Below are 112,526 nucleotides of genomic sequence, written 5' to 3' on the forward strand. Positions count from 1 at the left end.
CCCTCACCCGCCACGCGGGCGTCGACCTCATCCTGATGGACGTGATGATGCCGGAGCTCGACGGCTACGCCGCCACGGCGGAGATCCGCCGGATGCCGGAGTACGCGGCGCTGCCCATCATCGCGGTCACCGCCAAGGCCATGCCCGGGGACCGGGAGAAGAGCCTCGCCTCCGGAGCCAGCGACTACGTGACCAAACCCGTGGACGCCGACGACCTCATCGCCCGCGTCCGGCACTGGCTCACCCGATGACCTCCGACACCTACCGGCCGGGCGACGCGCCGGCGCCCGGGATCGCGGCCGAGTACCTGCCCGAAGCCGCGACCCCCATCCCGCACCAGGCCCCCACCCCGATGGGCCGGCTCGTCGCCACCGTCGAACGCCTGCGCCGCGAGGTGCTTCAGGCCCATGCCGCCGCCGACGGCCGGGCCCTGGTCGAACTGGCCAAGGGCATCCTGATCGGGCAGCTGAACTGCACCCCGGCCGCGGCGGCACGACAGCTCGACGTGCTGTGCCGCGACAGCGGGCTGTCCCCGCTCGAACTCGCCGCCGACATCGTCAACCAGGCCGCGCGCGACCACGTCACCGAGGTCGCCGCCGAGTTCGTCGAGCGCACCGGCGCGGCCGAGCAGGCCGAGCGGCCCACCGCCGTCGCGGTACGGCTGCGCACCGCGGAGAGCGGCGTGCTGGCCGCCGCCGACGACACCCAGGCCGTGGCCGAGTCCCTCCTGACCAACGCGCTGGAGCCGCTGGGCGCGGTCGCCGTCGCCGTGTGGACCGCGGTCCCCGACGGCTCGCTGGCCCTGGCCGGCCACGCCGGTTTCCCGCCGAGGGAGGCGGCGCGCTGGCGCCACGTGCCCCCGGGCGTGTCCACCGTCGCCCGCCTCGCGCTGCGCGAGCGCCGGCTGGTCACCCTCGACCGCCTGAGCGGCGAAGGGCTGCCCTCCATCGGCCACCTGCTGTGGCCCGAGGGAGGCAGGATGGCCGCCCCGACCGGCACCGGCGGGCGCATCCACGGGGTCCTCGAAATCTGCTGGCCGCAGCCCCTGGCACCGCAGCCGCCGCAGATAGAGCGCCAGATCGAGGCCCTCGCCGAACTGTGCGCCCGCACCATGGACACCTCGCCCCCGCACGACCCCGCGGTGGCCGAAGCGGTGCTCCCGGACGTCTCCGAACTGATCGACCTCGCCGAGGGGCTCCAGGACCCCGCGGTCGTCCTCACCCCGGTCCTCGACCCCGAAGGCCGGCTCACCGACTTCCGCATCCGCCACGCCAGCAGCCGCTTCGTCGACCCCGTCGGCCGCCCGCGCGGCGACGTCAACGGCGCGCTGCTGCTGGAGGCCTACCCGATGGCCGCCGGCGAGAGCGGGCTGTTCGACATCATCGAGCGCGTGCACGCGACGGGCGAACCCTTCCGCGCCGAACGCATGAGCCTGACCGCGCTCGTCGACCAGATCCCGCTCACCTCGGTCGCCGACATCAGCGTCAGCCGGCACGGCGCCGCGGTCCTGCTGCTCTGGCGCATCGAGGACGAGACCGCCCGGCTCGCCGACATCCTCCAGCACGCCCAGCGCCTGGGCCGGATCGGCGGCTTCGAGGAGAACCTCGCCACCGGGGAGATCACCTGGAACGCGCAGCTCTACGCGCTCCACGGGCTCCCGCCCACCGCGCCCCCCGTACGGCTGCGCGAACTGCCCGGCTACGCCCACCCCGACGACTCCGCCGCCCTCGGCCGCTTCCTGCGGGCGGTGCTCCGCCACCGCCGCCCCGCCTCCGTCAACCTCCGCCTCCAGCGGGCCGACGGGATCACCCGCCACATCCGGGTCGTCGCCGAGCCCGTGCTCGACGCGCACGAGCGGCTGCACGCGGTACGGGGCGCCTACCAGGACATCTCCGCCCAGCACTGGACCGAGGTCGCGCTGGCCGCGACGCGGGACCAGCTCGCCCACACCGAGGCCGAGTCCGCCGAACGCAACCGGCTGGCCCTCCAGCTCCAGCACGCCATCATGCCGCCCACCCCGGCGGCCATCGAGGCGCCCGGCATGCGGATCGGCGTCCGCTACCGCCCCGCCGAGACCGAGTCGCTCGTCGGCGGCGACTGGTACGACACCGTGGTGCTGCCCTCCGGACTGATCCTGCTGTCCGTCGGCGACGTCGCCGGGCACGGCATCGAGGCGGCCACCGGCATGGTCGTCCTGCGCAACGCCCTGCGCGGCCTGGCCGTCACCGGCGCGGGCCCCGGACAGCTGCTGTCCTGGCTCAACACGGTCACCCACCATCTCGCCAAGCACGTGACCGCCACCGCCGTCTGCGGGATCTTCGACCCCAGCACCCGGGTGATGCGCTGGGCACGCGCCGGACACCTGCCGCCCGTACTGGTACGGCAGGGGGAGGCGGGGGCGTTCCCGCTCATCGAGGGCCTGCTCCTCGGCGCGCTGCCCGACGTCAGGTACGTCGAGCGGGAGGTGCGGCTCGAACCCGATGACACCCTGCTGATGTTCACGGACGGGCTGGTGGAGCGCCGGGACTCCTCGGTGCAGGACTCCCTCGGCCACCTCGTACAGGCGGCGGCCGCCGGCGCCGGGGATCTGGACGCGCGGCTGGACCGCCTCCTCGCCGAGAGCCGGTCCGACACCGACGACGACACCTGTGTGATCGGCATCCAGGTCGGCTGACCCCGCGGCCGCTCAGCGCTCCACGGACGTCTGGCGCAGCTCCGCGAGGAGCTCGCTCTGGCCGGCCAGGAGCTCGGTCAGGATGCGCCGGGCGGCGCGCAGCAGATCGGCCACGTCGCCCCCGGCCAGGGCGTAGCTGACGGTCGCGCCGTCGCGGATCGAGATGACGATCCCGGAGCGCCGCAGCACCGCCAGCTGCTGCGAGAGGTTGGAGGCCTCGACGTCGATTTCGGCGAGGAGGTCCCGTACCGGCACGGGGCCGTTCTGCAGGAGTTCCAGGACGCGGATGCGGACCGGGTGCCCGAGCATGCGGAAGAACTCGGCCTTCGCCTGGTACAGGGGTACCTGCATGCCCACCAACGCTCCCGCCGTCGCTTGTTGTTCCGTACGCGCCGCCGCGAAGCCGGCGCCCTGGCCGACCGTCCAGCAGTTCAGCCGCCGGTCCTCATCATCGCGTCCACCGGGCCCACGCGCGCCCCTGCTTGACCGGTTTCAGATGTGCCCGATTGAAGAAATCTTCAATTAGTGGGCATGCGTGGGCCGGAAGGAGGACTAGAGCTCCAGGGCCGCCTCGATGCGCCGGATCTGGTGACGGGCCATGGCCAGGTTCGAATTCCCCTTGTCCAGCACGACGTACAGGAACAGGCCGGTGGTCCCGCGGCCCTTGAGGAGCCTGATGAGGTGGTACTGGCTGCCGAGGGTGATCAGCAGGTCCTCGATCTCGTCGTTCAGACCCAGCATCTCCATGGTGCGGACCTTGGCCCGGATCACATCGGTGTTGCCGGCGGCGGCGACCGTGAGGTCGAGGTCCTTCCCGCCGCCGAGCGTGCCCAGGGCCATGCCGCTGGTGTAGTCGACCAGGGCGGCTCCCAGCGCGCCCTCGATCGAGGCCATCGTTTCCTTCAACGAGACTTCCACATTCGCCATCGTCGACCGCTCCCTCGCTGCTCCGTCCACGGCCGGCGCCCCGTTCGGCGGGACACCGCACCACTTGTGAGACACACGCTACTGAGAGTGTCCGCAGGGGTGGGTGGAACGGTGGATTTGGCGGAAAACACCCCTGTCGGCCGGGGCTCTCCCGCCGCCGCCTCCCGCGCCGCCGGCGGGCCTACCCGATGTCCACCACGCGTGCCCAGGCGGGCGGTCCGTCCGGGACGTAGTCCGGGTCCCCTTCGTCCCACGAGCCGGCCGAGCGGGACCGGGGGAACAGGCCCACCACCGTCCGGCACGGCGGCCGGGAGCCCGGCCAGCGCGTCTGCCCGTCGGTCAGGACCACGATGACATCCGGCCGGGCCGACGACCGCAGCGCCTTGGCGAAGCCCGTACGGAGATCCGTACCGCCACCTCCCAGCAGCGGGATCCCCTCGGCGCTGCACAACGGGTGCGCGATCCGAGCCGCCGCGTCGCACGGCACCACGGTGACCAGGTCCCGCCGGCCGCCCACGGCACGCGCGATCGCGGCGACTTCGAGCAGCGCGCTGCCCAGTTCGGCGTCACTGACCGACCCGGAGGTGTCGATGACCACGCAGACCCGGGGCGGCCTGCGCCGAAGGCTCGGCAGCACCGCGCCCGGCACCCCGGCCGAGCGCCGCGACGGGCGGCCGTACGAGTAGTCCTCGCCCGCGCCGGAACCGGAGACGGCCGACCGGACCGCCGCCCCCAGCAACTCCCGCCACGGCTGCGGCGGGTGGAACGCCTCCTCCGCCCACCGCTTCCACCCCTGCGGGGTGCTCCCCGGCCGGCCGGCGATGCCCTGCGCCACCCGGAAGCGGACCGCGTCCCTCTCCTGCTCGCTCAGGCCGTGCGCGCCGTCCGGGCCGAGGTCCCACTCCCGTTCCCGGCCGTCGGCCCCGCTGCCGCAGTCCAGCCAGGCCATGTGCGCCGTGTGCGGCCCGAGTCCGAACCGGCGCAGGTAGTCCTCCATGAGCCGGCCCTCGGGCAGCCCCACGGACGCCGGATCCACAGCGCCCTCGGGCCGCACCAGCCCGTCGCCGAACACGTCGTCGTTGATCTCGAAGTCCGCCGCGATGTTCATCCGCAGCCGTTCCCCCGGGCCGTGCAGCCCGCGCTCCCGAGCGACCCGGTCACCGCGCCCGTGGTGGTCACGCAGCAGGTGTGACACCTCGTGCACCCACACCCCGGCCAGTTCCTCCACCGGCGTCCGGTCCACGAACGCCGGCGAGACGTAGCACCGCCAGTGCCGGTCGACGGCCATCGTCGGGACCCGGCGGGACTCCACCACGTGCAGGGCGAACAGCGCCGTCGCCAGGTAGGGCCGCACCCGAGTGGCGTGCAGCCGGGCGGCGAAGAGCTTGTCGCGGTCCAGGCCGCCCACCGCCAGTCCCGTCATCGCCCGGCTTCCGCGGCGGCCACGGCCCGGGCGGTGGCGCGATCCGCCCGCCGCGAGAGGTCCACCGCACCGGCGAGCCGCTCGATCGCCTCCGGTACGTCCCACTCCGCGCGGCGCAGCGCGGCGAGCGCGGTCGCGGGGACCACCACCAGATCCGGCGCCCCGGTCTCCAGCGCCCGGACCAGGAGCGTCCACGCCGCGTCCCAGCGGGAACGCTCGGGGCGGCGGCGGACCGCTTCGACCACGCCGTCGAGCGCGGCCTGCCGCAGATCGCCCCGTTCGGGCAGGACGGCGCCCGCCGGGTCCCCGAGGAGCTCCTCGGGGTCGGGCAGCTCCATCCGGTCCAGGCCCGCCAGCAGCTCCAGTCCGGGACCGTCCCCCACGGAGCCCCTGACCAGCAGGGAGAGCACTTCCCGGGAGGAGCCGGCCGCGGTCGCGAAGGCGATCAGGCGCAGGGTCATGTCCCAGCTCCGGGGGGACGGCCAGGGGCCGCCCCGGCCGCTCTCGCCGCTGGGCAGCCGGTGCACGAGCGTCGGGCGGGTGGTGAGGAGCCCGCACACCGCGCGCCGGGCGAGGTCCACGGCCCCGGTCAGCCGCTCCGGGTCGAGCCGCGGCAGTGTCGCCCGGGGCCAGGTGCCGCCGAGACCCCGTACCACCACCTCGTGGTCGTGGGTCCACTGCAGATGGACGAACCGGTTGGCCAGCGGCGGGCTCAGCTCCCAGCCGTCGGCCGCCGACGACCGCGGATTCGCGGCGGCGACGATCCGGACGCCGGGCGGCAACCGCAGCGCGCCGATGCGCCGTTCGAGCACGAGGCGGAGCAGGGCGGCCTGTACGGCCGGCGGGGCGGTGGACAGCTCGTCGAGGAACAGCAGGCCGCGGCCGGCCCGTACCAGGCGTACGGCCCAGTCCGGCGGGGCCATCGGCACGCCCTGCACCGCGGGATCGTCCCCGATGACGGGCAGGCCGGAGAAGTCCGACGGCTCGTGCACGCTGGCGATCACCGTGGTCAGCGGTAGGTCCAGGGACTCGGCGAGCTGCGTCAGGGCGGCGGTCTTGCCGATCCCCGGCTCGCCCCAGAGCAGTACGGGCAGGTCGGCGGCCACGGCCAGGGACAGGGCCTCCAGCTGGGTGTCCGGGCGCGGTTCGGTCGTGGTGTCGCGGAGCAGGTCCAGCAGCTCGCCGGCCACATCGAGCGGGGCATATGAGGGCATGTGTGATCACCTGAAGGAGTTGGTGGTGCAAGGAAAAGGGGGTCAGCGGCGGGTCGTGCGACGCGGGCGCGAACGGCGGCCGCCACTGCCGCTGCGGCCGCGGTCCGGTGCGGGACCGGGTTCCGCCCCGGCCAGACCCGCCCTGAACAGGCCGTACGTGATCCGCCGTTGCGCGGCGGACTCCAGCTCGTCCCGCAAGGGCCCCTCGCGCAGCAGCGCCTCGGGACCCAGCAGGCCTTCCACGATGGCGAGCGCGCCGGCGGTGTCGCCGTGGTCGAGGCGTTCGCGGACGCCGGCGAGGCAGTCCGGACGGCGGTGTGCGGCGTCGATCACCTGGAGGCAGGGGAGCGGAGTACCGGTCAGCGCGACCAGCAGTTCCTCCCGTCGGATCTCGGCGGGATCGTGGTCGAGCGGGGCCAGCACCCCGTCGACCAGGCCGATCCGGTGCCGGGCGCCCCGGCACTCCACGAGGTGCGGCCGCCCCGCCGTGTCCGCCGTCCGGGACGGGGCGGCGGCGGGCGCGTGGCCCGGTACGAGGGCCGCGGCGACCAGCGGGTGCAGCCGGTCCGCCCCGATCGCCCCGGTGCGCAGCAGCTCCAGGTCGGGCAGCACCCAGGTCGCCGCGTCGGGCAGTACGGGCAGGGCGGCGCCGCCGCCCTCCGAGGACGCCGTGATCCGCAGGCGGGGTGGACCGGCGCCGCCTGGATCCGTCACCAGGCGCAGGTCCAGCCGGTGCCGGGCCGCGAGCCGCACGGTGACGGCCCCGTCGGCGGGCAGGCCCTCGGCGCGGAGCAGCATCCCCGCCTCGGCCGCCCACCGGTCGACGGCACAGCGGTGGTCCGGCGCAAGCAGCCGCGCAACCAGCTCTTGCGGCGCCGGGCCCGGCGGGGCGCCGCCCCCGGACCGGGGGCCCAACTCCCCGGCCCTGCGGGCGTCCCACAGGTGGCGGTGCAGGTCCAGGCGGAACCGGCGGTGCGGGTGGGGATGCGGATGCCGGCGGGCAGCGGGCTCGTCGAGGGACCCGTCCCACAGCCCGATGCCGATCCGCTGACCGGCGTCCGCCCAGGCCGGGGGAGTGCGGGCCACCAGGTGCACCGGCCGTACGCCGCGCCCCGCGACCTCGTACCGGGCCAGGGCGAGCGTCAGTCCGGGGCGCAGCAGTCCGTCGGGAGCGATCCTCGGCATGTGCCAGCGCAGCAGGTCGGGAGCGAGGTGGCGGAGGTCGTCCCGGATGCGGGCGGCGATTTCCCGGCCGTGGGTGCGCGCCAGGTCACGCGGGTTGAAGTCGAGGTCGACGCGTGCGGCGGCGCACGCCCCGGCCCAGTCCCCGGCACGGCGGCGGGCGGTCGCGGTCTCGATCATGGAGGGCGGCACGGCGAACTCGCGCACGCGCAGCCAGAGGGAAAGGCGGGAATCTCCCATCGCGGTCTCAGTGAGCATCAGCACTCACCTTGCGCGGTGGGGACCCCCCGTCTGAGAGCAGAAGGAGTGATCATCGGGACAGACCCTAACGGGCACCTCCCCGGTCCGCCAGGAGATTTCTCCGCCCGCCGCCTGACCGCCCCCGCGCCGCTGCTGCCGGACCAGGCACTCGGCCGAGGTGGCGGGGCCGGGGCCGTCAGGCGCCCGTGGTGGAGCCCGGGCGGATGATCATCAGGACGGTCACGGTGGCCCACAGAAGGTTGAACACGCCGGTGTACAGGGCCAGTTGGCGGGAGGTGCGGTCGGCGCCCTCCGGCGGGCCGGCCGGGGCGTCGAGGGCGTCCAAAGTCGCCTCCTGGCGGGGCAGGACGAGCCCGCCGAGGACAACCGCGGCCAGGGCGGTCAGCGCGATCGAGGTGATCAGCCAGGCGCTGCCGAGCACGTGCAGGCTCTTGGCCGTCGCGAAGCCGGACGCCGGGACGACCACGGCGATCACCGCGTAGACCCGGCAGATCCGGTGCAGCGTACGTACGGTGGCCGGCCCGGCGGGGTCGGCGGGGGAGGCCACCGCCCGCCGTACGGCGGCGGGGAACATGCTTGCGGCCACGGTGACCGGGCCGATCGCGATGATCGCCGCCAGGACATGGACGGCGAGCAGGAATTTCGTCACGGGGAAGCTTCCAGGGTGATCGGGAGGGAGGGCCGGGAGGGCAAGGGGCGGGCGGGTGTCAGAACGCAGCCGGGACCGGCCCGGTGGCCCGCCACACCGTGCCGCGGCGCTCGTGGGCGAACAGCCGCTCCACGGCGTGCGCGATCCGCGGCCCGAGCTCGCGCTCCAGCAGATAGAGGCCGAGGTCCAGGCCGGAGGTGACGCCCGCGCCGCTCACCAGGTCGCCGTCGTCCACGATGCGGGCGTCGACCGCGACCGCGCCTGTGGCGGCCAGTGCGTCCAGGCCCAGGTGGTTCGTCGTGACGTGACGGCCCTCGATCAGCCCGGCCATCGCCGGCACGAGCGAGCCCCCGCACACGGTGGCCACGATCGTCCCCGGCCGCTCCAGCGCCTCCTTCAGCAGGGCCGGCAGCCCGGTGGAGAGCGAGCGCGCCAACAGGGCGGGAACCGTGTCCTCGCCGCCGGGGCCGCCCGCGTCGGCGCCGGCGCCGAGCGGTCCCACCGCTCCCGGTACGAGGACCAGCCCGGCCCGCCGCGGATCCAGCCGGCCGGTGGCCCGCAGCGTGAGCAGCCCCGCGCCCGAGGGCACCTCGCGCGGCCCCTCGGCCGAGACCAGCTCGACGCTGAGCTGCCCGGGAGCGGCCATCGATCCGGCGAACAGCACCTCGTAGGGGGCGATGACGTCCAGCGGGTCGAAGCCGTCGAACAGCACGATCTGGCACAGCATCAGGAGCGTTCCCTTCCGTCGGTTCCGGCGCCCGCCCGGGGCGCCGGAACCGACGGTATGCGCGGCCGCCCGTGCCCGGCAGTGGCGCAATTGCCAGGCTCCAACGGATTCCCGCCAGCCGCCGGAAAGAGCCGATCAGCAGCCCTCACCGGGGTCGGCGCAGCGGAGAGCCCTCCCCGCCTCCCTTGGCGGGAATCCGGGGGCCATCTAGGATCGAGCCATGCACACCGTCGCCGTCCTCGCCCTGGACGGAGTCATCCCCTTCGACCTGTCCACCCCCATCGAAGTGTTCAGCCGCACCCGGCTCCCCGGCGGCCGCCCGGCCTACCGCGTCCGCGTCTGCGCGCCCACCCCGGAGGTGGACGCCGGCGCCTTCGCGCTCCGGGCGCCCTGGCCGCTGGAGGCCCTGGCGGAGGCGGACACCATCGTGCTGCCCGGGGTCGCCGACCTCGACGCACCCCTCCCGCCGGAGGTCCTCGACGCGCTGCGCCGGGCGGCCGGCCGCGGCACCCGGATCGCGTCGATCTGCGTGGGCGCCTTCGTGCTCGCCGCCACCGGGCTCCTGGACGGGCTGCGCGCCACCACCCACTGGATGGCCGCCCCCGCGCTGGCCGCCAGGTATCCCGGTATCGAGGTGGACGCCGACGTCCTCTACATCGACAACGGGCGGTTGCTGACCTCGGCCGGAGCAGCCGCCGGACTCGACCTGTGCCTGCACCTGATCCGGCGCGACCACGGCTCGGCCGTCGCCGCAGACGCCGCCCGGCTGTCGGTCATGCCGCTGGAACGCGAGGGCGGGCAGGCGCAGTTCATCGTCCACGAACAGCCGCCCACCCCGCACGGGTCGGAACTGGAGCCGCTGCTCAGCTGGATGGAGGAGAACGTCCACCACGAGCTGACCCTCGACGAGATCGCCGGCCGGGCCGGGATGAGCACGCGCACCCTCAACCGCCGCTTCCGCGAACAGACCGGCACCTCGCCCTTGCAGTGGCTGCACCGCGCCCGGATCCGCCAGGCCCAGTACCTGCTGGAGAACACCGGCCACCCCGTGGAGCGGATCGCCTCCCAGGTGGGCTTCGGCTCCCCGACAGCGTTCCGGGACCGCTTCCGGCGGGTGGCCGGCACCAGCCCGAACGCCTACCGCCGCGCCTTCCAGGGGCACGCCGAGCGGTGACCCCGGCCGCCGGTTGCGGCGGGCCGTCCGGGCGGCGGGGAAGCCGCGCGTACGGCTCGGCTCAGCGCTCGGCGGCCGTCCGGCGCTCCCACAGCCGCCGGAGCCTCGGGGCCCGGGTGCGCCGCGCCCGCGAGTGCCGGTCGAGCTCCTCCACGAGTCGCTGGGAGCGCTTCTCCACGCCCAGCTCGTCCAGCACCCGGTCCACCTCCGCGAGCAGCGCACCGTACAGCTGCCACTGACCGGGGCGCGAGCGCGCCTCCTCCAGCAGCAGCCGCGCGGCCCGTTCGCGGCTGGCGCGGGCGGCGTCCAGTTCCTGGCTCAACCGGGTCTCCGCCTCCTCCGCGCTCGAACTGATCTGGGCGGTGATCAGCACCGCGAAGTTCTCGACCGCGACCGCCATGTGCCCGAACAGCTCCCGCAACGCTTCAGCGACCTCGTCCGGGAAGAGCGAGCCGTCCGTACGTTCCTTGGCCAGGTCCGTCATGGTGCGGCAGCAGACCCGCAGGACGACGGCGCAGATCTCCAGGGTGTCCAGCCCCGTACGGAGCACCAGCCGGAAGAGGAGCCCTTCCTTGACCCGGGGGTTGAGGCGCAGGCTGTCCTCGGCCTGCCGCAGCGCCGAGTCCACCCGCGTGATGTCGCTGTCCAGCCGGCGCGCCTCGTGCAGGCGTGCCGCAGCCTTCTCCACGGGGGTGTGCTCAGCGAGTTCGGCGCCGAGGTGGAAGAGCAGGTCGCCCATGCGCCGGGACAGTGACCGGATCGCCTCGTTCGCGGGCGCCACCCACACGGGCGGGGCGAGGAAGAGGTTGAACATGAGCCCCACGACGGCCCCGATCAGCGTTTCCAGCACCCGGTCCCAGGCGGTCGCGGCGACCCGGGTCACCCCGAGCACCAGCATCGCGCTGATCGCGACCTCGGGGACGAACTCGTCGACGCGGACGATGTGGCCGACGACGAGCGAGGTCAGGATGACCAGACCCAGGCTCCACCAGGTGAGCCCGACGAGCGCGCTGAACCCGATGGCCACCAGGACGCCCGCGACGACCGCGTTGACGCGTCTGATGCCCGTGGTGAGCGTGGTGTAGAGGGTCACCTGGACGACGAGCAGCGCCGTCAGCGGCGCGGTCAGGGGCGCCGGCTCACTGCTCAGCGAGAGCGCGACGACGTAGGCCACGACGGCCGCCGCGGTCGAGCGGAACGTCTGGACGACGATCGGCTCCCGACTGCGGCGGACCAGGGAACGTACTGGAACGATGGCTTCCGGCAACATACGTGCCAGCCTTCCCGATCACAGCAGCAACACGCGTCACATGGTGCGCGCGTCGCACCAGGCGCGTCCTTCACACCGTGGCGTGAATGCGGGCGTGGATGGTCTTGCCGCCGTGAGGGGAGGGCCGGACGGTGATGTGCTGGGCGAGGTGGTTGACCAGGATCCAGCCCCATCCGCCGGTGCCTTCGACGTGTGGCGGGCGTGGCTGGGGCGGGGTGGGGCTGGTGTCGGTGACGCCGATCCAGATCGCCCCGTCGCTGACCGCGAGGTCGAGTACGCAGGGGCCGCGGGTGTGCCGGACGGCGTTGGTGACGAGTTCGCTGACGACGAGCAGGGTGATGTCCGCCGCGGCCGGTGTCACCTTCTGGCCGCGGTGCACGGCCTCGCCCAGGAACCGGGAGGTCGCCTCCCGGGCCCGGACGGCCGCGCCGGGATGCCGCGGCAGCTCAAGGTGTTGGATCGGGGGAGCCATCGGCTGTCTCCCGGTTCGGGGATGGGATTCCTACGTCTGTCTCCTGTTTGCCTCGCCTGCCCTGCCGCCCCGCGTCCATGCACCCGGCCCGGCCCTCAAACCCGCTGCCAGCGCGGCGGGGCGGGCGGGGCGCCGGGCTCGGGCACCGGTTCCGCGCCGCGCAGGTGCAGATCGCGCACCACGGCGGCGATCTCGCGCTGGAAGTACTCCCAAGAGACCAATTGCTGCCAGACCGGGTCCGGCAGTCCGGGCACGGTGGCGCCGCGCGCGGCCCATTCGCGGGCCAGCTCGTCGTAGAGCGGCGCGGACCTCAGGGCGTGGGCCGGCTGCCGGGGTATGCGCATGGCCCGGGCTCCGTCGTCCGTGCCCCGGTGGCGCGCCGTGGTGGTGGGCGGGGAGTGCGTCGTGGCCATACCCGCATGAACGACTCGACGGCCGGGTGGACACGCGCCGCGCGGCGGAGGTTTTCGAGAACGCTACGGCCGGGAGGAATCAATATCTGTGCCCGCCGTATGAGATTTCAATGTGCCGTCGGGGGCGGGTTTTTACCCCAAGGGTAGAGCGGGATTATTTGGCGGCCACAAACCACCGGAGCGTGCTACTGTCGATCTCAGTTGCAGTTGTGGTTCCCAAACTTTTCCGGTGGGGCAATCATCGCAGCGACGCGGTGTTCGCACAGTGCGGATCCCGATGCACTGCCCCAGAGGAGTTTTGAAAATGGCTGCAGGTACCGTCAAGTGGTTCAACGCGGAAAAGGGCTTCGGCTTCATCGAGCAGGAGGGTGGCGGTCCTGACGTGTTCGCCCACTACTCGAACATCGCCGCCCAGGGTTTCCGTGAGCTGCTCGAAGGCCAGAAGGTCACCTTCGACATCGCGCAGGGCCAGAAGGGCCCGACGGCGGAGAACATCGTTCCCGCCTGATTTTGACGCATCACTCGTAGCTGGGGCCCGCATCCTTCAGGGGTGCGGGCCTCAGCTGCACGCATTTCCGGCGCCTTGGCGCCGCATTGTCTTCGTATTCCATTCGGTCCATTCACGCAATTCTCCGCGCCCCACGCTGCTGCGGGAATTCCTTGATATGTGCCGTATCAAGGAAGGTTCCGTATGAACCGTACTCACACCCGTACCCACACGCGTACACACTCCAGTCAGCGAGGCGGCCGTCGTCCCGTTCCGGTGGGCGGCGAGTTCGCCCTCCCCAAGACGATCACCCCCGCGCTGCCCGCCGTTGAGACGTTCACCGACCTCGACATGCCCGAGCAGCTGCTCGCCGCGCTCGGCGCTCAAGGCGTGACCGTCCCGTTCCCGATCCAGGGCGCGACGCTGCCGAACACCCTCGCGGGACGCGACGTCCTGGGCCGCGGGCGGACCGGCTCCGGCAAGACCCTCGCCTTCGGCCTCGCCCTGCTGGCCCGGACCGCCGGACAGCGCGCCGAGCCCCGCCAGCCGCTTGCGCTGGTCCTCGTACCGACGCGGGAGCTGGCCCAGCAGGTCACCGACGCGCTCACCCCCTACGCCCGCGCCGTCAAGCTGCGGCTGGCCACCGTCGTCGGCGGGATGTCGATCGGCCGGCAGGCGGGCGCGCTGCGTGGCGGCGCCGAAGTGGTCGTGGCGACCCCCGGCCGGCTCAAGGACCTCATCGACCGCGGCGACTGCCGGCTGAACCAGGTCGCCGTCACGGTCCTGGACGAGGCCGACCAGATGGCCGACATGGGCTTCATGCCGCAGGTCACGGCCCTGCTCGACCAGGTGCGTCCCGAGGGCCAGCGGATGCTGTTCTCCGCCACCCTGGACCGCAACGTCGACCGGCTGGTGCGCCGCTACCTGACGGACCCGGTCGTGCACTCCGTGGACCCGTCCGCGGGCGCCGTCACCACGATGGAGCACCACGTGCTCCACGTCCACGGAGCCGACAAGCACCGGGCGACGACCGAGATCGCGGCCCGCGACGGGCGCGTGATCATGTTCCTGGACACCAAGCACGGCGTCGACCAGCTGACGCGGGACCTGCTGAGCAGCGGCGTACGCGCGGCGGCCCTGCACGGCGGGAAGTCCCAGCCGCAGCGCACCCGTACCCTGGCACAGTTCAAGTCCGGGCACGTGAGCGTGCTCGTCGCCACGAATGTCGCCGCCCGGGGCATCCACGTCGACAACCTCGACCTCGTCGTCAACGTCGACCCGCCCACCGACCACAAGGACTACCTGCACCGCGGCGGCCGTACCGCCCGCGCCGGGGAGTCCGGCAGCGTCGTCACCCTGGTCACCCCGGCGCAGCGGCGCGACATGAACCGCCTCATGGCCGCCGCGGGCATCGTGCCGCTGACCACCCAGGTCCGCTCGGGCGAAGAGGCCCTCGGCCGGATCACCGGTGCCCGGACCCCGTCGGGCATCCCCGTGGTCATCACCGCCCCGGTGGCCGAGCGCCCCAGGCGCTCCGCGGCCCCCTCCCGGGGCCGGCGCCGCGCCCGTCCGGCGCGACAGCCGGCCTTCGACGCGGCGTAGAACACCCGCGCCCTCGCCCGTTGCCGCCGTACCCCGGTCGGAACGCCTTCCGGCCCCTCCCCTTGTGAGGTCCCATGCGCTGTGTCATCGCCCGATTCCCGTTCGACCTCACCAAGAGCGGGGTGCTGGAGTCGATGAAGGGCGTCAAGCCCGAGCCGATCGCCGGGGAGTCCGTGATCATCGGCCGCCGTCAGTACCCGGTCAAGCAGGTGGGCCAGATCATCACCCGGCAGGACCGGCGCGATTTCAGTGCCGGTGAGGTCGTCCGGGCCATGACCCTCCTCGGCTTCACCTGCCGCGGCCTTCCCCAGGCCGCCGCCGCGCCCGAGCCCGCCCTGACCCCGCTCCAGCGGGCCTCAGCGATGCTCGGCAGCCCGGTGTCCGTCTGACTGACGGCGCCGTGGGCCGCAGGACGCCCGCGGAACCCGGAACAACAGTGGGGCCCGACCGGTACGTACCGGTCGGGCCCCACCGCGTGTCATCGGGTCTCCGCGGTCGCGGAGTTCAGTGGTCGGAGTAGCTGAAGTCGCCGACGGTCCAGCCGGTGACGTCCTTGATCGAGACGCGGTACATGCCGCCCGTCTCCGGGATCCCGACCGGGCCCTGGAGGATCCTGGCGACGTGGAAGTGCAGATGGGTGGGTGGCCCCTCCCGCCGGGGGGCGGCGGTGAAGACGTCGGAGAACTCGCTCAGGCGAGGCGAGTCCGTGAGGACCTCCGACACGCGCTGCCTCCAGACGGCTTCGGGAGCCAGCCGGCCGGTGATCACAGCGCCACCCGTGACCACGGTGAGGGACATCTGATTGCTTTGCTCGGACTCGACCTTGGCGGCGACGTCCACGAGCAGCTCGTCAGGCTTCGACATGAGCCGATTCTATTCACCCGGGGATCCGGACCGCTCGGACTCCTGCTCCGACCGCGGGCGGCCGCAGTTCGCGCCGGTCAGCCCGCACTCCTGCGGTACTCGCCGGTACGCGGCTGCGGTACGGTCCGCAGGCGCCGCCGCCCGTGCCGCCCCGTCCCCGGTTCGGCGCGGCGACGGCCGCGGCCGGTCGCCCGCGTGCCCGCCCGGGGCGCCGCCACCGGTGGCGCGAGCGCGAGAGCCGCGACGACGACCGCGACGACGCTGAGGATGACTACGGTGCTCACTGACATGTGCCGTCCTTCCGCAGGCTGGTTGATGTTCTTCCTCACCCAGTGTTACCGCTTGTGGATCGGATAAACACTTTCGGTGAGGGAAGCTGGTGGGGTCGGCGCGGCACCCGGGTCTGCGGATGGTGTTGTATTTCCTTCAGGGACCCTCGACGTGTCCCAAGAAGAGGTGCAAATGACAGCGGATGATTCGCTCGGCGGTCGACTCGATGACGATGACTACCCCGCGTACACGATGGGCCGGGCCGCCGAACTGCTCGGCACCACCCCCGGCTTCCTCCGTGCCATCGGAGAGGCCCGCCTGATCACCCCGCTCCGGTCGGAGGGAGGGCACCGCCGGTACTCGCGCTACCAACTGCGGATCGCGGCGCGCGCCCGCGAACTCGTCGACCAGGGCATCCAGGTCGAAGCCGCCTGCCGCATCGTCATCCTTGAGGACCAGCTCGAAGAGGCCCAGCGCATCAACGCCGAGTTCCGCCGCGCAGCGGCCGGCCCGCGCGCCGGGGACCAGGGCGAACCCCGCGGCGAGGGAGCCGGCTGAGCGCCGGGGCCGCGCCCGTGTGGAGCGTGGCGCCGGGCGGTCGGTGAACGCCCCCCGGAACAAAGGTTTTTGGGGCTTCCAGGATCTCCTGGACTTCCGGGACTTCCTCTCTCATCTCCCCGACCAGCCGGCCCGGCGGGACGCCGCCCGGCCCGGCCCGGTCGCCCCGGGTCAAGGGCCCGTCAGGATCGGGTCCGGCACCGTCAGGGAGCCGTCAAGGGGGCCGCGCCCGCGGGCTCCGCGTCGGAGGATGGAGGTGTACGGAAGGGGGGCGAGGACGGAGGCCGATCATGAGGATCCCGCCACGTGACGCGGCCGCGTTCGCGGCTGCCCTGCTCGCGCCGTTCACCGTCGCGCTGGCGCTCGTACCAGTGCGCGCCGACCTGTCACACACCAATGCCGCGCTGGTCCTGGTGGTGGCGGTGGTCGCCGTATCGGCGCTCGGGAACCGCTACGCCGGGGCCCTGGCCGCGCTCTCCGCCGCCGCCTGGTTCGACTTCTTCCACACGGCGCCGTACCAGAGCCTGCACATCACGGGCCGCGCCGACATCGAGACCGCCGTCCTGCTGCTCCTCGTAGGCCTGGCCGTCTCGCAGCTGGCCGCCCGGGCCCGGCTGCTGAGGGTGGTGGCGCTCACGGACGCCGGCCACCTGGAGCGGCTGCACGAGACGGCCCGCTTCGCGCGGTTCGCCGCCTCGCCCGACGACGTGGCCGAGCAGGTCCGCAGGCAGCTGGTCGAGGTGCTCGAACTGCGGGCCTGCCGCTTCGAGCGGGGATCGCTGCTCGGGCACCCGGCCCGGCTGGAACAGGACGGGTCCGTCAGCGTTCCGGACTGGGTGTGGGACCTGGAGCGGCAGGGGTGGCCGCAGGGCGAGATCGAACTGCGCGCCACCTCGGGCGGCCGCTACCAGGGCCGCTTCATGATGACGCCGGTCCCGGGGGCGCCGGCGCCGCCGCTGGAGTCCCGGCTGGTCGCGGTGACGCTGGCGGCCCAGGCCGGGGCGGCCCTGGGCGACTCGGCCCCCGTGGTCTCGCGCCGCTGAGCGACCGGCTCCTGCCTGCTCCTGGGTGATGCACCCATCGGGTGATACTCATTTAAATCGGACGCTTTGCCCGGAATTAGGCGGCTATCTGGCGCGGGGGCGCTTCACGGATTGTCCTATGACCGCTCTAGGGTGAGGGGAAGCACAGCAGAGGGGACATTTGGCGTGGGCAAGCGGGGTGGCGCCACAAGGGGACGGTCTGCCGAGAACCGGCCGGCCGGGGCGGACGAGAACGGGCCCTACGTGGGCCGCCGGCGGAAGGCCGGGCGCCCCTCCGGCGGGGCCGGCGGGGTCGTAGGGGCGCTCGCGGCTCGACGGGCCGAACTCCTGCGCGCCCTCGCGCCCGCTTTCGCGAAGGCGGGCGTCCTCGGGAAGCGCCTGCGGCCGGCCTACCCGCGGCCCGGCCGCCTCGGCTGGCGCCGCTGGATACCCTCGGGACGCCAGTGGCTGGGCGCCTGTCTCTACCTCGTCGTGGGCATGTTCGGTTTCGTCGGCGTCGCCTACGCGACCACGGACATACCCGACGACCTCAATTCCTTCGCGACGCAGCAGGACAACGTCTTCTACTGGGCCGACGGATCCAAGATGGCCCGGACGGGCTGGGTCAGCCGGCAGGAGATGCCGCTCGACAAGGTGCCCAAGAAGGTCCAGGGAGCCGTGCTCTCCGCGGAGAACGCGAGCTTCTACTCGGACCCCGGCGTCTCGCCCTCCGGCGTCATGCGCGCCGTGAAGGCCGCGGCGACCGGCGGCGAGACCCAGGGCGGCTCGACCATCACCCAGCAGTACGTGAAGAACGCCTACCTCAAACAGGACCGCACCCTGTCCCGGAAGTTCACCGAGGTCCTGCTGGCCATGAAGCTGGACAGCAAGACGGGCAAGAAGCAGATCTTGCAGGACTACCTCAACACCAGCTGGTTCGGCCGCGGCACCTACGGCATCCAGCGCGCCTCCCAGGCGTACTACGGCAAGGACGTCTCCCAGCTCAACGCCAGCGAGGGCGCCTTCCTGGCCTCCCTCCTCAAGGGAGCCGGACTGTACGACCCCGCCCTCAGCGAGAAGAACCACGAGCGGGCCGTCGAGCGCTGGGGCTGGATCCTGGACCGCATGGTCGAGACCGGCAACCTCTCGGCCACCGAGCGCGCCACCTACACCAAGTTCCCCGAGCCGATCGCCCCCTCCGTCGCCAGTGACGCCGACGCGCAGACCGGCTACCTGGTCGAGCTGGCCAAGCAGTACGCGATCAAGACCGGACACATCAAGGACGCCGACTTCGACCTCGGCGGCTACCAGGTGTACACGACCTTCGAGAAGACCCGCATGGCGGCCCTGACCGCCGCCGTGCAGAACACGCAGAAGAGCTTCGACGCCGAGCGCCGCCCCAACACCGACACCTTCGCCAAGATCGGCGCGGCCAGCATCGCCCCCGACGGCCGGCTGCTCGCCGTGTACGGCGGCCCCGACTACCTGAAGCAGGGCTTCAACGAGTCGAACGCGACGACGATCCCGGCCGGCACGGCCTTCACGCCGTTCGTGTACGCCGCCGCCCTCGACGAGGGAGTGCTCCGTGCGCGCGACAAGCCCCGTACGCCCATCTCCCCGACGTCCCGCTACGACGGCAACGACAAGGTGACCGTACAGACGCCGGAGGGCCCGTACTGGGACCGCAGCGGCAAGGTGGTGAAGGGGAACAACGACGGGGACCGCAACTGGGGCCAGGTCACCCTGCGCCAGGCCGTCGCCGACTCCATCAACACCCCGATGCTGCAGCTCGGCCTCGACGTAGGCCTCGACCGGGCGCAGCTCTTCGCCCAGCGCTCGGGGTTCCTGAATTCGAGCCTCGGCCCCAAGGTCCCCGGCTTCGCGCTGGGGGAGAACTCGATGCCCAGCGCGATCCGCATGGCCAGCGCGTACGGGACCTTCGCCGCCAAGGGCATGCACACCGAGCCGTACTCGGTGCGCTCCATCACCCGCAACGGCGCCACGATCCCGCTGGTCGCGCCGAAGCCGGAGCGGGCGATGTCGGCCAAGGCCGCGAGCGCGGTGACGGACGCCCTGCAGGACGCGGTCACCGCGGGGTCGGCGAAGAGCGCGAACAAGGCGCACCCGGGGGCGGCGGGGAAGACGGGGACGACCGCCGCGAACACGGCGGGCTGGTTCGTCGCCAACACGGAGAGGGAGTCCACGGCCGTCGTGGTCTACCGGATGTCGCTGACCGACCTGATCCCGCTGCCGCTGACGGGGCTGGGCGGCGACGCCGCGAGCACCCCGGGCAGCGAGCGGGCGGTCCGCCTGTGGGCCGAGTACATCAAGGCCGTGAAGTGAGCTGAGAAACGCGGAGGCCGCCCGGGCTGGTTCCCGGGCGGCCTCCGCGTTTCCGTCCGCGTACGCGAGCGGGTTACTTGACCAGCGTCTTCCACTCCGGTGCCTGCGCGGGGTCGAGCGAGCGCAGCCGGGCCAGGACCGCCGGGTCCTGGACGTCGAGCCAGTCGGCCAGCTCCCGGAACGACACGCAGCGCACTTCGTCGCGCGTGCAGACGTCCTTCATGAACTCCTCGACGGCCTTCATGTAGATGCCGCCGTTCCAGTCCTCGAAGTGGTTGCCGATGTACATCGGCGCCCGGCTCCCGCTGAAGACGCGGTTGAAGCCGTTCAGGTACGACTTCTGGGTCTGTTCGAGCCAGGCCGGGTACTTCGCCGGGTCGCCCTTGGTGCTGTCACCGGACTGGTTGAAGAGAAAGTTGAAGTCCATGGAGAGGACTTGCTTCTCTTTGCCCTGCAAAGGGACGAGTTGCAGCGGAAAGTTCCAAATGTCGTTCTGCTTGGACGGCCACAGCTGGAAGTCTCCCGAGGAGCTCGCGTCGTAGCGCCAGCCGTAGGGCTTGATCGCGGTGATCAGGTTCTTCTGGCCCTCAAGGCAGGGGGCGCGGCCGCCTACGAACTCCCGGTCCGGGTCGAACGGCAGGGGCGCCTCGCCCGAGAAGCCGGTGTTGGTCTTCCAGTTCTTCACGAACGAGTAGGTCTGGTCTATCTCGCTCTTCCACTCCTCGGGGCTCCAGTCGTCGCCGCCCTTGGGTCCGCAGAAGTGGCCGTTGAAGTGCGAGCCGATCTCGTTGCCGTCGGTCCAGGCGCCCCGCAGCTGCTCCAGTGTGGTCTTCACGTGGGGGACGGTCGGGTAAGAGATGGCGGCCGAGCCCTGGCTGTGCTGCGGCGGGCTGTACAGCATCCGCTTGCTCTCGGGCAGCAGGTAGATGCCCGTGAGGAAGAAGGTCATGTGGGCCTTGTTCTCGCGGGCCACCTCGCGGAAGTGCGAGAACAGGTGGTCGTCGCCTTCGAGCGCGCCGTCCCACGAGAACACCACGAACTGCGGCGGCTTCTCGCCGGGCTTCAGCTTCTCGGGCTTGAGCTGGCCCGGCTGCGGCCCGGTGTACGAGGTGGAGCCGTCGCCCAGTACGTGGGTCTTGCCGTCCCAGGGCTTCTCGTTGGCCTTCGCGCCCTTGCCGTTGGCGGCCGTGGCGCCGGAGGCGGCCTTTTTGTCGCCCTTGTCCCCCGGGGAGTCGTCGGGTCCGAAGGCGTAGGCGGTGACGGCGGTCGCGCTCACGGCTATCAGGCCGACACCGATCCCGATGCGCAGGCGCTTGCGGTTCCGGGCCTCCTTGGCAGCCTTGCGGGCGGCCCGGGACTCCGTCCGAGCGTGCGGTGCCTCTTCGGCCATCACCGTTGCCTCCCCCTTCGGTCACCGCAGCACCGTCGTGCATGGATGGTTCGTACGAATATAGAACGTGTTGGCACGCTCGTCGCACCCTGGTCCCCATTGCGTTCTCAGGTCACAGCAGACTCACAGGACGAGCTGATGGGCGGGGGTGTGGCGGGGCTCGGCCGGCCCCTCTCCAGAGGGGGGACAAAACACCCCATCGGTGTCCGCTGAGAGAACGGACCCACGTAGTCCGCAACTTGTGCGAAGATTCCGTCCCCCCGGTCCGTGTGGACCGGTGACAAGGGGAACTATTGTGATACCCAGAAGGTTCATACCCGCCGCCATCGGCGTGGTGGTGGCCACCGCGGTCGCAACGGCCGTATTTCTGCCCTCTGCCACCGCGACCAGCGCCAATGCGCCGCACGCGGCGGACAAGGCGACCGCCGACGCCTTCGGGCGCATAGCCGACGACGTGCTCTCGCGGCGCACCCAGGCTCTCGTGGAGGACCGGCCCAAGCACCGCGCCCCCACCGCGGGCTCGGGCGCCGTCAAGACGCGGATGTCGAGCGAGGTGGCCCGCGGCGAGGAGACGGCGGTGTCCTCGCTCCGCTCCCGCAAGACGCGGCTCAGGGACCTCGGCGAGGCCTACAGTGACGCGGACACCCGCGTGACCGTGGACAAGGCCACGGTCACCAACGGGAAGGCCACCGTCCAGGTCACCGAGGAAACCACCCTCACCTACAAGAAGCTCCGCGGCGACGAGCCGTCGTCCACGGGCTTCCGCACGCGGTACGAGATGAACCTCGTCAGCAAGCGTGGGGGCAACTGGGAACTGACCTCGATCAAGTCCCAGGAGAACGGCCCGGTAGCGGTCAACGAGCCGACCGTGGCCAAGGCCGCGGTCGTCTCGGACGACGGCCAGACCTACCCGGACGGCACCCCGGCGTCGACCAAGTACCCCGCTCCGGCGAAGCCCAAGGCGAAGAACACGGGCTACGACTACGCCGCCATGGCGGCGTACGCGGAGAAGTACTGGAAGAACTACAACCCCGCGTACCGGACGTTCAACGGGGGTGGCGGTGACTGCACCAACTTCATCAGCCAGTCCCTGAAGGCCGGTGGCTGGCAGAACGTCTCCGGTACCACCAGCGACTACCGCAACTGGTGGTACAGCGGTTCCCAGCAGACCGACTCCTGGGTCGGCGCGAACGAGTGGGCCTGGTTCACCAACTCGAACAAGCGGGCCGCCAACCTGGCCAACGTCTACCAGCTGGATGTCGGCGACATCCTCCAGGTGGACTTCAACCGGGACGGGTCCAAGGACCACTCGATGATCGTTACGTACCGGAGCAGCGCGGGGATCCCTTACCTCACGTACCACTCCACCAACACGTACCGAAAGTCGCTGGCGAGCATCATCGCCTCGTACCCGGACGCGGTGTACTTCGCCTACCGCACCTGACGGGTGAGCCCGGCGGACCGGCCCAGCCGGCCCGCCGGGCTTTTCGTTTCCCCCTCCGCGAAGCTCTGGACTTCCTCAAGTGGGGTTCCGCGCCTGTGCCCGCGAGGCACACCCTTTCCACGGGCACCGAAGGTGCCACCGGGAGAGCGGAACGGGGGTGGAGGCATGCATTTCCTGATGATCGTGGGACTCATCGTCCTCATCGGGATCGGATCGCTGCTTCGCGCCGGCGGGGGCGGGTCGTCCCGCAAGCGGCGACGCGGCGGCTCGTGGGGGAGCGGCAGCAGCGGCGGCGGCTTCGGCTGCGGCTCGTCCTGCGGCGGCGGAGGCGACTGACCCCACGGGTGCCGGGAGAGGGCTCCGCTCGCTCAGCGCGCCCAGCGCCGCAGTACGGCGGTGGCTCGCCCGGCGTCGGCCGGGCGCAGGCCGGCGATGGAGATGTGGTGGTCCCCCTGGGGCGCCTCGAAGACGTACGAGTCGCGGGAGCCCGCGCCCAGCCGGAACGGCTCGGCGACCGCCACGTCGTTCTCGCCGTTGACGAACATGAGCGAGCTCCCCTGCCGGCGGACCCAGCGGTCGATGTCCGCCATCGCACCGGGCTCGAAGGTCATCGGGATGTCCCGCGGCACGTACGAGCGGACCTCCTGGACGCCCGGGTGGCGCAGCAGCCCCTCCAAGTGCGGGGCGGAGAACTGCGCGTACCCGAGCTGTGTGCCCAGCTGGTGGAAGTACGGGGTGAACTCTTCGAGCGACTGGTCGGTGTAGACGGGGAGCAGGGTCACCCCCGCGATCCACGCGTAGAGGGTGTCGTCCGACGCGTCGGCGGCCGGTATGGAAGCGCAGCCGCCCGCCGACTGGTGCATCCAGAACATCATCGGCAGCCTCAGCACGGCGAGTTCGAACGCGCGGTCCGTGCTGCCGATGGTCCGGAAGGTGCCCTTCTCCTGTTCCGCCCACCGCCCGTACCGCTCCGTCATGGCCTCCCGCCGCAGCAGTGCCTGCCGCTGGGCCGACTTGAGGGCGGCTCGGCACTCGGCGGTGCCCACTTCCTCAAGACGGGCGTCGTAGGCGCTGTCGTCCCGGTCGTCGACGTTGTTGGGCGCGGCGTAGGCCACCGTGCCGACCACGTCCTGCGGATAGAAACGGCGGTGGTAGACCGCGGTCATCCCGCCCTTGCTTCCCCCGGTCGATATCCACGGCCCCCGGTACAGCGTCTTGAGCGCGGTGATCAGGCGGTGGTGGTCGCTCGCCGCCTGCCAGATCGTGAGCGTGGACCAGTCCGGGGCAGCCGGCCGCGACGTCCCGAAGAACCGCTGCTCGGTGGTGATCTGATTGGAGTCGAGCAAGACGGACGGTTCTGCCGGCCGCTGCGGCGACGACCCCAGGTCGTACCCACCGGAGTACAGCACCATCGGGCGGTCGAAGGACTTGTGCACCAGCGTCAGCCGCTGCTCGAACGAGCCCCGGCCGGGACGGTGGTGGTCGGCGGGCTGGCGGAAGGCGAGGTCGAGGACGGTCTGCCCCGGCGCGCCGGGCCGCTCGGCGAGCAGGCGCAGGCCCGGCACCGCCGCGACGCGGGCCCTGATGTCATCGCCCGCCGGCTGCGCCAGCACCGGAGCGGTCATTCCCGTCACCGACAGCAGCACTACCACGACCACCGTGAGCAGCCGTCTCATCGTGTTTTCCATACCTCCAGGCAACCGCACCCGAAGGGCCGGGGGATCCCCCGAGCGAGGATGGCGTCTCCCTCCCATGGGGGAAGACATACCGCGTCCGCTGCGCAAGTGGCGCTGGGCCAAGGGGTGCTGCGCAAGCGACGCTGCGCAAGCGGCGCGGAGCCCGGTCAGGGCGGGGGCGGACGGCGCCGCGGCCGGGCGGCGAGCACCGCCACGTCGTCCTCCGCGTGGCGGGCGTCGAGGCCCGCCACCACGGCGTCCACCAGCGCCTCCACCCCCGCCCCCACCGGCAGCCGCAGCCCCGCCAGCCGGGCCAGCGACACGTCGATGTCCTCGCCCCGCCGCTCCACCAGGCCGTCGGTGAACATCAGCAGGGTCTCCTGCGGCGTGATCCCCCGGGTGACGGCCTCGTACCCGCCCACCCCGGTACCCAGCGGCGGCCCGACGGGCACGTCGATCAAGGCGGCCGAGCCGTCCGCCCCGAAGACCGCCGGCGGCAGGTGCCCGGCGCTGGCGAACATCGCGACCCCGCGCGCGGGGTCGATCCGTACCAGCAGACAGGTCGCGGGGCGCCGGGCCGGGTCCTCGGCGACCAGGGCGTCCAGCTGGCGCAGCACGCGGTGCGGGGCGAGGTCCGTCGAGGCGACGTCCCGGAGGGTCGAGCGGTACGCGTTCATGTCCACCGCGGCGTCGAGCCCGTGGCCCATCACGTCCCCTACCACCAGCAGGGTGCGGCCGAAGTGCAGCCGGACCGTCTCGAACCAGTCCCCGCCCACCAGCGCCCGGTGGCCGGCCGGCAGGTAGCGGCTGGCGGTCTCCAGATTCGGATGCGGCCGGACCGGCTCCGCCACCAGTGCCCGCTGCAGATGGAGCATGGTGTCCTCCGAGGCCGCCAGCTGCCGGGCATGGCCGAGGTGCACCGCCGCCAGCCGGGCCGCGAAATGGATCGTCGCCGCCTCGTGGTCGCTGAACCCCCGGCCGGCCCGGACGGCGACCACCGCGCCGTAGAACCGGTCCCGGGCCAGCAGCGGGACCGAGACGGCGTGCACCCGGACACCGCCGGCGAGCACCGCCCACTCGGACAGCGGATGCCCGCCGTCCACCGCCCGTACCGAGGGCGCCACATCGCCCACCGCCGGCAGCAGCCCGGCCGCCCCGGCCACCACCACCCGGCTCCACCCGCCGCCGTCCGTCCACAGATCCACCCCGACGGCGTCGCACAGGGTCCGGAACAGGAACCCGGCCAGCTCTTCGCAGGTGGTGGCCTCGTCGAGCGAGGTCCCCACCTGTTCGGCAGCGGCCTCCATCGCCCGGAGCCGTGCCAGCAGCGCCTCGTGACCCCCGGTCGGTCCCCTGGACCTCCCGTCATGCTCCGACAAGACACCTCCCCGGCCTCAAGCCGAAGGAGCCATTCCATCAGGAGCCCCCCTCGCCCCGCGCGTCCGCCGCGCCCCTCCCGGGCACCAGCCTCGCCGGGGATCCGGGGTGATGAGCCATCATGGCCGGGTGAACGAGCCCCCGCCCACCCCCGACGGCCCCGGCGCCCCCACCGGATCCATGGCGGTGGCGCCCACACCCCGGACCGCCGTCGCATGGCTTCCCCCGGCCGGGCTCTGGCCCGCCATCCAGGACATCCGCGCCGTGCACGACCCCCAGATCCGCCGCTGGCCACCCCACGTGAACCTGGTCTTCGGCTTCGTCCCGGAGGCCGACTTCCCGGCGGCCGCCCCGCTGCTCGCCGCCCGCGCCGCCGAGCGGGAGCCGTTCGAAGCCCGCCTCAGCGGAGTGCGCGTCTTCCGGCACCGGGTGTCCGCCACCGTGTGGATCGACCCCGCCGCGGCCGGCCTCGCCCCCTGGACGGCGCTCCGCAGCGCCCTGATCGAACCGTTCCCCCGCTGCGGCGGACGCTTTCCCGCCTTCACCCCGCACCTGTCGCTGGGACGCACCCGCGATCCCCGGAGCGTGGTCGCCGAGTGCACCGCCCGCCTCGACGTCATGTCGGCGCGGGTCGAAGAGATCGTGCTGCTCTCCCGCCGCGGCGACGGCCCCATGCGGCCCCGCGCCACCATCTCCCTGGGCACGGGCGCCCTGCGCTGGCACTCCGAAACCGACCCGGATTCATCTCGGGGGAGGAATTCAGGAGGGGAATAGGGCGGTGGCGGAATTCTCCCGATGTCTTGCACGATCCTCCATCCACCGGTACCAAAGGACCGGCATGTGCTGGAATCGGAGCATGTACCTCGACGAGCTCCGCACCCTGCTGGACCGGCACGCGCGGCCCGACTGGACCACCGACATCGACGGAGTGCTCATCTCCAAAGTCGACAGCGAGGACCCACCGGCGCCGTCCACCTCCGGCACCGTGCTCGCCGTCATCGCCCAGGGCGCCAAGCACCTCGCGCTGGGCGACCGGGTCTACGAGTACGGAGCCGGCCAGTACCTCGTCGCATCGGTCGACCTGCCCGTCACCGGCCACTTCATCGGGGCCTCTGCCCAGCACCCGGCGCTTGGCTTCGGGCTCACGCTGGAGCCCTCCGCCATCGCCGAACTGCTGCTGCTGGCCGGCCCCGGCGACGTGCCGCGCGCCGGCGGACAGGGCGGCGCGCTGCCCGCCATCGCCGTCAGCGACGCGCCGGGGGACCTGCTCGACGCGGTGGTACGGCTGCTGCGCCTGCTCGACGAGCCCCGAGACCGGGCGGTGCTCGCCCCGCTCGTCACGCGCGAGATCCTGTGGCGCGTGATGACCGGGGAGCAGGGCGCCCTCGTGCGCCAGCTCGGTCTCGCCGACAGCAGTCTCAGCCATGTCGCGCGGGCGGTGCGGTGGATCCGGGAGCACTACACGCAGCCATTCCGGGTGGAGGACGTGGCGCGGCTGTCCGGCATGAGCGTCTCGGCCTTCCACCGCAACTTCCAGGCGGTGACGGCGCTGAGCCCCATCCAGTTCCAGAAGCAGATCCGGCTGCAGGAGGCCCGGCTGCTGCTGGCCGTCCACCCCCACGACATCGCCCAGGTCGGCTACCGCGTCGGCTACGACAGCCCGTCCCAGTTCAGCCGCGAGTACCGGCGTCAGTTCGGCGCGCCGCCCAGCGAGGACGCGACCCGCCTGAGCCGCTCCGTACGGGCACCGGCGACCGTACTGCCCTGAAGGTCTCCAGAAGAGCAGGATCGTGCAAGGGAAGAAGAGAATTCGTCTTTTATCCGTGCCGGCCGGAGTGCTTCCATAAAGGGGTCATATTCCGAGGGGAATTCGAATTCCCCGCCCCTTTTCCAGGAGGCACGTCATGAAGGTCGCCATCGTCACGGGAGCCAGCTCCGGCATCGGGCAGGGCGCTGCGGTCGCCATCGCGAAGCGCGGGGTGGGAGTGATCCTGACCTACGGCGCCAACCGGCAAGGCGCCCTGGACACGGTGGCCGCGATCGAGAAGGAGGGGGGAACCGCCGTCGCGCTGCCGCTGGACGTGGGCGAGACCGCGGGTTTCCCGGCCTTCCGCGCCTCCGTGGCCGACGCGCTGCGCGGCACCTGGCAGCGGGACACCTTCGACCACCTGGTCAACAACGCCGGGTTCGGGCAGATGTCGATGTTCGAGGACACGACGGAGGAGCTGTTCGACAAGTTCATGAGGGTGCTGCTCAAGGGGCCGTACTTCCTGACGCAGACGCTGCTGCCGCTGATGGCGGACGGCGGCGCCGTCGTCAACGTCACCAGCAACTCCGCGCTGAGCACCGGCGTGGAGGCGGGCTACTCGGCCTACGCGACGATGAAGGGCGGCCTGACGGTGCTGACCCGGTACATGGCCAAGGAGTTCAGCCGGCGCGGCATCCGCGTCAACGCCGTCGCGCCGGGCTCGACCCGGACCCGGATCTCGGACGACGCCTTCGAGCGGTTCCCCGAGGTCATCGAGCCGATCGAGGCCAAGACGGCGTTCGGCCGGGTCGGTGAACCGGAGGACATCGGCATGATGATCGCCACCCTCGTGTCCGAGGAGAGCCGCTGGATCACCGCGCAGAGCATCGAGGTGTCCGGCGGCTACGGGCTCTAGGAGGTCCCGCCTGCGGCCTCGCGGTCGCGGTCGCGGTCGCCCAGGACCCTGGCGGTGAAGGCGGCGAGTTCGGCGCGCAGCCGCTCGCGCGGGGTGTCGCGTGCGCCCGCGAGGTGTTCGACGAGGTCGGCGCGGGTGGCGGCGAGCAGGGCGTGCGCGGTGAAGTCGCTCTCGCTCCCGGAGAGTCCGGGGATCTGCTCCAGCAGCGTCCGGAGCGTCGTGTGCCAGCTCCCGTAGTGCCCCGCCCGGTAGGGGCTGCTGCCGCCGGAGCCCTCCAGGGCGAGGGCGAGGTGTCGGTTGTCGTACTTGAAGCACAGGATCGCGTCGAGCAGCGCGGGCACCCGCAGCAGCGGCGCGGTGCCGGGACCCAGGGGCGGCGGACCGGTCTCGACGGCCTCCCGCACCGGCTCCAGCCGCGCTTCGACCAGCGCCCCGATGAGGCCGCCCCGGTCGCCGAAGGCGCGGAAGAGGGTGGCCTTGCCGACCCCGGCGGCCGCGGCGATGTCGGCCATGGTGACGGCCTCGGGGCTCTCGCAGTGGGCGAACAGGTCGTCGGCCGCCTCGAAGACGGCCGCCTTGTTGCGGGCGGCGTCCTTACGGGGCTTGCGTTCGGTCATGCCACTCCTCCAGTTGCAAAGCGGACCCGGGGTCCGTATCGTCGACATCCGAAGCGGACCGCTGGTCCGTATTCTATGGGACGGAGCACTCATGTCACCTCGCCCGGAGCCGGCGGACCTGTACCGCCACGGCCTGCGCCTGCTGCTGGACAAGGACATCCCCGCCTGGGTCGACCTGTGGGACGAGAACGGGATCTTCGAATTCCCCTTCGCCCCCGAGGGCTGGCCCACCCGCCTGGAGGGAAAGGCCGCGGTCGCCGACTACATGCGCGGCTACCCCGACCACATCGACCTCCACGCCTTCCCCGAGGTGGCCGTCCACCAGACCACCGAGCCGGAGACCATCGTGGTGGAGATGCGCGGAACGGGCCGCCTGGTGGCGACGGACGCCCCCTTCGACATGCGCTACATCGCCGTGGTGACCGTCAGGAACGGCCTGATCAGCCACTACCGCGACTACTGGAACCCCCTGGCCCTCCCGCAGGACGCGGCGGCCGACTTCACCGGGAGCAGCCGATGACCGAGTCCGACGCCATCCTCGTCCTCGGGGCCACCGGCACCACCGGCAGCCGGCTCGTCGCCCGCCTCGCCGCGGCCGGGCTCCGGGTCACGGCGGCCGGCCGCAGCGCCACCGCCGTGGACGGAGCCCGGGCCGTCCGCTTCGACTGGGACGACCCCGACACGTACGGGGACGCCCTCGCCGGCGCGGACCGCGTCTACCTGATCCCGCCGCCCGGCAGCCCGGACCCGGCCGCGGTCATGCTCCCCTTCCTGCGCCGGGCGCGCGCGGCCGGAGTGCGCCGCGCGGTCCTCCTCAGCTCCTCGGCGATCCCGGCCGGCGGCCCCGCCGTGGGCCGGGTCCACCAGGCCCTGCCCGGCCTGTTCGACGAGTGGGCGGTGCTGCGGCCCTCCTGGTTCATGCAGAACTTCACCGGCGACCACGCGCACGCCCACAGCGTCCGCTCCGAGGGCGTCATCCGCACCGCCGCCGGCGAGGGCCGCGTCGGGTTCGTGGACGCCGAGGACATCGCCGCCGTGGCCTTCCGCGCCCTGACCGACACACGGGCCCCGAACACCGACCTGATCCTCACCGGGCCCTCGGCGCTGAACCACCGCGAGGTCGCCGAGGTCCTCTCCGAGGTCACGGGGCGGTCCGTCGTCCACGAAGAGCTGACTCCCGAGCAGATGCGCGACCGGCTGGCCGCCTTCATGCCCGCCGAGTTCGCGGCCCTGCTCGCCGACATGGACCGTGCCATCGCCGCCGGAGCCGAGGACCGCACCACCGACACCGTGTGGAGCGTGACCGGCCTGCCGCCGCTCGACTTCCGCGCCGTCGCCCTGAGGGAGGCGGGGCGAAGCCGATGAGGCCCTTGCCCAAGATTCTCCCAAGGACGGGGCGGCCCCGGTCCTGCCGACAGCCATCCGGGACCCGCTCCGCCTAGCTTGGTGCGGTGTGACCACCGATGCGCAGAGCCATGAGGGCGGGCGCAGCCCGGCGCGGCGCCGGTTCGTCCGGGCGGCCGTGGCGGGAGCGGCGGTCATCGGCGCCGGACTCGCGTTCAGTGCCCGCGATGCCCCGGCTCCCGCCCGCCCCGGCGCGACCCGCGCCCGGCCCGCCACCCCGGAGGCGGCGCTACGGGAGCTGCTCGCCGGGAACCAGCGCTGGCGGACGCTGCACGAGCGGCACCCCGACGAGACGCGGACCGTACGCCAGGAGCTGGTGGCAGGCCAGCACCCGTTCGCCGTCGTCCTGGGCTGCGTCGACTCCCGGGTCCCGCCGGAACTGGTCTTCGACCAAGGGCTCGGCGACCTGATGACGGTGCGCTCGGCGGGCGAGGTCCTCGACGTGGCGGTGCTGGGGAGCGTCGCGTACGGCGTGGTGGAACTGGGCATCCCGCTGGTCGTGGTGCTGGGGCACCAGTCGTGCGGGGCCGTCGCGGCAGCGGTCCACGCCGACGAGAACGGCATCGAGCCGGCCGGCCCCCTGCGCTACCTCGGGGACCAGATCGGCCCCGCGATCGACCGCCGGCTCCGGGGCGAGGAGCGCGTCGACGCCGCGGTCACGGCCAACGTACGCCGGGTGCGGTCGCGGCTCGCCGGACAACCCGAGCTCGCCGCCAGGATCGCGGCCGGGACGCTGGCCGTCGTCGGCGCCCGGTACGAACTGACCAGCCAGCGGGTCCGGCGGCTCCACTGACCGCGGGCCCTGCCGTACGTCAGGCGGCGCCGCCCGGCCGGGCGCCGCGGAAGGTGCGCCGGTAGGCGTCCGGGGACACGCCCACCGTGCGGTTGAAGTGGCGCCGCAGTGTCGTGGCGGTGCCCATGCCGGTGGCCGCGGCGATCGCCCCGACGGTGTCCTCGGTGGTTTCGAGGAGTTCCTGGGCGCGGTGGATGCGCTGGGTCAGCAGCCAGCGCAGCGGAGTGCTGCCGGTGATGTCGTGGAACACCCGCGCCAGGTGGCGCGAGCTCATGTTCGCCCGGCGGGCCAGGTCCTCCACCGTGAGCGGCTGGTCGAGCCGTCCCATCGCCCAGGTCAGCAGCGCCCCGAGGGGATGGTCGGGGCGTTCGGGCAGCGGCGTGGCGACGAACTGGGCCTGCCCGCCGGCCCGGTGGGGCGGGACGACCAGGCGGCGCGCGACCTGGTTGGCGACAGCCGCGCCGTGGTCGAGGCGGACCAGGTGCAGGCACAGGTCCATCGCGGCGGCCTTGCCCGCGGAGGTGAGCACGCTGCCGTGGTCGACGTAGAGCACGTCCGGATCGACCTCCACCCGGGGGTACTTGGCGGCCAGCGCCGCGGCGTGCAGCCAGTGCGTGGTGGCCCGGCGCCCGTCCAGCAGGCCCGCGGCGGCCAGGACGAACGCGCCCGTGCACAGGGAGGCCACCCGGGCGCCCGCCTCGTGGGCCGCGCGTACGGCGTCGACCAGGTCGGCCGGCGGGTCCCCGTCCGCGTCGGGGCAGGCGGGAACGATCACGGTGTCGGCGCGGACCAACTGGTCGAGCCCCGCGTCGGTCCGGAGCCGGAAGCGGTCGCCGACCGCCGCGGTGTCCGGGCCGCAGACGAGGAACTCGTACCAGGGGTCGACCAGATCGGACCGGTCCACCCCGAACACATCGCAGGCCATGGCGAGTTCGAAGTGCGGGACCCCGGAGGTCACGGCCAGCGCGACAAGGCTCATGTCCGAAAGTGTATGGGCCGTGGCAGTGCTGCCACTCACGGCCGTCCGCCGCCGCGGGCAGGATGGTGATCAGTGATCATCCGCGCACGAGCGCACACGACGGGGGAACCTCATGGGATCGAATCAGACCGCGCCGGTACTGGTCTACGGCGCCTACGGCCACACCGGGCGCTTCGTCGTCCGCGAACTCCTGGACCGGGGGATGACCCCGATCCTGTCCGGCCGCGACCCCGACAAGCTCCAGGCCCTGGCCGCCGCGCTCCCCGGGGCCGCCGGCCTTGAGGTCCGGGCCGCGTCGGCCGGCGAACCGGCCGCGCTCGACCGCGCGCTGCACGGCGCGGGAGCCGTGATCAACTGCGCCGGGCCGTTCGCCGACACGGCGGGACCGGTCATCGAGGCCGCCCTGCGGGCACGGATCCCCTACCTGGACGTCGCGGCGGAAGTGGAGGCCGTCTCCGACACGTTCACCCGGTTCGCGGACCGCGCCCGCGAAGCCGGCGTCGTGGTCCTTCCCGCGATGGCGTTCTACGGCGGGCTCGGCGACCTGATGGCCACCGCCGCGCTCGGCGGCGCGGCGGCGGCCGAGGAGGTCCACATCGCCTACGCCCTCAGCAGCTGGCACCCCACGGCCGGGACCCGCGGATCCGGGAAGGTCTCCCGGAGCCGGCGCGGGGGCCGCCGGCTCGTCTACGCGAGCGGCCGTCTGGGGCACCGCGACGACGCCGCGCCCACCGGGGAGTGGTCCTTCCCCGCCCCGATCGGCGACCGGGCCGTGGTCGGCGAGTTCACCACCGCGGACAGCGTCACCATCCCGCGCCACCTGTCCGCCCCGGACATCCACACCTTCATGACGCTCGACGCCGTCAAGGACGTCCTGGCGCCTGACGCCGCACCGCCGGCGCCGGTCGACGAACGGGGGCGGTCGGCGCAGACCTTCCTCGTCGACGTCACCGTCCGCGCGGGCGGCACCCGGCGCCGCGCGGTGGTCCGCGGCCAGGACATCTACGCCGTCAGCGCGCCGCTGGTCGTCGAGGCGGCCCACCGGATCCTGGGCGCGGAGGTCGAGGCGACGGGAGTCCTCGCGCCCGGCGAGGTCTTCGACGCGCACGCCTTCCTGCGCTCCCTGGCCCCGCACCACCTCTCGTACGAGCTCGGCGAGCCCGGGACCGGGGCGGAGGGCGCCGGCACTTCCCGGAGCTGAGGCCTCCCTTCGCGGAGGGAGGAGGGGCGCGCTCAGTTCTCGGCCCTCGTCTTCAGTCGGTGCAGCCAGGTGTCGAGCGAGGCGTCGAGCGCCTGCTGGAGGGCGGGGGTGTCGGCCTCGACCGGCGCACCGGCCCAGGACTCCTCGGTGTGGACGTGCACGCCGTCCGCGCGCTGGGTGAAGGTCCACACGTGGACCGCGGTGATCCCCTGCGCCGGCCCGCCCCAGGCGATGCGGCGCTCGGGTACGACCTGCTTGACGGTGGAGTCGATGCCGGCGAGGCCGTGGACGGACCAGCGGAACACGGACCCGGCCCGCAGCGGGCCGGGCGTCAGCCTGGTCGCCTCGATCACCTCGGGCTGCCAGGTGGGCCAGGCCTCGATGTCGGTCTGGATCTTCCAGATCCGGTCCAGCGGCGCGTGGATGACGATGTCGTCGCGCGTGATGACGGGGGCCGTGCGGTCGATCTCCACCGGGGGTTCCCCGGGGCCGCAGAGACCCGAGACACCGATCGTGAGCGCGACGGGCAGGGCGGCGGTCTTGGCGAGAAGGGCGGTCAGCACGAGGTTTCTCCTGTGAGTGGTGGGGTGGGTGACGGGGAGCGGGGGAGCGGGGGAGCGGCGGCCGGTCAGGGGACCAGGACGACCTTCCCGGCGACCGTGCCGGACTCGGCCAGCCGCATCGCCTCGCCGACGCGGGCCAGCGGGATCTCGGCGGCCACCTTGGCGGTGATCTCGCCGCTGCGCAGGGCGGCGAACACCTGGGTGAGGTCGGTGCGCAGCCGGGCCCGGAAGCGGTCCTTGGCGTAGGCGCGGCCGGCCCAGATGTTGAAGAAGTACGCGCTGCGGCCGTTGGGCAGCCAGTTCCACAGCCACACCCGGCCCAGCAGCTTGAGCACGGGCGACGCGCCGGAGCCCTCGTCGTCGCGGGTGGCGGCGCTGCCGTACGACACGAGGGTGCCGCCACGGGCCAGCAGCCGCCAGGAGCCGACGATGCCCTCGCCGCCGACGTGGTCGAACACGGCGTCCACCCCGCGGGGCGCCAGCGCCCGCACCCGCGCCGGGACATCGCCGGAACGGTAGTCGACCGGGGTCACCCCGAGCGCGCGCAGGGCGTCGTGGTGGCGGGCGGAGGCGGTGCCGATCACATGGGCGCCCGCGGCCAGCGCCAGCTGGACCAGGACCGAGCCGACCCCTCCGTTGGCGCCGTGGACCAGGACGGTCTGGCCGGCGCGCACCCGGGCCTTGCGGTGGAGCATCTGCCAGGCGGTGATCCCGTTGACGACCGCCGTCTCCGCGTCCACCGCGCTGACGCCCGCCGGTACCTCCACCACGTCGGCGGCGTCGAGCACGACGTGGCTCGCCCAGCCGCCGGTCTTCGTCAGGGCCGCGACCCGGGTGCCCAGCAGACCGCGGTCCACGCCTTCGCCGACGCTCAGCACGGTGCCGACCAGGTCGTATCCCGGCACGAAGGGGAACGGGGGCTGGTCGTAGTACCGGCCGCGGCGCATCTGCTGCTCGGCGAAGGAGACCCCCGTCGCCTCCATCGCGACCACGACCTGCCCTGCCGCCGGCGCCGGGACCGGGCCGCGGTGCAGCTCCAGGCCCTCCGGCTCGACCTTGCCCGGCAGCACGATCTCGATGCGCTCGACGGTGTTCATGGGTGACCTCCGGGTCATTCGCGTTTGTGCTTCTTGTGTTCGTTAGAAGCTATAACCAGAATGAACGGCTGTCACATGGATGTCAAGGGAGCGGCTCGTTCGATCGAAAGGGAGCTTGCCGATGGTGATAGCTTCTAACCAACTGGAGAAGTGAGAGGCGGCGACCATGACCGGAAGCACGAAGACCCCCCGCGAGACCCCGCGCGAGCGGTACCGGCAGCAGGTGCGCGAGGAGGTCAAGGAGAAGGCCTGGCAGCAGATCGCCGGCTCCGGCGCGTCCGCGCTGTCCCTCAACGCCATTGCCAAGCAGATGGGCATGAGCGGGCCGGCGCTCTACCGCTACTTCGCCAACCGCGACGAGCTGATCACCGAGCTCATCCGGGACGCCTACCGCAGCCTCGCCGACGCCTTCCTGGCCGTCGCCGACGCGGGAGCGGGCCGGCCCGCCCTCCCCGAGCTGGCCCGGGTGCTGCGCCGCTGGGCGCTGGCGGACCCGCACCGCTACTTCCTCGTCTACGGCACCCCGGTCCCCGGCTACCACGCGCCGCAGGACATCACCGGGATCGCCTCGGAGATGATGTCGGTCCTCCTCGACGCCTGCGCCGCCGCCGCACCGGAGCCCGCGCCGGGTGCGGAAGCCCACGCCTTCGAGGCACACCTGGCGGACCACCGGGACTGGGCCGAGGGCCACCCGGACGCGACGCCCGCCGTGTTGCGGCTGGCCATGACGTTCTGGAGCCGCCTGCACGGCACGCTGTCCCTGGAACTGGCGGGCCACTTCACCGGGATGGGGCTGGACCCCGCCCTGCTCTTCGAGGCCGAGGTGGACACCCTGACCGCCCGTTGACCGCCCGCTGAGCGGCCGCGACCGGCCCGGGGGCCCGCGTCACCACATCGGCTTGCGCGTACGGGCGTAGACGAACGGGCCCGCCGGGTGGTCCTCGAAGTGCAGGTGCGGGCCCGTGACGTTGCCGGTGGAGCCGACCTTCCCCAGGTGCTGGCCCGCCTTGATGCCCTGGCCCGTGACGACGCCCCGCCACGACAGGTGGCAGTAGACGTACACCCGGCCGTTCTCGGCCCGCAGGCCCACCCAGCTGCCGTACGCGCCGCCCGTGTCGTTCGACCACTGGATCGAGCCGTCGCGGACCGCGACCACCGGGGTCCCCTTCGCCGACGCGTAGTCCTCACCGGTGTGGAAGCCCGCCGCGTACCGCGCGTTCTGGATACCGTAGCGGTAGGTGACGGTGTGCCCGGGCACGGGGGAGGCCACCTTCCCGGCCGCCGCCTCGTCCTGCACCTTGAAGCCGAACTTCGTGCCGAGTGCTCTGAGCGAGTCCGGGCCGGGCAGGCCGTCCGCCTCGGGACCGGAGAAGCCGAGGTGGTGCTGCCACTTCGCGTACGCCTGCCGGGTGCGCTCCCCGAACGTCCCCGGGCCCGACCGGAAGTCCAGCCCCACCGCCTTGGCCAGGGCCTCCTGCACGACCAGGACGCTGTCGTTGTGCGCGCCGAGGCGCAGGTCCGACAGCTTGACGAGCTTGCTCATGATCGGTACCCCCTTCGGTACCCGTTCCGGTCTGAACCGAGGTCAGTACCCGGCCGGCCGACGGTTGGGGTCGAACTGCTGCACCCGCCCCGCCAGGTTCGACCCGTCGCGGTAGACGCCGTACCGGGCCATCACGTAGTGCATGGCCGCACAGATGTTGGCGACGCCGTCGTAGATGGCCTTCGACGTACCGGGCTGGTGGTACGCGGCGAACGTCGTCGGGATGACCTGCATGACCCCGCGCGAGCAGTTGCGGGGATGCCCGTCGCTCTGCTTGGGCCCGGTCGCGTTGCTGTCCCAGCTGTTCACCGCGTTGAAGCGGTACGAGGACTCGCGCTTCGCGGCCACCAGAATGCCCGGCACCCAGCGGGTCGTGGGAACACCGATGATCCGGCAGGCCTCCTTGGCCGCCGCCGTGGTGCTGCCGTCCACCACGAAGCCGAACGTCACGCTCGACGCCGGGATGGCCGTGCGTCCCGTGGCCTCGGCCTCGGCCGCCTCCGGCGCCGGAGCGTCGAAGGAGTTCAGCCCGACGACGGTGAAGCCGCGCCGGCGCCCCAGTTCGGTGAGCGAGAAGCGCCCGAACGCGCCGTCCGCGTCCCCGTCGGTGAGGCCGAGCTTGCGCTGGAACGCGGCCACGGCCGCCTTCGTACGCGGCCCGAACGTGCCGGGCGCGGACGCGTAGTCGAGCCCCACTTCCGCCGCGAGCGCCGCCTGGACGATCCGTACGGAGGTGTTCCGCGCGCCGAACACCACATCGGTGGCCGTCACCGTCACGTCACCGCTCGGCAGCACGGGCCCGGGCCAGCGCCACGACCCGACGGGCGTGCCGCCCCGGTGGTCGTCGGGGTCGGCCGTCGGCGGACATCCGTCCTCGAACGCCGGCGCGAAGTACCCGACCACCTTGGAGCTGCGCCGCTTGATCCGGTGCGAGTAGACCCCGTAGCCCTGCCCCGCGTCGGTGGCGTCCTCGGGAACGGTGTTGCCGCCCTTGGTGTAGACGTGCGTGTCGTCGAAGCCGACGACCAGTTCGGTGTGCCCGCCGCGGGACAGGTTCGTCCACGCCCCGACCGACGGGTACCCGGACCACTGGCCGCGGGTCCTCGCCCAGTCGGTGAACACGGACACGTTGTTGACCTTTGGTACGAGGTGCTCCAGGCCGACGTCGGCGTACATGTCCCAGTCGAACATCACGCACCAGGGCTCGCCGTCCTCCCCGAACTGCCGCCCGAACTGCGTCCGGTTGTCGTATCCGGTCCCGGGAACGTTCGTCTCGTACACGCCTTCGCGGACGCCCTGGACATGATCGACCAGTGCTCGCCATTGGGGAGTCGCCATCGCCGGACCCGTCCTTCCGAGACGCACGCCCGTTCATCCGGGGGCCCCGAGAAGTGTGTGGCGCAGATGCGCAGTACTTCCAGCCAAACAGCCGCGCCGCGTGATCGCCACTGGAGGTTCGCGCGCCCGTACCCGCCGCCCGGACGGGCCGGATCACGCACACTGGCGGAGTCCTTCGCGAAGCACTCCAGGAGCAAGCCCGTGGCCGAGCCCGACTTTCCCACCGTCACCCAGTACGCCAGCCCCGACCTGATCGAGGCGATCGTGTACCGGGGCCACCGGCCCGGTGACGACCCGAGGTGGAGCGAGTCCGGAGCCCCCGACCACGCCTCCTACGCCCGCTGGTGCTCCCACATCTGCGGCATGGCCTGTCTGCGCATGGCCCTGCTGCGCCGCGACGGCCACGCCCCGAGCCTGTTCGACCTCCTCGACGGCGCCCGCGCGTACGGCGCCTACACCGAGGACGCGGACACCGCCGCGATCCGCGGCCTCATCTACGCCCCGTTCGCCGCGTACGCCCGCGCCGAGCACGGCCTGACCGCCGAGGTCCACGGACGGCTCCCGGCCGGCCGCCTCGCCGAACTCCTCGACGCCGGGCAGGTGGTGACGGCCTCCGTCCACAAGGAGATCCGCCGGCCCGACCGTCCCGCCCCCGGCCGGGGCGGCCACCTCGTACTCGTCACCGGCCACCAGAACGGCACGGTCCGCTTCCGCAACCCCTCCGGGCACGCCCCCGCGACCCGCGACGCGGAACTCCCGCTCGACGTCTTCGCCACCTTCTACGCCGAACGCGGGATCGCCCTCGGCTGACGCCGAGGCTCCTCGCGGGACACCGTGACCACGACCGCACGCGCCCGGTTCCGGGGTGCACCGCACCCCCCTTCACGGGCACGGCCATCCACCGCCACCGCCTAGCCTCGGGACATGGACACAGGCAAGGACCCCGCCGACGAGAACGCGCTGGGCGTGTTCCTGCGCGCACGCCGGGCCCGGATCGGCCCCGAGGACACCGGGCTTCCCACGACCGGCCGCCGCAGGGTGCCCGGCCTGCGCCGCGAAGAGGTCGCGACGCTCGCCGGGGTGAGCCCCGACTACTACACGCGCCTGGAGCAGGGCCGCGAACGCCACCCGTCGCAGCAGGTGCTCGAAGCCGTCGCCCGGGCGCTGCGACTGGACGGCGAAGCCGTGGCCCACCTCCACCGCGTGGCCACCCCCGCCCCCCGCCGTACGCGCCCGGCGCCGCGCGTCGAACGGGTCGCCCCGAACCTGAGGCGCCTCCTCGACGGCTGGTCCGACACGCCCGCCTTCGTCCTGGGCCACACCCTGGACGTCCTGGCCCGCAACCAGCTCGCGGGAGCCCTGTTCGCGGGCTTCACCCACGCGGACAACATGCTGCGCATGACGTTCCTGGACCCAGCCGCGCACCACTTCCACCGCGACTGGGACCGGGCCGCCGAAGCGTGCGTGGCGACCCTGCGGCGAGCGGCCGGCATCGACCCCGACGACCGGAGGCTGACGGAACTCGTCGGCGAGCTGTCCGTGAAGAGCGCCGGCTTCCGCACCCTGTGGGCCCGCCACGAGGTGCGAGGCAAGACCCGCGAGGCGAAGCTCTTCCACCACCCCGAGGTCGGTGACCTGGAGCTGCACTACGAGACCTTCACCGTCAACGGCGCCCCCACCCAGCAACTCGTCGTCTACCAGGCCGAGCCGGGCAGCCCCTCCGCCGACGCCCTCGCCCTCCTCGGTTCGCTCAGCGCGGCGCGGCTCTGATCCTGCCCCTCCCCGAGCCGGACGTACGCCCCCGGCTGGGCCGGATGGTGGGTGCCCGGCACCCGGGGGCACGGCGGCCTGGTTCCGGCCGCGGCGCGCGTCGAGGCTGGTGGCCGCGGGCACCAGCCCGCGGCCACCAGGAGGAAGACCCGCTCATGAACGTCCACGACACCACCAGTGACGCCGTCCTCACCCGGATCCGCAGCCGGGCCGCCGACCGGCGGCGCATCCTCTTCACCGGCGCGACCATCGTCACGATGGACCCCCGCCTCGGCGTCATCGACCGCGGCGACCTCCTCGTCGAGGGCGACATCATCACCGCCGTCGGCGCCGGCCTCGGCGCGGCCGGCGCCGACGCCCGCGCCGACACCGTCGTCGTCGACGCGACCGGCACGATCCTCACCCCCGGCTTCGTCGACACGCACCGGCACGCCTGGCAGACCCAGCTGCGCCGGATCATGCCCGATGTCGACGACCTGGGCGCCTACGTCGCGACCACCCTCGCCGGGTACGCCACCGTGTACCGGCCCGAGGACATGTACACCGGCACCCGGCTCGCCGCCCTCACGGCGATCGACAGCGGTATCACGACCATGCTCGACTTCTCCCACAATTCCCGCACCCGCGAGCACTCCGACGCCGCGATCCAGGCCCTCCTCGGCACCGGGATCCGCGGCGTGCACGCCTCCATGGGCCCGCACTTCGGCGCCTGGGACCGGCAGTGGCCCGGTGACCTGACCCGCCTCAAGGACCAGTACTTCGCCGGCGACGACCAGCTGCTGACCCTGCGCCTCGCCGCCCTGGCCACCGACGAGATCGCCGGCCCCGAGCTCGCCTACGGATCCGGGCTCGCCCGAGTCGCCCGGGACCTGGGCGTCGGGGTGAGCGTGGACGCCGTCTTCGGCACGGCCTCCTCCGAGGCGGTGCTGCGCTGGGCCGGGGCGGGCCTCCTCGGCCCCGACGTCACCCTCATCCACGCCACCGGACTCACCACCGCGGCATGGCGGGCGATGGGGGACACCGGCACGACCGTGTCCCTCGCCCCGACCTCGGACGCCCAGATCGGCCTGGAGACCGCGATCCCCGCGGTCGACGAGGCGCTGTCCGCCGGTATCCGGCCCGGTCTGAGCATCGACGTCGAAGTCGCCCTGGCGGGGGACATGTTCACGCAGATGCGGGCCCTGCACACCATCCAGCGGATGCGCGCGGTCAACGCCGTCCACGGCACGGACCGGCAGCCCTCCCGGATCACCACGCACGACGTCCTGGACTTCGCCACCCTCCAGGGCGCCCGCACCAACGGACTCGCCGCGGTCACCGGCTCGCTCACACCGGGCAAAAAGGCCGATCTGCTGGTCATCGGGGCCGAGGACCTCAACAACATGCCGCTCAACGACCCGATCGGCACCGTCGTGCTCGGCACCGACGCGCGCAACATCTGCGCCGTCCTGATCAACGGCGAACCCCGCAAGTGGAACGGGCAGGTCCTGGACGTCGACCTGCCCGCGCTGCGCACGGAGGTGTGCGCCTCGCGCTCGTACGTGCTGAACGCCCCGGCCGTCTGAGGCGCGCGCCTCCCGGGGCCGGGGCGTGCAGCGGCTACCGGTACGGGTCGAAGGGGATGCCGGCCGGCTTCGCCTTGGCGAGGTGGGAGGCGAAGGAGTCGTCCTTCAGTCCGAAGTGCGCACTGCCGAAGTCGGCCTGGCTGAGCTTGTCCCGGAGCGTCGCCGGGTAGCCCGACCAGCCGATCAGCGCGGGGAACTGCCAGGTGCCCCGGTGGTTCTCGGGCGGCTCGTCATTGGAGTTCGCCGCGCGGAAGCAGTGCGTGCCGAGGCCGTCCTTGTGGTAGACGATCTTGGGGTGGGTGCCGTCCCAGCGGATCTGGTCGCGGGTGTGGATGTTGAAATCGCCGTGGGCGGAGGTGGCGACGTACTTCGCCTCGTTGCCCTGGATCCACACCACCACGTGCTCCCAGTCGTGGCGGTGGCCGCCGAGGCTGATGCCGGGAATGGCCTGGTCCTTCTCGAAGTACAGCGCGTACACGACGGCGCACCAGCCGTTGTTGCAGGTGGCGCGGGAGTACCCGTTGGTGTTCGCGAGGTCCGAGGCGTCCCGGCAGCTGCCGTTCAGGGCGCCGGTGGGACTGAGCCCGCCGTTCAGGACCCCGGTGGGTCCGATCGCGGGTGTCGGGTAGCAGCCGTCCGTGTCGTAGTCGTACGCCGGCTGGAAGGTGAGCTCGACGGCCTCGGCGTTCGTGGGGAGCGCCGGGGGCGGAGCCGCGAAGGCCGTCGTGGCCGTGGCGAGGACCAGCGCGAGGGTGGCGCCGACGACGACGGATGATCTCCGGATGTGATGAATCGTCCGCAAAGCAGGCCTCCGGCCGGTCCGTTCGAGGGTGGAGCGCGGATACCGGCCGGGTCGGCCGGCGCACGGGGAGCATCATTCGCGATGCCCGACGGCACAGCAAGGGGCCCGGCACCGGCTGTTCTTTTCGTGATCGGGATGAGCAACACGGCTGCGGTCACGGCGAGTTGGCGCGGACCGTGGGAGCGGGGACGTCGGGCCGCAGGGGGCGGTCCGCGGCGGCGGCTCCGGCGCGGTCGATGGCGGTCGGTTCCCGCTTGAAACAGTGACATGCGTCACGCAGCCCCGTCTGATCACGGAAGCATTACGTCCGCTCAGGCTTCGCCGACATATGGAGATTTCTCCAATTGGAATCGACATTCCCCTCTTCGCCAAGAATGGGCATCTCAAGAAGTGAGATGATCTGGGGCAACCTTCCGTTCCGCAGGTGTTTCTGATGAGCAATCAGCGATCTCATCCGACCTGCCGGAAGCACGGTCAGCATGACTGTCCGCCCATTTCAAGCCCGTCGCACGGCACTGCCGCGCGGGCCGGCGGCGAGACTTGCCAGCCCGTTCCGGGGCTTCTAAGAATGGCGGCCCGGCCCGGCGCTCCCGCAGCTCAGGCTCAGGACGCTTCGCGGAAACCAAGTGAGGTCACGTATGCAGAAGCACCGTAAGAGGACGCACTACAAGAAAATATCGATAGCCGCCGTAACCCTGGGCATCGTGGGCATACCCACCGCCGCCATGGCGTGCCTGGACACTCAGGACTCCGGTGCGACGAAGGCCGCCGGCCGGCACGGCGCGCGCCCCTCCCACAGTGCCCCTGCCCCCAGCGCCCCGGTCGGGAACCTGGCGGGCCTCGAAGGTGCCCCGGTCGAGACGCTCACCCCGGTCGAGTCGGCGAGCCCCACCGCGGCGGCCACGCCGACCGAGGAGACCGCCCCGAGCCCGCAGCGGACGACGCCGTCCACCGCGCCCGTGAAGCCCCCCGTGACGACGAAGCCGGCGAAGCCCAAGCCCCGGCCGACGACGCCCGTGACCTCCGCGAAGCCGGCCACCCCCACCGCGCCGTCCTCCGGACCGGCCGCCGAGGTGGTCGCCCTCGTCAATCAGGAGCGCGCCAAGGCCGGGTGCTCGGCGCTCACGGTCAACCCGAAGCTGACGGCCGCCGCGCTGAACCACAGCCAGGACATGGCCTCGCACAACAACATGTCGCACACCGGCTCCGACGGCTCCGACCCGGGCGAGCGCATCACCCGCGCCGGATACGGCTGGATGACCTACGGCGAGAACGTCGCGTACGGCTACAGCTCGCCCGAGCAGGTCATGGAAGGCTGGATGAACAGCCCCGGCCACCGGGAGAACATCCTCAACTGTTCGTTCAAGGAGATCGGCGTCGGCCTCGCGCAGCCGAACTCCTACTGGACCCAGGACTTCGGCGCGGCCCGCTGACGCGTCCCGCGGGACGCGAGCTCCGGCCCCGCCCCGGCCGGCCGGCCCACCGGTTCCGGTGCGGGGCCGGTCCGGGGCGCGCCCGGCGGGGCGCCTAGCATGGGGGAATGAACCAGCAAGGAGAGAGCCCCAGCCGTACCGCGCTCATCGAGGACCTCATGGGTCGCTTCCCGCACGTACCCAGGGAAGCCGTGATCAAGGAGGACCTGCTCCGGGGCGGCATGGCCTTCGACGAGTCCGCGCTCAGCGGCACCGCCGACGGGGCTTCGGGCGACGTCAAGCCGAAGTCGTACTTCATCTTCTCCTTCGACCACCGCACGCTGCCGGAACTCGGCGCCGCCGCGCTCAACCGGCCGCCCGAGGAGATCGTGCTCACCGGCGGCCCGTACGACCTGCGCCGCACCGTGGTGTCCGTACGGGTCAACCCGGACTCCCCGTACGTCGTGCGCGGCGGTGAGGACGGTGTGCTCGGCCTCTACCTGGACGGCGCGCGGATCGCGGACGTCGGCCTGCCGCCGATGCCGGAGTACTACCGCCACACGCTCTCGAACGGCAAGTCCGTCATGGAGGTCGCACCGACCATCCAGTGGGGCTACCTCGTCTACCTGACGGTCTTCCGGGTCTGCCAGTACTTCGGCGCCAAGGAGGAGTGCCAGTTCTGCGACATCAACCACAACTGGCGTCAGCACAAGGCGGCGGGCCGGCCCTACACGGGCGTGAAGCCGGTCGAGGAGGTGCTGGAGGCCCTGGAGATCATCGACCGGTACGACACCGCCGGCACCTCCCGGGCCTACACCCTCACGGGCGGCTCGATCACCTCGCAGGTCGCCGGCCGTGACGAGGCCGATTTCTACGGCCACTACGCCAAGGCCATCGAGGAGCGGTTCCCCGGCCGCTGGATCGGCAAGGTCGTCGCCCAGGCGCTGCCGCGCGACGCCGTGCAGCGCTTCCACGACTACGGCATCCGGATCTACCACCCCAACTTCGAGGTGTGGGACCGCCGGCTGTTCCAGCTCCACTGCCCGGGCAAGGAGCGCTACGTGGGGCGCGACGAGTGGCACCGCCGGATCCTGGACTCCACCGAGGTGTTCGGGCCGCGCAATGTGATCCCCAACTTCGTCGCGGGCATCGAGATGGCCGAGCCCTTCGGGTTCACCAAGGTCAGCGAGGCGATCGAGTCGACCGCCGAGGGCCTGCGGTTCTTCATGTCGAACGGCGTCGTGCCCCGCTTCACCACCTGGTGCCCGGAGCCGACGACCCCGCTCGGCAAGGCCAATCCCCTCGGCGCTCCGCTGGAGTACCACATCCGCCTGCTGGAGACCTACCGGGCGACCCTTGAGGAGTTCGGCCTGAAGTCCCCGCCCGGCTACGGCCCGGCCGGTCCCGGCCGTGCGGTGTTCTCCGTCAGCTCCTTCATGGACAGCCTGGAAGGCCTGGAGGAGACCGAACCGGCTTCCTGACGCCGGTTCCGCTACGCCTCCCGTACGTAGGCCCCCGCGCGTGCCGCCGCCGCCGCGGCCGTCGCCGCGCGGTCGGCGGCGGCCTCGTCGAGGGGGAGGGCGGTGGTGAGCAGGCGGTAGTAGAGGGGGGCGGACGCCGCGCGGATCACCTCGTGGGCGTCGGTGCCCCCGGGCACCTCGCCGCGGGCGGCGGCCTGCTCGACGCACGGTGCCCACTCCTCGACGCGCACGGCGTAGAAGCCGTGCAGGGCCTCCGCGGCCTTGGGGTCGCAGGTGGCGGCGGCGATCACTGCCTTGAACAGGGCGCCTTGCCGGGGATCGGCCAGCGTCCGCCGCACCAGCCCGGTGTTCGCCTTCAGGTCGCCGAGCAGCGAACCGGTCTCCGTGCGCGGCACGGACTGCTGTGCCATGTCCAGCAGTAGATCGGTGACGAGGCCGGTGACCGAGCCCCAGCGGCGGTAGACCGTCGTCTTCCCCACCTCCGCGCGGCGGGCGATGTCGGCGAGGTCCAGATGGGCGAAACCCTGCTCGGCCAGGACGTCCCCGGCTGCCCGGAGCACCGCCGCCCGCACCCGCGCCGTGCGCCCGCCGGGCCGGGCGGTTCCCGGTCCGGCCTCGGGCCCGGCCTCCGTCAACTCCATAACGGGACTCCTGTTCCATTAGCTGCCGCCAGTTGTTACGCTGAGGCCATCTTAACGGAACTGCGGGACCATTAGGTGGCACCGTGGGGGAGAGGGGACTGGTCATGGAGTACAGGAGGCTGGGTGCGTCCGGGCTTCAGGTGCCGGAGCTGAGCTTCGGCGCAGGCACCTTCGGCGGACGGGGGCCGCTCTTCGGGGCCTGGGGCAACACCGGCGTGGCCGAGGCGCGCCGTCTCGTGGACATCTGCGTCGAGGCCGGGATCACGATGTTCGACACGGCCGACGTCTACTCCAACGGTGCGTCGGAGGAAGTACTGGGGGCGGCCCTCAAGGGCCGCCGGGACCGGGTGCTCATCTCCACCAAGGCCGGTCTGCCCATGGGTGACGGCCCCGCGGACGCGGGCACCTCCCGCTCCCGCCTGATCGCCTCGGTCGACGATGCCCTGCGCCGCCTCGACACCGACTACATCGACCTCTTCCAGCTCCACGCCTTCGACGCCGGGACCCCCGTCGAGGAGGTGCTCTCCACCCTGGACGACCTGGTCCGGGCCGGGAAGATCCGCTACCTCGGCGTCTCCAACTTCTCCGGCTGGCAGACGATGAAATCCCTCGCCGCGGCCGAACGGCACGGCCGGCAGCGCTACGTCGCCCACCAGGTCTACTACTCCCTCCTCGGCCGGGACTACGAATGGGAGCTGATGCCGCTCGGGCTCGACCAGGGGCTGGGCGCGATCGTCTGGAGCCCGCTCGGCTGGGGCCGCCTCACGGGCAAGATCCGCCGCGGCCGGCCGCTGCCCGCCGGCAGCAGGCTGCACGACACCGCCGACTACGGCCCGCCGGTCGAGGAGGAGCACCTCTACCGCGTGGTCGACGCCCTCGACGAGATCGCCCGGGAAACGGGCAAGGCCGTCCCGCAGATCGCGCTGCGCTGGCTGCTCCAGCGCCCGACCGTCTCCTCCGTCATCATCGGCGCCCGCGACGAGGAACAGCTGCGCCAGAACCTCGGCGCCGTCGGCTGGAGCCTCACACCCGAGCAGATGGCCGCGCTCGACGCGGCCAGCCGGCGCGCCGCCCCGTACCCCTACTTCCCGTACGAACGCCAGGAAGGCTTCGCCCGGCTCAACCCGCCGGTGGTGGGCGCCGGTTGAGGGCACGAGGGCGGCAGCGCGCCCGTAGGCGCGCTGCCGGCCCGGCTCAGATGATGTGGATCCGCTCCAGAGCTCCTGCGGTGTCCCGGATCATCAGGTCGTGCCCCTTGGCGCGCTCGCGCTCGATGAAACCCAGCAGCAGTACGGCCCTGTTGATGACATCGGACTTGCTGACACCGCTGGCGGCGACGAGTTCGGCGACCGCCGTCACGGCCGGCGGGCAGAGCGTCACGGAGTAGCGCTCGGTATCGGGGTGGCTGGGGACCTGGTCCACGGTGCCGCCTTCCTGTCGGTGAAGTGGGCACCAGATTTGCACAGTTGTGAGGCGAAGGTGTGGGGTTTATGCACCTCGTCCTCGCTATGCACTGCCCGTCATACGGGCGAACACGACCACGTTGCTGTCGTAGTAGTGCTTCTTCGGGTCGAAGTCGCCGCCGCAGGTGACCAGGCGCAGGCCCGCGTAGTCGAGGTTCTTGTACACCTCAAGGGTCGGGAACTCGGCCTTCGGGTACTCGGCGACGCGGTCCACGGTGAAGGTGGCCGTCTTGTTGTCCTGCCGGGTCACCTTGATGGTGTCGCCGGCCTTCATCGTCTTCAGCTTCTGGAACACGGCCGCCGCGCCGTTCCACGTGACGTGGCCGGCGATGATGGCCGGCCCTTGGGAACCGGGCGTCGGTCCCGGCTCGTACCAGCCCGCGAGGCCGGGGTCCTTCGGGGTCTGCATGGTTCCGTCCGTGTTCTGCCGCAGCGTCTCCAGGGAGCTGGAGAGGCCGAGGGACGGGATGCTGATCTTCTGCGGCTCCGACCGGGTGAGGGTCCCCTTGGCGGGGGCCGAACCGCTCTGCGCTCCGGCCCCGGGGGAGGCGGGGCGGCCACTGGCGGCCGCCTTGCCCGAGGGGGCGGCGCCGCCCGCGGCCGGAGCCGCGGCCTGCGGGGCCTGTCCCTGAGGGGCCGCGGGCGCGGCCGTGTCCGAGCCGCCGCACCCCGCGAGGAGCAGCGTGGCGAGGGCGGCGCCGGCCAGCGGGACCGCGACCCGGCGGCGGCGCGGCCGCCCGCCGGACCCGGGGGGTGTGGTGGGCGTGGTGGGCGTGGTGGGTACGACCCGTAGGGCGGGGGCGCCGGACCGGGTGGGTGTGGCGGGTTCGGCCCGTACGGCGGGGGTGCCCGGTACTGCGGGTACGAGACGCACGGCCGGTGCGGAGGCGGAGACGCGGCGGGGACTCACGCGGCGCCCCCCGTGGACTCCTCGCGGACGGGGACCGCGACGGCCCGCCTCCGCGAGATGACCACCGCGCCGACCGCCGCCAGCGATGCGGCGAACGCCGCCGCGGCCGTCGCCGTGGCCGGCACCATCGCGCTCTCCTCGGAACCGCCGCCGGTCTCGATGCCGCCGACCGGAATGGAGCCCACGGACGCGCCCATGACCATCCCGCAGTTCGTCGGGGCCGTGGCCTCCTGCGGCAGCTTCGGGTCGAGCTCGCTCTTGCCGGCGCCCTCGAAGTCGTACTTCTTGTTGTTGTTGGGGTCGATGCCGTGCTGTACGACGTGCAGGTCCTTGATGTGGTCGACCACGGCCTGCGATACGGGGATCGTCCGCTTGTAGGAGACCTTGCCCTGCTTGTCGGCGACGGGCATCCGCTCCACGGCGAGGCCGCTGGTCGCCTGGGTGTCCCCGGACGTGGTGAGCGAGATGTTGATGTCGCCGTAGTCCTTCGTGGCCTCGGTGTTGCTGAGGATCCCGTCCCGGTTGGTGTCGTCGCTCGCGTCCGGGCAGTGGAAGTCGTGCCCGTTGGTCGAGCCGTGCAGGTGCTGGGCCGAGGGCTGTCCGGGAACCATGCCCTCGGATTCGATCTGCACGGTCAGCTGGGTGCCCTTGAGGCTGAGCATGACCGTACCCCGGGAACCGGAGTTGTTGAGCTGCGCCAGGTCGATCTGGTAAGCCTTTCCGTCCTCCGCGAGGGCGGGACCGGACAGGCCCAGGCTCAGGAACACGGCGGCGGGCACGGCGGCGAGTGCCACGAGGCGACCAGTGGGCTTGGCTATCACATTCGCTCCTGTTCCGCGGGTTCCCGGGACGGGAATCGCAGATCGTACGGGGGGTGAAGCGAGCTCCCGGAGGGGGTCTCACTGTGTCTTCGGAGCGCCAACTGCCTTGGATTGGCGCTTACTTGAAAATTTTTCCGAGAACCGGCAGCGGCGCCGTCCGCTGCTACGCGGCGGACTTCGACGGGACCGGTTCCGTCCGGGCCGGCAGCGGTCCGCCGGTCATCCAGATGCGGGACATCTCTTGTGCCAGGACGGGGGAGCTGGCAGCCTCGCAGAGCATCTCTCCGAGCACGAGCATCCCGAGTGCGGTGCACTTCGGATCGGTGTTCCGGTGCAGCCACATCACCGCCTTCATCATGGGCCGACGGCCCAGGGAAAGCCCTGTTCTGCCCACTTCGGCCGCCGCTTCGAGGGCGGGAACCTCCCCTTCGAACGAAAGGGCTTCCGCGTGATGGACTCCCGGCGGTGCGACAGCGTCCCGCACGTGCCGGAAACGCCCCTCCGGCGGGGCCTGCCAGTTCTCGAAGGTATTGCGGAATCCAGTGATGCGGAGAACTGAATTCTGTGTGCGGAGCTCGATGAAGAGCTCGATGAACAACCCTCTCAGCTGAATGCGGACGGGCAGGTACCGAGCGCTCACCTCCTCGTTTCCCGCTCGCCCGGGCAGACACTGCGCCAGCGCGGCCCGGGACCGGATGGACGAGGCGAGCAGCCGGTAATCGCCCACGGAAGCGTGTGCCACAGAAAACGACACGGGCTTCAATACGATGGCGCGCATCAGTTCGCCGAGCCGGAAATCGGACTCCCGGGAGGGAAGTACACCGTATTCGCATTGACCTCCACCGGATCTCCCATCCTGCCGCCCGCACGCACAACAGTGGGCGGTCGGCATCATTCGGTGTTGCCGGACTTCCTTCGGTCCGGTCCTTTGTAGTCGGTCATGCGGCGGTGGAGCGGGTATTTACCCTCTGATGCTAAGAACTGATCACGCCGTCGCGTCCCGCGGCGCCCGGTGTGTGATCGCGCGATGCCCGCCGCACACGGGGGCGGCGGGCATCGCACATCGGCGGGACGGGTGGCCGGTCGGGCGGCCGTTCTCGGAGCGGCGGTCCGTCAGCGCGCGGTCGCGGGCGCGGTGCCGGCGGGCCGCGGGGCGCGGCGCATGGCCCACAAAGTCGGCCCGCCGCCGGGGAGTTCGACCTCGCCGACCACCTCGAAGCCGAAGTGCTCGTAGAAGGGGAGGTTGGACGCCTTGGAGGACTCCAGGTAGGTCGCCAGACCGTCCGCGTCGGCCTTGGCGAGGCCCGAGCGCAGGAGGGCGGCTCCGTGTCCCCGGCCCTGGGCGGCCGGGTCCGCGCCGAGCACGGCCAGGTACCAGTGCGGTTCCTGGGGTCCGTGCCCGGCCGCGGCCTCCGCGGCCTGCCGGAACAGCGCGGCCCGGTCGCCGAGGATCTCCGAGAGCTCCCGGACGGTCTCCGCGTCGGGAACGGCCTTGTCCTGTGCGCCCGGCGGCACCCAGTAGGCGGCCGCCGACCCGGTGTGCTCGCAGACGCCGTGGAGGGCGTACTGCCGGAGGAAGAGGGTGCTGAAGTAACGGGCCATCCCCGCCTCGCGCGTGGCCTCGTCGGGGAAGAACCAGCGCATCATCGGGTCGTCGCCGAAAGCGCGGGCCAGGTTGCGGCCGATCGGTGCGGCGTCGTCGATCGTTGCCGGTTCCGGAGTGTTCGTTATCGACATACGGGTCATTCTGCATCCGATGATCTTGGACGCCCGAGCCGGGTGCGCCCCGCCGGCGCGGACGCCCCGCTCACTCCCCGAAGGCGCCGTGCCGGCCCGCGCCCGAGGCGAAACGGCCCGCCCCCGCCCGGGTTTCACCCGCGGTCAGCGGCACCAGCCCGTGCCGGTATTCTCCGGCCAGCGCCTCGGCCTCGCTCAGCCCGTGCTGCTCCAGGACGGACAGCCGGTCGTGGCGCAGGCACAGCTGGGGGAACGCGGCGATCTCGCGGGCCAGTTCCTCGGCCGCCTGCCGGGACCGCCCCGCGGGCACCACGCGGTGGGCGAGGCCGATGTCGTACGCCTCGGCGGCGCCGACCGGACGGCCCGTCAGGATCATGTCCATGGCCCGGCTCTCGCCGATCAGGCGGGGCAGCCGCACCGTGCCGCCGTCGATCAGCGGCACGCCCCAGCGGCGGCAGAACACACCGAAGACCGCGTCCTCCTCAACGACCCGCAGATCGCACCAGAGCGCCAACTCCAGGCCCCCCGCCACCGCGTGCCCGGCCACGGCCGCGACCACCGGCTTGCTCAGCCGCATCCGGGTCGGCCCCATGGGACCGTCCCCCGAGGCGAGCACCTGATTGCCGCGCTCGGTGCCGATGGCCTTCAGGTCCGCGCCCGCGCAGAACGTCCCGCCCTCGCCCCAGAGCACCGCGACCGCCGCGTCCTCGTCGGCCTCGAACGCCCGGAACGCGTCGGCGAGCCGCGCCGCCGTCGGACCGTCCACGGCGTTGCGGACCGCCGGCCTGCTCAGGACCACCGTGAACACCGGCCCGTCCCGCTCCACCCGCACCGAGGCCTGCTCCTCCACCATGCCGCACCCCTCCCCTTCGCGAGCCTCCATTGTGGGGGTGGCGAACGCGGCACGGCCGGCCGCACAGGGCGACCGGCCGTGACGAGTGGCGTGAACCGGCTCCGGCGTGCCGACGGGCAGACCGGGGGCGGGTGCTTAGACGGGCGTGCCCGAGATGGGCGTGAAGCCGGCGCCGCACGCCGCGGGCAGCGTCGCCGGAGTGAACGGCGCACCGCTGGCCGTGGCGCACTGGGCCTGGTAGAGGGTGCCGTTGCTGCCCAGCAGGGTGATGTACAGGTTGCCGGGGTCTTCCTCGGTGGCCGAGAGGGCGGTCTCCTGGGCGCAGGTCGGCGCGCCCGGGAGGAGGGCGAGGTTGATCCAGACCCCCGGGTTGCGGCTGTCGTTGAGGAACGCGTGGCCCTGACGGTCGGTCGCCGCGCGGAACAGGGTCTCGAACAGGCCGCTTCCGGAGTAGTCGACCACGGCCGAGCTGACGTCACGCTCGGACGAACACCGGGGGGTGGTGGGCCTGGCGGGGGTGGTGCTGGCGGGCCTGCCCTTCGCGGGCTTGCCCTTGGCCGGCTGGCCCTTGGCCGTGCCCTTGGGGTCCGGTCCGCCGTGGGCGGCCGCCGCCGGCATGGCCAGCGCCCCCAGGAGCATGGCTCCCGATACCGCGGCGACACCCCGCGCAGCCCAAGTGAGCTTCCTCATGTGCTTCCTTCCGGTGAGTGCGAGCCCGCCTCCCCATGACGTGGAAGGCAAGCCTTCGCAGGAGGCCCGACCCTCCACGCACGGTCGGTCGCGGCCCCTGCCCGGGAGGAACCTCGCACGCCGATCCCGAACGGATCAGCACACCATTCCGAGTCGTCACCCGTACGGGGCGTGGTGTGGCCCCGAATGGAAGGGGGACGCCGGCGCCCGCCCGAAGCGGGCGCGCGGCCGTCCCGGCGCGGTTCAGCCCGCGGCGAGGAGGGTGAGGGTGTCGATCACGCGGTTCGAGAAGCCCCACTCGTTGTCGTACCAGGCGACCACCTTGATGTGGCGGCCCTCGACGCGGGTGAGCTCCGAGTCGAAGATCGAGGAGGCGGGGTTGCCCGTGATGTCGGAGGACACCAGCGGGTCGTCCGAGTATTCGAGCACGCCGGCCAGCGGGCCCGAAGCCGCGGCGCGGTAGGCCGCCAGGACGTCCTCGCGCGTCACGTCACGGGCGACCGTCGTGTTGAGTTCGACGATCGAGCCCACCGGTACCGGCACCCGGATCGAGTCGCCCGACAGCTTGCCCTCAAGGTTGGGCAGCACGAGGCCGATCGCCTTCGCGGCGCCCGTCGTGGTCGGCACGATGTTGACACCGGCGGCGCGGGCGCGGCGGGGGTCGCGGTGCGGACCGTCCTGCAGGTTCTGCTCCTGCGTGTAGGCGTGCACCGTCGTCATGAAACCGTGCTCGATGCCCGCGAGGTCGTCGAGGACGGCGGCCAGCGGCGCGAGCGCGTTGGTCGTGCACGAGGCGTTCGAGACGATCGTGTGCTGGGCCGGGTCGTACGCGTCGGTGTTGACCCCGAACGCGAGCGTGACGTCGGCGCCGTCCGAAGGAGCGCTGACGAGGACCTTCTTCGCACCCGCCTTGACGTGCCCGCGGGCGGCCTCGGCCGACGTGAAGCGGCCGGTCGCCTCCAGCACGATGTCGACGCCGAGTTCGGCCCACGGCAGCTGCTCCGGCTCCCGCTCCGCGAGGACGGTGATGCGGCGGCCGTCGACGACGAGGGTGTTCCCGTCGACCGTCACCGGGCGGCCGAGCCGGCCGGACGTGCTGTCGTACGCGAGCAGCCGCGCGAGGGTGGCGGGCTCCGTGAGGTCGTTGACGGCGACGACCTCCAGGTCGCTGTCGCGTTCGAGGAGCGCGCGGAGCACGTTGCGTCCGATGCGGCCGAATCCGTTGATGGCGATGCGAGTCATGAGCCATGTCCCTTCTGCTTCTGTTCGCCACCAGAGTCGCGCCCGGCGGCCGCGCACGACAGCGGCGTGATTGCCATGGTTCAAAAGGATCTCGCCACGCGAGGGAGGACGCCGGGGGCGAGGTACGAAAGAGAGGGCTCAGGAGCCCTGGGTGAAGGTGCGCCGGTACTCGCTCGGGGTGGTGTCGAGGATGCGCTGGAAGTGCAGCCGCAGGTTCGCGCCGGTTCCGAGCCCGACATCCCCCGCGATCTGCTCGACGCTGCGCTCCGAACGCTCCAGCAGCTCACGGGCCACGTCGATCCGGGCGCGCATCACCCACTGCATCGGCGTGTAGCCCGTGTCCTCGACGAACCGCCGCGAGAACGTACGGGGCGACACCCCCGCGTGCTGGGCCAGCGCCTCCAGGGTGAGCGGCTCGCCGAGCCGGTGCAGCGCCCACTCACGGGTGGCGGCGAACCGCTCGCCGAGCGGCTCGGGCACGCTGCGCGGCACGTACTGCGCCTGGCCGCCGCTGCGGTAGGGGGCCGCGACCAGCCGCCGGGCCGCGTGGTTCGAGGCGGCCACACCGAGGTCGCCGCGCAGGACGTGCAGGCAGAGGTCGATGCCCGAGGCGGCGCCGGCCGAGGTCAGCACGCTGCCCTCGTCGACGAACAGGACGTTCTCGTCGAGCTGGACGAGCGGGTGTTTCGCCGCGAGCGCCCGCGCGTAGTGCCAGTGGGTCGTGGCGCGCTTGCCGTCGAGGAGGCCGGTCGCGGCGAGCGCGAACGCGCCCGTCGAGATGGCCGCGAGCCGCGCGCCCCGGTCGTGGGCCGAGATCAGCGCCTCGATCACGGCCTCCGGCGGATCCTCGCGGTCGGGGAACCGGTAGCCGGGGACGAAGACGATGTCGGCCCAGCCGAGCGCGTCGAGCCCGTGGGTCACGTAGTACGACAGCCCGTCGCCGCCGGTCACGAGGCCCGGCGCCGCCCCGCAGACCCGCACCTCGTACGGCATGCTCGCCCGGGTCGCGAAGACCTGCGCGGGAATCCCGACATCGAGGGGCTTCGCACCCTCCAGTACGAGGACGGCGACGCGATGCAGGCGGGAGGCGGACACGGACTGAGCGTACGCGCAGGCTCAGATGCCGATGTTGGCCAGGCTGACGCCGAGGTTGCGCAGGGCCGCGGCCAGGGAGGGGTGGCGCACCTCGAAGCGCTCCGCAGCGTGGTTCAGCGACGTGGCCGTCCCGGGGGCGTCGGCGGCCGTGCGGTCCGCCGCCAGGTCGTCCAGCAGGGACTCCAGGTGTGCGCGTTCCTGCGGCGTGAGGCGGGAGTCCGTCGCCCGCACCTCCTCGCGCAGGGCCTCCAGATGTGCGTTCGTCGCGTGGTTCGACACCGCGCCTCCTCGGTTGCTCGCCGCCCGTGCCGGGGATTTCTTTCCCCCGGGCGGATACCGTCCGGTTGCCCGCCGATGGTGAAGGTACACCTGTCCGTCCCCGGCGGATCTTCACGGCACCCCGGGGGTGGACCACATCGGCCAGGGGGTCAGGGGCAGGACTCCTGCGTTTTGACGACGGTGAAGGAGAGCGGCTGCCCGCTCAGCGCGGCTCCCGCCTTCGGATCCTGGGTGCACACCTTCCAGTTCGACTCCTGGAGCACCATGCGGTTCTGGAGGGCGTCCTTGACGGTGACGCCGGCATTCGACGGCAGGCTCGCCCGGACCGCCTTCATGCCCTTGCCGGTGAAGTCCGGCATGGTCTTGCCCACCGGCTGCGGGGCGGGCGCGTCGGCGGCCGGACAGGACTCCTCCAGCTTCACCGCGCCGAAGTCGACGGTGGTGCCGGTGTCGACCTTCGCGCCGCCGGCGGGAGTCTGGCTGCACACCTTCCAGTTGCGGTCCAGGGCCTGGAGCCGTTCCTGGCCGAGGCTGTCGTGGGACTTCAGGGAGAAGAAGCCCGCGGCCTGGGCCTCGTCCTGTGCGGTCTGGAGGCCCTTGCCGACGAGTTGGGGGAGGGTGGCCGTCGTCGTCTTGCCGGGTGTCTTGCCGGGACCCTTCCCCGAGGCCGTGGCCGAGGGGGCGGAGGTTCCGGCGCCGGTGGTGGAGGCCTTGCCGTCCGGGCCGGCGGCCTGCGGGTCGCAGGCCGTGAGGGCGAGGGCGCCGACGGCGGCGATCAGCAGGGCGGTGGTGGTGCGGTGCGTGCGCATCCGTACATGGTTGCCCACGGCGCGTAGCGGACGGGCGGGAGTGACATTCCTGTGACGTGCGGGACGACGACACCCTCCGGGAGGGGCCGGCCGGGCAGGGGTCAGGCCTTCAGGGCTCGGCCGGCGACGGCCAGGGCGAGGCGGCGGGGTGCGATGCCCGAGGCCAGCGCGGAGAGGCGGTTGCCGATTCCGGCGACCACGCTCGGCGGGGTCGTACCGCGTTCGAGGGCGCGGCGGGCGGTGGAGACGACCTGTCCGGGCGTGGATATCTTGCCGACGGCCGCGTCCTGACTGCCGACCACGTCGAAGAACTCGGTGCTCGTCGGCCCGGGGGAGACGGCCAGCACCCGCAGCGAGGAGGCGCGGGTCTCGAAGGCGATCGCTTCGGTGAGGCTGAGCACGAACGCCTTGGTCGCCCCGTACACCGCCATCGCGGGGGTCGGCTGGTAGGCCGCGGTGCTGGCGAGGGTGACCAGCGCGCCCCGGCCGTCGGCGGCCAGGTCGGGCAGGAAGGCGCGGGTCAGGCCGGCGACCGCCGCCACGTTGAGCTGGATCATCCGGTCGATCTGCGCGGGGTCCTGCTCCAGGAACGGGCCGTGGCTGCCGAAGCCGGCATTGTTGATCAGCGTCTGGATCCGGATCCCACGGGCTTCGAGCTCCGCGTGCAGGGCCGCGCCCGCTCCCGGCAGGGCCAGGTCGGCCGCGATGGGCGTGGCCCGGATCCCGTGCCGCTTCTCCAGATCCCGCGCGAGTTCCTCAAGCCGGTCCAGGCGGCGTGCCACCAGCACCACGTCCGCGCCGCGCTCGGCCCACTGGCGGGCGAACTCGACGCCGAGTCCCGCGCTCGCCCCGGTGATGAGGGCCACCGTGCCCCGGTAGGTCATCGACATGTCGGCTGCTCCACTTCGCTGGGTTACTGCGTACGACATAATCAATGTAGGCATCGCCAGCATTGTAGTCAATGACAACATTCGAGAGAGGGGTCCGTCTTGACCGGCGACGGGTCGTACCACCACGGCAATCTCAGGGCCGCCCTGCTGGAGCGAGCCGAGGCCGTCCTCACCGCCTCGGGGGCGGAGGGCCTGAGCCTGCGGGGCCTCGCCCGGGACTTGGGCGTGAGCCACGCGGCGCCCTCGCGGCACTTCCGCGACCGGCAGGCCCTCCTCGACGCCCTCGCGGTCAGCGGCTTCACCACGCTCAACGCGCGCCTGCGCTCGGCGGCGGCCGGTGGGGCCGACGGGGCTGACGGGGCTGACGGGGTCGACGAGACCGCCGGGGCCGCCGGGCCGGTCGGGGCGCGGCTGGCCGGGCTGGGCCGGGCCTACGTGGACTTCGCCGTCGGGCACACGGCGCTGCTGGACCTGATGTTCACCGTCAAGCACGCCGACGACTCCAGCGCCGAGCTGCGCGAACTCGGCCACGAGAGCCTGCTGATCGTCGCCCGGCTGATGGAGGAGGGACAACGGACGGGGGCCGTACGCCCGGGCGATCCCGTCCAGCTCGCGCAGGTCGCCTTCTCGACCGTGCACGGCCTCGCCACCCTCGCCGTCGCCGCGCTCCTCGACGACACCCCCTTGTCCGAGGCGATGGAACTGGCCCTGGAGGTCCTGCTGGCCGGCCTGCGCCCGGGCCGCTGAATGCGGTCGGCTCACACAGACGAACGCCACCCAGAACGGGCTGGCGCCGCAGCGAGCCCGTTCTGAGTGGCGTGACGGGGGTCAGCAGTCGTCGCCGTAACCTCCGCCCCAGCCGCCCCAGTCGTCGTCATCGTCGTCGTACCAGCCGTGGTGGTGGTTGTATCCGTCGTCATCCCAGCCGCCACCGCTGACGTAGGTGACAGAGTGCGTCGGGGTTGCCGCGGAGGCAGAACCAGCCGCTCCGAGGGCGGCGCCGCCAGCCATCAGAACACCGATGGCGGACACGGCGAAGAGCCGCTTCACTCTCAGTGATTGCATGGTCATAACCCTTCCAGTTGTGTGCCGCTCCTTGCGGCACAGAGCCGATGCCTCTCGCGCAAGGTATGTGCGCGGATCGCGCGGATGGCCCATCGGGTGCGATGAGTGCGTCTCCGTGTCTACACGGCCTCGACGGCCGCGGACCCCTTCTGGGTGGGCGCGCACATGCATGGCCTCGCGCTGTGACGCATGACTGCGGGCCGAGGATGTTCCCCGCAGTTGCGGCTCTCACCTACAAAGGCTAGTCACACACGCGCGACCCGGCATCTTGGGCGGAGCGTGCCCGGTTGAGTCCCGGCACGGCCGCGCGGCGATCCCTCACCAGGGGCGGCGGGCCGCGGGCCGATCCTCCCCGTCCCTCGATGCCGTCGCACCACCTCTCCCCGATGAGGGGCCGAAGTGACCTCGTTCGCCCGCCACTTGTCCACGCCGCACCGCCAACGGCGGCGCCCGCCCGCCGGAACGGGTGCGCGGCCCCGCCCATCAGGGGCCCCGCTTCAGGTGGGTGACGGTGCGTACCGTGCGCGCAGGTCCGTCAGGTAGGCGTCCGGGTCCGGGAAGGGCTGGTCCTGGGCGCCGTGGCGGTGCAGGCTCAGGCGGCCGTCGGGGTGCAGGGTCACGGTGGTCGTCGCCCGGCGGGCCCGGCCGTCCGCCGGGTCGTCGGCGGGATGCGGCGCGCGCAGGACGGGGACGGTGGCGGGGAACACGGCCAGCGCTTCGGCGGGGGTGGCGGCGGGCGGCCCGCCGGTGCGGTTGGCGCTGCTCACGTACAGCACGGGGTGTTCGTCCAGGAGCGGCGCGAGCGGCTGCCAGCGGGCGCCGAAGAGCAGGACCCAGCCGTCCTTGCAGGCGGGCGCGAGCCAGTCGGGCCACCGGGCCCCCGCGCGGAGCGGCAGCAGCAGGGTGAGGTGTTCCTCGGCCAGCAGTCGGCCGGCCAGGGCGATGCCCGCGGCGTCGAGTGCGGTGCGGGCGGTGACGGCGTGGCGGGTGCCGGCGTGGTGGGCCCACAGGGCGACCGGCTGGCCGGAGGGCCTCGCCTTGGCCTCGTTCACGGCCCGCGGCCTGGTGGCGGCGACGACGTACGTGAGCGGAGCGGGGTTCGGCAGCACCACGGCCGCACCACCGCGCAGGGCCCGGCGGGCCTCGTCCATGTCTGCCGCGTCCCGGGGCGGCGGGGCGGATCCGATGCTCACCGCGTGTCCTCGCCGGCGCCCTGGGTGAGGCCGTCGAGGTAGTCGGCGAAGGCGTCGTCCTCGACCACGGCCCGGCCGGTGCGGTAGGCACGCCCCTTGACCCATGCCATCGCCGTACGGGTCCGCTCGCCGTCGAGGGTGTGCCCGAGGCGGGCGGCCACCGCGGCCACGACCCGGGCGCTGGCCAGGTGCGTGAGGACCACGCGCGGAGTGATGCCCAGCAGCTCCTGGGGGTCGTACGGCTGGAAGAGCCGTGGGTGGACGAAGGGAGTGCCGGTGGAGATGGAGCCCACCCCGGTCCCGACGATGGGCGTGGTGACGCCCAGCGGGACACCGGTCTCCCCGGCCACCATCTCCGCGATGACCGGCAGCCGCGTCAGATCGGGCGGTGACCACCACGGCGCGGCGCCCGCTCCCAGGAGTTCGCGGGCGTGCCGGGCGAGCAGGAAAAGCAGTTGCTCGGTGGCGACCATGCCGGCCCGCTCGGCGATGCCCAGCCAGGAGGAGGACACCACCCGGACCCCCGCCGCCAGCGCCTCCAGGGTGTTGGCCAGTCCCAGACCGAGATCGTTGTGCAGGTGGGAGGCCAGTACGACCTCACTTCCGGCTTCCGCGCGCACCCGGCGGAACATCTCCGCGCAGCCGGAGGGAAGTTGGGCGCCCACCGTGTCCGCCAGGACGACCAGCCCCGCCCCCGCCCCGGTCATGGCCCGCGCGTAGTGCGCCATCAGTGCGTGGTCGGCACGGGAAGCGTCCGCCAGGCACACGTCCACCGCGACCCCCTCGTCCAGGTCGCGGGCCCGTTTCACGAGATCGACCCCGGCCTGAAGGGCTTCCCGGGCGGCGCGGTGGACCATCACCCGCGCCATCGCCTCCGACGCTGGCACCACCACCATCACCCGGGCATGACGGCTGCCCCGTACGGAAGCCACCGCCTGCTCCAGGTCCCGCCGCGCCCCGCGGCAGACCGCCGCGACGCTCACCGCGCCCTCTGCCTCCCCCGCGACCCGGCGTACGGCTTCGAACTCCTCCCCGCACACCGCGGGGAATCCGGCGGCGAACACCACGTGCCGGGGGCCGTCCGAGCCGAAGATCCGGCCCGTCTCGCGCGCGAGCCGCACCCGGAAACCCGCCGTCATCAGCGTCTTCGCCTGCGCGCCGTCCCGGGCCGACTCCTCCCACAGCACCACCCGCCCCGCACCGGCCGACTCCCGCACCAGATCCACCCGCACCACTCCCCACGCGCCCGGGCGCCGGACATCGGGCTGACGCCACCACCTGGTCAACGACCCGTCAGCGCCGTGCACTCGCTCGAACTTACGTTGCCCGTACAGGGCTTGTGGCCCCAGCCGGTACGCGCGGCCGTTCCGGTCAGTCCCTCCTACTGCCGCCGTCGCCCGCGCCGGGCAGGAGGCGGGTGCGGTCCGGTCCGTCCGCCCGGTACGGGACGGGGTCCCCGGGCTGGTGGAAGTGGACGGCGCCTGGCAGTCCGGCGCGGTAGGCGTCCAGGCCGGCGCGACAGTAGGCCACCATCGGCTCGGCCGGCGCGTCGAGCGGGTACCAGCCCATGGCGTCGCACACGGCGGGCTCCATGACGCGCGGCTCACCGCCGAACCGCCGGACCTCGAAGAACAGGCCGATCCGGGCGCCGCCGAAGGGGCTGCGGTGGTGAACGGTGACCGCGAGGGTCACGTCCGCCCGGTCGATGACGACCCCGGTCTCCTCGGCGGCCTCGCGGATCACGGCCTCGACCATGTCCTCGTGGGGGCCGTCGAGATGGCCCGACGGCAGGTGCCACAACCCGGCGGCGTACACGTCGCCGGCGCGGCGGGAGAGGAGCACCTCGGCGCCCCTCCCGCCGGCGCGGCGCAGGATCAGGTGGACGTCCACGGTCAGCCGGTAGCGCTCGCGGCCGGCCACCGAGTCGTACGAGGTCACATCGGCTCCGATCAGCTCAGATGCCCCGGTGCCCGGGGCGGGTCGGTGGCGGTTCGCGCCGCCGGGTCAGGTCCAGCCGAGCTCGGTGTACGGGCGGCCCGCGCGGATGCCCTCGATCGCGGCCCGCGCGTACGGGACGATCGGGTCCGGCAGGGCATCCGCCGGCCACCAGCCCCAGGACAGACACCGGTCCGGTTCGCGCACCTCCGGGCTTCCCCGCCAGCGCCGGGCCCGGAAGACCAGCTGCATCCTCGGCTGCGCCCCCGCCCCCTCCACGACGTGCACCAGGTGGGCCAGCTCCACGTCTGCCGGGTCGATGACCAGCCCGGCCTCCTCCCGTGCCTCCCGCACCAGACAGCTCACCGCCGACTCCCGCTCGCAGTGCCCGGCCAGGAAGTGATGCGTGGACCCCGCGTACGCGCTGTCCGGGTGCCGTAGCCCGAGCAGGACCTGTCCGTCGCGCTCCAGGTAGAGGTGGACGCCGACGACATGCGGAACGCTCCGGGCCGGCGACGACCCGGACGCCCGGCCGGAAGCGGGGGGCTGCCCGGCCGCGTGCCGGCGCACCAGCTCCAGGGTGGCCGGGCTCAGCCGCAGGCGGGGCATCGTCCCGGGGTCGAACCAGGCGAGCATCACCCCTTCGGTGAGGGGCAGGGCGGCGGGGTCTCCGCTCCAGCGCCCGGCGAAGACCCGCACCGGGACGGTCAGGCCGTCCGTACCGGTGGCCCACTCCACGGCGAGCGGTTCCAGTACGGCAGGTTCGAGTCCGGCCTCCTCGCGCAGCTCGCGGCGTACGGTCTCCTCCAGCGAGGCGTCCTGCGGCTCGCGGCCACCGCCCAGCAGGGCCCAGGACCCCGGCTCCCAGATGCCGGGCACGTCGTCCCGGAGGTGCAGCAGGTAGCGGCCCTGACCGTCGTGGATCAGGGCCGAGGCGTTCACCGGTTCGACGACGCCGTCGAGCCCGGAGGCCAGCAGCTTGGCCCGCAGGGTCGGCGAGCCGACCTGGTCGAAGGGGAGCCACCGCAGCCACTGCGACCCCGGCCCCGCCCCCGGCCCGGAATCCGCCTCGGCATCGGCCAGGCAGAAGACGAACCGGAAGTCGTAGTGCCGGTGGGCCGGCCGGCCCTCGGCGGGGCTCGCCTCGACGTCGTGGACGGCGATGTCCAGGGGGCCGCTCAGGAACGCGGCGGTGACGCACAGGGCGCCGGGCGGGATCCCGGCCTCCTCCCGGAGTCCGCGCAGCGCCGCTTCGAGGAGCGTGCGGTCCGAGGCCGCCACCCGCCCACCCGGCGCGCGGGGTGTGTCGCCCGTCGCCGGGTGGTGGATGTGCAGGACCCGCCGGGACCGGTCGATCACGACGGCGCTGCACGTGACGCGCGCCGGCGGCGCGGCGGGGTCCGTGGCGCCGGGCGCGGTCGCCGGATCCTCCAACAGGGGCGCCAGCAGATCCCGTTCGCCGGGGTGGCGCTCCAGGTAGGAGGTGACGAGCTCGTGGATGTCGGAGCGGGCGATCGGCAAGGCGGCCTCACAGACGGGGGAGCGGACCGGAGCTCCAGAGGGTGGGCTGTGGGTACCCCGGTGCTCCTGGAACGGCCGCGATCCGGTGCGGGTTACGGCCGGGCGGCGGTGTAGGGGCGGACGTCGATGACCGTCATGCCCGCCGCGCGGGCCGCTTCGATGCCCTCGTCGCTGTCCTCGTACACCGTGCAGCGCGAGGGGTGCGCCGCGAGGCGCTCGGCCGCGAGCAGGAAGATGTCGGGCGCCGGCTTGCCCCGCTGGACGTCGTCACGGGTCACCAGGGTGTCGAAGTGCTCCCTGAACGGCTGGTGGCGCAGGGTCTCCTCGATGACGCGGCGCGCCCCGCCGGACGCCACCGCCATCGGGACCAGGCCGTGCATGGCCTCGACGACCCGCAGTACCTCCCGGTGCGGTCGTACGGCGTGCGCCTGCGTGAGGAACAGCTCGTCGCGGTCGGCGACGAGCAGCTCCACCGGGCGGGAGGGCGTCAGGGCGCGCTCCTCCACCAGGACGCGGATCATCTCCGCCGACGAGAGGCCCGTACGGGCGTCGAACCACTCCTGTTCCAGGACCACGCCCTCCGGGGCCAGGACGGCGGCCATGGCCCGGTAGTTGGCGTACTGGCTGTCGACCAGGGTGCCGTCCCAGTCGAAGAGGAGGCAGTCGGCGTGGCGGGGGGCGAGCTCGGGATGCATGGGCAACGCACCTTCGGGATGGGGTGGGAGAGTGGTCAGTCGGCGTGGCGGACGGGGATCGCCGGTGGGGCGGTCGTGGTCAGTGGCCTACCCCGTGTCTCGGGCATCCACCGGGCCAGGCCCAGCGCCGACGCGCCCGTGACGGCCGCGTACAGGGCGAAGGTCCCGGCCAGCGACAGGTGCTGGACCAGCGGGAGGAACGTGGTGGCGACCACGAAGTCGGCCGCCCAGTGGGCCGCGGTGGCCAGGCTCATCAGCGCTCCCCGGGCCTCGGAGGGGTAGATCTCCGAGATGTACACCCAGAACACCGCGGCCGGGCCGACCGCCCCGGCCGTGATGAAGACGCACAGCAGCAGGGCGGTGACGGCGCCCTCGTGACCGAGGAGTCCGGCGGCCGTGATCCCCAGCGCGGTGAGCGCCATGACGGCGAGCCCGCCGATCATCAGCGGCCGCCGCCCCCACCGGTCCAGGCACAGCACGGTGACCACCGTCGCCGCGACGTTGCACAGCCCCACCAGGATCGAGCCGACGATGCCGCCGGCCGAGGTGAGACCGCTGGAGGCCAGGATCGTCGGCGCGTAGTAGATGGCGGTGTTCAGGCCCGTCAGGTGGACCAGGACGGCGATCGCGAGACCCAGCACCACCCACCGGCGGCCGGCCCGCGCGCAGGCCAGGCGCAGACCGGTGCTGCGGACCGGGCCCTGAGCCGGGACCTCGGGGCCGCCCCCCGTCCCGATGCCGAGCCGGGCCGCCGCCAGCGCCGCCCGCTCGCCGTGCCCCCGGCTGCGCAGCCAGTCCGGCGACTCGGGTACGAGGAACATCCCGCCCAGCAGCAGGAGGGCCGGGGCGATGCCCAGGGCCATCATCCAGCGCCAGGCTCCGGCCGGTTCGAGGGCGTAGGCGACGACGTAGGACAGCAGCAGCCCGATCGTGATCATGAGCTGGTTGAGCGTGACCAGGGCGCCCCGCCGGGCCGGCGGGGCGATCTCCGAGATGTACAGCGGCACCGCGAAGGACGTGGCGCCCAGGGACAGTCCGACCAGGAAGCGCCCGGCGAGGAGCGAGCCGGTGCCGATGGCGGCGGCGGAGGCGAGCGTGCCGGCCGCGTACACCGCGGCCGCGGCGCCGATCACCGGGAGCCGGCCGAAGCGGTCCGCGAGCCGGCCGCTGCTGGGAGCCGTCAGCGCGGCTCCCAGCAGGGCGGCGGACACCGCGGCGCCCTGTACCCAGGACGACAGGCCGTACTCGGCGGTCACCAGCGGCAGGGCCCCGGCGATGACGCCCGTGCCGTAGCCGAAGAGCAGCCCCCCGACGGAGGCGACGCAGACCGTCAGGGTGCGGGTGGCCGCCGGGGATCCCGTGGGCCTCACGGGCCCTCCGACGCTTCGTCCGAGGTGTCCACGGCGGCGCCGCCGGCCGCGGCGGACGCCACCAGTGCGCTGCCCACCCGGGCGGTGCGCCGGGACGCGGCGAGCGGCATCGGCGCCGGCCCGCCCTCGCGCACCGCCCGCGCGAAGGCCTCGACCTGGAGCCTGTAGTGATTGGCGGCCGGGACGATCTCCTCGCGGGCGCCGCCGTCCTGCGTCAGTACGGTGATGACCCCGTCCTCGCCGTCCATCGCCCAGGCGTTGCGGACCATGAGGGTGCCGCGGGTCCCCTGGAGTTCGTACGCGGCGCGCGGACCGTAGTCGATGCCGTAGTCGACGACCGCGGAGCGCCCCTGCCCGAAGTCCATCGTCGCGACCGCGCTGGTTTCCACGTCGAGGCCCGGGCGGCTGCTGAAGCGGGCGCTCACCCGCCGGGGAGCCTGCCCGAAGAACAGCAGCGGGACGTCCACGGCGTAGCAGCCGACGTCCCAGGTGGCTCCGCCGCCCAGGGCGGGCTCCAGCCGGATGTTGCCGCTGCCGCTCTCGATGCGGAACGCGAAGGAGGCCCGCACGAGGCGCAGTTCGCCGATCGCGCCGGAGGCGAGGATCTCGGCGGCACGCGACTGCTGGGGGTGGAAGCGGTACATGAACGCCTCCATGACGGTGCGCGACGCCGCCTCGGCCGCCTTCTCGACGCGTGCGCAGCCGTCCTCGTCCATCGCCAGGGGCTTCTCGACGAGTACGTGCTTGCCGGCCGCCAGCGCCCGCAGCGTCCAGTCGACGTGCTCCGTGTTGGGCAGCGGTACGTAGACGGCGTCGACCGCGGGGTCCGCGAGGAGCGAGGCGTAGTCCGGGTGGGCGGTGGCGCCGAAGGCGCGGCCCACCTCCCGTGCGGAGCCGGCCCGCTCGGGGCGGCTGGCGACGGCGGTCAGGGCGCAGCCCGGGGCCGCGGCGATGGCCGGCATCAGATGGGTGGCGATGTAGGAGGTGGCACCCAGGACACCCCAGCGCAGGGCGCCGTCCCGCTCGTCGTGGGCTCTCATGCGTTGTCCTCCTGGATGAAGCGGGCCGCGCGTTCGGCGACGGCGGCCACGGCCGCGTGGATGTTTCCGGTGATCATGCTGGGGATGACGGAGGCGTCGGCCACGCGCAGGCCGCTCGTGCCCCGGACCCGCAGCCTCGGGTCGACGACGGCGCCGGCATCCCCGTCGAGGCCGATCCGGCAGGTGCCGACCGGGTGGAACTGGGTCTGGGCGTTGGCCCGTACGAACGCCTCCAGTTCGCGCCGCGAGGCCGTCGCGGCGAGCGGCGCGGGGCCGGTCGTCAGCCCCGCGAGCGGGTCGGTGGCGGCGATGTCGCGGGCGATGCGCACCCCCTCCACCAGGACGTCGAGGTCGGCGGGGTCGCTGAGGTAGGCGGGGTCGATCAGGGGGTGCGCGCCGGGGTCGGCGGAGGCCAGCGCGAGCCGGCCGCGGCTGAGGGGGCGGGTGACGCCCGGACCTATGGTGAAACCGTGGCCGAGGCGCGCCGCGTTGTTGAGGTCCTTCATCGGGGCGAAGGACAGCTGGACCTCGGGCGCGCCCGACGCACCGTCGAGGCACACGAAGCCGCCTGCCTCGCCGAGGTTGGAGGAATCGGCGACGGGGTGGCCCTCGGCGGTGTCGTAGGCGAGCGAGACCTGGACGTGGTCGTGGAGGTTGGAGCCGACGCCGGGCAGGTCCACGGCCACGGGTACGCCCAGCGCCGCCAGGTCCGCCGCCGGGCCGATGCCGCTGAGCAGCAGCAGCTGCGGGGCGGCGACGGCTCCCGCGCACACCACCACCTCGGTGGTGCAGCGGATCGAGCTCACCGGGCCCGCGCCACCGCGCCGGATCCGTACGCCCCTCACGCGGCCGCCCTCCAACAGGAGGCCCTGGACGGCCGCGTCCGTCACGAGGGTGAGGTTGGGGCGGTCGAGGGCGGGGCGCAGGTGGGTGCGGGCGGTGTGGCCGCGGCGGGCGGGAGAGCCCGGGGCGGCGGTCGTGCGGGTGGTGCGGTAGAGGCCCACGCCCTCCTGCCGGCCGGCGTTGAAATCGGGGTTGCCGGGCAGTCCGTACTTCTGCGCGGCTTCGACGAACGCGGCGGCGAACGGATGGGGCCCGGTGTTCTCGGCCACGGGGAGGCGGCCGTACGTCTCCGCGTCGGCGGGGCCTTCGAGACCCTTCAGGTACGGCATGAGGTGGCGGGCGTTCCAGGTGTCGCCGCCCCAGTGCTGCCAGGCGTCGAAGTCCGAGGCGGCGCCGCGGATGTGCACCATGGCGTTGATCGCGCCGGATCCGCCCACGACCCGGCCGCGGGGCCAAGCGAGGCGTCTGCCGTCGAGGGCGGCCTGCGGCGTGGTGCGGTAGCGCCAGTCCAGCTCGCCGCCGAGCAGCGAGGGCCAGGAGGCGGGCCGGGCGATGCGCGCGTCGGTGTCCGCGGGCCCGGCTTCCAGGAGCAGGACCCGACGGCCGGGGTCCTCGCTGAGGCGGGCGGCGACGACGCTGCCGGCCGCGCCCGCGCCGACCACGACGTAGTCGTAGGTGGTGAAGCTTTCCATGGGGATGTCCTTCGGGTGCGTCCTTCGCTCCACTGAGCAGGGGAGGGGCGGGAGGAGGGGGGACGGGGGCGTCCCCGGGCGGCGCGGCGCGGGGGCGTCCCCGGGCCGCGCCGCCTCAGGTCGCGAGGAATCCGCCGTCCACGCCGATGACCTGACCGTTCACGTACGAGGAGGCGGGGGAGAACAGCCACAGCGCCACGTCGCAGACCTGGTCCGGAGTGCCGATCTCCCCGGAGGGGATCAGCCCGCGCCAGGTGGTGGCCCCGCCGACGGCCGCCTCGGAGGCGGCCAGCATGTCGGACTCGACGGGACCCGGGGCGACGGCGTTGACGCGGATGCCCTCGTGGGCGTGTTCGACGGCCGCCATGCGGGTCAGGGCCACCGCGGCGTGCTTCGAGGCGACGTAGGCGCCGATGCCGGGGAAGACGGTGCGCAGCCCGTGCACCGACGTGTTGTTGACGATGCTGCCGCCGCCGCCCTGGGCGGACATGAGCCGCAGTTCCTCCCGCAGGCACAGCCACAGCCCCCGGGTGTTGACGGCGAAGGCGCGGTCGAAGTCCTCCGTCGTCAGGTCGGCGAGGCGGCCGTCGCCGGGAACCCCGGCGTTGTTGAAGGCGTGGTCCACCCTTCCGTACAGCTCGACGGTCCGGGCGAACAGGTCGCGGACCTGGCCGGGGCTGGTGACGTCGCAGCGGACGAAGCGCGCCTCGCCGCCCCGCGCCCGGATCTCGCGCTCGGCCTCGGCGCCGCGCTCCTCGCTCCGGGCCGCGATGACGACGCGCAGCCCGGCCGCCGCGAACGCCACGGCGGCCGCCCTGCCGATGCCCGCGCTGCCGCCGGTGACGACGACGACCCGGCCGTCGGATCCGTCGGGGTCGTCGGGGGCTTCGCTCATCGGTCGGCCCCCACGCGCTGTCCCGCCCGGCCGGCGCCGGTGCCGAGCAGGCGGCCCATGCCCGCGCAGGCCCGTTCGATCTCGTCTTCGCTGACGTCGTTGAGGAAGCACACCTCGCCGATCGCGGTGAGGATCGGCAGGTTCTGCTTGCCGTCGCGGTGCAGGACCGTGTCCGCGAGGCCCTCCAGGACGAGTTCCACGTCGCAGAAGAGCGGGTGCGAGGGGGCGAGCCCCATTCGCCGGGCCACGGCGACGATGCGCGTGAACTGGCCGTCGTCGATCAGGCCCCGGCCGGCGGCGAGGAGCGCGGAGAAGACGCAGTCCATGGCCACGGCCTCGCCGTGCAGCAGCTCGGGGAGGGCCCGCATCTCCACCAGCGGCGAGAACGAGTGCCCGTAGTCCACGGACCGCTGGAGGTCCTTCTCCCACAGATTGGGCTGGAGCTCCTCGGCCATCCCCGCGATCGCCCGGCCGATGACCTCGTCGGCCACGGCTGCCGCCGGGCCCTCGCCGGGCCCCGGGTCCTGGAAGCGCGCCTCGATGAGCTCCGCGCCGTACTCCTCCAGGAGCTCGAACAGGCGCAGGTCCTTGATCAGGGCCATCTTGAAGATCTCGCCCATGCCGTTGCGCAGCTGGCGGCGCGGGACGGTGGCGAGGAAGGAGCGGTCGATCAGGGTCCGGGGCGGCGGGGTGTAGGCACCGAGACGGTTGCGGTAGCCGCCGTAGTTGATGCCCGACTTGGCGGCCACGCTGACGTCCACCTGGCCGAGGAGCGTGGTGGGCACCCGGACGAAGGGGATGCCGCGCCGGTAGAGACTCGCGGCGAGCCCCACCACGTCGGCCACGACGCCGCCGCCGATGACGATCGGCGGGGAGCTGAGGCGGTTGGTGCCGACCTCGTTCAGTTTGTTGACCACTTCCAGGACGCGCTCGATGGACTTGTTCTCCTCCGAGCCGGGAAGCGTCAAATAGTCGACGGGAACATCGTTCTCCGAGAAATAGGTGCGAATTTTCGCTCCGTACAGCTCGTCCACGGAATGGTCGAGAATGACGAGCCGGGTACCCGTACCGCGGCCGCCGCCGGGAACGGTGAGGAGGTCGGGATTCCCGGGATTCAACAGGTCGTGGGTTTCGACGATCTCGTATTCGACAGGTAATTCCGTCTGAATCTTCCAGCTCTGCTGACGCGTGGTTCCGCTCATGGTGGTTCTCCCTCTCGCTGCCACAGCGTTCGGTTTGTTGCACCACGGAACATACAGCGAGGCCGGGGCGGCGCAAATGGAGATTTTCCCGCCATATGTCTTATTCGTCCTGTGTCTTGACGGGTGGGATGGTCCGGTTTCTGTTGCTCTCGCCCTCGCGGATCGGCCATGCTCGGGGTCCTGCGTGGTGGCTCAAAAGCGCCCCTCTCCTCGGCTCGCCGCCCCGCCGCGCGCTTGGGGCGGCGGCCGTGCCCCGTGACTGCCGGAGGCTGAAACAATTCGGTCGGACACCCTCCCGGGGGAGGGCGGGATCCGGTCAATCCGAGGGAGTTCGTATACGGTTTAACCATTGCTGTTGTGGCGTATCTCACCGTTAAATCCACCATCGGTATCCAGCGTTTGAGACGCGCCGGCGTCATCGAATCGAGCGGGCGGTACGGAATACCTTCGGTAACCCCGACCGGCCGGGGGCGGCCGTCATCGCTCGCCCCTCCGGCCCGCCCTGTCCTGACTTGACCTGACCGCCGTCCGCATGGCCCGCGCCGGTGCGTACGTTCAGCCCGCGGCGGTGATTCGGCGGCTCGGAACGTGTCGCCGCGCGCGATACCGGCCCCGGCGTGGAACCGTCTCTGCATGACCGAAGGCTCGACACCTCACATCTCGCCGGCGCGGATCACCGTCCTGGGCGTTCAACCTGGAAACCCACCCTTCCGCATCGTGGAGGTCGACGGAGAGTTCGTCGGCAGGGCGATGTCGATGACGGACGTGCTCCTGGTCGCCTCCGAGGCGGGGATTGCGATCCACGACCTCGACGACCTCGACGTGGTCCGGTGGGTCGGCGGCGGCAAGTTCACCTGGACACCGCACTAGCCCGGTCAGGGCATCCCTTCCGGGGCGCGGTGTTGGGCGATAGGAGGACCGCCCCGGCGACTTCTTCGTGTCATCTGCCAGTACGGCGGCCGGACGGGGGCGGAGCAGACTCACTGCCACGACCCCGTGGCCACGACCGAGGACCGGCGCGGCCGCGTACAGGCGATCCGAAAGAGGGGGGCGGCACGTGAGCGTGCAGCAGTACGACGAGATCGGTGAGGCGTTCGAGGGGTTCAAGTCCCTGCCGCTGATGCGGTACGGGGAGGTGCCGAGCTTCCTGGGCATGGTCGGGGACGTGAGGGGCAAGTCGGTGCTCGACCTCGCGTGCGGCACCGGGTTCTACAGCAGGGAGTTCAAACGGCGCGGCGCGACCGACGTCCTCGGTGTCGACATCTCCGCCGAGATGATCGCCGCCGGGGAGCAGGCCGAGCGGCGCGAGCCGCTGGGTGTCCGCTACGAGGTCGGTGACGTGGCCGAACTGCGCCCGCTTGAGCGGCGCTTCGACATCGCGGTGGGCGTGCAGTGCCTCAACTACGCGGAGGACATCGCGGCGATGGAGCGGATGTGCCGCGCCGTCCACCGGAGCCTGGTGCCGGGCGGAGAGTTCTTCGTACTCGCCCAGAAACCCGACTACCGCTTCGACTGCGCGTCGTTGGACGCGTACGGGTTCCGCTGCGAGGCGACCGGCCAAGAGGCGCAGACGGGTCCGCGGGTGCGGGTCACGGCTCTCCTCGACCCCCAGCCGATCAGCATCGTCGCCACGGCCCCGCGCCGCGAGGTCTACGAGGAGTCCTTGCGGGGGGCCGGGTTCGGCGCGCTGGAGTGGGTCCCGCTCCAGGTGTCCGAAGCGGGTGTCCGCGAGTTCGGCGAGGAGTTCTGGGCGGACCTCCTCGCGAACCCGCCGCTGGAGATGCTCCGCTGCCGCAGCTGACCGGCCGGCCGGCCGCTCGGCAGCCGGGGCGCCCTACTTGGATTCGACCCGGCCGACCGGGGTGGGGGCGGCCGTGAGTGTCTCGCGCGCCGCCCGCCAGGCGGCGTGGTCGGGGTGGAACGCGGTACGGAGCCAGGCCGCGGTCAGCCGGCCTACGGCGGTGACCCGTTCGGGGTCCTCGTCCGTGGTCTCGGCGGCGTCGTACCCGGCGATCCCGCCGAGACCGTGCTCCGCGTCGAACAGGGTGATCAGGGTCTTGGGGCCGGGGGCGAGGGTGTACGGGTCGGCGTGCCAGTCCGGCCCCATGTCCGTGAAGTGCCGGGAGTCGTCCTTGTCACCGGCGACGACCAGCGTGGGGGTGGTCATGGTGGAGAAGTCGATGCTCTGGAGGAACGGCACCTGCGCGGCCATGGGCCCGGTGAGGACGCCGCCACCCCGGCCGGGGGCGGCGAGCAGTACGCCCGCCTTGATCCGGGGCTCGAACAGGTTCGCTTCCTTCCCGGTGTCGGGGTCGGTGACCCGGGCGCCCAGCAGGAGGCCGGCGGTGTGACCGCCCAGCGAGTGCCCGGCCACGGCGACCTTGTCGTGATCGACCCGCCCCGCCAGCTGCGGCACGGCGGCCTCGATCAGGCCGAGCCGGTCGAGGACGTGCGTCATGTCCTCGGCGCGCGAGCGCCAGAAGTACGGCGCTCCGGGGGTGTCGGCGTGCAGGTGGCTCAGCGTGCGGGAGCTGAGGTGGGTGGGCTGGATGACGACGAACCCGTGCGCCGCCCAGTGGTTCGCCAGTGGCGCGTAGCCGTTCAGCGAGGAGAGGTGGTTCGAGCGGCCGTGGCCGTGGGAGAGGAGGATGACGGGGAGACCGGTCCCGGTCACGGGCGCCGAGACGCGGACCTGGAGGTCCGCGGGGCGCCCGGGTACGGACAGCACCACCGGGCTGTAGGACAGCACCGGGGTCGTGTCGGCGGATGTGGATGCGCTCATGACGAGTCGTTCCCCTCTGTGGAGCCCGCGCGCCGGTCGTCTCGTACGAACGGCGACGGGCAGGGCGGTCGGGGCGGCCCGCTTCGGCCAAACAGAAACGGAACCCCGCTCCGTATTATTATCCGGAGCGGCGTTCCGTTTTGTCAAACGGTGCGGGGAGGCTGGCGCTGCGAGTCCGTTCCCGTGGGGTGGAACTGGTCCGATCGGCCCGGCGCGGACATCCGTAAGGCGGCAGAAGATGAGGAAAGCGGCATATCCGGAGGTTCACGCATATAACCTCACCCTCGACAGTGAGGACGACGTACTGCTGGAGGCGTCATGACCGAGGGGTCGGTTCCCCTGCCCTATGCCGATCCGGCCTTCGTGGCGGACCCGTTCCCGCTGTACCGGCAGCTGCGCGAGGACGGCCCCGTGCGCCGCGTCGTCATCGCGGGCGCCCTGGACGCCTGGGTGGTCACCCGCTACGAGGACGGGCTCGCGGCCCTGTCCGACTCCCGCCTCAGCAGCGACGTACGCGACGCCTCGGACGCCCGGCTCCTGCGGCAGCTGCCCACATCGGGGGGCGAGTCGCTGATGGGCAACATGCTCCGCAGCGATCCGCCCGACCACACCCGCCTGCGACGGCTCGTCTCCAAGGCGTTCACCGCGCACCGGGTGGCCGGGATGCGGCCACGGATCCAGGCCATCGCCGACCAGCTGCTGGACGCGGTCGCCCCGGCCGGCCGTGCGGACCTCGTCGCCGACTTCGCGCTCCCGCTCCCGGTCACGGTCATCAGCGAACTGCTCGGGGTGCCGCTGGACGACCGGCACGACTTCCAGCGCTGGACCAACCGCATCGTGACCCGCGGCGCGGAGCCACCGGATCCCGCCGTGGTGAACGAGGCGTACCAGCACATGCGCGCCTATGTGACCGAGCTCGTCCGCGCGAAACGGGCAGCCCCCGGCGACGACCTGCTCAGCGGCCTCATCGCCGCCCGGGACGAGGAACAGCGGCTGACCGAGGACGAGTTGGTCGCCATGGTGTTCCTGCTGCTGGCCGCCGGCCACATCACCACGGTCAACCTGATCAGCGGCGGCATCGCCATGCTGCTCACCCACCCCGCCCAGCTGGAGCTGCTGCGCTCCGACCCCGAACTGCTGCCGGGCGCGATCGAGGAGTTCCTGCGCTACGACGGGCCGGTCAGCCCCGGCATCGCCCGGTTCGCGCGCGAGGACGTCGAGATCGCCGGCGTGACCGTTCCGCGCGGCGCGACCGTGCTGATCGGCTCGGCCATCGCCGACCGCGACCCGGCGCGCTTCCCCGACCCCGAACGCCTGGACATCACCCGGCAGGACAACGCCCACCTCGCGTTCGGGCACGGCATCCACTACTGCCTGGGCGCGCCACTGGCCCGGCTGGAGGGGCAGATCGCCATCGCCGCCGCCCTGCGCCGGCTCCCCGGGCTCGCCCTCGCCGTGGCGCCGGACGAGATCCGCTGGCGCCCCGGCGGCCTGCGCGGCCCCGAGAGCCTGCCGGTGACGTTCACCCCGGGCGGTTAGGCCCAGGGCCGTGGGCCGTGGGCCGTGGAACAGCCCGGACGGTGCTGCCGTCCGGGCCGGTCCAAGGGCGTTCGCCTACTTGGGGGCCACCTTGCAGGCGCTCACCGCGGTGCCGTTGGTCACGCCGCCCGCCGTCAGGCCGCTCACACACTGCGCGTGGTCGCCCGTCAGGCCGACGTAACAGGCCATTCGTATGGAGTCCGGGGCCTCTCCGCCCTGGAGCTCCCGCTCGACCTGGTTGATGCAGGCCGTGACGTCCGCATGGGCGGCGGGGGCGATGAAGGCCACGCCACCGAGTGCGAGGGTCAGGCCGGTGAGGGCACCTGCGATACGGGTCGACGTGCGCATGGGACGCACCTGCTCTCCGGGATCGTCGTGCGGCCCGGAACCTGGAAGTGCCGGATCCGCGTGGGAACGGCGCCGAGCGCGCCCGGCCGGGGTGCGGCCAGGGGTCCGGGCCCCGCCCGGACCGGCTCGACAGGGCTTTCCTCCCTCTCTCGACGCTAGAGCAGCCCCCTGCCGTACGCACCCGCTGGGCGGCTTCGCCGGATCCCTGCCGGGCCGGGGAGGGTTACCCCGGCCGCGCCCGCGCGCACGGACCCCGGCGCATGGTCCCGCGAGCGGAGGGCAAACGGGCCTCAGGGAAGGTTCGTTGCTGACGGAGGTGGCGGCGGTGCGTGCTGCGAGGGTGCTGGAGTCCTTTCCCGCCGGTGATCCGCACGGCAGTTGGCCTGCGGAGGAGTACGCGGCGGGGTGCCGGGCGAGAGGTGAGCGGGCGACCGTCGTGATGGACCTGGAGCGCGACGCGTTCCTCGTCGTGACCCCCGACGCGGACGCGGCGGATACCGCGACCGCCTAGCGGGCCCCGGCCCGCCCGGAAGTTGGGCCCGCGCGGGCAAGCCCCCCGCCCGGTTCAGCCCGGCCAGTGCACGCGTCCCAGGTGGATCAGGCGGAGCTGGCCGCGGGCCGTGCGGGTGACGGCCGACCAGTCCTCGCCGCGCAGCGAAGCGGCGAGGCAGGCCGAGGCCGTCATGAACATGTGGTCCACCAAGAGCCGCGACAGCATGGTCACGTCGTCGGCGCCCCAGCCCGCGCTGACCGGATCGGCGGCGAGGGTGGCGCCGATCTCGTCCGCGAACGCGTCGAGTTGCCCGTCGATGGCCTCGCGCACCGCCGCGACCCCGCCGTGCCGCTCGCGGACGAGGAAGCGGACGTGCGCCGGACGGCTGCGGACCAGTTCGGCGACGAGACGCACCGCGGCGTCGCCGCGCCGGGCCGCGTCACCGGTCTCGGCGAGGACGTCCCGCACGGTCTCGTGCAGGCTCGCCAGGGCCTCCTCGACGAGCGCGGCCCCCAGCTCGCCCATGTCGTGGAAGTGCCGGTAGAAGGCGGTGGGGGTGACTCCGGCGGCCCTGGCCACCTCCCGGAGCCCGAGGCTCCCCAGGCTGCGCTCCTCCAGCTGCGACAGGGCCGCGTCGAGGAGGGCGCGGCGGGTACGGCGGCGTTGGGCCTCGCGGACACCGGTGTTCGGACTCATGTCGGAAAGTCAACCCCGTCACAGTCGCCAACCGCCAGCATGTGTCAAACTATACCGGGTAGTCAGTGAACAACTGTTACCTGAAGGCAGGAGGAAAACCCGTGCTCTTCCTCGTAGTCGCACTACTCGTCCTCGGCGTCGTCCTCGGCGCCGTGGCCCACGTGCCGGTACCGGTCAGCGTGGCCGCCGGACTCGCCATCGCCCTCTGGCTCGCCGTCTTCGCGGCGCGCGAACACCTCTCGGGCCACCGCTCCGGCCGGCCCGGCCACCACCGGGGAGGTCTGCGATGACCCAGCACACCGAGATGACCCGGCGCACCCCCGCCGCGAACGCCCCGACCCCGGCTCCGACCCCGGCTCCGACCCCGGCTCCGACCCAGGCCCCGACCCCGGCCTCGGCTCCGACCCCGGCGCCGGCCCCGGCACGGGCCCGAATGCGTGACGCCGACGCGATGGCCGTCACCGCGTTCGTCCTCGGCCTCGTCGGGCTGCTGGTGATGAACATCGTCCTGGGCCCCGTCGCCGTCGTCCTCGGCTCCCTCGCCCTGTGGCGGCGCACGTCCCGGCCGGGCCGCGCCCGCCTCGGGATCGCCCTGGGCATCGCCGACCTCGTGGTCCTCGCCATCCTCGTCAGCGCCGACCACACCTGGTCGTGGAGCCTGACCTGAGCGGCCCGGCCGGGCCCGGGCGTGACGGCTCAGAACGTCCAGCGCGTGTGGGAGTAGACCCCGTCGTCCCGGCCGAAGCCGTACGCCGTGGCCGGGGCCACCGCGAACACGACCACGTCTCCCCGGCGGAACGCCTCCCCGATCCCGTGGAAGGTGCCCTCCGGGGAGGTGATGTGCGCCCCGTACTTCTCCTCGTACGCCGCGATCACCTCCTCCAGCACACCGGCGTCGGCGACCGGCTCGGCCGTCCCCTCGACCACGAGGTCGAGCCCCTCGGTGAGTGAGTTCCCTCCGGTCGTCACGGCGCAGTGACCGTCGTGGGCGAGGTTCCTCGCCTTCTGCTCCGTCGCGCCGGTCGAGAAGTACAGCACCCCGCCGTGCCAGGCGGCGATCACGGGCGTGACGTGCAGCCGGCCGTCGGGCCGCACCGTGGACACCCAGAAGATCTCGGCGGCCCGCAGCTGCCGCTGGGCCTCGGCCCACTCGGTGGGAGTGACGTCCTCGGCGCCCGGGCGGGGATGGAGCGCCGAGCTGTAGCGAGCGTCGAGTTCGGTCGTGGGCTGCTTCGCGGGCCCCTGTGCTGGTGGCATGGCAGACCTCCTTCCTCCTCACAACGACGGGCCGCCCGCCCGGAAACCGGCGCCCGCCCGGCCGCACCCGTTTGCCGGGCCCCGCGCGGTACGGCCTCCTTCCGAAGCCCCCCGGGTTGACCACCCGCGACCCGGGCCGTACCCACAGTGCACGGCCCGCCGTGTCCTGGGGCGAACCCGGGCGATCGAACATACGATGGGCGGGAACCGGCGCGGGCGGCTTGCCGTGCCGCCTGCTCGGGGTGGGAGACATACGCATGACAGAGGTCGCCGAAACGACGCGGACCGTCATTCTGACCGTGGACGACGATCCGGGAGTGTCCCGCGCCGTCGCCCGTGACCTGCGGCGCCGCTACGGCGCCGGATACCGGATCGTGCGCGCCGAGTCCGGCGAATCCGCGCTGGAGGCGCTGCGCGAGCTGAAGCTGCGCGGCGACCTGGTGGCCGTGATCCTGGCCGATTACCGCATGCCGCAGATGAACGGCATCGAATTCCTCGAACAGGCCCTGAGCGTGTACCCGGGCGCGCGGCGCGTGCTGCTGACCGCGTACGCCGACACCAACGCGGCGATCGACGCGATCAACGTCGTCGACCTCGACCACTACCTGCTCAAGCCGTGGGACCCGCCCGAGGAGAAGCTCTACCCGGTCCTGGACGACCTCCTCGCCGCCTGGCGCGCCAACGACTACCGGCCCGTCGGCATCACCAAGGTGATCGGACACCGCTGGTCGGCGCCCTCCTCGAACGTCCGGGAGTTCCTGGCCCGCAACCAGGTGCCCTACCGCTGGTACTCCTCCGACGACCCGGAAGGGCGGCGACTGCTGGAGGCGGCCGGGGCCGACGGCCAGCGGCTGCCCCTGGTGATCACCCCGGAAGGCACCCCGCTGATCGAGCCGGAGGTGCCCGAGCTCGCGGCCCACGTCGGGCTCGCGACGACGCCGGCCACCGACTTCTACGACCTCGTCGTGATCGGCGGCGGCCCGGCCGGCCTCGGCGCGGCCGTGTACGGGGCCTCCGAGGGGCTGCGCACCGTACTGATCGAGCGGTCGGCGACCGGCGGACAGGCCGGTCAGAGTTCCCGCATCGAGAACTACCTCGGCTTCCCGGACGGCGTGTCCGGCGCGCAGCTCACGGACCGCGCCCGCCGCCAGGCCGGCCGGTTCGGCGCCGAGATCCTCACCGCGCGCGAGGTCACCGGGCTGGAAGTCAACGGCGCGGCGCGCGTCGTCAGCTTCTCCGACGGCTCCAGGATCGCCGCGCACAGCGTCATCCTGGCGACCGGCGTGTCCTACCGGCAGCTCCAGGCACCGGGCTGCGACAGCCTGACGGGCTGCGGGGTGTACTACGGCTCCTCGCTCACCGAGGCCGCCTCGTGCCAGGGGCAGGACGTCTACATCGTCGGCGGCGCCAACTCCGCCGGACAGGCGGCGATGTACCTGGCGCGCAGCGCGAAGTCGGTGACGCTGCTGGTGCGCGGGGAGTCGCTGACCGCGTCGATGTCGTACTACCTGATCCAGCAGATCCAGGAGACGCCGAACATCACGGTCCGGACCCGCACCGTCGTCGAGGCCGCGCACGGCGAGGGGCACCTGGAGCAGCTGACGCTGCGCGACGTGGACAGCGACGGCGCCGAACTCGTCGACGCGCAGTGGATGTTCGTCTTCATCGGCGCGGCCCCGCTGACCGACTGGCTCGACGGTACGGTGCTGCGCGACGGGCGCGGCTTCATCCTCGCCGGACCGGACCTCACCCCGGACGGCAGGCCGCCGGCCGGGTGGGAGCTGGACCGGCCGCCCTACCACCTGGAGACCAACATCCCCGGCGTGTTCGTGGCGGGCGACGCGCGCGCCGAGTCCGCGAAGCGCGTCGCGTCGGCCGTCGGAGAGGGAGCCATGGCAGTGATGCTCGTCCACCGGTACCTGGAGCAGTCGTGAGCGGCCGGCTCATGCCCTGCAGCCCGCAGGAGATCGCCTCGCTGTTCCTGTTCGAGAAGCTCTCACCGCAGCAGCTCGGGCGGCTGTGCGCCGAGGGGCGGGTGGAGCGCTTCGAGGCCGGTCCCGTGTACACCGAGGGAGATCCGGCCACCTGCTTCTACGTGATGGTCGAGGGCACCGTCGTGATGTCCCGCCGGGTCGGCGGCGACGACGTGGAGGTGAGCCGGACCTCGCAGCGCGGGGTGTACGCCGGGGCCATGCAGGCCTATCTGGGCGACCAGGTGCCGCAGACGTACACCAACTCGATGCGGGTGACCGAGCCGACGCGGTTCTTCGTGCTGCCCGCGCAGTCGTTCGCGGACATCATGCAGGAATGGTTCCCGATGGCCGCGCACCTGCTGGAGGGCCTCTTCTTCGGCTCGAAGAACACCCAGCGGGCCGTCGGCCAGCGCGAACGGCTGCTGGCGCTGGGGTCGTTGTCCGCCGGCCTCACCCACGAGCTGAACAACCCGGCCGCGGCCGCCGTGCGGGCCACCGCGACGCTGCGCGAACGGGTCGGCAAGATGCGGCACAAGCTGGCCCACATCTCCCAGGGCCAGTACTCGCGCGAGACGATCGCCGACCTCATCGAGATCCAGGAGCGCACCGTCGAACGCGTCGCGAAGGCGACGGCGCTCAGCCCGCTGGAGGCCTCCGACCGGGAGGACGAACTCGCCGACTGGCTCGACGACCACGGCATCCAGGAGGGCTGGCGGATCGCGCCGACCTTCGTACAGGCCGGGCTGGACACGGACTGGCTGGAACAGGTCGCGGCGACGGTGGCCGAGGAGATCCTGCCGTCGGCCATCGGCTGGCTCAACTACACCGTCGAGACCGAGTTGTTGATGGACGAGATCGACGACTCCACCACCCGCATCTCCCACCTCGTGGACGCCGCCAAGCAGTACTCGCAGCTCGACCGCGCCCCGCACCGGGTCGTCGACGTCCACGAACTCCTCGACAGCACGCTGCTGATGCTGTCCGGCAAGACGGGCTCCCGGATCCGGGTGGTCAAGGACTACGACCGCTCCCTGCCGGAAGTGCCGGCCTACCCGGCGGAACTCAACCAGGTGTGGACCAACCTCATCGACAACGCCGTCTTCGCCATCACGAGCACCGGCGGCGAAGGCACGCTGACGGTCCGCACGGCGCGGGAGGGGGACCGGCTGCTCGTGGAGTTCCGCGACACCGGCCCCGGCATCCCGGCGGACATCCGCGGCCGCATCTTCGACCCCTTCTTCACCACCAAACCGGTCGGCCAGGGCACCGGCCTCGGCCTGGACATCTCCTGGCGGATCGTCGTCAACAAGCACCACGGCAGCCTCCAGGTCGAGTCCGAACCGGGCGACACCCGCTTCCAGGTGCTGCTGCCCCTGACCGACCCGGAATCCGACACCACCGAGGAGCCCGTATGACCGACGGCATCGAGGGCATCGACCCGAGCGCGCCCCCCAGCGGCACCGGCTGCGCCGACTGCGACGCGCTGGGCGGCTGGTGGTTCCACCTGCGCCGCTGCGCCCAGTGCGGCCACATCGGCTGCTGCGATTCCTCGCCCGGCCAGCACGCCACCGCCCACTGGAAGTCCGCAGGCCATCCGCTGGTGCAGAGCTTCGAACCGGGCGAGGAGTGGTTCTGGAGCTACGACACCGACGCCCTCTACGAGTCCGGCCCCGCACTGACGCCGCCGGTCGCCCACCCCGAGGACCAGTCGGCCCCGGGGCCGGCCGACCGCGTTCCGCAGGACTGGACGCGACAGCTGCACCGCTGACCGCCGGCCGGGATCCGGGCGGGGGAGCGCGGCGTCAGTGCCCGGCGCGGGCGGCCAGTCCGCGCAGGAAGCGCACGTACGGCGACCAGCGCGCCGGGCGGGCCACGCGGCCCGTGGAGGCGAGTTCGGCGCGGTCGAGGCCGTCCTCCAGGCAGGCGTCGTGCAGTGGCCGCCAGGCGAGCGGCCAGGTGATCCGGGCCAGGCCGCTCGTGGTCATGGAGAGCGTGTGGTGCAGCCGGGTCCGGCCGGGGCCCGCGGGCAGTACGGCCAGCTCGTGGTGGCCGTGGAACCCCCGCGGCCCCGTGAACTCGAAGCGGATCCAGCTTCCCGGCGCGTACCCGGACACCGTGTAGCGCACCGGCCCGTGGCCCCCCACCGCGCCGGGCGCCAGCGGGCGGTCGAACTCCATCGGCGACCAGTCCCGGCCGGGCCACAGCAGGTCGCCGTCCCCGCTCGCGAGGGTGTCGATGAGCGCGCCCACCTCGCTCTCCTTCGCGTTCAGCAGGCGCTCGTGCACGTTGTGGACGCCCATGCGTCCTCCCCTCAACAGTATTGGAGACCGCTCTCCAATAAATTGGAGAGTACTCTCTGATTCATGGCCCGACCACCCCGCTTCGACACCGACCAGCTCCTCGACGCCGCCGTCGCCCTCGCCGCCGCCGGGGGACCGGCCGCCGTGACCATGTCGGCGGTCGCCCAGGCCGTCGGCGCGCCGAGCGGCTCGGTCTACCACCGCTTCGCCGGGCGCCCGGCGCTGCTCGCGGAGGTGTGGCTGCGGACCGTCGAACGGTTCCAGCGGGGCTACCTCGCCGTGCTCGACGGGGAGCCCGACCCGCACCGGGCGGCGCGCGCCGGCTCCCGGTACGTGGTGGCCTGGAGCCGGGAGAACCCCCGGGAAGCCGCCCTCCTCCTCTACGGGGCCGCCGACTTCGGCCGCGCCGACTGGTCCGGGGAACACACCGCACGCGCCGACTCCGGCAACGGCAGGGTGTTCGCCACCGTGAGCGGCCTGGCACTGGCGCTGGGCGCCACGGACGAGCAGGCCCGGGACCGGGTCACCGTGGCGCTGGTCGACCTGCCGCTGTCCGTGGTCCGCCGCCACCTGCGCGCGGGCACGGTCCTGCCGCCGCACGCCGAGTCCCTCGCGGAGGAGTGCACGGCGGCCCTCCTGGCCTGAGCCACGTCGGCCAGGCGCCGCGGCGGCCGACGCACCGTCAACACCTCGCCGGTGACGGCCTCCTGCGGGCGCACCTGGAACCCCGGCCGGGTGGATCGGCTCCGAGGTGGACAGGACCCTGCCAGGATGGTGGAGCCGCCTGTTCCCCGTTGCGAGGAGGACGAGTTGACCAGTCCCGAGGCCAAGGGCCCCAAGCTGCCGCCGACCTACCCGCCGAAATCCCCGCCACCGCAGAAGAAGCCCGTGGAGCCGCCCCGGCCCCAGCCGGCCACGAAGCCGGGCGGTCTGCTCCCCGCTCTGCCGCGGCCCCGGATGCGGATCCGCAACCGCCGGACGGCCGCGCTGACGTTCCGCGCGGACGAATGGGCTCCGGCGAAGGCCGCCGCCCAGGCCCTGACCGCCGTACGCGGATGGAACCATCCGGGGCTGGACGAGCGGGACCTGGAAACCGCCGTGACGCTCCTGGTCGCCGCGGCCGTACGGGAGGGCGGGCGCCGGGTCAGCCTGCACCTCGCCGACCAGTCGGACAAGATCCTGGTGGTCGCGCTCAGCCACCAGCCCGGCCCCGCGCCCGAGGGGGAGGTGTTCGCCGGTCTCCAGGTCCTCGCGAGCCTCGACAGCTGCGGAGACGACCTCGCGGAGGACGGCCGCCGGCTGTGGGCCCTCCTCGACACGGTCCCACGGCCCCGCAGGGCCCCCCGGGTGGCCTAACGACCGGAAAGGGTCACCGGGTCACAGGGGTGGGAGCCGCCGGTGCAAGAGGCAGAATTCGTTGCCTTCCGGGTCGGCCAGGACGTGCCAGTTCTCGGTGCCGGTCTGGCCGATGTCGACGGGCGTGGCGCCGAGGGCGAGCAGCCGCTCCAGCTCGGCGTCCTGGTCGCGGTCGGTGGCGTTGACGTCGATGTGCAGCCGGAGCTTCCCGGTCCGCGGTCCGCCGCCGGGGCTGAGGATCAGGGTGGGCTGCGGACCGCCGAAGCCGGCGCCGGGCGGCCCGATCTCGATGCCCCCGTCCTCTTCCCGGCCGAGCTCGACGTAGCCGAGGACCTCGCTCCAGAACGCGGCGAGCCGCTGGGGCTCGGCGCAGTCGATGACCAGCTCACTGATGCGGCATGCCATGGCCGGCAGTGTACGCACTACACGGCCACGGGGTCGGGGTCCGGATCCGTGGCCTCCCAGGGCGGTGCCGCGGCCAGCTCGGTCCAGGCCGCCAGGGCGTCGCCGTCGATGCAGACGATGCCGCAGGCGGCGGCGTATTCGAGGGCCGGCTCGGTGAAGGAGCTGGTGGTGACGACGACGGCCACATCGGCGTCGTGGACCGCGAAGCACGTTCCGCCGAAACGCTGGAGGTCCTGCGAGCCGACCCGGTTGTCCTCGCAGTAGTGCTTGCACTGCAGTACCACCCGGAGCCCGTCCGGGGTCGTGGCGAGGACGTCGGCGCCCAAGTCTCCCGCGCCTCCGACGACTTCCACCGGGGTGCAGCCGTCGCGCACGCAGAGCGCGGCGATGGTGTGCTCGAAGCCGTCGGCGTCCACCGCGGCATGGTCCAGCGCGGTGGCGCCCAGGTCCGGCAGGTCCGGCAGGTCCGGCGTACCGGACCCGTCCGGCACGGCGGTCTCCGGCCACGGGGCCGGGCCGGGCCCCGCGGCGGGACGCCGCCGGGCGGGAGCCACGCTCCAGCCGGCGAGCGCCACCGCGCTCAGGAGGATCGCCGCCAGGACGACGGGCACGACCGGAAGCCGCGTCCCGGACGCTCCGACGGCCTTGACGAAGGTGACCAGGCCGCCCACGACGACCCCGGCGAGTCCGATGGCGAGCACCACGTCCCGCCCGATCGGTGTGCCGCGCCGTCGAGCCCGGTCTCCGCCTGCCTTCGGTATCGCCATGGGGGAACCCTCCCGGTCGTTGCCCGCCGTACGTTCGGCAGCCGCCTTCCCCGTCCGGGCCGGATCATGAGCCGCCGCCTGGCGGGAGCGCGGCCGGCCCCGCCCGGGGCGGCCGGGACTCAGGCGCCTTGCGTCAGAACGGTGTTGACCAGCCGGAGTTGGTCCTCGGTGAGGTACGGATCCTGTAACTCCACCAGCTTGCCGTCGATGTGGACGGCGTAACGGAAGCCGTCCGGGACCGGATCCTGACCGCCGGGACCCTCGTTGCTCAGCACGCGCTCGGCCAGCCGCTCCAGTTCGGTGCCGTCGGGCCGGCACAGCGTGTCGAGGGAACGGCTCCGTTCCCCGCCCGCGAACCCGCCGGTGCGTATGACGGTGATCAGCATCGTGAGACTCCTTGGGGCAGAGCGCCGCCCCTTCGGCCGTCCGGTCGGGCCCGGTCGAGGGAGCGCCGCGTGGATGGGTGCTCACCCGTGGAGGGGTGAGCACCCATCGTCTGCCCCCGAAAACGGCGCGTGTGCCCCCTCGCGCCGCAGTCGCCCGGAGATGACCGGAAACCGCTGCCGGGTGCCGGAGCCGGCGCCGGGCGCCGGGTTCAGCCGCGGGGCAGGCGGGCGGCGGTGTCGAGGTAGAAGGAGTCGATGCTCTGGACGGCCCTCTCGAACGCTTCGAGGTTGACGGGTTTGGTGACGTAGGCGTTGGCACGGCTGTGGTAGGCGCCCGAGATGTCCTCGGGCGCGGACGAGGTGGTGAGGACCACGACGGGGATGGTCCGCAGGTTCTCGTCGTTCTTCAGGATCTGGAGGAGATCGCGGCCGTTCATCCTGGGCATGTTGAGGTCGAGGACGATCAGGTCGGGACGGGTGCTCCCGGGAGCGCGCAGGTGCTCCAGGGCGGCGACTCCGTCGGTGACCTGGATCAGGTTGCGGGACCCGCGCTCGGAGAGCGCCTCCTCGATGAGCATGGCGTCGGCCGCGTCGTCCTCGACGAGCAGGACGTCGTAGGTGAGGGCGGGGGCACTCGTCATCTGATGCTCCGTGGGGTGTCGGGGGGAAGGTGCCCGGCGAACCTGGCACTCTGGGCTCTCGGCGGGACCGCGACAACAATCGTTGTCCGGGGGCGCTCTACAGTATGCAGGCCGCATCATGTTCGGGAGCGGCAGCGACAGCGGAGGGCGTAAGAGATGACCGGCGAAGAGGGGCTGCCGCGCCCCGGGGCCCCGTCCGGGTGGACGACCCGGCGGTGGCTCCGGGTGGGCGTGGCCGTGTCCTTGGTGGTCCTGACCCTGCTCGGCGTGACGGGAGCCTGGGTCCTGGCCCGGACGACCGCCATCAGCCGGGACCTGGTGGACGTGAAGTCTCCCGCCCTGACCACCTCGATCCACCTCGAATCGGCGCTGCTCAATCAGGAGACCGGAATCCGCGGCTACGGACTCACCGGCAACGCGCAGTTCCTGGTCCCCTACCAGCAGGGCCTCACCGACCAGAAGGCGTTCTCCGCCCGGCTCGCCGAACTGCTCCACGACGACCCCGGCGGGCTGCGGGACGTACAGGCCGTCGCAGACACGGCGCAGGCCTGGCAGGAGCGGATCGCCCGGCCCATCGCCGCCGCCACGCCCGTGGCGGCCCCGGCGCTGGCCGCCGAGCGCGCCGCGGAGGGCAAGGCCGCGTTCGACGCCGTGCGCGCCGCGCTGGCCGAGCAGCAGCGGGAACTCCAGGCCGACCGCGCCCACGCCAGGGACGACCTGACGGCCACCATGCGGCTGCGGAACTGGATCTTCGGCGTGGTCGCGCTGGTCATCCTCGGCCTCGCCGGGCTGGTCTTCGAGGGGCTGCGCCGGGGCATCACCACGCCGCTGGCACGGCTCGGCGCGGACGTCCGCAAGGTCTCCGCCGGCGACTTCGAGCACCCCGTCACCCCGGCCGGCCCCGCGGACCTGCGCCGGCTCGGCGCGGAGATCGACTCCATGCGCGAACGGCTCGTACGAGAAGCCGCGTTCATCGAGGAGTCGCGCATGCGCCTCGACGAGCAGGCCGCCGAGCTCAAGCGGTCCAACGCCGAGCTGGAGCAGTTCGCCTACGTGGCCTCCCACGACCTCCAGGAGCCGCTGCGCAAGGTCTCCAGCTTCACCCAGCTCCTGCAGCGCCGCTACGGGGGGCAGCTCGACGCCCGGGCGGACCAGTACATCGAGTACGCGGTCGACGGCGCGAACCGCATGCAGGTCCTCATCAACGACCTCCTCGACTTCTCCCGGGTGGGCCGCGTCCACCACACGCACGAGAGCATCGACCTCGACTCGGTGATGGAGCGGACCCTCTCCGCCCTCAGCGTCGGCATCGAGGAGGCCGGAGCGGTGATCACCCACGACGAGCTGCCGACCCTGGTTGCCGACCCCACGCAGATGGGGATGCTCTGGCAGAACCTGATCGGCAACGCCGTGAAGTTCCGCCGCCCCGACGAGAGGCCGCAGATCCACGTGTCGGCCGAACGGGAGGGCGAGCTGTGGCGGTTCGCGGTCACCGACAACGGCATCGGCATCGCCCCCGAGTACGCGGAGAAGGTGTTCGTGATCTTCCAGCGGCTGCACACCAAGGACGCCTACCACGGCAGCGGGATCGGCCTGGCGATGTGCAAGAAGATCGTCGAGTTCCACGGCGGCACCATCGCCATCGACCCCGACTACCGCGACGGCACCCGCATCACCTTCACCCTCGCCGCCGCACCGCCCGAGACCGCGGACCACCACGCGGCACCGGCGGCGCCGGCCCTCGACGGCGGGGAGCGGAAGCCGTGAGCGAGCCGACACCGCTGCCGGTCGAGCCGACGTACCGCGTCCTGCTGGTCGAGGACGACGCGGCCGACGCCCTCCTGGTCGAGGAGCTGCTCTACGACACCGGACTGCGGTTCGAGCTGACCTCGGCCACGACCCTGGCCCAGGCCCGGCGCGAACTCGCCCACCGCCAGGTCGACTGCATCCTCCTGGACCTGCACCTGCCCGACCTCTCGGGGACGAACGGCGTCACCACCGTCCGCGACCTGGCGCCGCACACCGCGGTGATCGTCCTGACCGGCCTGTCCGAGCGGCGGTCGGGCGCCGACGCCATGGCCGCCGGCGCCCAGGACTACCTGGTCAAGGGCAAGGTCGACGCGGACCTGCTCCGCCGCACGGTGCGCTACGCCGTCTACCGCAGCCACACCGAACGCGCGAGCGCCGAAGCCCAGGCCGCCCGCCTGCGGGCCGCCGAGAACGCCCGCCTGGAACGCGGGCTGCTGCCCCAGCCGATGCTCGACACCAGCACGGTCACCGTCACCACCCGCTATCTGCCAGGGCGCGAACAGGCCCTGCTCGGCGGCGACTTCCTCGACGTCGTCGAGGGCGACGACGGGCTGCTCCACGCCGTGGTCGGCGACGTCAGCGGACACGGTCCCGACGCCGCCGCCCTCGGCGTCTGCCTGCGCATCGCCTGGCGGTCCCTGGTCCTCGGCGGACACCGCGGCCCCGACCTGCTGCACCTCCTGGAGCGCATCCTGGTCGCCGAACGCGGCCCGCAGTTCCTGTTCGCCACCTGCGCCCTGCTCACCCTCGACCAGGCGGGGGGCACCGCCACCGTGTACCTGGCCGGTCACGACACCCCCCTGATCACCACCGCGGAGGGGACCCGGGAGGCGGCCGCGGCCCATGGCATCGCGCTCGGGATCGCCCCGGAGGTGCGTTCCTGGCCGGCCACCGTGATCCCGCTGCCGCCGACCGGGGCCCTGACCCTCTACACCGACGGGCTCACCGAAGGGCACAGCGGGGCGACGGGCGGCGAACGCCTCGGCGTCGAAGGGCTGCTGGCGCTGATCGAGCGGCTGCCGCCGTCCGACCCGGGCGCCCTCATCGACCTCCTCGTCAAGGAGACCCGCGCCCGGAACGCCGGCCGCCACACCGACGACCTCGCCGTCCTGCGGCTGGACTGGCACGGCAGGCCGCCGACGGCCTGACCGCGCCGTCAGCCGGGCGGCGGCTGACCGGTCCGTCGTGAGATCGGTCCGTGGGGCCTGAACATCTTCACAGGATCACGGACCGTCACGGCCGCCCGCCCGGGCGGCGCGGGCGTTCGTCCTGGTGCCGGCGCGGCCGCGGGTGTCGGCCGCGCCGGGGTGCGGGGGGAACGGTTGATTCCCGTCATGGAAAAGGGTGCTCTCCGGCCACCGGCGGCTGGTCTTCGCCGGCTCGGGCGGGACGCGGTGGCCGGCGTCCGCCGGTCCCGTTCCGCGCCTCCTTCACGGCGCGAACCTGCTGTTTCGTTAAATGATCAAGACATCCGTCCGCGCGGGCGCGGAGGGCGCGGCTCCCGCGCCACGGGGCAGGCAAGGCCAATACGGGCCAACCTGATTTCGTTGTCGCCCTCGTCGAATCCGGCCTTAGAGCGGAGATGCGACCTCGTACGGCCTTCAATATTTCCTGATGCGACCGGCCACGTGTTCGTCACCCGATGGAAGTTGTCCGCGAGACGCCAGGGGTCCATGAGGCATCGGCCTTACTCACGCGAACCTCGGAAGTCAAGCCTGGTCTCGCCAAACGTGCTCAAGTTAGAGTGCGTTCACCGAGGATTCGAGGGGGGTGCTCAGTCGTGGCTGAAATCTCAGCGGGGACCGCGCCTGCCATCCGAGCGGGTTGCTTAGCTGACGGTAACGACGAGAGCAAAGAGACAATGCAACCAGATTTCGAGCAGCGCCTGATTTCTGCGATCCAGCCCATCAGGCATTTCTTTCTCGCCCAGTGCATAGAGTTCGCCATGTCGAGCGGTCTGCTGACCCGACTGAGCGAGCCCTCGCCGACCGACGTCGACGGCCTGGCCAAGGACCTGAACCTACACCCCGAGCGGCTCACCGGCCTGCTGCGCTACCTGGAGGGCGAGGGGATCGTCACCGACTCCGAGGGCGTGCCGGCCATCACCGCCAAGGGCCGCGAACTCCTTGAGTTCCGCCCCTGGTACGAGCTCCTCATCGGCGGGTACGGCGCCACCCTGCGGGAACTCCCCGAGGTCATGGCCGACCGGAAGCGGTTCGCCTCGCGCAACGGCACCATGGTCGGCCTCGGCAGCTGCGGCATGAGCCGCTTCGACGCCGTTCCCCTGGTCAAGCGTCTGATCACCCGTCTTCCCGAGCCGCCCAGCGCCCTGGTGGACCTCGGATGCGGGGACGGCACCTTCCTCCTCGACCTCTGCGAGGGCGGCAGCCCGGGCATCGGCGTGGACCCGACCGCCGGCAGCATCGACAACGCGCGCCGCGCCGCGGCCGAGCGCGGCATGTCCGACCAGGTCAGTTTCGTGAACGCGACCGCCGAGGACTACATGGCGCAGGTCAAGGCCGAAGCGGTGGGCGCACCCTGCTTCGTCACGGCGTTCTCGCTCCAGGAGGTCCTGGAACAGCAGGGCCGCGGCGCCACCGTCGAGGTGGTGCGCACCGCGCTGGCCAGCGCGCCCGGAGCGCACCTCGCGATCGTCGAGGTGGACCACCGCCCCCTGGACCCGGCCGTCCTGCGGCACGGCCTGGGCAACGCCTACTACAACCCCTACTACTTCCTGCACCGGATCACGGAGCAGCGCCTGGAGACGCGGGGCTTCTGGGAGGAGCTGATCGCGGAGGCCGGGGGTGATGTCGTGGCATGTCTGACGACCGCGCCCGAGGTCGACTCGACCGGCCTCGAACTGGGATTTCTGGTACGTGGCCACTAGTACCGGAAAGGAAAGGGTAGGAGACGTGCCCTCGGGGTTGTGGCGGCACCGGGATTTCCGGAATCTATGGCTCGGCCAGACGTCCTCCATGTTCGCGGCGCACATGGTGGCGGTCATTTTCCCGCTGCTCGCGTCCGTTTCCCTGAATGCCTCCCTCTTTGAGATGGGGTTGCTTTCGGCCGCTGGTTATGTGCCCTATATCGGGGTCAGTCTCTTTGCCGGAGTGTGGCTGGACCGGAAACCGAAGCGGGCCATTATCGTCCTGTGCGACATTGCCCGCGCACTTCTTCTGCTCGCCATCCCGATCGCCTGGTGGCTCGACCTTCTGAGCGTGCCCACTCTGCTCGTCGTGGCATTGCTCGTCGGCTGCTTCAGCGTCGTCGCCGATGTGGGCAGTGCCTCCATCCTTCCCGCACTCGTCGAGCGTGACGACCTCATCGAGGGCAACAGCAAGCTGGAATTGAGCGCTTCCTCGGCGAGCATCGCGGGAAGCGCGCTCGGCGGCGGAATCTTCCAGCTGCTCGCCGGGCCCGTCTCGATGCTGATCAACACGGTGCTCTTCGCGCTCTCGGCCTTCTTCACCGCGCTCATCCGCGGCGAGCGCAAAGGGGCCGAGGGCAGTGACGGGACCCAGGGAGCCGAGGGAAGCGAGGAAGGCGCCGAGGCGGGTCAGTCCATCTGGCGCGACATGGCCGACGGCGTCGCGTTCGTCACCGGCCACGTCACCGTGCGGACCCTGGTCCTGACCACGCTCATCATCAACTTCTTCATGGCGATCGCCGAGCCCGTGGCCCTGGTCTTCGTGACCCGCACCCTCGACATCCCCCCGTACACCGTGGGCCTGATCCTGGCCGCGTCGGGCGCCGGGGCACTCGTCGGCGCGGTCATCGCGGCGCCGATGAGCCGCCTGCTCCCGCTCGGCCGGCTGCTCGTCCTGACGGCCACCCTCACGGGTGTCGCCTCGCTGCTGACCCCGCTGGCCACGCTGGTTCCGGCGCCCGCGGCGGTGGCCCTGATGGTCGCCATGTACGTCCTGGACGCGGCGATGATCGTGGTCTACAACATCAACGTCCGCAGCTACCGGTCGGCCATCACGCCGGACGAGATGCAGGGCCGGATGAACGCGACCAACCGGATGGCCGGGATGGGCGTCATGCCCATCGGCGCCGTCCTGGGCGGGCTGCTCGGCACCGCGGTGGGCACGCTGCCCGCACTGGTCCTGGCCTCCCTGGGAACGCTGATCGCGCCCCTGGTGCTGGCGTGCTCGCACGTACGCACCGTCAAGCGCGTCCCCGTCCCGCAGCCGGAAGCGGAGCCCACGGCATGACCGGGCGACTGAGCGGGCGGGTCACCGAGGACCCGAGCGCACTGGTCCGGGAACTGGTCCTCGACCCGCAGTTCCGGTACGAGGCCCGGACCCTGCTGCCCTGGTACCTGGCGATCGAGAAGTCGCTCGTGGCCGAGTACCAGCGGATGGGGCTGATCGGAGCCGGGCAGGCGCGCACGCTCGGGCGCCTCCTGGACGGCGTCACCCCCGAAGTGATCGAGCGGGGGCGGCAGCAGAGCCTCTCCGACATCGCCCTCGCGGTGGAGCGGAGCGTCACGGAACGGCTGGAGGAGCCCGTCCCCGTCTGGCACGCCGACCGCAGCAGGAACGACCTCCAGGCCTGCGCCCAGGTGATGTTCGCCAAACAGCGGCTCCAGGAGGTCGCTGCCGGCCTGCACGTCCTCGCCGGCGCCGCCCAGCGGCTCGCCGAGCGGTCCGCGGACGTGCTCATGCCGGGGTACACGCACTTCCAGTCGGCCCAGGTCATCAGCGCGGGCTTCTACTTCGCCGCCCTGAGCGACCGGCTGCTGCGCCGTTCGCGGCGCATGCTGCAGGCGCACGACCTGATCGACGCGTGCCCCCTCGGCGCCGGCGCCATGTCCGGGCAGGAGCTGCCCTGGGACCGGGACCGGCTGGCCGCCCTCCTCGGCTTCGAGCGCGCGGAACCCCTCGCGCTCAACGCCGTCGCCTCCCGGGAATGGGCGGCCGAGGTCACCTCCGAACTCGGCCTGCTCGGCGGTACGTTGAGCCGCTTCTGCACCGACCTGCTGATGTGGGCCGGCAGTGAGCACGGGTTCATCGACCTGCCCGACGCGCTCTCCGGCATCTCCGCGGCCATGCCGCAGAAGAAGAACTTCCCGATCCTGGAACGCATCCGCGGCAAGACGGCCCATCTGGCCGCCTTCCACATCGATGTGGTGCTCGGTCAGCGCAACACGCCCTACAGCAACCTCGTGGAGGTGTCCAAGGAAGCCGGCGCCCACGTGGCCGAGGCCTTCGACACCTGCCACGACGTGCTCCGGCTGCTGACGGCCGTCCTCGAAGGCCTCGTCCTGAGGGAGGACCGGCTCCTCGGGGCCTGCGAGAAGGAGTACTTCGGCGGGTTCACGCTGGCCAACCAGCTCACGCTGCACCACGGCGTCGCATGGCGCACGGCCCAGGTGATCGCCGGCGGCTACGTACTGGCCGGAGTACGGGCCGGACGTACGCCCAAGGACAGCGCACCGCAGGTCCTGCGGGACCTCGCCGCGGAGCACGGACACGTCATCGAGGACGCCGACGCCCTCCTCGCGGACGCGTTCGACGTCCGGCGCGCGCTGCCAAGGATGCGGTCCTCCGGATCCGCGAACCCCGACCACGTACGGGCCGCCCTGGCCGGACAGGAGCAGGACGAGAAGGGCCTCGCCGACGCGTGGGAGCGGCGCGCGGCGGTCGTACGGCAGGCGTTGGACGGCACCGACCGTGCACTGGGTCTCGGCGCCGATGCGGAGTGAGCGCATGCGGGGGAACACAGTGGACCAGCGGACGGCACGCCTCCCCGTGCCCACCACATGGCCGGCGGCGGCCGCCGGAGCGCCGGGCCCCTGGGCGGTCGGCAGCGGCTGGGCCGTAGGAACCTTCGGCGAACTGCTCCAGGGAGTCCTCCCGGACGACCGGCACTTCCTCGTGACGCTGCCCATCACCACCGGCTCCAAAGCGACGTTCCACTACCGCGACGGCGCCACGGGCATCACCGTGGACGCCGCGCGCAAGCGCAAATCGGCGCGGGTCGCCGCGCTGGCGCTGGAGGCGCTCGGCCACCCGGGCGGCGGCGAACTCGTCCTCGACAGCGAACTGCCCGAGGGCAAGGGGCTGGCGAGCTCGTCCGCGGACCTGGTGGCCTCGGTGCGCGCCGTGGCGGACGCCTTCGGGACGGCCTTTCCCACCGCCACCGTCGAGTCCCTGCTGCGCGAGGTGGAACCCTCCGACGGGGTCATGCACGACGAGATCGTGGCCTTCCTGCACCGCGAGGTACGGCTGCACAGCCGCCTCGGCCACCTGCCCCGGCTGGTGGTCGTCGGCTACGACGAAGGCGGCCAGGTCGACACCGTCACCTACAACCGCAGGCCCGCTCCCGTCGACGCCGAGACCCGGGCGGAATACGCCGCGCTGCTCGACCGGCTGACCGGCGCGGTCGCCGAGGAAGACCTGCGCACCGTGGGCGGCGTGGCCACCCGCAGCGCCGAACTCCACGCCCGGCAGCGGCCGCGCGCCGCACTCGCACCCCTGCTGGAGGCATGCGCGGAAGCGGACGGACTCGGTGTGGTCGTCGCCCACAGCGGAACCGTGCTCGGTGTCCTCCTCGCCGGTGACGACCCCGAGCTGGACCGCAAGACCTCCCACGTACAAGCCCGATGTGCGCGCCTCGGCGGGCCCAGCACCATCTACCACTACGCGCCCGGCCCGTCCGCGCGGCGCGACGCCACCGAGGGGAACGGCGATGTTCTTTGATGCCATGCACGACTCCATCGGGTCGACGCCGCTGATACGGCTGCGGCTGGACGCACCCCCCGGTGTCGAGGTGTGCGCCAAGCTGGAGATGCACAACCCGTTCGCCATGAAGGACCGGGTGGCCCGGCACATGCTCCTGGAGGCCCGGCGCCTCGGCGTACTGCTGCCCGGCGCGCCGGTGATCGAGAGCTCCTCGGGCACCATGGCGCTCGGCATCGCCCTCGTCGGCCGCTCCCTCGGACACCCGGTGCACATCGTCACCGACCCCCGCATCGACCCCATCACCCTCGCCAAGCTGCGCGCGCTGGGCTGCGAGGTCCACGTCGTGGACCGCATGTCGAGCCACGGCTGGCAGAGCGCGCGCCTCGAACGCCTGGAGCAGCTCCGCGCGGACCTGCCGGGCGCCTTCTGGCCACAGCAGTACAGCAACCCCGACAACCCCGGGGCCTACCGGGCGCTCGCCCAGGAACTGGTCACGGACCTCGGCACCGTCGACGTACTGGTCGGGGCCGTGGGCAGCGGCGGCTCGCTCTGCGGCACGGCGCGCGCCCTGCGCCGCCACAACCCGGACCTGTACGTCGTCGGCGTGGACTGCGTCGGCAGCGCGCTGTTCGCCCAGCCGGACCGGCCGGGCCGACTGCAGAGCGGGCTGGGCAACAGCCTTCAGCCGGCCAACCTCGACGCCTCGCTCCTGGACGAGGTGCACTGGCTCAACGACCACGAGGCGTTCGCGGCCACCCACGACCTCGCCCGGGAGCAGCAGATCTTCGCGGGGAACACCTCCGGCTCCGTCTACCAGGTGCTGCGCCACCTCGCCGCGCACGGCGAGCCCGGCCGCCGCATCGTGGGGATCTTCCCGGACCGCGGCGACCGGTACGCCGACACCGTCTACAGCCAGGACCACTGGGACGAACACCGGCTCTCGGACCTGGAACTCGCGCCCCGGCCCCGCGAGGTGGTCTACGGCACCGAGGTCCACTCCTGGTCCCGGGCCTCCCTCCACGAGGTCCGCCCGGTCCGCCGGACGCTGCTCTTCGTCGAGTCGAACACGACCGGTACCGGCATGGCGGCCCTGCGGCTGGCCCGCGAGCTGGACTTCACGCCGGTGCTCCTGACCGGCGAGCCCGGCCGGTACACCGGCCTCGACGACACCGGCGCCGAGGTGGTCGTCTGCGACACCAACTCCCTGCCCGCCCTGAGGGAGGCGGTGCAGACCCGCTTCCGCGCCCAGGAGATCGCCGGGATCACGACGACCAGCGACTTCTACGTGCCCACCGTGGCCGAGCTGGCGACCTGGCTCGGCGCCCCGGGCAACCCGGCCGAGGCCATGCGGACCTGCCGCGACAAGGCGAAGCTACGGGAGACACTGGCCCGGGCGGGAGTGCGCCAGCCCCGGTTCGTGGTCGTACGGGACGCCGCCGCCGGGGTGACCGCCGCCGCCAAGGTCGGTCTCCCGTGCGTCGTGAAGCCCGTCGACGACTCCGGCTCCACGAACGTGCTGCGCTGCACGAGCGCGGAAGAGGTCAGCGCACACGTCACGCACATCCTCGCCCGGACGGTCAACGCGCGCGGACTGCCCACCGCCGGCGCGGCGCTGGTCGAGGAACTCGCCGACGGGCCCGAGTACAGCGTCGAGATGTTCAGCGTCGAGGGCCGCCACCACTGCGTCGGCATCACCGCCAAATCGGTCACGGGCACGCCCTACTTCGTCGAGCACCAGCACCTCTTCCCCGCCCCGGTGCCCCCGGCCGTCGCCGAGGAACTGGCGCGCACGGCGCGGGCGGCGCTGACGGCCGCAGGAGTGCGGTCGGGCCCGACGCACACGGAACTGCGGCTCGTGGCGGACGGCCCCGTGATCATCGAGGTGAACCCCCGGCTGGCCGGCGGCATGATCCCCGAGATGATCCGGCTGGCCACGGGCACGGGGCTGCTGGAGCAGCAGGTACGCGCCGCGACGGGCCAGGAGCCCCTCCTGGAGCCGGAGTTCGCCCGCCAGGGAGGCATCCGGTTCCTCATCGCCGAACGGGCCGGACGCGTCCTCGCGATCGAGGGTGCCGACCGGGCCGCCGCGGTGGCCGGCGTGGACCGGGTGACGGTGACGGTACGGCCGGGCGCCGAGGTGCGCCCCGCCCAGGACGCCTACGGGCGACTCGGATACATCATCGCGACGTCCGAGCGGCCCGAGGAGATCGAGGACGTGCTCGACGCGGCCGAGCGGGAAATCCGCTTCGTGTACGAGGAGTTCGCGCACGAGGACGCGCAGCAGCCCACACGGGCCGGGAACCGGTGAAGGGGACGGGTGTGAAGCGGGAGGACGAGGTGCGGGACCTCTACCGAGTCGTCGGCAACGACGAGGAGCAGTACTCGATCTGGCCGGCGGACCGGCCCCTGCCGGCGGGCTGGCACGCCCGCGGCACCAGCGGCACCAAGGACGAGTGCCTGAGCCACATCGCCGAGGTGTGGACCGACATGCGTCCGCTCAGCCTGCGCACGGGCCACGGCCAGTGAACGCCACAGCGGAAAGGAAGACCAGGTGACGGCTCCGGAGTTGTCGGCCCTGCAACGGCGCTTGAACATCGCCGAGTCCCGTCCGGGCGAGGACTGGCTGGTCCTCGTCGAAAACGTACCGGAGTGGCCCGAAGGGGCGAGGCCCCCGGCCGAGGCACCCCACGCGGCGCACGCCGGCGCCCCGTTCTCCTACGAAGCCTCCCAGGGACACCCGAGACTGACGGAAGCGCTGGTCAAGCGGGAGCACGAGGTCTCCGCGAGCCGGCTGGCCGACGAGTCCCACATCCTGGTCACCGCCGGCGGGATGCACGCCATCGGCCTGCTGCTGCGTGACCTCGCCGGCCAGGGCTACCGCAAGGCGGTGCACGCCACCCCCGTCTTCTGCGGCGTGCGCGACAGCATGCGCGCCGCGGGGATACGGAACAAGGCGCTCCCGCTGACCGGTACCTCGGACGACCTGGCGCTCCTGCGGAGCGAGTGCACCGAGCCGACCGTCGTGTACGTCAACCTGCCGCACAACCCGACCGGTGAGGTGCTGCGGCCCGGGTACCTCGACGTCCTGGCCACCCTCGCCGAGCGCCCCGACGTCCACGTCGTGTACGACGCCGTCTACGACTCCTTCGACTTCGGCCCCGACCGCTGCCCGACCCCGGTGGACCTCGCCGTCTCGGAACCCGGACTGACGATCGTCAACTCCGTGTCGAAGAACTACGGGCGCCCCGGGGACCGGATCGGCTGGATCGTGGCGGCCGAGGAGAACATCCGGCGCCTGGTGCCGCGTCTCGAATGGGAGGCGGTCTCCATCAACGGCCGCGCCCAGCTCGACGCCGTGGCCGCGATCAGCCGCGGCAACACCGAGCTGGTCGAGGCGGTCAGGGCGGGGCGGGCCGCCTACCTCACCCACTCCCGCGGTCTGGCGGCGGCCGGCCCCCTGCCGCTCGGCGGCACCCAGCTCTGGCTCGACCTGGGGGTCGAGGACATCGAGCGGTTCGCCGACTTCGCGCTGGAGCGCCACCACCTGGTCCTCACCACCTCGGCGAACTACGCCCCCGTGCTGCCGGGCCGGATCCGCTTCCCCACGGGCATCCCGGCGCAGCGGATGAGGCGCGGCCTGACGGCGATCCATCAGGCCCTGGAGGACTGGAAGACGAACGACGGAAAGGGAACGGGCGACCATGGCGACAGCCGTTGACGGCCTCGGCGGTACGGAGCGGCACTGGCGCGGCGTCTTCGCGGGAATGGAGACCCTGGAGCGGCTGTTCCCGGCCGCGACCGATGCGGAGCCGCGGACGTCCCACCCCCTGAGCACCGGCGCCCGGATCGCGGCCGCCGCGCGGCGCTGGGGCGTCGGCCCCGACACGCTCGTCGGCGCCGCCTGGGCCGTGGCGCTCGCGCTCCGGTCGGGCCGCGACGACGTGGTGTACGGCCATGCCGCCGCGGGCGTGGGCCCCGCCCCCCTGCGGGTACGGCTCGACTGCGGCCGGCCGGTGTCCGACTGGCTGCGGGAACTGCGCGCCCAGTGGGAGGACGCGGCCGCGCACCTCGACGTGGAGCCCGACGAGATCCGGCGCTGGATCGTCGGCGACAGCGGAGGCGAGCTGTTCGACAGCACCGTCTCCTTCGGCCCCGGCGGCGCCGCCTCGGGGGTGGAGCTGTACGCCGACCCCGGGCCCGAGCCGCGCCTCGCGCTGCGCGCCGCGCCGGAAGCGCTGCCGGCCCCGGAGGCCGCAGAACTGCTCGCCGTGCTCGACCGGGCCCTCGGCCGGCTGACCGCCGAGCCCGAACCGCTGGTCGGCGACCTGGTCGCCGCCGCGAGCGGGGTCGTCCCCCTCGCGCGGACGGCCGGAACGCGCCCCGGCCCGGAGGGCGACGCGCTGATGTCCTCCGGGACGCGCGAGGCCCTGCTGGCCGGCGTGTGCCGGGGCGACGACGAGGAGGCCGAGGAGTTCGTCTCCGTACAGGAGATGTTCGAGGCCGTGGTGCGCGAGCGGCCCGACGCGATCGCCGTCGAGGCCCCGGACGGCGAGCTGACGTTCGCCGAGCTGGACGCCGCGGCCCGCTCGCTCGCCCTGCGGCTGCGCGAGCGCGGTGCGGGCCCCGAGACCACCGTGGCCGTCGTGTGCGAACGCACCGGGGAACTGGTGGCCGCGATGCTGGGGATCTGGGCGGCGGGCGCGGCCTTCCTCCTGATCGACCCGGCCGAACCCGAGCTGCGCACGGCCGAGAAGTACGCCCTGGCCGGGGTCCGCCTCGTCGTCGCCGACGCCACCCACGCGCGCACGGCGGAGCGCACGGGCCTGCCCGTCGTCCCGGTCACCTCCGACGCGCCGACCGCGCCGGGGGAGTCCGCACCCCACGCGCGGCCGCTGCCCCGGCACCTGGCGTACGCGGTCTTCACCTCGGGCTCCACGGGCAACCCGAAGGGCGTACTGATCGACCACCTGGGCCTCGCCGAGCACATCCGCACCCAACTCGCCCCCGTGTACCGCCGGGTGAGCCCCGACGGCGCCGGCCTGCGCGTCGGCGGGGCGGCGCCGGTGACCTTCGACTCCTTCATCGACCAGGTACTGCCCATGATCAGCCTGGGACACCGGCTCGTGCTCTTCGACGAGATGCAGCGGCGGGACCCCGGCAGCTTCCTGTTCCGCACCCCCGGCAGCGAGCTCGACGTCGTGGACTGCTCGCCCTCCCAGCTGTCGCTGCTCGTCGAATTCGGGCTGCTGGGGACCCCGCTGAAACTCGTGGTCTTCGGAGGCGAGAAACCGGGCCGGGACCTGTGGCAGTCGCTGCGCGCCGCGGACGTGAGCGCCGTCAGCATCTACGGCGCCACCGAGTGCTCCATAGGCTCCGTCGAGGCCGACGTCCACCGCGACGAGCGGGTCTGCCTCGGCCGGCCGGCCGGGTCCGGAGTGGTGTACGTCCTGTCACCGGACCATCGGCTGCTGCCCCCCGGGCTGACCGGTGAGATCTACCTGGCCGGTCCCGGCGTCGGGCGCGGCTACGCCGGCGACCCCGCGCACACGGCCCGCGCCTTCCTCCCCGACCCCTTCTCCGGCGTGCCCGGCGCCCGGATGTACCGCACGGGCGACCTCGGCAGGGTCGCGCCCGACGGTCGCCTGGTCTTCCTCGGCCGGGTGGACGACCAGCTGAAGATCAGCGGCTACCGCATCGAACCGGCCGAGATCGAAGCGGCCCTGGACGCGGTGTCCGGCGTCCGGCGCTCCGCCGTGCTGCCGGTACGGTCCGCGGGCGCGGACCAGCTCGTCGGCTTCGTCGAATGCGGGGCGGACTTCGACGCGGAGCGCGCGAAGAAGGAACTCGCGGCCCGGCTGCCCTCGTACATGGTGCCCAAGCGCCTGGTGCCCCTGGACTCACTGCCGTTGACGCACAACGGGAAAGTCGACCGCAAACGGCTCGCCGAGAGGGGCGACGCCCCCGCGGCCGGAGCGTGACCGCCGCGGCGCACGCGTTGTCCTTCGAGTTCTCCTAGGGATGGATCCACGTGAGTGAACTGGTGAAACGCCTCAGCGAGTCCGACAACCCGGTCGTGCTCGGCGACGCGAGCCTCTCCGGCGCCGAACTGTACGCCCGCATCACCCGGCTGCGGACGGTGCCGCTGACCTTCCCCGGCACCCGGGGCGGCACCACCCTCGACCTCGCGGTCGACGCCGGCCGCACCGTCCTCGACACCGCCGACTTCACGGCGGGCACGGGCCGGCTGCACATCGAGGGGACCCTGACGCTGAACCGCGTCCCCGTCCGCTGCACCGCGGACATCGACCTGGCCTCCCGCGCGGGGACCGGGCGGATGTCCGACGCCCGCCAGGCCCGACAGGAGACCGCGTGAGCAGCATGACCGCCGAAGCCGTACGGGCGAGGATGACGGCCCTCTTCCGGGACGTCCTCGACCAGCCGGAGCTCGCCGCCGACGGCGACTTCTTCGACCACGGCGACTCACTGCTCGCCGCGCGCCTCATCATGCGGGTGCGCGTCGAGTTCGGACAGGAAGTCCCGCTCGCCTGGATCTTCGAGGGCCGGACCGCGGCCGCCCTCGCCGACCGGCTGACCGGAGCCGACACGGAACTCCCGCGGGCCGCGGCGCCCCCGCCGATCCCGCGGGCCGACGGGCAGCGCCCCCTGCGGCTGTCGCACGCGCAGGAGCGGCTGTGGTTCCTGAACCAGCTCGACCCCGACGACCCCGCCTACAACGAACCGCTCGTCTACCGCGTACGGGGACCGCTCGACACGGCGGCGCTCCGTACCGCCCTCCGCCGTGTGGTCGACCGGCACGAGGCGCTGCGCACGACGTTCGTCCTGGACGGCGACGCCCCCGTGCTCTGCGTACTGGAGGACGTCGACCCCGGCCTGGACACCAGGGACCTGCGCGAGGAGTACGCCGAGGGCGGTGACGCCTGGCTGCGCGGGTTCCTGCGCGCGGAGATCCGCCGCCCCTTCGACCTCACCGCCGCACCCCTCGTGCGCGCCCACGCCTTCCGACTCGGCGAGGACGCGTGGGCCCTGCTCTTCACGCTCCACCACATCGCCACCGACGGCTGGTCGAACTCCCTCTTCCTCGACGAGATCAGCAGCGGCTACCGGCAGGCCGCCGGACCCGGCGGCACGCCCCTGCCCGAACCCCTGCCCGTCCGCTTCTCCGACTTCGCCCAGTGGGAACGCGACACGGTGAGCGGGAACCCGGAGAGCGGGCTGCGGTTCTGGGAGGAGGAACTGCGCGGCGCGCCGCTCGCACCGGCGCTGCGCACCGACACCCCGCGGGGCAGTGGCACCACCACGCTCGGCGACGCGCTCCTGTACGACCTCGACGCCGCCAGGGCCGGCCGGCTCGCGGAGACGGCCCGCCGGTGCGGGGTGTCCACGTACTCCCTCTCCCTGGCCGTCTTCACCCTGCTGATGCACCGCTGGACGGGCGAGGCCGACATCGTGGTGGGCACGCCCGTCGCCAACCGCCCGCACCCCGATCTGGACCGCCTGATCGGCTTCTTCGTGAACACGCTGCCGGTCAGGTCCACGTACGAGGGCCGGGAGACCTTCGCCTCCTACGCGGCGCGGATCGAGGCGACCGTGCGCCGGGCCGTCGAGCACGAACGGGTTCCCTTCGACCGCATCGTGGGCCGGCTCGGCGGGGGCGGCCAGAGCGGTCACCAGCCGCTGGCGCAGGTGGTGTTCGCCTTCCAGAACGACTTCGACCGCAGGCTCGCCCTGGAAGGCCTGGACGTCGAGTTCTTCCCCGTGCCGAACGGCTCCGCGCGGTTCGAGATGACGATGTTCATGGCCCAGGTGCCGGGCGGCGTCATCGAGTGCGAACTCGAATACAACACGGACCTCTTCGCCCCGGAGACGGCCGAGCGGTTCTTCGCCGTCTACCGCACCCTGATGGACGGCGTGCTCGACGACCCGCACCGCGCGCTCGCCGAGTACGGCCTGGTGTCGCACGACGAACACCTGCGCCTGCGCGGATGGAACGCCACCGACCGGCCGTTCCCCGCCGACCGGTGCCTGCACGAACTCATCGAGGAACGCGCGGCGTCGGACCCGGACGCCGTGGCCGTGGTGCACGGGCACGAGCACCTTGACTACGGGGCGCTGGACGCCTGGGCGAACCGGCTGGCCCGGCACCTGCGCGCGCGGGGCGCCGGCGCCGACACGGTCGTCGGGATCTGCATGGACCGCTCCGTCGAGATGGTCGCCGGGCTGCTCGGCATCCTCAAGGCGGGCGCCGCCTACCTGCCGCTCGACCCCGGCTCCCCCCGCAACCGGCTGGGCACCATCGCGCGGGACGCCGGCTCCCACTGGTGCCTCACGCTCGAACGGCACCGCGACAGCGTCCCCGAGGTGGAGCACACCGTGTTCCTCGACTCGGACCGGGAGGCGATCGAGGCGCACGACGCGACGTCTCCCGCAGCGGTCGTCCACCCCGACGACCTGGTGTCCGTCTACTACACCTCCGGTTCGACCGGCCGGCCCAAGGGCGTCGCCAACACCCACCGGGGCTGGGTCAACCGCATGGCGTTCATGCAGCGCCTGCACGGCCTGCGGCCGGGAGAGACCGTCCTGCACAAGACCACCCTGAGCTTCGACGACTCGGCGCTCGAAATCTTCTGGCCGCTGATGGCCGGCGGCCGGATCGCCCTCATCGACCCCGGACTCCACCGCGACCCGGGGGAGATCCTCGACGCGGCCGTCCGCAGCCGCACCGTCCACCTCCAGGTCGTCCCGAGCATGCTGGCCATGATGGTCGACCACGTCGACCCCGGTCACCGCGAGCTGCTGAGCGCCCTGCGCACCACGGTGTCCAGCGGCGAGGCCCTGTCGGGAGAGCTGGTGCGCCGCCACCACGAGGTCCTGCCCGGCGCCCTGCACAACACCTGGGGCGCCACGGAGGTCTCCATCGACTCCACCACGCACACCTGCACCGCCGCGGACGTCGACACGGCCGGCGCGGTCAGCGTGGGCCTGCCCTTCGACAACAACCAGATCCACGTCCTCGACGGACTCCACCGGGAAGTGCCGGTCGGCGTCGTCGGTGACCTCTACATCGGCGGGACCGGGCTCGCCCGGGGATACCTCGGGGACCCGGCCAAGACGGCGGCGGCGTTCGTGCCGAGCCCGTACGCCCCGGGCGAGCGCATGTACCGCACGGGCGACCGGGGATACCGCCGTCCGGACGGCACGCTCATGTTCGTCGGGCGGTCCGACCACCAGGTCAAGATCCGCGGCATGCGGGTCGAACTCGGCGAGATCGACGCCGTGCTCACCCGGCACCCCGGGGTCAAGGAGGCCCTCACCGTCGTCCAGGAGACGGCGTCCGGGCTGAAGCGGCTCGTGGCCTACGTGGTGGCGGACGGCGGGAGCTCCGGTCCGGCGCCCGAAACGGTCCGCGCGCACGTCGCCGCGTACCTGCCGGACTACATGGTCCCGTCGTTCGTCCTGCTCCTCGACGCCTTCCCGCTCACCCCGAACGGCAAGGTGGACCGCAAGGCGCTGCCCGAGCCGGACCGGCTGCGGGACTACTCCGAACTGGCCTTCGTACCGCCCGAGGGGCCCGTCCAGGAGAACCTCGCCGAGATCTGGGGCGACATCCTGGGCGTCGACAAGGTCGGCGTGCTCGACAACTTCTTCACCCTGGGCGGCCATTCCCTGGTCGCCACCCGGCTGGTCTCCCGCGTCCGCCGGCGCTTCGGGGTGGACCTGCGCCTCCAGGACGTCTTCGGGATGCCCACCATCACTGCGATGGGGGACGAGGTGGAACGCCTGCTGGCCGAACGCGTGAACAGCATGACCGAGGACGAGGTCAGGGAGCTGTTCGAGCAACTGGGCGGCTGAGCCCCGTACCGCCTCCGTCCGACGCCGGACCCATCCGACAGCAGAGGGGAAAACCACCCATGTCCAATCCGTTCGAGGACACCGACGGCACCTTCTACGTCCTGGTCAACGCCGAGGGACAGCACTCCCTGTGGCCGGCCTTCGCCGAGGTCCCCGCGGGCTGGGAGACGGTCCACGGAGAGGCGGACCGCGAGTCCTGCCTGCGCTACGTCGAGGAGTCCTGGACCGACATGCGGCCGCGGACGCTCATCGAGGCCACCGACGGCAACCCGCGGTGAACGCGGCTCCGCTTCCACGTCCTTGCCTTCCTCCCTCCCTTCCTCCTCCAGCGAGCACTGACACCCACGGAGTTCGGTCATGACCACCGTAGTTCTGGACGCGCGGGACATAGCCCGCATCATCGGCACCGTCGGCCGGCACGAGGTGATGGACCAGGTCACCGACCGCCTCCTCGCCGCCTTGCGCGCGCTGGCGAAAGGCGAGGCCGGCCACACCCCGGCGAGAGGCGGCTTCACCAGGGAGGCCAACGGCCTGGGCTGCCTGGAGTGGATGCCGCACCACGAACCCGGCAAGAGCGTCACGCTCAAGACCGTCGCCTACTCCCCGGGCAACCCCGAGCACTGCTCGTTGCCCACCATCCTCGGCACCGTCGCCCGCTTCGACGACGTGACCGGCCGCCTGGAGGCCCTCGCCGACGGCGTCGTGCTCACCGCGATCCGCACCGGCGCCGCCTCGGCCGTCGCCAGCCGGCTGCTCGCGCGCCCCGACAGCCGCGTCGTCGGCCTGATCGGCGCGGGCGCCCAGGCCGTGACGCAACTGCACGGCCTCAGCCGGGTCTTCGACATCGGCGAGGTCCTGGTCCACGACGTGGACCCGCGCCACGCCGCGAGCTTCCCGCAGCGGGTGGGGTTCCTCGGCCTCGACGTGCGGATCGCACCCGCGCAGGAGGTCGTCGCCGCGGCGGACATCCTGTGCACCGCCACCTCGGTCGAGGTCGGGGCCGGCCCGGTCTTCCAGGACGTGGACGTACGGGAACACCTGCACATCAACGCCATCGGGGCGGACCTGCCCGGCAAGACCGAGCTGCCGAAGGACCTGCTGGAGCGCTCGTTCGTCTGCACCGACCACGTCGAGCAGGCCCTGCGCGAGGGCGAGTGCCAGCAACTCGGCGCGGACGGGATCGGCGCGCACCTGGCGGACCTGTGCGCCGAGCCCGCGCTGGCGCACCCGTACCGGTCGCGCACCACGGTCTTCGACTCCACCGGGTTCGCCCTGGAGGACCACGTCGCCCTGGACGTCCTCCTGGAACTGGGCGCCGAACTGGGCCTCGGCACCAGGATCGACATCGAGTACCACCCGGCGGACGCCCTGGAGGTCTACCCGCCGATCCAGGCCGGTGACCGGCTCGTCGGGACCACCGCCGGCTGAGCCCCGGCCCACCCGCCCGTGGTCCGCCCCGCCGGGGGCGAGCGCATCCGGGGCCGCGCCGGAGGCAGCGATCGAGAGAAGAGGAATTCCCGTTGAGTGCAAGCCAGTCGGAGGCCACGGCCACGAGCGGGCCGGACGACGAAGCCGCCGGCCAGGACTTCTACGTCTTCCCCGCCTCGCGGGCCCAGAAGCGCATGTACTTCCTCCAGGAACTTGCCGGCGACGCGTCGACCTACCACGTGCCCCTCTTCTACACGCTGACCGGCGCCGTCGACGAACAGGCACTGCGGGAGGCCGCCCAGGGCCTCGTGGACCGGCACGAGGCCCTGCGCACCCGCTTCGCCGTACGCGACGGAGAACTGCTGCAGCTGGTCAGCCCCGAGAGCCGGGTGGAGTGGCGGGTCGAGGACGTCGCCGACGACGACGCGGCCGTCGAGCGGTGGGTGCGCCGCGAGAGCGACCGGCCCTTCGACCTGCTGGCCGGGCCGCTGTTCCGGGTCGCGCTGCTGCGCAGGTCCGCCCGGAAGTCGGTGCTGCTGGTCGACACGCACCACATCGTCACCGACGGCTGGTCCACGGGAATCATCCTCGCGGAACTGTCCCGGGGGTACGCGAGCCGCGTCGCGGGCGCCCCGGACGGCCAGGAGCCCCCGGAGGTGCAGTACGCGGACTACTCCGCATGGCAGGACGAGTGGCTGGACAGCGCGGCCGCCCACCGCCAGGAACGCTACTGGCAGGAGCGGCTCGCCGGTGAGCTGCCGCTGCTCGAACTGCCCACCCCCCGGCCGCGGCGGCAGGACGCCCCCGGGCCCGGCGCCGCGGGGATCCACGTGTTCCCGCTGCCGGGCCGGGCCGTGGACACGCTGCGCGGCCTGTGCCTGGAGGCCGGCGGCACCCTGTTCATGGGGCTCCTCGCCGCCTTCGACGTGCTGCTGAACCGCTACACGGGGCTCGACGACATCCTCGTCGGCACCCCCATCGCCAACCGCAACCGCGAGGAGTTCGAGAACGCCGTCGGACTGTTCGTCAACACCACCGTCTTCCGCTCGGACCTGTCGGCCGATCCGACCTTCCGCGAGCTCCTGGGGCAGGTCCGCGACCGGGTCCTGGAGGCCCAGGACCACCAGGACCTGCCGTTCGAGCGGCTGGTGGAGATGAAGAACCCCGAGCGCGGGGCGGCCGCGTCACCGGTGTTCCAGGTGATGTTCGGGATGAACCGCGCCGGAGACCTGTCCTGGACCCTGCCGGGCGTCGAGGTGGAATGGCTCCCGACCCCCCTGTCCCGGGCCAAGTTCGACCTGCTGCTCGACGCGACCGACGGACCGGAGGGCGTCGAGTGCTCCTTCGAGTACCGCGCCGACCTGTTCGGCGAGCAGACCATCGGCCTCCTGGCCGAACACCTCGCCGTGCTGGTCGGGAGCATCGCGGCCGGCCCCGACCTGCCCGTCTCCCGGCTGCGCCTGCTCACCGGCCCCGAACTCGCACGACAGGCCCCGCCCCCGCCCCCGGCGGAGGACCGCACGGCCGCCCCGGCCCTGTGCCACGAACGCTTCGGCCAGTGGGCGGCGCGCACCCCGGACGCGGTCGCGGTGGTCGACGGCGACACGCACCTCACCTTCGGCCGGCTGGAGGCCCGCGCCAACCAGCTCGCCCACCACCTGAAGGCCGCCGGCGTCGGGCCGGGGCACCTGGTGGGCCTGAGCGTGAACCGCAGCGCCGACCTGGTCGTCGCGATCCTCGGCATCCTCAAGGCCGGCGGGTGCTACGTCCCCTTCGACCCCGCCTATCCGGCCGAGCGGCTCCGGTTCATGGCCGAGGACTCGGGCGTGAGCACCCTGCTGGCCGGCGAGGGCGTCCCGGTGTGGTGGGACGGGAGCACCGCCCGGGTCGTCGACCTGGCCGCCGAGGCCGCCGCGATCGCCGCGCAGCCGCGGACGGCCCCGGCCGTCGAGGTGAGCGGGGACGACCTCGCGTACGTCATCTACACCTCCGGCTCCACCGGCCGGCCCAAGGGCACGCTGATCCCGCACCGCAACATCGCCCGGCTGTTCTCCGCCACCGACCACTGGTTCGGCTTCGGCCCGCAGGACGTGTGGACCCTGTTCCACTCCTACGCCTTCGACTTCTCGGTGTGGGAGCTCTGGGGGGCGCTGGCGCACGGCGGCCGCCTGGTCGTGGTCCCGTACGAGACGAGCCGCGACCCCGAGGCCTTCCACCGGCTGCTGCGCACCGAGCGCGTGACCGTGCTCAACCAGACCCCGTCGGCCTTCTACCAGCTGATGCGGGCCGACAAGGAGGCACAGTCAGACCAGCCCGCCCCGCTCGCGCTGCGCCTGGTCGTGTTCGGGGGCGAGGCCCTGGACCTGCCGGCCCTGCGCGACTGGTTCGAGCGGCACGGGGACACGGCCCCGCGGCTGGTCAACATGTACGGGATCACCGAGACCACGGTGCATGTGACCTACCGGCCGATCACCCTGCGCGACCTCGACGAGGGCCGCGGCAGCGTGATCGGCACGCCCATCCCGGACCTGCGGCTGTACGTCCTCGACCGGCACGGACGCGGCGTTCCCACCGGTGTCCCCGGAGAGCTGTACGTCGGCGGGGCCGGGCTCGCGGACGGCTACCTGAACCGCCCGGAGCTGACCGCGGAGCGTTTCGTACCGGCGCCCTTCGCCGGCCACGGGGGCGAACGCCTCTACCGCACCGGCGACCTCGTACGCCTCCTGCACGACGGCGACCTGGAGTACTGCGGACGCATCGACCGCCAGGTCAAGCTGCGCGGCTTCCGGATCGAACTCGGCGACATCGAGGCGGCGCTCAGCTCCCACCCGGAGGTCGTCGACTCCGTCGTGCTGCTGCGCACCGACGCGGCCGGCCACCCCCAGCTGGCCGCCTACGCGGCCGCGCCGGTGAAGGCGACGGCGCCGGCGCCCGACGCGCACGTCCTGCGCGCCCACCTGGCCGCGCTGCTGCCCGAGCACATGGTCCCCGCCTCGTACACCGTGCTGCCCGCCTTCCCCCTGACCGCCAACGGCAAGGTCGACCGCGCCGCCCTGCCCGAACCGCGCGGCGCGCAGGGCCCCTCCCCGGCGGAACACGCGCCGCCGCGCACCCCCGTCGAACGCGCGCTCGCCGACATCTGGAGCGAGGTCCTCGGGCAGCGCGTCGGCATCGACGACGGCTACTTCGCCCTGGGCGGCGACTCCATCCGCAGCATCCGGCTGCTGGCCCTGGCGCGCGAGGCGGGCCTGGACTTCAAGCTCACCGACCTGATGACCCGCCAGACCATCCGGAGCCTGGCGGAGGCCGTCACGCCGACCGCTCCGCGCGAGGGGCCCGAGCGGCGGCGGGAACCGTTCGCGCTGCTGTCCCCGGCGGACCGCACCCTGCTGCCGGACGGCCTGGACGACGCCTACCCGATGACGCGGACGCAGCTGGGGATGCTGTTCCACAGCGGACTCTCCGCCGACGGCACGGCCGAGTACCACAACACCTCCACCTACCGCATCCGGGCCCGCTGGGACGTCGCCGCCTGGCGGGCCGCGGTGAGCGAGACCATCGGCCGGCACGACATCCTGCGGACCTCCTTCGACCTGCACTCCCTCTCGGAACCGGCGCAACTGGTGCACCGGGACGTCGAACCGCCCGTCACCTTCGAGGAGCTGGACCACCTCGGCCCCGAGGCCCGGCGCGCGGCAGTCGAGGCCCGTACCGCGCGGGAGGCCCGGCAGCCGTTCGACTGGCAGCGGGCGCCGCTGATCCGGTTCCACGTCCAGCGCCTCACGGACGACACGCTCCAGCTGTTCATCACCGAGCACCACGCCATCCTGGACGGCTGGAGCGAACGGTCCCTCTTCGCCGAGCTCCTGCTGCGCCACGCCGCCGCGCTCGCGGGCACCGGGCGCCCGGACACCACCCCTCCCGCCTCGCGCTTCGCCGACTTCGTGGCGCTGGAGACCGCCGCGCTCGCCGACCGGGACACCGCGGCGTACTGGGAGGCGGAGCTGGACGGCGCCTCGCTCACCCGGCTGCCCCGGCCGGCGCTGCCCCCGGGCCGCACCGGCCCGGCCGCCATGGGGTTCCACGAATCCCCGCTCGACCCCGAGGTGACCGCCGCCCTCCCGGGACTCGCCGCACGCCTCGGAGTACCGCTGCGCTGCGTGCTGCTCGCCGCCCACCTGCGGGTGCTCAGTCTGCTCAGCGGGGCCGACGACGTGGTCACCGGCGTCGTCTACAACGGCCGCGGCGAGGAGCGCGACGCCGACCTGACCCTCGGCGTCTTCCTCAACACCCTCCCGTTCCGGGGCCGTCTCACCGGCGGCAGCTGGACCGAGCTGATCGAGCGGACGGCCCGCCAGGACATCGCCGTCCAGCCCCACCGCCGCTATCCGCTGCCGGAGATCATGCGGCGCACCGGCGGGTCGGAACTGTTCGAGAGCTTCTTCAACTACACCCGGTTCCATGTGGAGAACACCCTCGCCGGGCAGTCCGAGGTCGTCGTCCTGGAAGCGGAGGGCTCCGCGCCCACGCACTTCCCCTTCGGCGCGGAGTTCGCGGTCGGCGGCGCCGACGAGCACCTCACCCTCGGCCTGCGCTACGACACCGGACAGTTCCACGAGGAGCAGATCGCCTCGTTCCACGGCCACTACGCCGCCGTGCTCGCCGCCATGGCCGGTGACCCCGAGGGAAGCCACGAGGACGCGGACCTGCTCCCGGCCGCCGAGCACGAGCGGATCGCCGCCTGGAACGCCACCGCCGTGACCTACGACCGGCCCCACGTCCTGCACGCCCTGATCGGGGAACAGGTGCGCCTGCGGCCGGACGCGCCCGCCGTCCGCCACGAGGGCGAGGAGCTGAGCTACCGCGCCCTCGACGAACGGGCCGGCCGGCTGGCGGGGGCCCTGCGCGCCCACGGCGTGGCCCGGGGCCAGTTCGTCGGCCTCCACATGGAGCGCTCGCTCGACCTCTCCGTCGCGCTGCTCGCCGTCCTCAAGGCCGGGGCCGCCTACGTCCCGCTGGACCCGGACCACCCCGACCTGCGCCTGCGCCAGGTCCTGGGCGCCGCCGGGATCTCCGTGGTCCTCGCGGCCGGACCGGGCGCCTCCCGGCTCGACGGGGTCCCGGGGATCACGGTCGTACGGGCGGAGGCCGGGCAGGACCCGGCCGAGGGCACCCCCGAGCCGGTCCCCGCCGCCCCCGAGGACCCCGCCTACATGATCTTCACCTCGGGTTCGACCGGCACGCCGAAGGGCGTCGTGGTCTCCCACCGGGCCATCTGCAACCGGCTGCTCTGGATGCAGCAGGAGTACGGCCTGGAGGTGGGGGAGCGGGTCCTGCACAAGACCCCGTACACCTTCGACGTATCGGTGTGGGAGCTGTTCTGGCCGCTGCTCGCCGGCGCGACGCTGGTGCACGCCCGGCCCGGCGGGCACCGGGACCCCGCCTACCTCGCGCGGCTGGTGGGCGCCGAGCGGATCACCACCGCCCACTTCGTCCCCTCCATGCTCCAGGCGTTCGTCGAGGAACCCCTGGCCCGCGGGTGCACCGGCCTCACCCGGGTCATCTGCAGCGGTGAGGCGCTCCCGTACGACCTCCAGACCCGCTTCTTCTCGGTCCTCGGCGCCGAGCTGCACAACCTGTACGGCCCCACCGAGGCCGCCGTGGACGTCACCGCCTGGCGCTGCCGGGACGACGGGCGGACCGTGGTGCCGATCGGCCGCCCGATCGCCAACATGCAGACCCACGTCCTCGACCGGCGCGGGCACGCCGTACCGGTCGGCGTCACCGGCGAGCTGCACCTCAGCGGCGTGGGACTGGCCGACGGCTACCACGGCCGGCCCGACCTGACGGCGCGGAGCTTCATCCACCACACCGACCGCCGCGGCGTCCGGCGGCGCATGTACCGCACCGGGGACCTGGCCCGCTGGCTGGCGGACGGCACCCTCGAATACCGGGGCCGCACCGACTCCCAGGTCAAGCTCCGGGGATTCCGCATCGAGCTCCAGGAGATCGAGGCCGTCCTCGCCGGGCACCCGGCGGTCGCCGAGTGCGCCGTCGTCCTGCGCCAGGACCGGCTCGTCGGCTACGTCGTCCCGGCCGCCGGCGCGGACCCCGACCCGGCGGACACGGCCGGGTACCTGCGCGAGCGGCTGCCCGCCTACATGGTCCCCACCGCCTGGATGCGGATCGACGCCATGCCGCTCACCGCCAGCGGCAAGCTCGACCGCAAGGCGCTCCCGGAACCCCCCGCGGCCACGCCCGCCCGCGCGGACGGCCCCGCGAGCCCGCCCTCGGACGCCCACGAGGAACGGCTGCTGCGCCTGTGGCGGCGGCTGCTGGACGCCGCGGACCTCGGCGTCCACGACGACTTCTTCGCCCTCGGCGGGCACTCGCTCCTCGCCGTGCGCCTGGTCTCCCTGATCAACGCCGAGTTCGGCGGCGAGCTGGGGGTGGCCGCGGTCCTCGAACACCCCACGATCGCCGGCCAGGCGGCGCTCCTGAAGCGGGCGCCGGGCGCGGCCGGCGGCTCCGCGGACCTCGTGACGATGGGCGGCCGGGGGCGCCGGATCCCGCTGTTCCTCGTCCATCCCGTCGGCGGCGGGGTGACCTGCTACCGCGAGGTGAGCGCCGCCCTAGGCGACGAGCAGCCGGTGTACGCGCTGCCCGCCCCCGCCCTCGCCGAGGGCGGGGCACCGCCCGCCTCGGTCGGGGCCCTGGCGGAGCACTGCCTCCGGGCCGTACGCGCGGTACGGCCCGAGGGGCCCTACGCGGTCGGCGGCTGGTCGTTCGGCGGCCTGGTCGCCCACGAGATGGCCTGCCGGCTCGCCGACGAGGGTGAGGACGTCGCACTGCTCGCCATGATCGACAGCGGTTTTCCGCAGGGCGGGCCGCCGCCCGAGGAGCCCGAACTCCTGAGGGCCTTCGCCGTGGACGTACTGGGTTCCGCCGGCCGGGACCCCGACGCCGCGCTGCCGGCCGACGCGGCCGCGCACGCGCGGGCGGGCCGGGTCGACGAGGCCCTCGACGCCCTCGCCCGCCACCTGGACGCCGGGGCCACGCCGGCCGACGGCGAGGCCGACACCCTCCCCGGCACCCGGCTAGGCCGTCACTACGAGGTGTTCCGCACCAACCTCCGGCTGGCGGCGGCCCACCGGCCCCGCCCCTACACCGGGGCGGTCAGGTTCTACCAGGGAACGGACGGCGCCCGTACCGGTTCCGCCGCGAGCTGGGCGCCCTGGACGCCCGGCCCCGTGGTGCTGCGCGAACTCAAGGCCGATCACTACGACATCGTGCGCGCCCCGCACGTCAAGGCGGTGGCCGACGACCTCGGCGCGGCCCTCGCGGACGCCACGGAGGCCACGGCCGGCACGGACGCCGTGGACACGGCCAGGACCTCCCCGACTTCCCACTGACGAACCAGCTGTAGGAGACACCCCCGTGATCGAGCTACGCAGCGACACCTTCACCCTGCCGTCCCCCGCCATGCTCCGCGCGATGGGGCAGGCGCGGCTCGGCGACGACGTGTACGGCGAGGACCCGACCGTCAACGCCCTTGAGGACCGGGCCGCCGGACTGCTCGGCAAGGAGGCCGCCTGCCTCATGCCGAGCGGAACGATGGCGAACCTCGCCTCGATCATGACGCACGCACCCCGCGGGTCGAAGGTCCTGGTCGGAGCCGAGAGCGACATCTACGTCTACGAGGCCGGCGGCGCCTCCGTCTGCGGCGGGGTGGTGTACGAGCCGGTCGCCAACCAGCCCGACGGCCGGCTGGCGCTGGAGGACCTGCGGGCGGGGTTCCCGGACGACCCGGAGGACCCCCAGTTCGCCCTGCCGTCCCTGATCTGCCTGGAGAACACCCAGAACCGCTGCGGCGGCGTGGTGCTGTCCATGGACTACCAGCGCGAGGTGCGCGCGTTCGCCGACGAGCGCGGGGTCGCCGTCCACATGGACGGCGCCCGGATCTTCAACGCCGCCGTCGCCCTCGGCAAGCCGGCCGCGGAGATCGTGCGCTACGCGGACTCCGTCCAGTTCTGCCTGTCCAAGGGGCTGTCCGCGCCCATCGGATCGATGGTGGCGGGGGACACGGAGTTCATCCGCGGCGTCCGCCGGGTCCGCAAGATGCTCGGCGGCGGCATGCGCCAGGCGGGCCTCCTCGCGGCCGCGGGCCTCGTCGCGCTCGACGGCGCAGACCGGCTCGCCGACGACCACGACAACGCCCTGCGGCTGGCCAAGGGGCTGGCCGACACCGTCGGCATCGAGGCCGATCCGGCCGCCGTCCAGACCAACATCGTCATGTTCCGGGTGACGGCCCCCGGGTTCACCTGGCAGACCTTCGCCGACGCAGCGGGGCGCCTCGGGCTCGCCGTGGCCGAACTGGGGCACGGCCGGCTGCGCGCCGTCACCCACTCGGGGGTGACCTCCGCCGACGTCGACGAGGCGGTCGCGATCGTCCGGCGCGTCCTGTCCACCGGAGCGGAGGCCTGAGATGACGGCGCACGAAGCGGCACCCACCGCGTCCGAGATGCGCGACGCCCTGCTGCGAAAGCTCCGCGGCGGCAAACGCGACGCCTTCGCCGCCGGCGCCATCGCGAGGGCACCGCGCACCGGCCCCGTCCCGGCGTCGAGCGCGCAGGAACGCCTGTGGTTCCTGGACGAGCTGTACGGCGCGAACGCCGCCTACAACGTGGCGTTCGCGGTCCGTCTCGACGGCCCGCTGCGACTGGACGTACTGCGGGAGAGCCTCGACCGGCTCGTCGCCCGGCACGAGGCCCTGCGCACCCGCTACACCAAGCCGGGCGAGCGGCTGTTCCAGGTCATCGCGCCCGTCCTGACGCTCGACGTCCCCTGCGTCGACCTCTCCGGACTCGACGAGGCCGGGGCCGAGGCGGAGGTGCGGGGGCGGCTGGCCGCCGAGAGCCGCGTCCCGTTCCCCCTGACGACCGAGCCGCTGGTGCGCGCCCGGGTGTACCGGACCTCCGCCACCCGCCACCACCTGTTCGTCAACTTCCACCACAGCATCACCGACGGCTGGTCCGAGGGGATCTTCTTCCGGGAGCTGTGGACCCTGTACGAGGCGGGCGCCGCCGGCCGGGACGCACGCCTGCCCGACGTGCCCCTGCAGTACGCCGACTACGCGGTGTGGGAGCACGGCGCGGGCGCCACCGCCGACGTCGAACGCCAGGTCCGCTACTGGAAGGACCGGCTGGGCGGGGACCTGCCCGTCATGGACCTGCCCGCCGACCGGCCGAGGCCCGCCGTCCCC

At 72.7% G+C, this 112,526-nt stretch carries 109 protein-coding genes (2 of these 109 only partly in view); 54 read left to right on the forward strand and 55 right to left on the reverse strand.

Going from position 1 to position 112,526, the window contains the following annotated elements; translation table 11 throughout:
- On the forward strand, positions 1-251 hold the final stretch of the coding sequence (locus IE248_RS12670) for a HAMP domain-containing hybrid sensor histidine kinase/response regulator (protein ID WP_229895275.1). It extends 3,769 nt beyond the left edge of the window; only the last 251 of its 4,020 coding nucleotides appear in the window; its start codon lies beyond the left edge, outside the window; the stop codon is at positions 249-251.
- The gene (locus tag IE248_RS12675) at positions 248-2,674 is read left to right on the forward strand and encodes a SpoIIE family protein phosphatase (protein WP_190030763.1); all 2,427 of its coding nucleotides are present in this window, start codon (positions 248-250) and stop codon (positions 2,672-2,674) included. Before IE248_RS12670 ends, IE248_RS12675 begins: the two co-directional genes overlap by 4 nt.
- Before the next feature lie 12 nt (positions 2,675-2,686).
- Here the strand turns inward: IE248_RS12675 and IE248_RS12680 are convergent, their stop codons facing one another.
- The 7 genes from IE248_RS12680 to IE248_RS12710 all read right to left on the reverse strand — a co-directional run bounded on the left by IE248_RS12680 (position 2,687) and on the right by IE248_RS12710 (position 9,057).
- Positions 2,687-3,025 (reverse strand): ArsR/SmtB family transcription factor, encoded by a 339-nt coding sequence (locus tag IE248_RS12680; protein ID WP_037800290.1) that lies wholly within the window; start codon positions 3,023-3,025, stop codon positions 2,687-2,689.
- Positions 3,026-3,226: 201 nt separating this feature from the next.
- Complete coding sequence (locus tag IE248_RS12685) at positions 3,227-3,601, reverse strand: hypothetical protein (protein WP_037799022.1); 375 nt, start codon at positions 3,599-3,601, stop codon at positions 3,227-3,229.
- Between the two features lie 181 nt (positions 3,602-3,782).
- Positions 3,783-5,024 carry a vWA domain-containing protein gene (locus tag IE248_RS12690; RefSeq protein WP_037799024.1) on the reverse strand — a complete coding sequence of 414 codons (1,242 nt, stop codon included), beginning with the start codon at positions 5,022-5,024 and terminating at the stop codon, positions 3,783-3,785.
- A complete protein-coding gene (locus IE248_RS12695; RefSeq protein WP_100580785.1) occupies positions 5,021-6,238 on the reverse strand; it encodes an AAA family ATPase in 1,218 nt (405 codons plus the stop codon). Before IE248_RS12695 ends, IE248_RS12690 begins: the two co-directional genes overlap by 4 nt.
- A 42-nt stretch (positions 6,239-6,280) precedes the next feature.
- Positions 6,281-7,678, reverse strand: a complete 1,398-nt coding sequence (locus IE248_RS12700) for a hypothetical protein (protein WP_190030764.1) — start codon at positions 7,676-7,678, stop codon at positions 6,281-6,283.
- Between the two features lie 178 nt (positions 7,679-7,856).
- A complete protein-coding gene (locus tag IE248_RS12705; protein ID WP_100580784.1) occupies positions 7,857-8,330 on the reverse strand; it encodes a DUF2269 family protein in 474 nt (157 codons plus the stop codon).
- A 58-nt stretch (positions 8,331-8,388) separates the two neighbouring features.
- Positions 8,389-9,057 (reverse strand): DJ-1/PfpI family protein, encoded by a 669-nt coding sequence (locus IE248_RS12710; RefSeq protein ID WP_100580783.1) that lies wholly within the window; start codon positions 9,055-9,057, stop codon positions 8,389-8,391.
- A gap of 220 nt (positions 9,058-9,277) precedes the next feature.
- On the opposite strand from IE248_RS12710, the gene IE248_RS12715 reads away from it, so the two are divergent.
- On the forward strand, positions 9,278-10,231 hold the full coding sequence (locus tag IE248_RS12715) for a GlxA family transcriptional regulator (RefSeq protein ID WP_190030765.1): 954 nt from the start codon (positions 9,278-9,280) through the stop codon (positions 10,229-10,231).
- A 61-nt stretch (positions 10,232-10,292) separates the two neighbouring features.
- Here the strand turns inward: IE248_RS12715 and IE248_RS12720 are convergent, their stop codons facing one another.
- The 3 genes from IE248_RS12720 to IE248_RS12730 form a co-directional block, all read right to left on the reverse strand.
- Positions 10,293-11,501: an FUSC family protein gene (locus tag IE248_RS12720; protein ID WP_037795317.1), complete on the reverse strand. Its 1,209-nt coding sequence runs from the start codon at positions 11,499-11,501 to the stop codon at positions 10,293-10,295.
- 70 nt (positions 11,502-11,571) lie between these two features.
- Positions 11,572-11,973, reverse strand: coding sequence for an ATP-binding protein (locus IE248_RS12725; RefSeq protein ID WP_008743750.1), 402 nt, complete (start codon positions 11,971-11,973; stop codon positions 11,572-11,574).
- 95 nt (positions 11,974-12,068) lie between these two features.
- Positions 12,069-12,386, reverse strand: coding sequence for a hypothetical protein (locus IE248_RS12730; protein ID WP_100580781.1), 318 nt, complete (start codon positions 12,384-12,386; stop codon positions 12,069-12,071).
- Positions 12,387-12,690: 304 nt separating this feature from the next.
- On the opposite strand from IE248_RS12730, the gene IE248_RS12735 reads away from it, so the two are divergent.
- The 3 genes from IE248_RS12735 (at position 12,691) to IE248_RS12745 (ending at position 14,864) form a co-directional block, all read left to right on the forward strand.
- The gene (locus IE248_RS12735; protein WP_008743748.1) at positions 12,691-12,894 is read left to right on the forward strand and encodes a cold-shock protein; all 204 of its coding nucleotides are present in this window, start codon (positions 12,691-12,693) and stop codon (positions 12,892-12,894) included.
- A gap of 183 nt (positions 12,895-13,077) precedes the next feature.
- On the forward strand, positions 13,078-14,475 hold the full coding sequence (locus IE248_RS12740) for a DEAD/DEAH box helicase (protein ID WP_190030766.1): 1,398 nt from the start codon (positions 13,078-13,080) through the stop codon (positions 14,473-14,475).
- Between the two features lie 74 nt (positions 14,476-14,549).
- Positions 14,550-14,864 carry an SCO5918 family protein gene (locus IE248_RS12745; protein ID WP_073798780.1) on the forward strand — a complete coding sequence of 105 codons (315 nt, stop codon included), beginning with the start codon at positions 14,550-14,552 and terminating at the stop codon, positions 14,862-14,864.
- A gap of 115 nt (positions 14,865-14,979) precedes the next feature.
- Here IE248_RS12745 and IE248_RS12750 read toward each other — a convergent pair whose 3' ends face one another.
- A complete protein-coding gene (locus tag IE248_RS12750) occupies positions 14,980-15,339 on the reverse strand; it encodes a hypothetical protein (RefSeq protein WP_008743744.1) in 360 nt (119 codons plus the stop codon).
- Between the two features lie 77 nt (positions 15,340-15,416).
- Positions 15,417-15,623 (reverse strand): hypothetical protein, encoded by a 207-nt coding sequence (locus tag IE248_RS12755; RefSeq protein ID WP_037799033.1) that lies wholly within the window; start codon positions 15,621-15,623, stop codon positions 15,417-15,419.
- Between the two features lie 178 nt (positions 15,624-15,801).
- Here IE248_RS12755 and IE248_RS12760 point away from each other — a divergent pair, with 178 nt between their 5' ends.
- From IE248_RS12760 to IE248_RS12770, 3 genes are all read left to right on the forward strand, one after another.
- Positions 15,802-16,167: a MerR family transcriptional regulator gene (locus IE248_RS12760; protein ID WP_037795312.1), complete on the forward strand. Its 366-nt coding sequence runs from the start codon at positions 15,802-15,804 to the stop codon at positions 16,165-16,167.
- A gap of 290 nt (positions 16,168-16,457) precedes the next feature.
- Positions 16,458-17,210, forward strand: coding sequence for a DUF4118 domain-containing protein (locus IE248_RS12765; RefSeq protein WP_190030767.1), 753 nt, complete (start codon positions 16,458-16,460; stop codon positions 17,208-17,210).
- A 243-nt stretch (positions 17,211-17,453) separates the two neighbouring features.
- Positions 17,454-19,532, forward strand: a complete 2,079-nt coding sequence (locus IE248_RS12770; protein ID WP_373301510.1) for a transglycosylase domain-containing protein — start codon at positions 17,454-17,456, stop codon at positions 19,530-19,532.
- Positions 19,533-19,605: 73 nt separating this feature from the next.
- Here the strand turns inward: IE248_RS12770 and IE248_RS12775 are convergent, their stop codons facing one another.
- Positions 19,606-20,922 (reverse strand): polysaccharide deacetylase family protein, encoded by a 1,317-nt coding sequence (locus tag IE248_RS12775; RefSeq protein ID WP_229895276.1) that lies wholly within the window; start codon positions 20,920-20,922, stop codon positions 19,606-19,608.
- A 295-nt stretch (positions 20,923-21,217) separates the two neighbouring features.
- Here IE248_RS12775 and IE248_RS12780 point away from each other — a divergent pair, with 295 nt between their 5' ends.
- Entirely contained in the window at positions 21,218-22,366 is a 1,149-nt protein-coding gene (locus IE248_RS12780) for an amidase domain-containing protein (protein WP_073796497.1), read from the forward strand.
- A gap of 165 nt (positions 22,367-22,531) precedes the next feature.
- Positions 22,532-22,702, forward strand: a complete 171-nt coding sequence (locus IE248_RS12785) for a hypothetical protein (protein ID WP_190030768.1) — start codon at positions 22,532-22,534, stop codon at positions 22,700-22,702.
- Positions 22,703-22,734: 32 nt separating this feature from the next.
- Here IE248_RS12785 and IE248_RS12790 read toward each other — a convergent pair whose 3' ends face one another.
- Positions 22,735-24,042, reverse strand: a complete 1,308-nt coding sequence (locus IE248_RS12790; RefSeq protein WP_229895277.1) for a S28 family serine protease — start codon at positions 24,040-24,042, stop codon at positions 22,735-22,737.
- A gap of 167 nt (positions 24,043-24,209) precedes the next feature.
- The gene (locus tag IE248_RS12795; RefSeq protein ID WP_190030769.1) at positions 24,210-25,421 is read right to left on the reverse strand and encodes a PP2C family protein-serine/threonine phosphatase; all 1,212 of its coding nucleotides are present in this window, start codon (positions 25,419-25,421) and stop codon (positions 24,210-24,212) included.
- A gap of 127 nt (positions 25,422-25,548) precedes the next feature.
- On the opposite strand from IE248_RS12795, the gene IE248_RS12800 reads away from it, so the two are divergent.
- From IE248_RS12800 to IE248_RS12810, 3 genes are all read left to right on the forward strand, one after another.
- Complete coding sequence (locus tag IE248_RS12800; protein WP_229895278.1) at positions 25,549-26,193, forward strand: 2'-5' RNA ligase family protein; 645 nt, start codon at positions 25,549-25,551, stop codon at positions 26,191-26,193.
- A gap of 82 nt (positions 26,194-26,275) precedes the next feature.
- Entirely contained in the window at positions 26,276-27,187 is a 912-nt protein-coding gene (locus IE248_RS12805) for an AraC family transcriptional regulator (RefSeq protein WP_190030770.1), read from the forward strand.
- 136 nt (positions 27,188-27,323) lie between these two features.
- Complete coding sequence (locus IE248_RS12810; RefSeq protein ID WP_190030771.1) at positions 27,324-28,082, forward strand: SDR family NAD(P)-dependent oxidoreductase; 759 nt, start codon at positions 27,324-27,326, stop codon at positions 28,080-28,082.
- Here IE248_RS12810 and IE248_RS12815 read toward each other — a convergent pair.
- A complete protein-coding gene (locus tag IE248_RS12815) occupies positions 28,079-28,699 on the reverse strand; it encodes a TetR/AcrR family transcriptional regulator (protein WP_073796492.1) in 621 nt (206 codons plus the stop codon). The genes IE248_RS12810 and IE248_RS12815 overlap by 4 nt on opposite strands.
- A 91-nt stretch (positions 28,700-28,790) precedes the next feature.
- Here IE248_RS12815 and IE248_RS12820 point away from each other — a divergent pair, with 91 nt between their 5' ends.
- The 3 genes from IE248_RS12820 to IE248_RS12830 all read left to right on the forward strand — a co-directional run bounded on the left by IE248_RS12820 (position 28,791) and on the right by IE248_RS12830 (position 30,896).
- Positions 28,791-29,219: a nuclear transport factor 2 family protein gene (locus tag IE248_RS12820; protein WP_190030772.1), complete on the forward strand. Its 429-nt coding sequence runs from the start codon at positions 28,791-28,793 to the stop codon at positions 29,217-29,219.
- A complete protein-coding gene (locus IE248_RS12825) occupies positions 29,216-30,064 on the forward strand; it encodes an NmrA family NAD(P)-binding protein (RefSeq protein WP_190030773.1) in 849 nt (282 codons plus the stop codon). Before IE248_RS12820 ends, IE248_RS12825 begins: the two co-directional genes overlap by 4 nt.
- 88 nt (positions 30,065-30,152) lie before the next feature.
- Positions 30,153-30,896, forward strand: a complete 744-nt coding sequence (locus IE248_RS12830) for a carbonic anhydrase (protein WP_037799048.1) — start codon at positions 30,153-30,155, stop codon at positions 30,894-30,896.
- Positions 30,897-30,915: 19 nt separating this feature from the next.
- On the opposite strand, the gene IE248_RS12835 is transcribed toward IE248_RS12830, so the two are convergent.
- Positions 30,916-31,875 carry a helix-turn-helix domain-containing protein gene (locus tag IE248_RS12835; protein ID WP_037799052.1) on the reverse strand — a complete coding sequence of 320 codons (960 nt, stop codon included), beginning with the start codon at positions 31,873-31,875 and terminating at the stop codon, positions 30,916-30,918.
- Positions 31,876-31,987: 112 nt separating this feature from the next.
- Here IE248_RS12835 and IE248_RS12840 point away from each other — a divergent pair, with 112 nt between their 5' ends.
- Positions 31,988-33,076, forward strand: a complete 1,089-nt coding sequence (locus tag IE248_RS12840; RefSeq protein WP_190030774.1) for a saccharopine dehydrogenase family protein — start codon at positions 31,988-31,990, stop codon at positions 33,074-33,076.
- A 32-nt stretch (positions 33,077-33,108) separates the two neighbouring features.
- Here the strand turns inward: IE248_RS12840 and IE248_RS12845 are convergent, their stop codons facing one another.
- Both IE248_RS12845 and IE248_RS12850 read right to left on the reverse strand, forming a co-directional pair.
- Positions 33,109-33,639, reverse strand: a complete 531-nt coding sequence (locus IE248_RS12845; protein WP_073796487.1) for an SRPBCC family protein — start codon at positions 33,637-33,639, stop codon at positions 33,109-33,111.
- A gap of 65 nt (positions 33,640-33,704) precedes the next feature.
- Positions 33,705-34,736, reverse strand: coding sequence for a medium chain dehydrogenase/reductase family protein (locus IE248_RS12850; protein ID WP_037799063.1), 1,032 nt, complete (start codon positions 34,734-34,736; stop codon positions 33,705-33,707).
- Between the two features lie 166 nt (positions 34,737-34,902).
- Here IE248_RS12850 and IE248_RS12855 point away from each other — a divergent pair, with 166 nt between their 5' ends.
- Positions 34,903-35,583 (forward strand): TetR/AcrR family transcriptional regulator, encoded by a 681-nt coding sequence (locus tag IE248_RS12855; protein WP_008742171.1) that lies wholly within the window; start codon positions 34,903-34,905, stop codon positions 35,581-35,583.
- A 39-nt stretch (positions 35,584-35,622) separates the two neighbouring features.
- On the opposite strand, the gene IE248_RS12860 is transcribed toward IE248_RS12855, so the two are convergent.
- Both IE248_RS12860 and IE248_RS12865 read right to left on the reverse strand, forming a co-directional pair.
- Positions 35,623-36,279 carry a M23 family metallopeptidase gene (locus tag IE248_RS12860; protein ID WP_073796484.1) on the reverse strand — a complete coding sequence of 219 codons (657 nt, stop codon included), beginning with the start codon at positions 36,277-36,279 and terminating at the stop codon, positions 35,623-35,625.
- Positions 36,280-36,321: 42 nt separating this feature from the next.
- Positions 36,322-37,617, reverse strand: a complete 1,296-nt coding sequence (locus tag IE248_RS12865) for a peptidoglycan-binding protein (RefSeq protein WP_100580767.1) — start codon at positions 37,615-37,617, stop codon at positions 36,322-36,324.
- Between the two features lie 201 nt (positions 37,618-37,818).
- Here IE248_RS12865 and IE248_RS12870 point away from each other — a divergent pair, with 201 nt between their 5' ends.
- From IE248_RS12870 to IE248_RS12880, 3 genes are all read left to right on the forward strand, one after another.
- A complete protein-coding gene (locus IE248_RS12870) occupies positions 37,819-38,427 on the forward strand; it encodes a peptidase (RefSeq protein ID WP_159031943.1) in 609 nt (202 codons plus the stop codon).
- 114 nt (positions 38,428-38,541) lie between these two features.
- Entirely contained in the window at positions 38,542-39,387 is an 846-nt protein-coding gene (locus IE248_RS12875; protein ID WP_073796481.1) for a helix-turn-helix transcriptional regulator, read from the forward strand.
- Between the two features lie 155 nt (positions 39,388-39,542).
- Positions 39,543-40,952, forward strand: coding sequence for an amidohydrolase family protein (locus IE248_RS12880; protein ID WP_073796480.1), 1,410 nt, complete (start codon positions 39,543-39,545; stop codon positions 40,950-40,952).
- A 34-nt stretch (positions 40,953-40,986) separates the two neighbouring features.
- On the opposite strand, the gene IE248_RS12885 is transcribed toward IE248_RS12880, so the two are convergent.
- A complete protein-coding gene (locus IE248_RS12885; RefSeq protein WP_073796479.1) occupies positions 40,987-41,754 on the reverse strand; it encodes an NPP1 family protein in 768 nt (255 codons plus the stop codon).
- Between the two features lie 638 nt (positions 41,755-42,392).
- Between IE248_RS12885 and IE248_RS12890 the strand changes: the two genes are divergently transcribed.
- Both IE248_RS12890 and IE248_RS12895 read left to right on the forward strand, forming a co-directional pair.
- Positions 42,393-43,187: a CAP domain-containing protein gene (locus IE248_RS12890; RefSeq protein WP_073796478.1), complete on the forward strand. Its 795-nt coding sequence runs from the start codon at positions 42,393-42,395 to the stop codon at positions 43,185-43,187.
- 107 nt (positions 43,188-43,294) lie between these two features.
- Positions 43,295-44,647, forward strand: coding sequence for a radical SAM protein (locus tag IE248_RS12895; RefSeq protein ID WP_008742181.1), 1,353 nt, complete (start codon positions 43,295-43,297; stop codon positions 44,645-44,647).
- Between the two features lie 11 nt (positions 44,648-44,658).
- Here the strand turns inward: IE248_RS12895 and IE248_RS12900 are convergent, their stop codons facing one another.
- A complete protein-coding gene (locus IE248_RS12900; protein ID WP_190030775.1) occupies positions 44,659-45,288 on the reverse strand; it encodes a TetR/AcrR family transcriptional regulator in 630 nt (209 codons plus the stop codon).
- A gap of 104 nt (positions 45,289-45,392) precedes the next feature.
- Here IE248_RS12900 and IE248_RS12905 point away from each other — a divergent pair, with 104 nt between their 5' ends.
- Positions 45,393-46,436: an aldo/keto reductase gene (locus IE248_RS12905; RefSeq protein WP_073796476.1), complete on the forward strand. Its 1,044-nt coding sequence runs from the start codon at positions 45,393-45,395 to the stop codon at positions 46,434-46,436.
- Between the two features lie 46 nt (positions 46,437-46,482).
- Here IE248_RS12905 and IE248_RS12910 read toward each other — a convergent pair whose 3' ends face one another.
- The 12 genes from IE248_RS12910 to IE248_RS12965 all read right to left on the reverse strand — a co-directional run bounded on the left by IE248_RS12910 (position 46,483) and on the right by IE248_RS12965 (position 56,077).
- Positions 46,483-46,710: a hypothetical protein gene (locus IE248_RS12910; protein WP_008742184.1), complete on the reverse strand. Its 228-nt coding sequence runs from the start codon at positions 46,708-46,710 to the stop codon at positions 46,483-46,485.
- An 84-nt stretch (positions 46,711-46,794) separates the two neighbouring features.
- Entirely contained in the window at positions 46,795-47,661 is an 867-nt protein-coding gene (locus IE248_RS38165) for a class F sortase (protein ID WP_268254047.1), read from the reverse strand.
- Positions 47,658-48,482: a hypothetical protein gene (locus IE248_RS12920; protein WP_037793839.1), complete on the reverse strand. Its 825-nt coding sequence runs from the start codon at positions 48,480-48,482 to the stop codon at positions 47,658-47,660. Before IE248_RS12920 ends, IE248_RS38165 begins: the two co-directional genes overlap by 4 nt.
- A 163-nt stretch (positions 48,483-48,645) precedes the next feature.
- Positions 48,646-49,260, reverse strand: coding sequence for a ribosome-inactivating family protein (locus IE248_RS12925; RefSeq protein WP_008742187.1), 615 nt, complete (start codon positions 49,258-49,260; stop codon positions 48,646-48,648).
- A 335-nt stretch (positions 49,261-49,595) separates the two neighbouring features.
- Positions 49,596-50,228, reverse strand: coding sequence for a GNAT family N-acetyltransferase (locus tag IE248_RS12930; protein WP_100580764.1), 633 nt, complete (start codon positions 50,226-50,228; stop codon positions 49,596-49,598).
- A 61-nt stretch (positions 50,229-50,289) separates the two neighbouring features.
- A complete protein-coding gene (locus IE248_RS12935) occupies positions 50,290-51,072 on the reverse strand; it encodes a crotonase/enoyl-CoA hydratase family protein (protein ID WP_190030776.1) in 783 nt (260 codons plus the stop codon).
- A 135-nt stretch (positions 51,073-51,207) separates the two neighbouring features.
- The gene (locus IE248_RS12940; protein WP_124290629.1) at positions 51,208-51,762 is read right to left on the reverse strand and encodes a hypothetical protein; all 555 of its coding nucleotides are present in this window, start codon (positions 51,760-51,762) and stop codon (positions 51,208-51,210) included.
- 243 nt (positions 51,763-52,005) lie between these two features.
- Positions 52,006-53,004 (reverse strand): type I glyceraldehyde-3-phosphate dehydrogenase, encoded by a 999-nt coding sequence (gap, locus tag IE248_RS12945; RefSeq protein WP_100580763.1) that lies wholly within the window; start codon positions 53,002-53,004, stop codon positions 52,006-52,008.
- A 138-nt stretch (positions 53,005-53,142) separates the two neighbouring features.
- Positions 53,143-54,099, reverse strand: coding sequence for a GlxA family transcriptional regulator (locus tag IE248_RS12950; protein ID WP_100580762.1), 957 nt, complete (start codon positions 54,097-54,099; stop codon positions 53,143-53,145).
- 21 nt (positions 54,100-54,120) lie between these two features.
- Positions 54,121-54,378 carry a DUF4404 family protein gene (locus IE248_RS12955; protein WP_037793847.1) on the reverse strand — a complete coding sequence of 86 codons (258 nt, stop codon included), beginning with the start codon at positions 54,376-54,378 and terminating at the stop codon, positions 54,121-54,123.
- 149 nt (positions 54,379-54,527) lie between these two features.
- Positions 54,528-55,187 carry a PASTA domain-containing protein gene (locus IE248_RS12960; protein ID WP_159031942.1) on the reverse strand — a complete coding sequence of 220 codons (660 nt, stop codon included), beginning with the start codon at positions 55,185-55,187 and terminating at the stop codon, positions 54,528-54,530.
- Positions 55,188-55,288: 101 nt separating this feature from the next.
- Positions 55,289-56,077 carry an SDR family NAD(P)-dependent oxidoreductase gene (locus IE248_RS12965; RefSeq protein WP_008742196.1) on the reverse strand — a complete coding sequence of 263 codons (789 nt, stop codon included), beginning with the start codon at positions 56,075-56,077 and terminating at the stop codon, positions 55,289-55,291.
- A gap of 99 nt (positions 56,078-56,176) precedes the next feature.
- On the opposite strand from IE248_RS12965, the gene IE248_RS12970 reads away from it, so the two are divergent.
- Positions 56,177-56,824, forward strand: coding sequence for a TetR/AcrR family transcriptional regulator (locus tag IE248_RS12970; RefSeq protein ID WP_190030777.1), 648 nt, complete (start codon positions 56,177-56,179; stop codon positions 56,822-56,824).
- Between the two features lie 81 nt (positions 56,825-56,905).
- On the opposite strand, the gene IE248_RS12975 is transcribed toward IE248_RS12970, so the two are convergent.
- The 11 genes from IE248_RS12975 to IE248_RS13025 form a co-directional block, all read right to left on the reverse strand.
- A complete protein-coding gene (locus IE248_RS12975; RefSeq protein ID WP_100580760.1) occupies positions 56,906-57,148 on the reverse strand; it encodes a hypothetical protein in 243 nt (80 codons plus the stop codon).
- 491 nt (positions 57,149-57,639) lie between these two features.
- The gene (locus IE248_RS12980; RefSeq protein WP_190030778.1) at positions 57,640-58,335 is read right to left on the reverse strand and encodes a hypothetical protein; all 696 of its coding nucleotides are present in this window, start codon (positions 58,333-58,335) and stop codon (positions 57,640-57,642) included.
- A complete protein-coding gene (locus IE248_RS12985) occupies positions 58,332-59,561 on the reverse strand; it encodes a hydroxymethylglutaryl-CoA lyase-like TIM-barrel protein (RefSeq protein WP_190030779.1) in 1,230 nt (409 codons plus the stop codon). Before IE248_RS12985 ends, IE248_RS12980 begins: the two co-directional genes overlap by 4 nt.
- A gap of 145 nt (positions 59,562-59,706) precedes the next feature.
- A complete protein-coding gene (locus tag IE248_RS12990) occupies positions 59,707-60,273 on the reverse strand; it encodes an NUDIX hydrolase (protein ID WP_229895279.1) in 567 nt (188 codons plus the stop codon).
- 66 nt (positions 60,274-60,339) lie between these two features.
- Positions 60,340-61,791 (reverse strand): NUDIX domain-containing protein, encoded by a 1,452-nt coding sequence (locus IE248_RS12995; protein ID WP_190030780.1) that lies wholly within the window; start codon positions 61,789-61,791, stop codon positions 60,340-60,342.
- A 92-nt stretch (positions 61,792-61,883) separates the two neighbouring features.
- A complete protein-coding gene (locus IE248_RS13000) occupies positions 61,884-62,486 on the reverse strand; it encodes an HAD family hydrolase (RefSeq protein ID WP_190030781.1) in 603 nt (200 codons plus the stop codon).
- Positions 62,487-62,521: 35 nt separating this feature from the next.
- Positions 62,522-63,856 carry a sugar porter family MFS transporter gene (locus tag IE248_RS13005; protein WP_190030782.1) on the reverse strand — a complete coding sequence of 445 codons (1,335 nt, stop codon included), beginning with the start codon at positions 63,854-63,856 and terminating at the stop codon, positions 62,522-62,524.
- Positions 63,853-64,896 carry a Gfo/Idh/MocA family protein gene (locus IE248_RS13010; protein WP_229895280.1) on the reverse strand — a complete coding sequence of 348 codons (1,044 nt, stop codon included), beginning with the start codon at positions 64,894-64,896 and terminating at the stop codon, positions 63,853-63,855. Before IE248_RS13010 ends, IE248_RS13005 begins: the two co-directional genes overlap by 4 nt.
- On the reverse strand, positions 64,893-66,431 hold the full coding sequence (locus IE248_RS13015) for a GMC family oxidoreductase (protein ID WP_190030783.1): 1,539 nt from the start codon (positions 66,429-66,431) through the stop codon (positions 64,893-64,895). The genes IE248_RS13010 and IE248_RS13015 overlap by 4 nt, the downstream gene beginning before the upstream one ends.
- A 115-nt stretch (positions 66,432-66,546) precedes the next feature.
- Positions 66,547-67,326 carry an SDR family NAD(P)-dependent oxidoreductase gene (locus IE248_RS13020; RefSeq protein WP_190030784.1) on the reverse strand — a complete coding sequence of 260 codons (780 nt, stop codon included), beginning with the start codon at positions 67,324-67,326 and terminating at the stop codon, positions 66,547-66,549.
- Positions 67,323-68,528, reverse strand: a complete 1,206-nt coding sequence (locus IE248_RS13025) for a sedoheptulose 7-phosphate cyclase (RefSeq protein WP_229895281.1) — start codon at positions 68,526-68,528, stop codon at positions 67,323-67,325. Before IE248_RS13025 ends, IE248_RS13020 begins: the two co-directional genes overlap by 4 nt.
- Positions 68,529-69,161: 633 nt before the next feature.
- On the opposite strand from IE248_RS13025, the gene IE248_RS13030 reads away from it, so the two are divergent.
- Complete coding sequence (locus tag IE248_RS13030) at positions 69,162-69,398, forward strand: hypothetical protein (RefSeq protein ID WP_008742209.1); 237 nt, start codon at positions 69,162-69,164, stop codon at positions 69,396-69,398.
- A 187-nt stretch (positions 69,399-69,585) separates the two neighbouring features.
- A complete protein-coding gene (locus tag IE248_RS13035) occupies positions 69,586-70,329 on the forward strand; it encodes a class I SAM-dependent methyltransferase (RefSeq protein ID WP_190030785.1) in 744 nt (247 codons plus the stop codon).
- 33 nt (positions 70,330-70,362) lie between these two features.
- On the opposite strand, the gene IE248_RS13040 is transcribed toward IE248_RS13035, so the two are convergent.
- Positions 70,363-71,310, reverse strand: a complete 948-nt coding sequence (locus IE248_RS13040; protein WP_190030786.1) for an alpha/beta hydrolase family protein — start codon at positions 71,308-71,310, stop codon at positions 70,363-70,365.
- A 318-nt stretch (positions 71,311-71,628) separates the two neighbouring features.
- Between IE248_RS13040 and IE248_RS13045 the strand changes: the two genes are divergently transcribed.
- A complete protein-coding gene (locus tag IE248_RS13045) occupies positions 71,629-72,849 on the forward strand; it encodes a cytochrome P450 family protein (RefSeq protein WP_073796460.1) in 1,221 nt (406 codons plus the stop codon).
- A gap of 75 nt (positions 72,850-72,924) precedes the next feature.
- On the opposite strand, the gene IE248_RS13050 is transcribed toward IE248_RS13045, so the two are convergent.
- Entirely contained in the window at positions 72,925-73,197 is a 273-nt protein-coding gene (locus tag IE248_RS13050; protein ID WP_037793864.1) for a hypothetical protein, read from the reverse strand.
- 307 nt (positions 73,198-73,504) lie between these two features.
- On the opposite strand from IE248_RS13050, the gene IE248_RS13055 reads away from it, so the two are divergent.
- A complete protein-coding gene (locus tag IE248_RS13055; RefSeq protein WP_073796508.1) occupies positions 73,505-73,708 on the forward strand; it encodes a DUF8839 family protein in 204 nt (67 codons plus the stop codon).
- A gap of 54 nt (positions 73,709-73,762) precedes the next feature.
- Here IE248_RS13055 and IE248_RS13060 read toward each other — a convergent pair whose 3' ends face one another.
- Positions 73,763-74,386 (reverse strand): TetR family transcriptional regulator, encoded by a 624-nt coding sequence (locus tag IE248_RS13060; protein WP_008742215.1) that lies wholly within the window; start codon positions 74,384-74,386, stop codon positions 73,763-73,765.
- Positions 74,387-74,487: 101 nt separating this feature from the next.
- On the opposite strand from IE248_RS13060, the gene IE248_RS13065 reads away from it, so the two are divergent.
- Positions 74,488-74,676 carry a hypothetical protein gene (locus IE248_RS13065; RefSeq protein ID WP_037793867.1) on the forward strand — a complete coding sequence of 63 codons (189 nt, stop codon included), beginning with the start codon at positions 74,488-74,490 and terminating at the stop codon, positions 74,674-74,676.
- Complete coding sequence (locus tag IE248_RS13070) at positions 74,673-75,053, forward strand: hypothetical protein (RefSeq protein WP_190030787.1); 381 nt, start codon at positions 74,673-74,675, stop codon at positions 75,051-75,053. Before IE248_RS13065 ends, IE248_RS13070 begins: the two co-directional genes overlap by 4 nt.
- Positions 75,054-75,082: 29 nt before the next feature.
- Here the strand turns inward: IE248_RS13070 and IE248_RS13075 are convergent, their stop codons facing one another.
- Entirely contained in the window at positions 75,083-75,643 is a 561-nt protein-coding gene (locus IE248_RS13075; protein WP_073796458.1) for a pyridoxamine 5'-phosphate oxidase family protein, read from the reverse strand.
- 257 nt (positions 75,644-75,900) lie between these two features.
- Here IE248_RS13075 and IE248_RS13080 point away from each other — a divergent pair, with 257 nt between their 5' ends.
- From IE248_RS13080 to IE248_RS13090, 3 genes are read left to right on the forward strand one after another with little or no spacing between them, the layout of a single operon-like run.
- A complete protein-coding gene (locus tag IE248_RS13080; protein WP_073796457.1) occupies positions 75,901-77,577 on the forward strand; it encodes an NAD(P)/FAD-dependent oxidoreductase in 1,677 nt (558 codons plus the stop codon).
- Between the two features lie 11 nt (positions 77,578-77,588).
- The gene (locus IE248_RS13085) at positions 77,589-79,031 is read left to right on the forward strand and encodes an ATP-binding protein (RefSeq protein WP_190030842.1); all 1,443 of its coding nucleotides are present in this window, start codon (positions 77,589-77,591) and stop codon (positions 79,029-79,031) included.
- Positions 79,028-79,384 carry a UBP-type zinc finger domain-containing protein gene (locus IE248_RS13090; RefSeq protein ID WP_008742221.1) on the forward strand — a complete coding sequence of 119 codons (357 nt, stop codon included), beginning with the start codon at positions 79,028-79,030 and terminating at the stop codon, positions 79,382-79,384. Before IE248_RS13085 ends, IE248_RS13090 begins: the two co-directional genes overlap by 4 nt.
- A gap of 34 nt (positions 79,385-79,418) precedes the next feature.
- On the opposite strand, the gene IE248_RS13095 is transcribed toward IE248_RS13090, so the two are convergent.
- Complete coding sequence (locus IE248_RS13095; protein WP_190030788.1) at positions 79,419-79,916, reverse strand: SRPBCC family protein; 498 nt, start codon at positions 79,914-79,916, stop codon at positions 79,419-79,421.
- 63 nt (positions 79,917-79,979) lie between these two features.
- Between IE248_RS13095 and IE248_RS13100 the strand changes: the two genes are divergently transcribed.
- Both IE248_RS13100 and IE248_RS37325 read left to right on the forward strand, forming a co-directional pair.
- Complete coding sequence (locus IE248_RS13100; RefSeq protein ID WP_073796454.1) at positions 79,980-80,561, forward strand: TetR/AcrR family transcriptional regulator; 582 nt, start codon at positions 79,980-79,982, stop codon at positions 80,559-80,561.
- Positions 80,562-80,726: 165 nt separating this feature from the next.
- Positions 80,727-81,272: a hypothetical protein gene (locus tag IE248_RS37325; protein WP_073796453.1), complete on the forward strand. Its 546-nt coding sequence runs from the start codon at positions 80,727-80,729 to the stop codon at positions 81,270-81,272.
- 21 nt (positions 81,273-81,293) lie between these two features.
- On the opposite strand, the gene IE248_RS13110 is transcribed toward IE248_RS37325, so the two are convergent.
- The 4 genes from IE248_RS13110 to IE248_RS13125 all read right to left on the reverse strand — a co-directional run bounded on the left by IE248_RS13110 (position 81,294) and on the right by IE248_RS13125 (position 83,471).
- Complete coding sequence (locus tag IE248_RS13110) at positions 81,294-81,677, reverse strand: VOC family protein (protein ID WP_100581051.1); 384 nt, start codon at positions 81,675-81,677, stop codon at positions 81,294-81,296.
- A gap of 17 nt (positions 81,678-81,694) precedes the next feature.
- Positions 81,695-82,444 carry a restriction endonuclease gene (locus IE248_RS13115; RefSeq protein ID WP_190030789.1) on the reverse strand — a complete coding sequence of 250 codons (750 nt, stop codon included), beginning with the start codon at positions 82,442-82,444 and terminating at the stop codon, positions 81,695-81,697.
- A gap of 119 nt (positions 82,445-82,563) precedes the next feature.
- Positions 82,564-82,830: a protealysin inhibitor emfourin gene (locus IE248_RS13120; RefSeq protein WP_073796451.1), complete on the reverse strand. Its 267-nt coding sequence runs from the start codon at positions 82,828-82,830 to the stop codon at positions 82,564-82,566.
- A 209-nt stretch (positions 82,831-83,039) separates the two neighbouring features.
- Positions 83,040-83,471, reverse strand: coding sequence for a response regulator (locus IE248_RS13125; protein WP_190030790.1), 432 nt, complete (start codon positions 83,469-83,471; stop codon positions 83,040-83,042).
- A gap of 156 nt (positions 83,472-83,627) precedes the next feature.
- Between IE248_RS13125 and IE248_RS13130 the strand changes: the two genes are divergently transcribed.
- The 17 genes from IE248_RS13130 to IE248_RS13210 all read left to right on the forward strand — a co-directional run.
- Positions 83,628-85,238: a sensor histidine kinase gene (locus tag IE248_RS13130; RefSeq protein WP_229895282.1), complete on the forward strand. Its 1,611-nt coding sequence runs from the start codon at positions 83,628-83,630 to the stop codon at positions 85,236-85,238.
- The gene (locus IE248_RS13135; protein WP_190030791.1) at positions 85,235-86,428 is read left to right on the forward strand and encodes a PP2C family protein-serine/threonine phosphatase; all 1,194 of its coding nucleotides are present in this window, start codon (positions 85,235-85,237) and stop codon (positions 86,426-86,428) included. The genes IE248_RS13130 and IE248_RS13135 overlap by 4 nt, the downstream gene beginning before the upstream one ends.
- A gap of 713 nt (positions 86,429-87,141) precedes the next feature.
- Positions 87,142-88,167 (forward strand): 2-ketoarginine methyltransferase, encoded by a 1,026-nt coding sequence (locus IE248_RS13140; RefSeq protein WP_008742228.1) that lies wholly within the window; start codon positions 87,142-87,144, stop codon positions 88,165-88,167.
- A gap of 25 nt (positions 88,168-88,192) precedes the next feature.
- Complete coding sequence (locus tag IE248_RS13145; protein ID WP_268254048.1) at positions 88,193-89,494, forward strand: MFS transporter; 1,302 nt, start codon at positions 88,193-88,195, stop codon at positions 89,492-89,494.
- Positions 89,491-90,987 (forward strand): argininosuccinate lyase, encoded by a 1,497-nt coding sequence (locus IE248_RS13150; RefSeq protein WP_229895284.1) that lies wholly within the window; start codon positions 89,491-89,493, stop codon positions 90,985-90,987. Before IE248_RS13145 ends, IE248_RS13150 begins: the two co-directional genes overlap by 4 nt.
- 4 nt (positions 90,988-90,991) lie before the next feature.
- Positions 90,992-91,984, forward strand: a complete 993-nt coding sequence (locus IE248_RS13155) for a GHMP family kinase ATP-binding protein (RefSeq protein ID WP_106433383.1) — start codon at positions 90,992-90,994, stop codon at positions 91,982-91,984.
- The gene (locus IE248_RS13160; protein WP_190030792.1) at positions 91,974-94,274 is read left to right on the forward strand and encodes a pyridoxal-phosphate dependent enzyme; all 2,301 of its coding nucleotides are present in this window, start codon (positions 91,974-91,976) and stop codon (positions 94,272-94,274) included. The genes IE248_RS13155 and IE248_RS13160 overlap by 11 nt, the downstream gene beginning before the upstream one ends.
- Positions 94,275-94,285: 11 nt before the next feature.
- The gene (locus IE248_RS13165) at positions 94,286-94,492 is read left to right on the forward strand and encodes an MbtH family protein (protein ID WP_190030793.1); all 207 of its coding nucleotides are present in this window, start codon (positions 94,286-94,288) and stop codon (positions 94,490-94,492) included.
- 25 nt (positions 94,493-94,517) lie between these two features.
- Positions 94,518-95,684 (forward strand): beta-methylarginine biosynthesis bifunctional aminotransferase, encoded by a 1,167-nt coding sequence (locus IE248_RS13170; protein WP_073796444.1) that lies wholly within the window; start codon positions 94,518-94,520, stop codon positions 95,682-95,684.
- Positions 95,668-97,944: an amino acid adenylation domain-containing protein gene (locus IE248_RS13175; RefSeq protein WP_100580744.1), complete on the forward strand. Its 2,277-nt coding sequence runs from the start codon at positions 95,668-95,670 to the stop codon at positions 97,942-97,944. Before IE248_RS13170 ends, IE248_RS13175 begins: the two co-directional genes overlap by 17 nt.
- A 50-nt stretch (positions 97,945-97,994) precedes the next feature.
- Positions 97,995-98,339 carry a hypothetical protein gene (locus IE248_RS13180; RefSeq protein ID WP_008742236.1) on the forward strand — a complete coding sequence of 115 codons (345 nt, stop codon included), beginning with the start codon at positions 97,995-97,997 and terminating at the stop codon, positions 98,337-98,339.
- Positions 98,340-98,344: 5 nt separating this feature from the next.
- A complete protein-coding gene (locus IE248_RS13185) occupies positions 98,345-101,836 on the forward strand; it encodes a non-ribosomal peptide synthetase (protein ID WP_229895299.1) in 3,492 nt (1,163 codons plus the stop codon).
- Between the two features lie 59 nt (positions 101,837-101,895).
- The gene (locus tag IE248_RS13190; protein ID WP_037799074.1) at positions 101,896-102,114 is read left to right on the forward strand and encodes an MbtH family protein; all 219 of its coding nucleotides are present in this window, start codon (positions 101,896-101,898) and stop codon (positions 102,112-102,114) included.
- A gap of 79 nt (positions 102,115-102,193) precedes the next feature.
- Complete coding sequence (locus tag IE248_RS13195; RefSeq protein ID WP_190030795.1) at positions 102,194-103,264, forward strand: ornithine cyclodeaminase family protein; 1,071 nt, start codon at positions 102,194-102,196, stop codon at positions 103,262-103,264.
- Positions 103,265-103,356: 92 nt separating this feature from the next.
- Complete coding sequence (locus IE248_RS13200) at positions 103,357-110,676, forward strand: non-ribosomal peptide synthetase (protein ID WP_190030796.1); 7,320 nt, start codon at positions 103,357-103,359, stop codon at positions 110,674-110,676.
- A gap of 25 nt (positions 110,677-110,701) precedes the next feature.
- On the forward strand, positions 110,702-111,748 hold the full coding sequence (locus IE248_RS13205; RefSeq protein ID WP_037799075.1) for a GntG family PLP-dependent aldolase: 1,047 nt from the start codon (positions 110,702-110,704) through the stop codon (positions 111,746-111,748).
- Position 111,749: 1 nt separating this feature from the next.
- Positions 111,750-112,526: the beginning of a non-ribosomal peptide synthetase gene (locus tag IE248_RS13210; protein WP_190030797.1), read on the forward strand. Its footprint extends 5,820 nt past the window's final position; the window shows 777 of its 6,597 coding nt (coding positions 1-777); its start codon is at positions 111,750-111,752; its stop codon lies off the right edge, out of view.

Source organism: Streptomyces goshikiensis, assembly GCF_014650555.1.
GTDB lineage: Bacteria > Actinomycetota > Actinomycetes > Streptomycetales > Streptomycetaceae > Streptomyces > Streptomyces goshikiensis.

Excerpts from the sequence above, each read along its gene's own strand:
- IE248_RS12675 (WP_190030763.1), top strand. The coding sequence starts at position 248 with ATGACCTCCGACACCTACCGGCCGGGCGACGCGCCGGCGCCCGGGATC.
- IE248_RS12680 (WP_037800290.1), bottom strand. The coding sequence starts at position 3,025 with ATGCAGGTACCCCTGTACCAGGCGAAGGCCGAGTTCTTCCGCATGCTC.
- IE248_RS12685 (WP_037799022.1), bottom strand. The coding sequence starts at position 3,601 with ATGGCGAATGTGGAAGTCTCGTTGAAGGAAACGATGGCCTCGATCGAG.
- IE248_RS12690 (WP_037799024.1), bottom strand. The coding sequence starts at position 5,024 with ATGACGGGACTGGCGGTGGGCGGCCTGGACCGCGACAAGCTCTTCGCC.
- IE248_RS12695 (WP_100580785.1), bottom strand. The coding sequence starts at position 6,238 with ATGCCCTCATATGCCCCGCTCGATGTGGCCGGCGAGCTGCTGGACCTG.
- IE248_RS12700 (WP_190030764.1), bottom strand. The coding sequence starts at position 7,678 with ATGCTCACTGAGACCGCGATGGGAGATTCCCGCCTTTCCCTCTGGCTG.
- IE248_RS12710 (WP_100580783.1), bottom strand. The coding sequence starts at position 9,057 with ATGCTGTGCCAGATCGTGCTGTTCGACGGCTTCGACCCGCTGGACGTC.
- IE248_RS12715 (WP_190030765.1), top strand. The coding sequence starts at position 9,278 with ATGCACACCGTCGCCGTCCTCGCCCTGGACGGAGTCATCCCCTTCGAC.
- IE248_RS12720 (WP_037795317.1), bottom strand. The coding sequence starts at position 11,501 with ATGTTGCCGGAAGCCATCGTTCCAGTACGTTCCCTGGTCCGCCGCAGT.
- IE248_RS12725 (WP_008743750.1), bottom strand. The coding sequence starts at position 11,973 with ATGGCTCCCCCGATCCAACACCTTGAGCTGCCGCGGCATCCCGGCGCG.
- IE248_RS12730 (WP_100580781.1), bottom strand. The coding sequence starts at position 12,386 with ATGGCCACGACGCACTCCCCGCCCACCACCACGGCGCGCCACCGGGGC.
- IE248_RS12735 (WP_008743748.1), top strand. The coding sequence starts at position 12,691 with ATGGCTGCAGGTACCGTCAAGTGGTTCAACGCGGAAAAGGGCTTCGGC.
- IE248_RS12740 (WP_190030766.1), top strand. The coding sequence starts at position 13,078 with ATGAACCGTACTCACACCCGTACCCACACGCGTACACACTCCAGTCAG.
- IE248_RS12745 (WP_073798780.1), top strand. The coding sequence starts at position 14,550 with ATGCGCTGTGTCATCGCCCGATTCCCGTTCGACCTCACCAAGAGCGGG.
- IE248_RS12750 (WP_008743744.1), bottom strand. The coding sequence starts at position 15,339 with ATGTCGAAGCCTGACGAGCTGCTCGTGGACGTCGCCGCCAAGGTCGAG.
- IE248_RS12760 (WP_037795312.1), top strand. The coding sequence starts at position 15,802 with ATGACAGCGGATGATTCGCTCGGCGGTCGACTCGATGACGATGACTAC.
- IE248_RS12765 (WP_190030767.1), top strand. The coding sequence starts at position 16,458 with ATGAGGATCCCGCCACGTGACGCGGCCGCGTTCGCGGCTGCCCTGCTC.
- IE248_RS12775 (WP_229895276.1), bottom strand. The coding sequence starts at position 20,922 with ATGGCCGAAGAGGCACCGCACGCTCGGACGGAGTCCCGGGCCGCCCGC.
- IE248_RS12785 (WP_190030768.1), top strand. The coding sequence starts at position 22,532 with ATGCATTTCCTGATGATCGTGGGACTCATCGTCCTCATCGGGATCGGA.
- IE248_RS12790 (WP_229895277.1), bottom strand. The coding sequence starts at position 24,042 with ATGAGACGGCTGCTCACGGTGGTCGTGGTAGTGCTGCTGTCGGTGACG.
- IE248_RS12805 (WP_190030770.1), top strand. The coding sequence starts at position 26,276 with ATGTACCTCGACGAGCTCCGCACCCTGCTGGACCGGCACGCGCGGCCC.
- IE248_RS12810 (WP_190030771.1), top strand. The coding sequence starts at position 27,324 with ATGAAGGTCGCCATCGTCACGGGAGCCAGCTCCGGCATCGGGCAGGGC.
- IE248_RS12815 (WP_073796492.1), bottom strand. The coding sequence starts at position 28,699 with ATGACCGAACGCAAGCCCCGTAAGGACGCCGCCCGCAACAAGGCGGCC.
- IE248_RS12820 (WP_190030772.1), top strand. The coding sequence starts at position 28,791 with ATGTCACCTCGCCCGGAGCCGGCGGACCTGTACCGCCACGGCCTGCGC.
- IE248_RS12825 (WP_190030773.1), top strand. The coding sequence starts at position 29,216 with ATGACCGAGTCCGACGCCATCCTCGTCCTCGGGGCCACCGGCACCACC.
- IE248_RS12835 (WP_037799052.1), bottom strand. The coding sequence starts at position 31,875 with ATGAGCCTTGTCGCGCTGGCCGTGACCTCCGGGGTCCCGCACTTCGAA.
- IE248_RS12840 (WP_190030774.1), top strand. The coding sequence starts at position 31,988 with ATGGGATCGAATCAGACCGCGCCGGTACTGGTCTACGGCGCCTACGGC.
- IE248_RS12850 (WP_037799063.1), bottom strand. The coding sequence starts at position 34,736 with ATGAACACCGTCGAGCGCATCGAGATCGTGCTGCCGGGCAAGGTCGAG.
- IE248_RS12855 (WP_008742171.1), top strand. The coding sequence starts at position 34,903 with ATGACCGGAAGCACGAAGACCCCCCGCGAGACCCCGCGCGAGCGGTAC.
- IE248_RS12860 (WP_073796484.1), bottom strand. The coding sequence starts at position 36,279 with ATGAGCAAGCTCGTCAAGCTGTCGGACCTGCGCCTCGGCGCGCACAAC.
- IE248_RS12865 (WP_100580767.1), bottom strand. The coding sequence starts at position 37,617 with ATGGCGACTCCCCAATGGCGAGCACTGGTCGATCATGTCCAGGGCGTC.
- IE248_RS12875 (WP_073796481.1), top strand. The coding sequence starts at position 38,542 with ATGGACACAGGCAAGGACCCCGCCGACGAGAACGCGCTGGGCGTGTTC.
- IE248_RS12880 (WP_073796480.1), top strand. The coding sequence starts at position 39,543 with ATGAACGTCCACGACACCACCAGTGACGCCGTCCTCACCCGGATCCGC.
- IE248_RS12890 (WP_073796478.1), top strand. The coding sequence starts at position 42,393 with ATGCAGAAGCACCGTAAGAGGACGCACTACAAGAAAATATCGATAGCC.
- IE248_RS12895 (WP_008742181.1), top strand. The coding sequence starts at position 43,295 with ATGAACCAGCAAGGAGAGAGCCCCAGCCGTACCGCGCTCATCGAGGAC.
- IE248_RS12900 (WP_190030775.1), bottom strand. The coding sequence starts at position 45,288 with ATGGAGTTGACGGAGGCCGGGCCCGAGGCCGGACCGGGAACCGCCCGG.
- IE248_RS12905 (WP_073796476.1), top strand. The coding sequence starts at position 45,393 with ATGGAGTACAGGAGGCTGGGTGCGTCCGGGCTTCAGGTGCCGGAGCTG.
- IE248_RS12925 (WP_008742187.1), bottom strand. The coding sequence starts at position 49,260 with ATGCGCGCCATCGTATTGAAGCCCGTGTCGTTTTCTGTGGCACACGCT.
- IE248_RS12930 (WP_100580764.1), bottom strand. The coding sequence starts at position 50,228 with ATGACCCGTATGTCGATAACGAACACTCCGGAACCGGCAACGATCGAC.
- IE248_RS12935 (WP_190030776.1), bottom strand. The coding sequence starts at position 51,072 with ATGGTGGAGGAGCAGGCCTCGGTGCGGGTGGAGCGGGACGGGCCGGTG.
- IE248_RS12940 (WP_124290629.1), bottom strand. The coding sequence starts at position 51,762 with ATGAGGAAGCTCACTTGGGCTGCGCGGGGTGTCGCCGCGGTATCGGGA.
- gap (WP_100580763.1), bottom strand. The coding sequence starts at position 53,004 with ATGACTCGCATCGCCATCAACGGATTCGGCCGCATCGGACGCAACGTG.
- IE248_RS12960 (WP_159031942.1), bottom strand. The coding sequence starts at position 55,187 with ATGCGCACGCACCGCACCACCACCGCCCTGCTGATCGCCGCCGTCGGC.
- IE248_RS12965 (WP_008742196.1), bottom strand. The coding sequence starts at position 56,077 with ATGTCGATGACCTACCGGGGCACGGTGGCCCTCATCACCGGGGCGAGC.
- IE248_RS12975 (WP_100580760.1), bottom strand. The coding sequence starts at position 57,148 with ATGACCATGCAATCACTGAGAGTGAAGCGGCTCTTCGCCGTGTCCGCC.
- IE248_RS13000 (WP_190030781.1), bottom strand. The coding sequence starts at position 62,486 with ATGCATCCCGAGCTCGCCCCCCGCCACGCCGACTGCCTCCTCTTCGAC.
- IE248_RS13010 (WP_229895280.1), bottom strand. The coding sequence starts at position 64,896 with ATGAGAGCCCACGACGAGCGGGACGGCGCCCTGCGCTGGGGTGTCCTG.
- IE248_RS13015 (WP_190030783.1), bottom strand. The coding sequence starts at position 66,431 with ATGGAAAGCTTCACCACCTACGACTACGTCGTGGTCGGCGCGGGCGCG.
- IE248_RS13020 (WP_190030784.1), bottom strand. The coding sequence starts at position 67,326 with ATGAGCGAAGCCCCCGACGACCCCGACGGATCCGACGGCCGGGTCGTC.
- IE248_RS13025 (WP_229895281.1), bottom strand. The coding sequence starts at position 68,528 with ATGAGCGGAACCACGCGTCAGCAGAGCTGGAAGATTCAGACGGAATTA.
- IE248_RS13030 (WP_008742209.1), top strand. The coding sequence starts at position 69,162 with ATGACCGAAGGCTCGACACCTCACATCTCGCCGGCGCGGATCACCGTC.
- IE248_RS13040 (WP_190030786.1), bottom strand. The coding sequence starts at position 71,310 with ATGAGCGCATCCACATCCGCCGACACGACCCCGGTGCTGTCCTACAGC.
- IE248_RS13045 (WP_073796460.1), top strand. The coding sequence starts at position 71,629 with ATGACCGAGGGGTCGGTTCCCCTGCCCTATGCCGATCCGGCCTTCGTG.
- IE248_RS13050 (WP_037793864.1), bottom strand. The coding sequence starts at position 73,197 with ATGCGCACGTCGACCCGTATCGCAGGTGCCCTCACCGGCCTGACCCTC.
- IE248_RS13060 (WP_008742215.1), bottom strand. The coding sequence starts at position 74,386 with ATGAGTCCGAACACCGGTGTCCGCGAGGCCCAACGCCGCCGTACCCGC.
- IE248_RS13070 (WP_190030787.1), top strand. The coding sequence starts at position 74,673 with ATGACCCAGCACACCGAGATGACCCGGCGCACCCCCGCCGCGAACGCC.
- IE248_RS13075 (WP_073796458.1), bottom strand. The coding sequence starts at position 75,643 with ATGCCACCAGCACAGGGGCCCGCGAAGCAGCCCACGACCGAACTCGAC.
- IE248_RS13080 (WP_073796457.1), top strand. The coding sequence starts at position 75,901 with ATGACAGAGGTCGCCGAAACGACGCGGACCGTCATTCTGACCGTGGAC.
- IE248_RS13085 (WP_190030842.1), top strand. The coding sequence starts at position 77,589 with ATGCCCTGCAGCCCGCAGGAGATCGCCTCGCTGTTCCTGTTCGAGAAG.
- IE248_RS13090 (WP_008742221.1), top strand. The coding sequence starts at position 79,028 with ATGACCGACGGCATCGAGGGCATCGACCCGAGCGCGCCCCCCAGCGGC.
- IE248_RS13095 (WP_190030788.1), bottom strand. The coding sequence starts at position 79,916 with ATGGGCGTCCACAACGTGCACGAGCGCCTGCTGAACGCGAAGGAGAGC.
- IE248_RS13100 (WP_073796454.1), top strand. The coding sequence starts at position 79,980 with ATGGCCCGACCACCCCGCTTCGACACCGACCAGCTCCTCGACGCCGCC.
- IE248_RS13110 (WP_100581051.1), bottom strand. The coding sequence starts at position 81,677 with ATGGCATGCCGCATCAGTGAGCTGGTCATCGACTGCGCCGAGCCCCAG.
- IE248_RS13115 (WP_190030789.1), bottom strand. The coding sequence starts at position 82,444 with ATGGCGATACCGAAGGCAGGCGGAGACCGGGCTCGACGGCGCGGCACA.
- IE248_RS13120 (WP_073796451.1), bottom strand. The coding sequence starts at position 82,830 with ATGCTGATCACCGTCATACGCACCGGCGGGTTCGCGGGCGGGGAACGG.
- IE248_RS13125 (WP_190030790.1), bottom strand. The coding sequence starts at position 83,471 with ATGACGAGTGCCCCCGCCCTCACCTACGACGTCCTGCTCGTCGAGGAC.
- IE248_RS13130 (WP_229895282.1), top strand. The coding sequence starts at position 83,628 with ATGACCGGCGAAGAGGGGCTGCCGCGCCCCGGGGCCCCGTCCGGGTGG.
- IE248_RS13140 (WP_008742228.1), top strand. The coding sequence starts at position 87,142 with ATGCAACCAGATTTCGAGCAGCGCCTGATTTCTGCGATCCAGCCCATC.
- IE248_RS13150 (WP_229895284.1), top strand. The coding sequence starts at position 89,491 with ATGACCGGGCGACTGAGCGGGCGGGTCACCGAGGACCCGAGCGCACTG.
- IE248_RS13155 (WP_106433383.1), top strand. The coding sequence starts at position 90,992 with ATGCGGGGGAACACAGTGGACCAGCGGACGGCACGCCTCCCCGTGCCC.
- IE248_RS13160 (WP_190030792.1), top strand. The coding sequence starts at position 91,974 with ATGTTCTTTGATGCCATGCACGACTCCATCGGGTCGACGCCGCTGATA.
- IE248_RS13175 (WP_100580744.1), top strand. The coding sequence starts at position 95,668 with ATGGCGACAGCCGTTGACGGCCTCGGCGGTACGGAGCGGCACTGGCGC.
- IE248_RS13185 (WP_229895299.1), top strand. The coding sequence starts at position 98,345 with ATGACCGCCGAAGCCGTACGGGCGAGGATGACGGCCCTCTTCCGGGAC.
- IE248_RS13190 (WP_037799074.1), top strand. The coding sequence starts at position 101,896 with ATGTCCAATCCGTTCGAGGACACCGACGGCACCTTCTACGTCCTGGTC.
- IE248_RS13195 (WP_190030795.1), top strand. The coding sequence starts at position 102,194 with ATGACCACCGTAGTTCTGGACGCGCGGGACATAGCCCGCATCATCGGC.